The sequence below is a fragment of the Mumia sp. zg.B17 genome, from assembly GCF_019550915.1.
GTDB lineage: Bacteria > Actinomycetota > Actinomycetes > Propionibacteriales > Nocardioidaceae > Mumia.
Window position 1 is genome coordinate 680,685 of record NZ_JAHWCI010000006.1, and the last position, 98,516, is coordinate 779,200.

At 70.8% G+C, this 98,516-nt stretch carries 92 protein-coding genes and 2 tRNA genes (1 of these 94 only partly in view); 31 read left to right on the top strand and 63 right to left on the bottom strand.

Features of this window, described 5'->3' with window-relative positions:
- Nucleotides 1–8 carry the beginning of an NADP-dependent malic enzyme gene (locus KV097_RS11765; RefSeq protein WP_374106988.1) on the bottom strand. It extends 1,189 nt beyond the left edge of the window, so 8 of the gene's 1,197 nt are visible here — the first part of the coding sequence; the start codon lies at nucleotides 6–8; the stop codon falls past the left edge of the window.
- 171 nt (nucleotides 9–179) lie between these two features.
- Nucleotides 180–584, bottom strand: coding sequence for a hypothetical protein (locus KV097_RS11770; protein ID WP_220344040.1), 405 nt, complete (start codon nucleotides 582–584; stop codon nucleotides 180–182).
- A gap of 239 nt (nucleotides 585–823) precedes the next feature.
- Here KV097_RS11770 and KV097_RS11775 point away from each other — a divergent pair, with 239 nt between their 5' ends.
- A complete protein-coding gene (locus KV097_RS11775) occupies nucleotides 824–1,075 on the top strand; it encodes a WhiB family transcriptional regulator (RefSeq protein ID WP_220344039.1) in 252 nt (83 codons plus the stop codon).
- Nucleotides 1,076–1,156: 81 nt separating this feature from the next.
- Here the strand turns inward: KV097_RS11775 and KV097_RS11780 are convergent, their stop codons facing one another.
- Nucleotides 1,157–2,638, bottom strand: a complete 1,482-nt coding sequence (locus KV097_RS11780) for a sensor histidine kinase (RefSeq protein WP_220344038.1) — start codon at nucleotides 2,636–2,638, stop codon at nucleotides 1,157–1,159.
- 99 nt (nucleotides 2,639–2,737) lie between these two features.
- On the opposite strand from KV097_RS11780, the gene KV097_RS11785 reads away from it, so the two are divergent.
- From KV097_RS11785 to KV097_RS19900, 3 genes are all read left to right on the top strand, one after another.
- On the top strand, nucleotides 2,738–3,664 hold the full coding sequence (locus KV097_RS11785; RefSeq protein WP_308289409.1) for a DUF2785 domain-containing protein: 927 nt from the start codon (nucleotides 2,738–2,740) through the stop codon (nucleotides 3,662–3,664).
- 31 nt (nucleotides 3,665–3,695) lie between these two features.
- The gene (locus tag KV097_RS11790; protein ID WP_220365948.1) at nucleotides 3,696–5,396 is read left to right on the top strand and encodes an acetolactate synthase; all 1,701 of its coding nucleotides are present in this window, start codon (nucleotides 3,696–3,698) and stop codon (nucleotides 5,394–5,396) included.
- A 64-nt stretch (nucleotides 5,397–5,460) separates the two neighbouring features.
- A complete protein-coding gene (locus KV097_RS19900; protein WP_373887156.1) occupies nucleotides 5,461–5,535 on the top strand; it encodes a 50S ribosomal protein bL37 in 75 nt (24 codons plus the stop codon).
- A gap of 53 nt (nucleotides 5,536–5,588) precedes the next feature.
- Here the strand turns inward: KV097_RS19900 and KV097_RS11795 are convergent, their stop codons facing one another.
- The 7 genes from KV097_RS11795 to KV097_RS11825 all read right to left on the bottom strand — a co-directional run bounded on the left by KV097_RS11795 (nucleotide 5,589) and on the right by KV097_RS11825 (nucleotide 9,899).
- A complete protein-coding gene (locus KV097_RS11795; protein WP_220365949.1) occupies nucleotides 5,589–6,125 on the bottom strand; it encodes a GNAT family N-acetyltransferase in 537 nt (178 codons plus the stop codon).
- A complete protein-coding gene (locus tag KV097_RS11800; protein WP_220344699.1) occupies nucleotides 6,122–6,487 on the bottom strand; it encodes a thioesterase family protein in 366 nt (121 codons plus the stop codon). The genes KV097_RS11795 and KV097_RS11800 overlap by 4 nt, the downstream gene beginning before the upstream one ends.
- A 17-nt stretch (nucleotides 6,488–6,504) precedes the next feature.
- Nucleotides 6,505–6,792: a mycothiol system anti-sigma-R factor gene (gene rsrA / locus KV097_RS11805; RefSeq protein WP_220346486.1), complete on the bottom strand. Its 288-nt coding sequence runs from the start codon at nucleotides 6,790–6,792 to the stop codon at nucleotides 6,505–6,507.
- Nucleotides 6,789–7,433 carry a sigma-70 family RNA polymerase sigma factor gene (locus KV097_RS11810; RefSeq protein WP_220344035.1) on the bottom strand — a complete coding sequence of 215 codons (645 nt, stop codon included), beginning with the start codon at nucleotides 7,431–7,433 and terminating at the stop codon, nucleotides 6,789–6,791. Before KV097_RS11810 ends, rsrA begins: the two co-directional genes overlap by 4 nt.
- Before the next feature lie 157 nt (nucleotides 7,434–7,590).
- Entirely contained in the window at nucleotides 7,591–8,247 is a 657-nt protein-coding gene (locus KV097_RS11815; RefSeq protein WP_220365950.1) for an alpha/beta family hydrolase, read from the bottom strand.
- Nucleotides 8,247–9,038, bottom strand: a complete 792-nt coding sequence (locus KV097_RS11820; protein WP_220344033.1) for an SOS response-associated peptidase — start codon at nucleotides 9,036–9,038, stop codon at nucleotides 8,247–8,249. Before KV097_RS11820 ends, KV097_RS11815 begins: the two co-directional genes overlap by 1 nt.
- Nucleotides 9,039–9,134: 96 nt before the next feature.
- Nucleotides 9,135–9,899, bottom strand: coding sequence for a hypothetical protein (locus tag KV097_RS11825; protein ID WP_220365951.1), 765 nt, complete (start codon nucleotides 9,897–9,899; stop codon nucleotides 9,135–9,137).
- A gap of 116 nt (nucleotides 9,900–10,015) precedes the next feature.
- Between KV097_RS11825 and KV097_RS19525 the strand changes: the two genes are divergently transcribed.
- Genes KV097_RS19525 through rsgA form a run of 5 tightly spaced genes read left to right on the top strand, consistent with a single transcriptional unit; the run spans nucleotide 10,016 to nucleotide 16,348 of the window.
- A complete protein-coding gene (locus KV097_RS19525; protein WP_220365952.1) occupies nucleotides 10,016–12,169 on the top strand; it encodes a sigma-70 family RNA polymerase sigma factor in 2,154 nt (717 codons plus the stop codon).
- Nucleotides 12,170–12,224: 55 nt separating this feature from the next.
- Nucleotides 12,225–13,454 carry an NAD(P)/FAD-dependent oxidoreductase gene (locus tag KV097_RS11835; protein WP_220365953.1) on the top strand — a complete coding sequence of 410 codons (1,230 nt, stop codon included), beginning with the start codon at nucleotides 12,225–12,227 and terminating at the stop codon, nucleotides 13,452–13,454.
- A 54-nt stretch (nucleotides 13,455–13,508) separates the two neighbouring features.
- Nucleotides 13,509–14,036, top strand: coding sequence for a DoxX family protein (locus KV097_RS11840; RefSeq protein WP_220346480.1), 528 nt, complete (start codon nucleotides 13,509–13,511; stop codon nucleotides 14,034–14,036).
- Nucleotides 14,037–14,084: 48 nt separating this feature from the next.
- Nucleotides 14,085–15,359 carry a 3-phosphoshikimate 1-carboxyvinyltransferase gene (gene aroA / locus KV097_RS19290; RefSeq protein ID WP_255559420.1) on the top strand — a complete coding sequence of 425 codons (1,275 nt, stop codon included), beginning with the start codon at nucleotides 14,085–14,087 and terminating at the stop codon, nucleotides 15,357–15,359.
- The gene (rsgA, locus tag KV097_RS11845; protein ID WP_301021706.1) at nucleotides 15,356–16,348 is read left to right on the top strand and encodes a ribosome small subunit-dependent GTPase A; all 993 of its coding nucleotides are present in this window, start codon (nucleotides 15,356–15,358) and stop codon (nucleotides 16,346–16,348) included. Before aroA ends, rsgA begins: the two co-directional genes overlap by 4 nt.
- A gap of 30 nt (nucleotides 16,349–16,378) precedes the next feature.
- Here the strand turns inward: rsgA and KV097_RS11850 are convergent, their stop codons facing one another.
- Nucleotides 16,379–16,876 (bottom strand): DUF2231 domain-containing protein, encoded by a 498-nt coding sequence (locus KV097_RS11850; RefSeq protein ID WP_220346478.1) that lies wholly within the window; start codon nucleotides 16,874–16,876, stop codon nucleotides 16,379–16,381.
- Nucleotides 16,877–16,931: 55 nt separating this feature from the next.
- Here KV097_RS11850 and KV097_RS11855 point away from each other — a divergent pair, with 55 nt between their 5' ends.
- From KV097_RS11855 to KV097_RS11870, 4 genes are read left to right on the top strand one after another with little or no spacing between them, the layout of a single operon-like run.
- Complete coding sequence (locus KV097_RS11855) at nucleotides 16,932–17,846, top strand: inositol monophosphatase family protein (RefSeq protein WP_220365955.1); 915 nt, start codon at nucleotides 16,932–16,934, stop codon at nucleotides 17,844–17,846.
- A 42-nt stretch (nucleotides 17,847–17,888) separates the two neighbouring features.
- Complete coding sequence (locus KV097_RS19530) at nucleotides 17,889–18,653, top strand: hypothetical protein (protein WP_220365956.1); 765 nt, start codon at nucleotides 17,889–17,891, stop codon at nucleotides 18,651–18,653.
- A 56-nt stretch (nucleotides 18,654–18,709) separates the two neighbouring features.
- On the top strand, nucleotides 18,710–19,147 hold the full coding sequence (locus KV097_RS11865) for a CBS domain-containing protein (RefSeq protein ID WP_220344023.1): 438 nt from the start codon (nucleotides 18,710–18,712) through the stop codon (nucleotides 19,145–19,147).
- A 6-nt stretch (nucleotides 19,148–19,153) separates the two neighbouring features.
- Nucleotides 19,154–19,825: a pyridoxamine 5'-phosphate oxidase family protein gene (locus KV097_RS11870; protein WP_220365957.1), complete on the top strand. Its 672-nt coding sequence runs from the start codon at nucleotides 19,154–19,156 to the stop codon at nucleotides 19,823–19,825.
- On the opposite strand, the gene KV097_RS11875 is transcribed toward KV097_RS11870, so the two are convergent.
- The 5 genes from KV097_RS11875 to KV097_RS11895 all read right to left on the bottom strand — a co-directional run bounded on the left by KV097_RS11875 (nucleotide 19,810) and on the right by KV097_RS11895 (nucleotide 23,541).
- The gene (locus KV097_RS11875; RefSeq protein ID WP_220365958.1) at nucleotides 19,810–20,277 is read right to left on the bottom strand and encodes an SAM-dependent methyltransferase; all 468 of its coding nucleotides are present in this window, start codon (nucleotides 20,275–20,277) and stop codon (nucleotides 19,810–19,812) included. The two genes, KV097_RS11870 and KV097_RS11875, sit on opposite strands and share 16 nt — an antisense overlap.
- A 22-nt stretch (nucleotides 20,278–20,299) precedes the next feature.
- Nucleotides 20,300–20,734 (bottom strand): VOC family protein, encoded by a 435-nt coding sequence (locus KV097_RS11880; RefSeq protein ID WP_220344020.1) that lies wholly within the window; start codon nucleotides 20,732–20,734, stop codon nucleotides 20,300–20,302.
- Nucleotides 20,731–21,204 carry a helix-turn-helix transcriptional regulator gene (locus tag KV097_RS11885; protein ID WP_220365959.1) on the bottom strand — a complete coding sequence of 158 codons (474 nt, stop codon included), beginning with the start codon at nucleotides 21,202–21,204 and terminating at the stop codon, nucleotides 20,731–20,733. The genes KV097_RS11880 and KV097_RS11885 overlap by 4 nt, the downstream gene beginning before the upstream one ends.
- Entirely contained in the window at nucleotides 21,201–22,604 is a 1,404-nt protein-coding gene (gndA, locus tag KV097_RS11890) for an NADP-dependent phosphogluconate dehydrogenase (RefSeq protein WP_374106990.1), read from the bottom strand. Before gndA ends, KV097_RS11885 begins: the two co-directional genes overlap by 4 nt.
- A gap of 73 nt (nucleotides 22,605–22,677) precedes the next feature.
- Nucleotides 22,678–23,541, bottom strand: coding sequence for a class II glutamine amidotransferase (locus KV097_RS11895; protein WP_220365960.1), 864 nt, complete (start codon nucleotides 23,539–23,541; stop codon nucleotides 22,678–22,680).
- 73 nt (nucleotides 23,542–23,614) lie between these two features.
- Between KV097_RS11895 and KV097_RS11900 the strand changes: the two genes are divergently transcribed.
- Entirely contained in the window at nucleotides 23,615–24,133 is a 519-nt protein-coding gene (locus KV097_RS11900) for a DNA polymerase ligase N-terminal domain-containing protein (protein ID WP_220365961.1), read from the top strand.
- Here the strand turns inward: KV097_RS11900 and KV097_RS19535 are convergent.
- The gene (locus KV097_RS19535; protein WP_220365962.1) at nucleotides 24,108–26,993 is read right to left on the bottom strand and encodes a LuxR family transcriptional regulator; all 2,886 of its coding nucleotides are present in this window, start codon (nucleotides 26,991–26,993) and stop codon (nucleotides 24,108–24,110) included. The genes KV097_RS11900 and KV097_RS19535 overlap by 26 nt on opposite strands.
- Before the next feature lie 79 nt (nucleotides 26,994–27,072).
- On the bottom strand, nucleotides 27,073–27,216 hold the full coding sequence (locus KV097_RS11910) for a hypothetical protein (protein WP_220346469.1): 144 nt from the start codon (nucleotides 27,214–27,216) through the stop codon (nucleotides 27,073–27,075).
- Between the two features lie 156 nt (nucleotides 27,217–27,372).
- On the opposite strand from KV097_RS11910, the gene KV097_RS11915 reads away from it, so the two are divergent.
- On the top strand, nucleotides 27,373–29,397 hold the full coding sequence (locus KV097_RS11915) for a glycoside hydrolase family 3 protein (RefSeq protein ID WP_220365963.1): 2,025 nt from the start codon (nucleotides 27,373–27,375) through the stop codon (nucleotides 29,395–29,397).
- Between the two features lie 68 nt (nucleotides 29,398–29,465).
- Here KV097_RS11915 and KV097_RS11920 read toward each other — a convergent pair whose 3' ends face one another.
- The 4 genes from KV097_RS11920 to KV097_RS11935 form a co-directional block, all read right to left on the bottom strand.
- Nucleotides 29,466–29,732: a hypothetical protein gene (locus KV097_RS11920; protein ID WP_220344012.1), complete on the bottom strand. Its 267-nt coding sequence runs from the start codon at nucleotides 29,730–29,732 to the stop codon at nucleotides 29,466–29,468.
- Between the two features lie 55 nt (nucleotides 29,733–29,787).
- Nucleotides 29,788–30,741, bottom strand: coding sequence for a non-homologous end-joining DNA ligase (gene ligD / locus KV097_RS11925; protein ID WP_220365964.1), 954 nt, complete (start codon nucleotides 30,739–30,741; stop codon nucleotides 29,788–29,790).
- A 44-nt stretch (nucleotides 30,742–30,785) separates the two neighbouring features.
- Complete coding sequence (locus tag KV097_RS11930) at nucleotides 30,786–30,923, bottom strand: hypothetical protein (protein ID WP_220344010.1); 138 nt, start codon at nucleotides 30,921–30,923, stop codon at nucleotides 30,786–30,788.
- Between the two features lie 94 nt (nucleotides 30,924–31,017).
- Nucleotides 31,018–31,809: an AraC family transcriptional regulator gene (locus KV097_RS11935; RefSeq protein WP_220365965.1), complete on the bottom strand. Its 792-nt coding sequence runs from the start codon at nucleotides 31,807–31,809 to the stop codon at nucleotides 31,018–31,020.
- A 49-nt stretch (nucleotides 31,810–31,858) separates the two neighbouring features.
- Between KV097_RS11935 and KV097_RS11940 the strand changes: the two genes are divergently transcribed.
- On the top strand, nucleotides 31,859–32,299 hold the full coding sequence (locus tag KV097_RS11940) for a DUF2000 domain-containing protein (protein WP_220346464.1): 441 nt from the start codon (nucleotides 31,859–31,861) through the stop codon (nucleotides 32,297–32,299).
- On the opposite strand, the gene KV097_RS11945 is transcribed toward KV097_RS11940, so the two are convergent.
- The 6 genes from KV097_RS11945 to hutH form a co-directional block, all read right to left on the bottom strand.
- Nucleotides 32,296–32,448: a hypothetical protein gene (locus KV097_RS11945; RefSeq protein ID WP_220365966.1), complete on the bottom strand. Its 153-nt coding sequence runs from the start codon at nucleotides 32,446–32,448 to the stop codon at nucleotides 32,296–32,298. The two genes, KV097_RS11940 and KV097_RS11945, sit on opposite strands and share 4 nt — an antisense overlap.
- A gap of 78 nt (nucleotides 32,449–32,526) precedes the next feature.
- A complete protein-coding gene (hutI, locus tag KV097_RS11950) occupies nucleotides 32,527–33,669 on the bottom strand; it encodes an imidazolonepropionase (protein ID WP_220365967.1) in 1,143 nt (380 codons plus the stop codon).
- A complete protein-coding gene (locus KV097_RS11955) occupies nucleotides 33,666–34,805 on the bottom strand; it encodes a formimidoylglutamate deiminase (protein ID WP_308289410.1) in 1,140 nt (379 codons plus the stop codon). The genes hutI and KV097_RS11955 overlap by 4 nt, the downstream gene beginning before the upstream one ends.
- Nucleotides 34,802–36,007, bottom strand: a complete 1,206-nt coding sequence (locus tag KV097_RS11960) for an allantoate amidohydrolase (protein WP_220366029.1) — start codon at nucleotides 36,005–36,007, stop codon at nucleotides 34,802–34,804. The genes KV097_RS11955 and KV097_RS11960 overlap by 4 nt, the downstream gene beginning before the upstream one ends.
- Before the next feature lie 11 nt (nucleotides 36,008–36,018).
- Complete coding sequence (gene hutU, locus KV097_RS11965; RefSeq protein WP_220365968.1) at nucleotides 36,019–37,692, bottom strand: urocanate hydratase; 1,674 nt, start codon at nucleotides 37,690–37,692, stop codon at nucleotides 36,019–36,021.
- On the bottom strand, nucleotides 37,689–39,293 hold the full coding sequence (gene hutH, locus KV097_RS11970; protein ID WP_220365969.1) for a histidine ammonia-lyase: 1,605 nt from the start codon (nucleotides 39,291–39,293) through the stop codon (nucleotides 37,689–37,691). Before hutH ends, hutU begins: the two co-directional genes overlap by 4 nt.
- 80 nt (nucleotides 39,294–39,373) lie before the next feature.
- Between hutH and KV097_RS11975 the strand changes: the two genes are divergently transcribed.
- Entirely contained in the window at nucleotides 39,374–40,123 is a 750-nt protein-coding gene (locus tag KV097_RS11975) for an IclR family transcriptional regulator (protein WP_220365970.1), read from the top strand.
- Between the two features lie 8 nt (nucleotides 40,124–40,131).
- On the opposite strand, the gene KV097_RS11980 is transcribed toward KV097_RS11975, so the two are convergent.
- The 6 genes from KV097_RS11980 to KV097_RS12005 all read right to left on the bottom strand — a co-directional run bounded on the left by KV097_RS11980 (nucleotide 40,132) and on the right by KV097_RS12005 (nucleotide 49,896).
- A complete protein-coding gene (locus KV097_RS11980; protein WP_301021848.1) occupies nucleotides 40,132–40,686 on the bottom strand; it encodes a DinB family protein in 555 nt (184 codons plus the stop codon).
- A 25-nt stretch (nucleotides 40,687–40,711) separates the two neighbouring features.
- Nucleotides 40,712–42,730, bottom strand: coding sequence for a VWA domain-containing protein (locus KV097_RS11985; RefSeq protein ID WP_220365971.1), 2,019 nt, complete (start codon nucleotides 42,728–42,730; stop codon nucleotides 40,712–40,714).
- Nucleotides 42,727–44,112: an AAA family ATPase gene (locus KV097_RS11990; RefSeq protein WP_220365972.1), complete on the bottom strand. Its 1,386-nt coding sequence runs from the start codon at nucleotides 44,110–44,112 to the stop codon at nucleotides 42,727–42,729. Before KV097_RS11990 ends, KV097_RS11985 begins: the two co-directional genes overlap by 4 nt.
- A gap of 75 nt (nucleotides 44,113–44,187) precedes the next feature.
- Nucleotides 44,188–45,633, bottom strand: a complete 1,446-nt coding sequence (locus KV097_RS11995) for a basic amino acid/polyamine antiporter (RefSeq protein ID WP_220365973.1) — start codon at nucleotides 45,631–45,633, stop codon at nucleotides 44,188–44,190.
- Between the two features lie 13 nt (nucleotides 45,634–45,646).
- On the bottom strand, nucleotides 45,647–49,012 hold the full coding sequence (gene lysX / locus KV097_RS12000) for a bifunctional lysylphosphatidylglycerol synthetase/lysine--tRNA ligase LysX (protein ID WP_220365974.1): 3,366 nt from the start codon (nucleotides 49,010–49,012) through the stop codon (nucleotides 45,647–45,649).
- Nucleotides 49,009–49,896: a hypothetical protein gene (locus KV097_RS12005; protein ID WP_220343998.1), complete on the bottom strand. Its 888-nt coding sequence runs from the start codon at nucleotides 49,894–49,896 to the stop codon at nucleotides 49,009–49,011. The genes lysX and KV097_RS12005 overlap by 4 nt, the downstream gene beginning before the upstream one ends.
- 58 nt (nucleotides 49,897–49,954) lie before the next feature.
- Between KV097_RS12005 and KV097_RS12010 the strand changes: the two genes are divergently transcribed.
- The 3 genes from KV097_RS12010 (at nucleotide 49,955) to KV097_RS12020 (ending at nucleotide 52,984) form a co-directional block, all read left to right on the top strand.
- A complete protein-coding gene (locus KV097_RS12010; RefSeq protein WP_220365975.1) occupies nucleotides 49,955–51,262 on the top strand; it encodes an LssY C-terminal domain-containing protein in 1,308 nt (435 codons plus the stop codon).
- Nucleotides 51,259–51,945 carry a DUF998 domain-containing protein gene (locus KV097_RS12015; protein WP_220346455.1) on the top strand — a complete coding sequence of 229 codons (687 nt, stop codon included), beginning with the start codon at nucleotides 51,259–51,261 and terminating at the stop codon, nucleotides 51,943–51,945. The genes KV097_RS12010 and KV097_RS12015 overlap by 4 nt, the downstream gene beginning before the upstream one ends.
- 106 nt (nucleotides 51,946–52,051) lie before the next feature.
- Nucleotides 52,052–52,984 carry a DUF808 domain-containing protein gene (locus KV097_RS12020; RefSeq protein ID WP_220365976.1) on the top strand — a complete coding sequence of 311 codons (933 nt, stop codon included), beginning with the start codon at nucleotides 52,052–52,054 and terminating at the stop codon, nucleotides 52,982–52,984.
- Here KV097_RS12020 and KV097_RS12025 read toward each other — a convergent pair.
- On the bottom strand, nucleotides 52,893–54,371 hold the full coding sequence (locus KV097_RS12025) for a cytochrome P450 (protein WP_220365977.1): 1,479 nt from the start codon (nucleotides 54,369–54,371) through the stop codon (nucleotides 52,893–52,895). The two genes, KV097_RS12020 and KV097_RS12025, sit on opposite strands and share 92 nt — an antisense overlap.
- 74 nt (nucleotides 54,372–54,445) lie before the next feature.
- Between KV097_RS12025 and KV097_RS12030 the strand changes: the two genes are divergently transcribed.
- Nucleotides 54,446–55,066, top strand: a complete 621-nt coding sequence (locus KV097_RS12030) for a TetR/AcrR family transcriptional regulator (protein WP_220343993.1) — start codon at nucleotides 54,446–54,448, stop codon at nucleotides 55,064–55,066.
- 38 nt (nucleotides 55,067–55,104) lie between these two features.
- On the opposite strand, the gene KV097_RS12035 is transcribed toward KV097_RS12030, so the two are convergent.
- From KV097_RS12035 to KV097_RS12050, 4 genes are all read right to left on the bottom strand, one after another.
- Nucleotides 55,105–55,644, bottom strand: coding sequence for a dihydrofolate reductase family protein (locus tag KV097_RS12035; RefSeq protein ID WP_220343992.1), 540 nt, complete (start codon nucleotides 55,642–55,644; stop codon nucleotides 55,105–55,107).
- A 108-nt stretch (nucleotides 55,645–55,752) separates the two neighbouring features.
- The gene (locus tag KV097_RS12040; RefSeq protein ID WP_220343991.1) at nucleotides 55,753–56,349 is read right to left on the bottom strand and encodes a TIGR00730 family Rossman fold protein; all 597 of its coding nucleotides are present in this window, start codon (nucleotides 56,347–56,349) and stop codon (nucleotides 55,753–55,755) included.
- A 14-nt stretch (nucleotides 56,350–56,363) separates the two neighbouring features.
- Nucleotides 56,364–58,037 (bottom strand): alpha-amylase family protein, encoded by a 1,674-nt coding sequence (locus tag KV097_RS12045; RefSeq protein ID WP_308289411.1) that lies wholly within the window; start codon nucleotides 58,035–58,037, stop codon nucleotides 56,364–56,366.
- 3 nt (nucleotides 58,038–58,040) lie between these two features.
- Nucleotides 58,041–59,003, bottom strand: a complete 963-nt coding sequence (locus KV097_RS12050; protein ID WP_220365978.1) for a TIGR03885 family FMN-dependent LLM class oxidoreductase — start codon at nucleotides 59,001–59,003, stop codon at nucleotides 58,041–58,043.
- 80 nt (nucleotides 59,004–59,083) lie between these two features.
- On the opposite strand from KV097_RS12050, the gene KV097_RS12055 reads away from it, so the two are divergent.
- Nucleotides 59,084–60,649 carry a DNA polymerase ligase N-terminal domain-containing protein gene (locus KV097_RS12055; RefSeq protein ID WP_220365979.1) on the top strand — a complete coding sequence of 522 codons (1,566 nt, stop codon included), beginning with the start codon at nucleotides 59,084–59,086 and terminating at the stop codon, nucleotides 60,647–60,649.
- A gap of 34 nt (nucleotides 60,650–60,683) precedes the next feature.
- Here the strand turns inward: KV097_RS12055 and KV097_RS12060 are convergent, their stop codons facing one another.
- From KV097_RS12060 to KV097_RS12075, 4 genes are all read right to left on the bottom strand, one after another.
- Nucleotides 60,684–61,778 carry a permease gene (locus tag KV097_RS12060; protein WP_220365980.1) on the bottom strand — a complete coding sequence of 365 codons (1,095 nt, stop codon included), beginning with the start codon at nucleotides 61,776–61,778 and terminating at the stop codon, nucleotides 60,684–60,686.
- A gap of 184 nt (nucleotides 61,779–61,962) precedes the next feature.
- Nucleotides 61,963–62,709, bottom strand: coding sequence for an alpha/beta fold hydrolase (locus KV097_RS12065; protein WP_220343987.1), 747 nt, complete (start codon nucleotides 62,707–62,709; stop codon nucleotides 61,963–61,965).
- Between the two features lie 130 nt (nucleotides 62,710–62,839).
- Nucleotides 62,840–65,629 carry a LuxR family transcriptional regulator gene (locus KV097_RS12070; RefSeq protein WP_220365981.1) on the bottom strand — a complete coding sequence of 930 codons (2,790 nt, stop codon included), beginning with the start codon at nucleotides 65,627–65,629 and terminating at the stop codon, nucleotides 62,840–62,842.
- 66 nt (nucleotides 65,630–65,695) lie between these two features.
- Entirely contained in the window at nucleotides 65,696–66,370 is a 675-nt protein-coding gene (locus KV097_RS12075; RefSeq protein ID WP_220343985.1) for a GntR family transcriptional regulator, read from the bottom strand.
- Nucleotides 66,371–66,437: 67 nt separating this feature from the next.
- Here KV097_RS12075 and KV097_RS12080 point away from each other — a divergent pair, with 67 nt between their 5' ends.
- Complete coding sequence (locus KV097_RS12080; RefSeq protein WP_220365982.1) at nucleotides 66,438–67,448, top strand: 1-aminocyclopropane-1-carboxylate deaminase; 1,011 nt, start codon at nucleotides 66,438–66,440, stop codon at nucleotides 67,446–67,448.
- Between the two features lie 16 nt (nucleotides 67,449–67,464).
- Here KV097_RS12080 and KV097_RS12085 read toward each other — a convergent pair whose 3' ends face one another.
- The gene (locus KV097_RS12085) at nucleotides 67,465–68,958 is read right to left on the bottom strand and encodes an SDR family NAD(P)-dependent oxidoreductase (protein WP_220365983.1); all 1,494 of its coding nucleotides are present in this window, start codon (nucleotides 68,956–68,958) and stop codon (nucleotides 67,465–67,467) included.
- Nucleotides 68,959–69,027: 69 nt separating this feature from the next.
- Here KV097_RS12085 and KV097_RS12090 point away from each other — a divergent pair, with 69 nt between their 5' ends.
- The gene (locus tag KV097_RS12090; RefSeq protein WP_220365984.1) at nucleotides 69,028–69,519 is read left to right on the top strand and encodes a MarR family winged helix-turn-helix transcriptional regulator; all 492 of its coding nucleotides are present in this window, start codon (nucleotides 69,028–69,030) and stop codon (nucleotides 69,517–69,519) included.
- Between the two features lie 41 nt (nucleotides 69,520–69,560).
- On the opposite strand, the gene KV097_RS12095 is transcribed toward KV097_RS12090, so the two are convergent.
- Nucleotides 69,561–70,247: an FMN-dependent NADH-azoreductase gene (locus tag KV097_RS12095; protein ID WP_220365985.1), complete on the bottom strand. Its 687-nt coding sequence runs from the start codon at nucleotides 70,245–70,247 to the stop codon at nucleotides 69,561–69,563.
- 159 nt (nucleotides 70,248–70,406) lie between these two features.
- On the opposite strand from KV097_RS12095, the gene KV097_RS12100 reads away from it, so the two are divergent.
- Together KV097_RS12100 and KV097_RS12105 are read left to right on the top strand one after the other, a co-directional pair.
- Nucleotides 70,407–72,278: an FAD-binding protein gene (locus KV097_RS12100; RefSeq protein ID WP_308289412.1), complete on the top strand. Its 1,872-nt coding sequence runs from the start codon at nucleotides 70,407–70,409 to the stop codon at nucleotides 72,276–72,278.
- A gap of 13 nt (nucleotides 72,279–72,291) precedes the next feature.
- Entirely contained in the window at nucleotides 72,292–73,209 is a 918-nt protein-coding gene (locus tag KV097_RS12105) for an LLM class flavin-dependent oxidoreductase (protein WP_220365986.1), read from the top strand.
- On the opposite strand, the gene KV097_RS12110 is transcribed toward KV097_RS12105, so the two are convergent.
- The 4 genes from KV097_RS12110 to KV097_RS12125 form a co-directional block, all read right to left on the bottom strand.
- Nucleotides 73,196–74,560 (bottom strand): NAD(P)/FAD-dependent oxidoreductase, encoded by a 1,365-nt coding sequence (locus KV097_RS12110; protein ID WP_220346441.1) that lies wholly within the window; start codon nucleotides 74,558–74,560, stop codon nucleotides 73,196–73,198. The two genes, KV097_RS12105 and KV097_RS12110, sit on opposite strands and share 14 nt — an antisense overlap.
- On the bottom strand, nucleotides 74,557–74,724 hold the full coding sequence (locus tag KV097_RS12115) for a hypothetical protein (RefSeq protein WP_220343977.1): 168 nt from the start codon (nucleotides 74,722–74,724) through the stop codon (nucleotides 74,557–74,559). Before KV097_RS12115 ends, KV097_RS12110 begins: the two co-directional genes overlap by 4 nt.
- Before the next feature lie 13 nt (nucleotides 74,725–74,737).
- Nucleotides 74,738–75,235 (bottom strand): VOC family protein, encoded by a 498-nt coding sequence (locus KV097_RS12120; RefSeq protein WP_301022474.1) that lies wholly within the window; start codon nucleotides 75,233–75,235, stop codon nucleotides 74,738–74,740.
- Nucleotides 75,236–75,381: 146 nt separating this feature from the next.
- On the bottom strand, nucleotides 75,382–76,215 hold the full coding sequence (locus tag KV097_RS12125) for a nuclear transport factor 2 family protein (protein ID WP_220346440.1): 834 nt from the start codon (nucleotides 76,213–76,215) through the stop codon (nucleotides 75,382–75,384).
- A gap of 198 nt (nucleotides 76,216–76,413) precedes the next feature.
- Here KV097_RS12125 and KV097_RS12130 point away from each other — a divergent pair, with 198 nt between their 5' ends.
- Nucleotides 76,414–79,209 (top strand): LuxR family transcriptional regulator, encoded by a 2,796-nt coding sequence (locus KV097_RS12130; RefSeq protein WP_220346439.1) that lies wholly within the window; start codon nucleotides 76,414–76,416, stop codon nucleotides 79,207–79,209.
- Nucleotides 79,210–79,260: 51 nt separating this feature from the next.
- Here the strand turns inward: KV097_RS12130 and KV097_RS12135 are convergent, their stop codons facing one another.
- The gene (locus tag KV097_RS12135; RefSeq protein WP_220346438.1) at nucleotides 79,261–80,217 is read right to left on the bottom strand and encodes an alpha/beta fold hydrolase; all 957 of its coding nucleotides are present in this window, start codon (nucleotides 80,215–80,217) and stop codon (nucleotides 79,261–79,263) included.
- Between the two features lie 146 nt (nucleotides 80,218–80,363).
- The gene (locus KV097_RS12140; RefSeq protein WP_220365987.1) at nucleotides 80,364–80,627 is read right to left on the bottom strand and encodes a hypothetical protein; all 264 of its coding nucleotides are present in this window, start codon (nucleotides 80,625–80,627) and stop codon (nucleotides 80,364–80,366) included.
- A 94-nt stretch (nucleotides 80,628–80,721) separates the two neighbouring features.
- On the opposite strand from KV097_RS12140, the gene KV097_RS12145 reads away from it, so the two are divergent.
- Nucleotides 80,722–81,495 carry an SDR family oxidoreductase gene (locus KV097_RS12145; RefSeq protein ID WP_220346437.1) on the top strand — a complete coding sequence of 258 codons (774 nt, stop codon included), beginning with the start codon at nucleotides 80,722–80,724 and terminating at the stop codon, nucleotides 81,493–81,495.
- A 4-nt stretch (nucleotides 81,496–81,499) separates the two neighbouring features.
- On the opposite strand, the gene KV097_RS12150 is transcribed toward KV097_RS12145, so the two are convergent.
- The 4 genes from KV097_RS12150 to KV097_RS12165 form a co-directional block, all read right to left on the bottom strand.
- Nucleotides 81,500–82,330: a DMT family transporter gene (locus KV097_RS12150; protein WP_220346436.1), complete on the bottom strand. Its 831-nt coding sequence runs from the start codon at nucleotides 82,328–82,330 to the stop codon at nucleotides 81,500–81,502.
- A 65-nt stretch (nucleotides 82,331–82,395) separates the two neighbouring features.
- Entirely contained in the window at nucleotides 82,396–84,093 is a 1,698-nt protein-coding gene (locus KV097_RS12155) for an NAD(P)/FAD-dependent oxidoreductase (RefSeq protein WP_220365988.1), read from the bottom strand.
- Between the two features lie 81 nt (nucleotides 84,094–84,174).
- Nucleotides 84,175–84,837, bottom strand: coding sequence for a TetR/AcrR family transcriptional regulator (locus KV097_RS12160; protein WP_220343972.1), 663 nt, complete (start codon nucleotides 84,835–84,837; stop codon nucleotides 84,175–84,177).
- Nucleotides 84,838–84,872: 35 nt separating this feature from the next.
- A complete protein-coding gene (locus KV097_RS12165) occupies nucleotides 84,873–85,346 on the bottom strand; it encodes a MarR family winged helix-turn-helix transcriptional regulator (protein WP_220365989.1) in 474 nt (157 codons plus the stop codon).
- A 125-nt stretch (nucleotides 85,347–85,471) separates the two neighbouring features.
- Here KV097_RS12165 and KV097_RS12170 point away from each other — a divergent pair, with 125 nt between their 5' ends.
- Nucleotides 85,472–85,966 (top strand): SRPBCC family protein, encoded by a 495-nt coding sequence (locus KV097_RS12170; protein WP_220365990.1) that lies wholly within the window; start codon nucleotides 85,472–85,474, stop codon nucleotides 85,964–85,966.
- Here KV097_RS12170 and KV097_RS12175 read toward each other — a convergent pair.
- The 6 genes from KV097_RS12175 to KV097_RS12200 all read right to left on the bottom strand — a co-directional run bounded on the left by KV097_RS12175 (nucleotide 85,916) and on the right by KV097_RS12200 (nucleotide 93,287).
- Entirely contained in the window at nucleotides 85,916–86,686 is a 771-nt protein-coding gene (locus KV097_RS12175) for a class I SAM-dependent methyltransferase (protein WP_220365991.1), read from the bottom strand. The two genes, KV097_RS12170 and KV097_RS12175, sit on opposite strands and share 51 nt — an antisense overlap.
- Before the next feature lie 324 nt (nucleotides 86,687–87,010).
- Complete coding sequence (locus KV097_RS12180) at nucleotides 87,011–88,525, bottom strand: alkaline phosphatase (protein ID WP_220365992.1); 1,515 nt, start codon at nucleotides 88,523–88,525, stop codon at nucleotides 87,011–87,013.
- Nucleotides 88,526–88,883: 358 nt separating this feature from the next.
- A complete protein-coding gene (locus KV097_RS12185) occupies nucleotides 88,884–91,406 on the bottom strand; it encodes a polynucleotide kinase-phosphatase (RefSeq protein ID WP_220365993.1) in 2,523 nt (840 codons plus the stop codon).
- Nucleotides 91,399–92,811: a 3' terminal RNA ribose 2'-O-methyltransferase Hen1 gene (locus KV097_RS12190; protein ID WP_220365994.1), complete on the bottom strand. Its 1,413-nt coding sequence runs from the start codon at nucleotides 92,809–92,811 to the stop codon at nucleotides 91,399–91,401. Before KV097_RS12190 ends, KV097_RS12185 begins: the two co-directional genes overlap by 8 nt.
- A gap of 114 nt (nucleotides 92,812–92,925) precedes the next feature.
- Nucleotides 92,926–93,002: transfer RNA gene (locus KV097_RS12195), tRNA-Met, on the bottom strand.
- Between the two features lie 51 nt (nucleotides 93,003–93,053).
- Nucleotides 93,054–93,287 carry a hypothetical protein gene (locus tag KV097_RS12200; RefSeq protein ID WP_220365995.1) on the bottom strand — a complete coding sequence of 78 codons (234 nt, stop codon included), beginning with the start codon at nucleotides 93,285–93,287 and terminating at the stop codon, nucleotides 93,054–93,056.
- An 85-nt stretch (nucleotides 93,288–93,372) separates the two neighbouring features.
- Here KV097_RS12200 and KV097_RS12205 point away from each other — a divergent pair, with 85 nt between their 5' ends.
- Nucleotides 93,373–93,891 (top strand): hypothetical protein, encoded by a 519-nt coding sequence (locus KV097_RS12205; RefSeq protein ID WP_220365996.1) that lies wholly within the window; start codon nucleotides 93,373–93,375, stop codon nucleotides 93,889–93,891.
- A 121-nt stretch (nucleotides 93,892–94,012) separates the two neighbouring features.
- Here the strand turns inward: KV097_RS12205 and KV097_RS12210 are convergent.
- Nucleotides 94,013–94,086, bottom strand: a tRNA-Met gene (locus KV097_RS12210).
- 15 nt (nucleotides 94,087–94,101) lie between these two features.
- Nucleotides 94,102–95,418: a chloride channel protein gene (locus KV097_RS12215; protein ID WP_220365997.1), complete on the bottom strand. Its 1,317-nt coding sequence runs from the start codon at nucleotides 95,416–95,418 to the stop codon at nucleotides 94,102–94,104.
- Nucleotides 95,419–95,578: 160 nt separating this feature from the next.
- Here KV097_RS12215 and KV097_RS12220 point away from each other — a divergent pair, with 160 nt between their 5' ends.
- A complete protein-coding gene (locus KV097_RS12220) occupies nucleotides 95,579–98,443 on the top strand; it encodes an FAD/NAD(P)-binding protein (RefSeq protein ID WP_220365998.1) in 2,865 nt (954 codons plus the stop codon).
- Nucleotides 98,444–98,516 lie beyond the last annotated feature (73 nt).

Below are 98,516 nucleotides of genomic sequence, written 5' to 3' on the forward strand. Positions count from 1 at the left end.
GCAACCACGACAGAACCTCACTGGGAAGAAGGGTGAAAGCACGTCCACGACGGCACCAGAGTGCCGCGCAGAGGACGGCCGGTCAGGAACGGGACCGGGAACCGGAGCCCCGCACACGGCCGGTCTGGCCGCGGGAGCGGTGGAGAGGGGGTGACCCGAAGCCCATTGAACCACACGCGTCACTGCTGAGAGGCGCGCGACTCCTCGTCGACGGCCGCGAGGATCCGGCTCGTCCCCGGCGACAGGATGCCCCACAAGACGGCGCCGGCAACGACGGCGAAGAGCCCGGACAGCGGCGGGGCAGCCTCACGGAGGTTCCACGCCAGGCCGAGCTGGATGAGCTGCGTGAACACGATGGGTGCCCTCACCCAGGTCTGGAGGCGCCACAGTCCGCGCGCGGAGGCCAGGAGCAGACCGGCGTAGGCGAACAGGAACAGCGAGGTCCCGATCGCCAGGACGGCGCGGTCGGCGTGCAGGTCCAGGAGGTCGAGCGTGGCGAAGACGGCGAGCCCCAGCCCCTCGACGGCCACGAGGAGGACGGCGGCGACGATCCTGACTGTCCGCCCAGGTGTGGTGTGACCCACGGAACAGGCTCCTTCGTTCAGATTGCCCTTGTGTTAACCGGCGTTTATTGCGACGATCTTATTGCTGCTGTTCAGCGCCGGTTTCACGGTGTTTTCCTCCGGGCGCAGGACAAACAGATCGGACGCCCAGAACCCCCTCACCTACGGTAAGGGACTAGTAGGCTTCCGCCCCCGATCGTGAAGTGATTCACAAACCTAAGATCGCGCCCTCCCGCGGTCAGAAGAAAGGACGTTTCGCCATGGACTGGCGTCACCACTCTGCGTGCCTCGACGAGGATCCGGAACTCTTCTTCCCCATCGGGAGTACGGGGCCGGCCATCTCGCAGGTCGAGGAGGCCAAGGTGGTGTGCCGCCGTTGCGACGTCCGCGAGCAGTGTCTCACGTGGGCGCTGGAGTCCGGTCAGGACCACGGCGTCTGGGGCGGCATGAGCGAGGACGAGCGCCGCGCACTCAAGCGTCGCACCGCGCGTGCCCGGATCCGCACCGCCTGACCCCGCGCCCTTCACCGGTCTGCTGCACCTTTTCGTACCGAGGCCCCGTACCCGCCAACCGCGGGACGGGGCCTTCGTCCGTCAGCGTCCCCCGAGCGGCACCTGGATGCGCACGCGCGTGCCACCACCGCCGGTCGCCGGATGCCGTGGGCCGAAGGACAGCACTCCCCCGAGCTCGGACTCCACGAGGGTCGCGACGATCGAGACGCCGAGACTCGTCGTCCCGCGGGGGTCGAACCCCGCGGGCAGTCCGACCCCGTCGTCCAGGACCGCGATGTCGAGCCGGTCACCGCGCCTGTGCGCCTCGACGACGACGTGGCCACGCTCCTCTTCTCCGAAGGCGTGCTCGGCGGCGTTCTGGATCAGCTCGGTGAGCACCATGGCCAGCGGCGTCGCCACCTCGGCAGGAAGCTCCCCGAAACTCCCGATCCGCTCCGTGGTGACGCTCCTGGCTGCCGAGGCGACCTCGGCGACCATGGTGCGCAGCCGGTCGGCGACGTCGTCGAACGGGACCTTCTCGTCGAAGGCCTGACTCAGCGTCTCGTGCACCACGGCGATCGACTCGATCCGTCGCACCGCCTCCTCGAGCGCCTCGCGACCGGCACCGGTGTCCATCCGGCGGGCCTGCAGCCGCAGCAGCGCCTGCACCGTCTGGAGGTTGTTCTTGACCCGGTGGTGGATCTCCCTGATCGTCGCCTCCTTGCTCATCAGCTCCCGCTCACGACGACGCAGCTCCGTCACGTCTCGCAGCAGCACCAGGGCGCCGGACGGCTCCCCCGAGGAACGGAGCGGGATCGAGCGCAGGCTCAGCGACGCGTCACCGTTCTCGAGCTCGGCCTGGGTGACGTTGCGTCCGGTGAGCGCAGGAAGGATCGCTTGCTCGGTGGGACGGTTCGGGGCGCTCAGCAGAGATCTGGTGACCTCCGCGAGGTCGACGCTCTCGAGGTCCCCTGTCACGCCGAGACGACGGAAGGCCGACACGCCGTTGGGGCTGGCATAGATGACCCGGCCGTCAGCGTCGGTGCGGATCAGCCCGTCGCCCACCCGCGGCGAGTGAGACAGGTCGGACTGCTCGCCCAGCAACGGGAACTCGCCCTTGCTGATCATCTCCGTGAGGTCGTCGGCCATCGCGAGGTAGGCGAGCTCGAGCCGGCTCGGCGTCCGCACTCCCAGGAGATTGGTGCTGCGGGCGATCACCGCGATGACGGCCCCGTCGCGGCGTACCGGGATGGTCTCGAGCCGGACCGGGATGTCGTCGCGCCACTCCGGGTCGCCCTCGCGCACCACGCGGCCCTGGCGGAAGGCCGCGTCGATGGTGGGTCGGCGGTTGCGGGGAACGAAGTCACCGACGACGTCGTCGAGGTGCGCAGTCACGCCGGTGGTGGGCCGCATCTGCGCCCCGGCCCAGAATCCTTTGCCCTCCGCATCGGGCAACCACAGGACCAGGTCCGCGAACGAGAGATCGGCGAGGATCTGCCAGTCGGCGACGAGCTGGTGCAGCCACTCCATGTCGGCAGCGTCGAGGCTGGTCTGGTGAGTCGCGACGTCGTCGAGGGAGGGCACGGAGTCCAGCGTATCCAGCGGGCGGCGGAGGCGGTCTGACTGCCGAGACGAGTGTGGGCCGGGTCTCGCCTGCACCGCTCGGCGTGCAAACATGTCCTCGTGTCCGAGTCGTACTGGCGTTCCGTGATCGACGCCGGGATGCATGTCCCGGACGACCGATCACTCAACGACCTCACGCTCGAGCTGATCGACATGCTGGCGAGCCCTGACGCCCACACGCGTGACGCCATCGCCTTCCCGCTGCTGGCGACGTGGATCCACTCCGGCGAGTACGACGCGTTGCTGCGCGGCTTCGGCAACGGCGTCGTCACCGGCCTCCAGACAGGACTCGGCACGCAGGGCGACCTGACGATCCTCCGGCGGTCCTACACGGCGCTCGTGCTGTCCGAGATCATCGTGCGCGACAACGAGATGCAGCTGCTGCCGGCGGCGACCGTGATGGGCTGGGGCGACCAGGCCACGTCGTGGTTCGTGCGCGAGAAGGACCTGCGGGGATGGATCCCGGACGTCGGATGGGCCAACGCCGGGTCTCACGGCGCCGACCTGCTCGGCGCCCTCGCGCGCTCGCCGCACTTCGACAAGCTCGAGCTGACGGTGCTCCTCGACGTCCTGGCCGACCGGCTGCTCTCCCCCACCGAGCACGTGCTGCACCACGGCGAGGAGGACCGGCTGGCGTACGCGGCGATGGCGGTGCTGCACCGCGACGTCGTCGCACCCAACGTCGTCGAGCCGTGGCTCGCTCGACTCGGAGCGGGGACCCGTCGCCCTCGTACCCGCGGCAGCTCGCCGGGTGAGTGGCCGACCCCGGCGGCGTACAACACCTCGCGCTTCCTCCGCGCCCTCTACGTCCAGCTCGCGCTGGGCGTGAAGGGGCGCGTGGAGGTGATCGGCGACGACGCGCTCTTCGCCACGCCCACCCCTCACCGCGCCGACCTGCTGCTCGCGGTGATCGAGCAGATCCGTGCCGAGACGCCGTGGCTGTTCGCGACGGCCGGCGGGCGACGGACGGTGACCACCGCGCGGTGACCGAGGATTACCCCTGGGTAACCTAGGTCACATGACAGCTGAGACCCCCACCGCGCCCGACGCTCCGGCCCCCGAGGGTCGGGAAGGCCACGGAGGCGACCACGCCCTCGACGCAGCCCGCGCGCACGGCGTGGAGACGATGTTCACCCTCTCGGGTGCCCATGTCTTCCCGCTGTACGACGCCGCGGTGAAGGCCGACCAGCCGATGCGTCTCATCGACGTGCGCCACGAGCCGTCCGCGGTGTTCGCCGCCGAGGCGACGGGGAAGCTCACGCGTACGCCTGGCCTGGCCGTGCTGACGGCCGGACCGGGCGTCACCAACGGCGTCAGCCCCATCGCGCAGGCGCACTTCGCCGGGTCGCCGCTGGTCACGATCGGCGGCCGTGCGGCGACGCACACGTGGGGCATGGGGAGCCTCCAGGAGCTCGACCACCCGCCGATCGTCTCCACCGTCTCGAAGTGGGCGGGCACGGCCAAGACCACCGATGAGATCGGTCCGACGGTCGACCAGGCGTTCGCGCTCGCGGGCTCGTCGCACCGGGGGCCCACGTTCCTGGACGTCCCGATGGACCAGCTCTTCAGCCGGACGACGGCGCCCGCCGACGCCGCGTACGGGAGCCTTCCCGACACGATCGAGCCCGATGACGACCAGGTCGGGCAGGTGGCGCGTCTGATCGCCCGGGCAGAGCGTCCCCTCCTCGTCCTCGGGACGGACGTCTGGGCAGACGGCGCGGAGGAGGCGGCTCTGCGGTTCGTCGAGGAGACGGGCATCCCCGCCATCTCCAACGGCATGGGCCGCGGGGTGGTCCCGCGCGGTCATCGACTGCTCGTCACGAAGGCGCGGTCCCAGGCGCTCGGCAAGGCCGACCTCGTCGTGGTCGTGGGGACACCGCTCGACTTCCGCCTCGGCTACGGCGTCTTCGGCGGCAAGGACGGCGCCACCCCCGCACAGGTCGTGCACGTCGCCGACAGCCCGGGCCAGGTGTCGACCCGCGCCGACCTCGCGGCCTCCCTCTCGGGCGACCTCACGGCGTGCTTCGACCAGGTGCTCCGCGCGCTGGAGTCGACGACCGGCACCCGCCCCTCCTGGTCCGGCTGGGCCGAGCAGCTGAGCGACGCCGTCTCGGCGGCGGTCACCCGCGACGCCGAGCTCCTCAGCGCCTCCGCCGACCCCATCCACCCCGCGCGCATCTACGGGGAGCTCATCCCGCGCCTGGCCGACGACGCGGTCGTCATCGGTGACGGAGGGGATTTCGTGTCCTTCGCCGGCAAGTTCCTCGAGCCGGCACGCCCGGGCTGCTGGCTCGACCCCGGACCGTACGGCTGTCTCGGCGCCGGTCTCGGCGCCGCGATGGCGGCACGGATCGCCCGACCCGACAGCCAGGTCGTCGTGCTCTTCGGCGACGGAGCCGCCGGCATGTCACTGATCGACGTCGACACGCTCGTACGCCACAACCTGCCGGTCGTCATGGTCGTCGGCAACAACTCGGCATGGGGCCTGGAGAAGGCGCCGATGAAGTTCCTCTACGGCTACGACGTCGCTGCCGACCTCGCTCCGCAGACGCGCTACGACGAGATCGTGACGACCCTCGGCGGTGGTGGCGAGGCGGTCACCGACCCCAAGGAGATCGGTCCCGCACTCGACCGGGCGTTCGCGTCCGGCGTCCCCTACCTCGTCAACGTGATGACCGACGTCGACGCGATCTACCCGCGCAGCACCACCGGGGTCTGAGGTCGCGTACGGGCCACTCGGCCCCACGTGCGACCATGGGAGAAGCACAGTTCGAGGAGGACCCATGGGCAAGACTGGCCGCAAGCGCCGGGCGCGTCGCAAGAAGAACGCGAACCACGGCAAGCGTCCCAACGCTTGATCACACCGAGAGGGCCCCGCACCACACGGTGCGGGGCCCTCTCGTGTGTGGTCTCAGGCGACCGGCCGGCTGAAGCCGACGAGCTGCGTGCCGGGGACCGGCGACCAGTCGAGGTCGGTACGCCGGACGAACCCGTGCTGTCGATAGAGCCGGTGCGCAGCGGTCATCTCCGGCAGCGAGCTGATCACCACCTCGGCGAGGCCCTCCTGGTGTGCACGATCGAGGCACCACGTGATGAGCGCGGTGCCGACACCACGGCCCACGGCACCCGGGTCCACGCCGAGCATCCGGAACTCGCCCTGGTCATGGCGCGTCGCGAGCTCACGCATCGACGAGCCCGACGTGCACCAGGTCACCGAGCCCACGAGTCGTCCGTCGAGCTCGACGACGAGGACGACAGAGTCCGCGGCACGCGTCGCCACGTCGGCGAGCTTGGCGGCGTAGGCGTGGTCCTCCGAGCCGTCGGAGAACCGGAGGTAGCCCTCGCTGCGGTAGGCCGTGACGACGATCTCGCCGGCGCGCGCGTACTCCTCAGGCCGGACCGGCCGGACGAGCAGCCGTCCGGCCCCGACCGACGCGGCCGAGGTCACGGGCGGACGCGGGCAAGGAAGCGGTCGGTGTCGACGACGACCCGACGCACCTCGCCCTCGGCCAGCAGCGTGCCGTCGGCGCTCATGACGACGACCTCGAACGACACCATGCGGCCGTCGACCGCGGTCACCGCGGCGGCGACCGTCACGGTCGCACCGACCGGACTCGCCGCGAGGTGGTCGAGGCGGACCCGGGTCCCGACAGACGTCGACCCGTCCGCGACCGCCGACGCGATCGCCTCGCAGGTGGCTTCCTCGCACCAGGCGAGCGTGCGAGGCGTCGCGAGGACCGGCAACGAGCCGCTCCCGAGGGCGAGCGCCGTGTCGCTGTCACCGACCGTCCGCGACAGCGTGGCGGACATGCCCTTCTCGAGCGCTCTCACGCGCCGGGCTCGACGCCACGGTCGCTCCGCGTGACCGTCACGGTCGTGCGGATGGACGTGAGCACCTTGGCCCGCAGGACCTCGGGGGCCTTCTCGCGGCACGAGCGGGCGACGAGCTCCTTGACGATGCGCTCCACGTCGAACTGAGAGAGGCACGGTGCGCAGTCGGCGATGTGCGCGTGCACGGCGTCCCAGTCGCCCTCGGCCATCTCGTGGTCGAGGAACAGGTAGAGGTTCTCCAGGGCGCTCTGGCAGTCGGGGCCGAGCCTGATGTCGTCACTCATGCTTTGTCACCTGCTGAGACCATGCCGCGCTCCCGTGCGTAGTCGGTGAGCAGCTCGCGGAGCTGCTTGCGTCCACGGTGAAGACGCGACATCACGGTGCCGATCGGCGTCTCCATGATCTCGGCGATCTCCTTGTAGGGGAAGCCCTCGACGTCAGCGAGGTAGACCGCGTAGCGGAAGTCCTCGGGGAGCTGCTGCAGCGCCTGCTTCACGTCGCTGTCGGGAAGGTGCTCGAGGGCTTCCATCTCCGCGGACTTCAGACCGCTCGAGGTGTGCGCGGCCGAGCGGGCGAGCTGCCAGTCCTCGATCTCCTCCGTCATCTGCTGCTGCGGTTGCCGCTGCTTCTTGCGGTAGGAGTTGATGTAGGTGTTGGTGAGGATCCGGTAGAGCCAGGCCTTGAGGTTGGTCCCCGGACGGAACTGGTGGAACGACTGGTACGCCTTGGCGAACGTCTCCTGGACCAGGTCCTCTGCGTCGTGCGGGCTCCGTGTCATCCGCAGCGCGGCGGAGTAGAGCTGGTCGAGGAACGGCAGCGCGTCCTGCTCGAAGCGGGCGGTGCGTGCCTCGGCCGACTCACCGGCCTCGGCCCGGTCCGTCCCCTCGTCGGCGGGCGTCGCGGCTACGTCATTGGGTTCGGTCATCGCGGTCCAGCCTACCCCGGCGATGCCGGCCGGGACCGGGGTGATGACCCCGGCGGGAGCCGGACGGGTCAGAGTCGCGAGCACGCATCCTCCTCGGATCGAGGCGTCCGCCACAGTCGGGCGGCACCGTGTGGGTTCAACACGGGTCCGCCGGGCGTCATTCCCCGACGGGAGCCGCCCGCCCGACCCGGCGGCGTACGAAGTCGTGCACGCCGTCGACGAGCAGGGCGTCCACCGCAGCCTGGTCGGGGACCGCGCGCTTGCCGACCCTGAGGGAGTGGTCGGCACCCGGGAGCACCACCATCGAGGTGCCCGCCGGGAACTCCGGCGGCGTCCCGAAGGGGTCACGCTCGCCCTGGACGACCACGGTCGGCAGTCCCGACCCCTCGAGCTCGGCCACGCGGGTGCGCTCAGGCTTCCCGGGCGGGTGCAGTGGGAAGGCGAGCGCCACCACGCCCACCGCACCCAGAGCCCGGGCGCGACGGCACGCCACCCGTGCGCCGGCGCTGCGCCCGCCGATCACGAGCGGGACCCGCGGACGCAGATGGTCGACGAGCGCCGTGAACGACGCGTCGAGCACCGAGGGTGCCGGGGCGATCCGTTTGCCGGCCGTACGCCAGGGCATCTCGACGCGGACGACGCCGATCCCGAGGCGTGGCAGCCCGCGGTTGAGCACCTCGAGATCGTGGCTGTCGATGCCTCCGCCGGCACCGTGGGTGAGGACGAGGGTCGCCCAGGGCCGGTCGGGGCGCCGCGAGACGAGCCGCCCGGGCCCGTGAGGAGTGTCGTACGTGGCCTCGGCCAGGGTCGTCATCAGAGGCCGCCGAGCGTCGGCTGCTCGCCCTCCTCGGCTGCGCCGGGCTCGTCCTCGAGGGCGATCGGCTCCACCAGCTGAGGGCCGTTGTTGCGGACGTTGTTGACCTCCCGGGACACCGGGTAGGCCTGCAGCGCCCCGGGTGCGGCGGGGACGAGCAGACGGGCGAGCTCGTCCTTGTCGTCGGTGTCAGGGTCGAGCCAGGTGGCCCAGCGGTCGCGCGGGACGAGCATCGGCGCCCGGTCGTGGATCCGGCCGACGTCGTCGGTGGCGGTCGTCGTGATGATCGTGAAGCTCCACAGCCAGGCGGTGTCGTCGTCCTCCGGCAGCGAGCGGTCCCGCCAGATCTCATAGAGCCCCGCCATGGCGAGCGTGCTCCGGTCGGGCGCATGGATGAAGAAGGGCTGCTTGACCGGTCTGCCCTTGGCGTCGCGCTTCTCGCTCGCGTACCACTCGTAGAAGCCGTCCGCCGGCACCAGCGCGCGCCGCTTCGCGTAGGCCGCGCGGAACGACGGCTTCTCGGCGAGAGTCTCGGCGCGCGCGTTGATCAGGCGGTTGCCGATCGCCCGGTCCTTGGCCCAGCTCGGCACCAGGCCCCAGGTGACCGCCTTGACCAGCCGGTGCTTCGCGGCGGGGTCCTCGCTGGAGCGCCGCTCCAGGATGAGCGGGACGACCTTGGTCGGGGCGACGTTGTAGTCGGGGTCCAGCTCAGGCAGGTCCTCGGCCGGCTCGGCCTCGAACTCGGCGCTGAGGTCGGACGGGGATCGCGTGGTGGCGTATCGACCGCACATGGCACCAGCGTTCCACACGGCGGTGACGGGGCCGCCGAGCGTGCACCGTGAGCCCCGGCGTCCGCCCGCCCCGAGAACGAGCGGACGCCGGAGCAGTCAGCCGAGCCCGTCCGCGGACCCCCCGCGGCCGAGCTCGCCCAGCAGGCGGGAGGCCGCCTCGCTGGTCCCCGGGACACCCTCGATCCACACCCGCGTGGGCGGGACGTCGGGTGAGGAGTCGACAAGGCCCCGCAGCGCGCTGTAGCCGCGGGTCGCGTCCCAGCGTCGCACCAGCGCGACGGCTCGGCGCTCGCCGAGCCGTGAGATGGTCTCGTCGCCGTCGAAGCAGGAACGAAGGAGCTCGGCGACGACGATCATCGAGAGCGACCGCAGCAGGCCGCTCTCCGCACCGCCGCTCGGACGCACCTCGACGACCACGAACGCCCACAGGTCGGACGCGCTCGCACCGGCGCGCTCGGCGAGACGATAGGCATCGTCGAGCCGGGTCCGCAGGTGTGCGGGCGAGGTGAGCCCGGTGAGGGGGTCCTCGCAGGAGACGACGTAGCTGTCCTGCGCGGCGGTCTCGGTCCACGCGATGCTCATCGCGCGGACCAGCTCGTACGGAGGGAGCGAGCCCGAGACGCTGCGACTCACGTCCTCGACGTCGCGCAACAGCTCGCTCCAGCCGATCCCCTCCGTGGCTGCGGCCGCCCCGAGCTCGACCGCAACCCCTTCGGGGTCCTCACCACCGCGAAGCACGTCCCGCAGCGCGTCCAGATGACGCCGGGGGACGAGGAACAGAGACTCCGCGGCCAGCCCCCGTATGGCCGGAGGGTGCCACTGGTCCTGCCGACCGGAGCTTGTCGCCGTAGGGCGTGCCATGTCGTCGCGCTTCATGCGAGTGAGACGGGCGCTTCGCCGGTCCATGACGCGGGTTCGACAACTTTTTTGCGCGACACGCCTGCGACACGTCGATCTCGCCTACCGTGGGAGGCGCCATGACAGAGCCCACCGCCGATCCGAGCACGCCGAGCGACGCCGAGCTGATCTCGGCCGTCCGGGCCGGCGACAACGCCGCGTACGGCGTGCTGTTCGAGAGACACCGTGACGCGGCGCGTCGGATGGCCGCTCAGCTGGTCCGCAGCCCCGACGGTGACGACCTCGTGTCCGAGGCCTTCATCAAGGTGCTGGACCAGCTGAGGGCGGGCGCCGGGCCCGACGTCGCCTTCAGGGCGTACCTCCTCACCGCGATCCGCCAGCTCCACATCGACCGCGTGCGCGCCGACCGACGGGTTCAGCCCTCCGACGACCTCGAGAAGTACGACGGCGGCGTCGAGTTCGGCGACACGGCCGTGGCCAGCTTCGAGAGCTCCGCCGCGGCGCAGGCGTTCGTCGCCCTCCCCGAGCGTTGGCAGCTGGTCCTGTGGCACCTCGACGTCGAGGGGGCCAAGCCGGCCGACATCGCCCCGATGCTGGGCATGTCGGCCAACGGCGTCTCGGCGCTGGCCTACCGGGCACGAGAGGGACTGCGGCAGTCCTATCTCCAGGTCCACCTCGCCGACACCGCCGAGGAGAGCTGCCGTGGGACGACCGAGCGCCTCGGTGCCTACGTCAGGCAGGGCCTGGGCAAGCGCGAGACGACCAAGGTCCGTGAGCACCTCGACGGCTGCGCGCGCTGCACCGGTGTCTACCTCGAGCTGGTCGAGGTCAACTCGGGGCTCCGTGGACTGCTGGCTCCGGCGCTATTGGGAGCGGTCGGACTTCGGTACGTCGCCGATCTCCAGGGTCAGGTGGCGGCCGCCGGCGCCGGTGCGGGGGGATCCGCCGCCGGGGGCGCCGGTCACACGAACCCGGGACGCTGGGCCGGGAACACAGCAGGGCGCGCCCGCGACTGGGTGACGGCGGCACCCGCCCATGGGGTGGCCGCGGCCGGGATCACGCTGGGCGTGATCGGCGCCGCGGTCGTGGCCGCGATGGCGTTCATGACACTGGAGAGCCCGGGCGGTCCCACCTCCGACGAGGTGTCCGACGGGCCGTCGCTCTCGCTTCCCGGCCCTACGCGCCCCGGAGACTCCGACCCACGGGTCCGTCCCCAGACGGTCCCCCCGACGGCGGTCATACCCCCGACCCTTCCCGGGTTGGTGCCACCCGGATCCCCGTCGACCATCCCGGGGATCCCGGGTGTCGAGGACCCCGGAGCTCCTGACGCGCCAGAAGGACCGGGCGCACCCGACGACCCCGGGCCTGGCGGACCAGGCCCGGACGACCCACGCAACCCGGAGGAGCCGCAACCTCACGACCCCGGGCCCAACGACCCCGGGCCGACAGAGCCGGCACCCACCGAGCCTGGGCCCACCGAGCCGACAGAACCGACCGAGCCGGCACCGACCCCTCCCGTGGCACCACGAGACCTCGCGCTCACCGACGAGCCGGGCGGGCTCACACTCGCGTGGTCAGCCGTCGCCGGCGCCGACGGGTACGAGGTCTACCGGAGTGTGGGCACGGGCCTGGCGGGTGCGGGCCGCTCCGCAGCGGCGGCGGTGAGCGGCGACCTCGTGTCGGGCCCCGACCCACTCGTCACCACCTCGTTCGTCGACACCGGAGCACCGAACGGCGCCCGTGTGGTCTACGAGGTGGTCGCACTGAACGCCGCCGGGAGGTCGGAGACCGCGACCCTGGGCCCGATCCGGCTGCCCGCCGTCGCGCGCATCTCCGTGCGCCCGATCGGTCTCGGCACCCGCTGCATCGAGGCGACCGGTCGTCCCGGCTCCGCGTCGACGCGCCTCGGGAGCTGTGGCACCGCGACGGTGTGGCGGGTCTGGGACGCCGGCAGCGGCACGGGGTGGTGGACGATCCGCGCGGTCAGCGGGCCTGCGACCGGAGCATGCCTGACCTCGGCGGCGAGGCCCGTCGTCTCGACCGTGACGACGGAGGCCTGCGCCGGCAGCACCCGTCAGCAGTGGGCGTTCGACCCCGGCTCCACGGCGTCGCAGCACGTGTCGGCGAGGGCACGTCCGGGTCAGGTCCTGGACGCCACCACGGCGAGCGTCGGCGGCTCGCTCTTCACGCTGCCGCGCACCACGAGTCCGCGGCTCGATCGCAACCAGCGGTTCAGCGCGCTGCTCGAGGACGTCGCCGCCACGTTCCGCTGAGACCTGGCATCCGTTCCGTGGCGCCCGTCACCGGGAACGGCGTACGGTCACCGGCATGAGCGATGAGACGTACGTGGTCGTGGGTGGCGGGCTGGCAGGCGGGAGCGCGGCGGCGACCTTGCGCGAGGAGGGCTTCGACGGCGCGGTCGTGCTGGTCACCGTCGAGGACAGGCCGCCGTACGAGCGGCCGGTGCTCTCCAAGGGCTACATGCTCGGGTCGGAGAAGGAGTCCTCGGCGTACCTGCACGACTCCGGGTGGTGGAGCGACCACGACATCGACCTCCGGACGGAGACGATGGTGACCGGGGTACGCCTCGAGGACAGGGTGCTCGAGCTCGAGGGCGGCGGCAGCCTGGCGTACGACAAGCTCCTCCTCGCGACCGGCTCGTGGCCGCGACGGATCGAGGTGCCCGGCGCCGACCTCGACGGTGTGCTCTACCTGCGTGACATGCCCGAGGCGGAGCGGATCCGGGCGACCATCGAGGCCGGCGGTCCGCTGGTGGTCGTCGGCGCAGGATGGATCGGGCTCGAGATCGCCGCGGCCGCGCGGGCGAACGGCGTCGCCGTGACGGTCGTCGAGACGGCGGCGCTCCCCCTGCGGCGGGTGCTCGGCGACCGCGTGGCCGAGATCTTCGCCTCCCTCCACCGGCACCACGGCGTCGACCTGCGGCTCGGCAGCGGCGTGACGGAGATCCGGGGAGACGGCGGCTCGGTCACGTCGGTCGTGACGAGCGAGGGCGAGGAGGTGCCCGCGGCCGCGGTGGTCGTGGCGATCGGCGCGGCACCGCAGAGCGACTGGGGACAGGCAGCGGGGCTCTCCGGCGACCCCGGTATCGACACTGACCCGTCGCTGCGCACCTCCGACGTCGCGGTGTGGGCAGCGGGCGACATCGCGGCGGTGGACAACCCTCGTCTCGGGCGGCGCGTACGGGTCGAGCACTGGGCGATGGCGCACGACTCCGGTCCGGTGGCGGCGCGGTCGATGCTCGGCCAGGACGTCACCTTCGACAAGCTGCCGTTCTTCTTCACCGACCAGTACGACCTGGGCATGGAGTACGTCGGTCACGTGGAGGACGTCGACGAGACCGAGGTCGTCGTGCGGGGTGACGCCGACCCGGCGGGCCCGTTGGCCTTCCAGGCGTTCTGGCTGCGCGACGGGGTCGTGCAGGCGGCGATGCACGTCAACATGTGGGACGACGGTGTCGACCCGCTCGAGGCGCTCGTGGGACGCCGCGTGGACGCGGGACGCCTCGGCGACCGGGGCGTCCCGCTGGCCGACCTCTGAGGTGACGGGCGCCGGTGATGTGTGGCGGTGGGCCGAAGGGGGTAGTAAAGAACCATGACTCTGCTGCGTACCGTCGCCCGTCCGTTGCTCGCCTCGATGTTCGTCTACGGCGGAGCGAGCGCCCTCCGTAACGCCCCGATGATGGCCGAGCACGTGAAGCCGACGACCGACAAGATCGCCGGGTTCGTGCAGTCGGTGGTCCCGGGAGCATCGATCCCGACCGATCCGGAGTCGATGGTGCGCATCAACGGCGCCCTGCACCTCGGCTTCGGCACGGCGCTGGCGCTGGGGCGTTTCCCGCGCCTGTCCGCGGCGGTCCTGGCCGCGACGTTGGTCCCGACCACCCTGGCGGGCCACTCGTTCTGGGACGAGGACGACGCCTCGACGGCGGCCAACCAGAAGATCCACTTCACGAAGAACCTCTCCATGATGGGTGGCCTGCTGATGGCGACCCTCGACCCCGAGCCGCACAAGAAGATCCTGCCCCGGCGCGCGAAGGACCAGGTCGTCAAGGCCGGCGGCCACGTCCAGGACTCGGTCCAGAGCACGGCCAAGCAGGTCAAGAAGTCGCTGCCGCTCTGAGCGTCGCCACGACGTCGTCGCAGTCGTGGTCGGATAGGCTCGGCTGCGATGACGTCACCGCTGTGGGCCGCCCCGTTCCGTCTCGATCCCGTCGACGCGACAGTGTCGCTCCCGGGGTCGAAGTCGCAGACCAACCGCGCGCTCGTCCTGTCGGCGCTCGCGGACGGCCCGTCGCGGCTCGCCCGCCCCCTCGTCTCCCGCGACACGTCGCTGATGGCCGAGGCGCTGCGGATCCTGGGCGTGGGCGTCGTCGAGGACGGTGACGCCTGGGTCGTGACGCCGGCCGCGTGGGGCACGCCGCTCGGTGTGGTGCACATCGACGTCGGTCTCGCGGGGACCGTCATGCGCTTCGTGCCCCCGGTGGCCGCGCTGGCCGACGGTGAGGTGACGTTCGACGGCGACGTCCGGGCGCGTGAACGCCCCATGGCGACCACCGTCAGCAGCCTCCGCGCGCTGGGTGTCACGGTCGTCGACCGCGGCGACGGGCGGCTCCCGTTGGCGGTGCGCGGTGACGGGCACGTGCGCGGTGGCCAGGTGACCATCGACGCGTCGGCGTCGAGCCAGTTCCTCTCCGCGCTGCTGCTCGCGGGCGCCCGCTACGCCGAGGGCGTGGACGTACGCCACGAAGGCCCGCCGGTCCCCTCCGCGACCCACGTGGAGATGACGCTCACCGAGCTCAGGCGCCGTGGCGTGACGGTGGAGGCGAGCACCGACCGCTGGACCGTGGAGCCCGGCCCCATCGCCGCGTACGACACCGCGATCGAGCCCGACCTCTCCAACGCCGGTGCGTTCGTCGCCGGTGCCCTGGTCACCGGGGGGCGGGTCCGGGTCACCGGATGGCCCCGCGCGACCGACCAGGCTGGAGACCGGTGGCGCTCGATCGCCGAGGCGTTCGGGGCCGAGGTCTCGTTCGACGGCGACGACCTCGTCGTGACCGCTCCCCGCACCCTCGACGGTGTGACGCTCGACCTCCGCGACGAGGGCGAGCTCGCCCCGGTGGTCGCCGCCGTCGCCGCACTCGCCTCGGGGCCGTCGACCTTGACCGGGATCGGTCACCTCCGCGGCCACGAGACCGACCGTCTCGCCGCGCTCGCCGCCGAGATCAGCCGACTCGGTGGCGAGGTCGAGGAAGGCACCGACCAGCTGACGATCCGTCCGCGCCCCCTGCACGGCGCCACGCTCCGGACGTACGCCGACCACCGGATGGCACACGCGGCGGCCGTGCTCGGGCTCGCGGTCAAGGACGTCCGTGTCGAGGACGTCGCGACGACCGCCAAGACCTACCCGGGCTTCGCGCAGGACTGGGAGCGGTTCGCGTCGTGACGCAGCGCTACGACGAGGACCGTCCGCACGAGCAGTTCGACCGCCCGCGCCGGCACACGCGTCCACGGACGAAGGAGCGCCCGAGCTACGACGACGCCGAGACCGGCTGGGTCGTCGGCATCGACCGCGGGCGCTACGGCCTGCTCGTCGGCGACGACGACCGCGTCGTGACGGCGATGAAGTCCCGGTCGCTCGGTCGCAAGGCGGTCGTGGTGGGCGACCGGGTCCGCATCGTCGGGGACACCTCGGGAACCCACGACACCCTCGCCCGCATCGTCGAGGTCGAGGACAGGACGACGGTGCTCCGCCGTACGGCCGACGACAACGACCCGATCGAGCGCGTCATCGTCGCGAACGCCGACCAGATGGTCATCGTCACCGCGCTCGCCGATCCTCCACCTCGACCTCGCCTCATCGAACGCTGCCTCGTCGCGGCGTTCGACGCGGGGATGCGCCCTCTGGTGTGCCTCACGAAGTCCGACCTCGGCGATCCGGACCCCCTGGTCGCGATGCTCGTCCCGCTCGAGGTCGACGTCGTCGTCACGCACCGAGGCGGTGACCTGGAGATGCTGCGCGAGCGGCTGCGCGGCCGGACCAGCGTGCTCGTCGGCCACTCCGGCGTCGGCAAGTCGACGCTCGTCAACGCGCTCGTCCCTGACGCCGAGCTGGCGACAGGCGACGTGAACGCCGTCAGCCGTCGCGGTCGGCACACCTCGACCTCGACCCACGTGCTTCCGCTGCCGTTCGGTGGCTGGATCGTCGACACCCCGGGGATCCGGAGCTTCGGGCTGGCCCACGTCTCGATCGACCGGCTGCTCGCTGCGTTCCCCGACCTGTCCGACGTCACCGAGGAGTGTCCACGTGGCTGCCAGCACACCGTGGACGACCCTGAGTGCGCCCTCGACGTCGCGGTCTCCGAGGGCCGCCTCGACGCGGCGCGGGTCGACTCCTTCCGCCGACTCGTGGTCAGCCGTGAGGACGCCGACTGACGTGGTCCGCGTGTGCGGCGGCGGCACCGATCAGGGAGTCAGGCACTCCTCGAGCGACGCCGTCTCGCCAGCCGCGACGCCGGTGGCGCACCACACCGCACGCGAGCCCCGGTCACCGGTCTCGTAGGTGATCCACGCGGCCGTGACCCCGGAGACGGCCAGCAGGACGGCGACCAGGGTCGAGGCCAGACCGGCCGTCCTGGTCGCGACGATAGCCGCGAGCACGGCCAGGACGGCGAGCACGATCGCGGCGTAGAGCAGACGGTTGCCCCACGTCTGGTGGACGTCGATGGCGTCCGCGATCTCGCCGCCCAGCTCGAGTCGATCCTTGAGCTGCTCCCCCGACCGGACTGTCGCGTACGTCCCAGCGGCGGAGATCACGGCCAGCACGGCGACGGGCCAGCGCAACGCCCACCGCCACCGCGGCACCAGGAACGCGAGCGTCAGGAGCGCGGTGACCGGGATCAGCACGATCGGCGCGTGAAGGAAGAGCGGGTGGAGCGGAACTCCGTCGATGAAACCGAACATGGCTGCCTCCCAGGACGGTGTCCATCGTAGGGGTCCGTACCTCTACTGTGGGCCCATGGCGCACTCCCACCACGACGATCTCCGGCTCTGCCACGTGCTCGCCGACAACGCCGATGCGATCTCGATGGAGAAGTTCAGGGCCGCCGACCTCGTGGTGACGACCAAGCCGGACACCACCTGGGTGACCGAGGCGGACCAGGCCGTCGAGCGGACGATCCGGCGTACGCTGCGCAGCGCGCGCACCCGCGACACCGTGCTCGGCGAGGAGTCGGGCGAGCAGGTCGGCACCGTCGAGGACGCCCCGCGGCGCTGGATCATCGACCCGATCGACGGGACCTCCAACTACGTGCGAGGCGTGCCGGTGTGGGCGACCCTGATCGCGCTGGCGGTCGAGGACGAGGTCGTCGCCTCGTGCGTCTCCGCTCCCGCGCTCGGTCGACGCTGGTGGGCCTCGAAGGGCGGAGGCGCCTACACCGGCAAGTCGCTCATGTCGGCGACCCGCCTCCAGGTGTCGAAGATCGATCGGATCGACGACGCGTCCCTGGCCTACGCGTCGCTCGGGGGCTGGGAGGACATCGGCAAGCTCGAGAGCTTTCTCGCGCTCACCCGGCGCTGCTGGCGCACCCGCGGCTACGGCGACTTCTGGTCCTACATGCTGCTGGCCGAGGGCGCTGTCGACATCGCCGCCGAGCCGGAGCTGGCGCTCTGGGACATGGCAGCGCTCGACCCCATCGTCCGCGAGGCGGGTGGCACCTTCACGGCGCTCAACGGCCAGCCCGGCCCGTGGCACGGCAACGCGCTCGCAACCAACACCCTGCTGCACGACGCGGCGATGGCCTACCTGGGCTACTTCCCCGACCCGGTCCCGCACGACGAGCCCGGAGACAGCAACGAGCACGAGGGTGCCCAGCGAGCCACCGCGCCGACCAACGTCACGAACCTGGCGGCCCGTCGCCGCTCGGACTCCTGATCCACGCATCCCCGCCCTGCCGGCCTCGGTAGGATCAGCGTCATGTCCACGCCGACGCCGCCGTACCCCTCTGTGCCGGGCGAACCGTCCGGATCCGGGCAACCGGCGTACGGACAGCAACCCCCGTACGGACAGCCGCCGTACGGACAGCCCTCGCCGTATGGACAGGCACCGTACGGACAGGCACCGTACGGACAGCAACCCCCGTACGGCCCGCCCGGCTACGACCCGTACGCCCAGGGCCTGCCGCAGGCGAGCTTCCCCATCCCGAGAGATCCCGACGCACGCCCGGCCACCGTGACGATCGCCGGCTGGATCACGATCGTGACCGCGACGATGGCCGTTCTCGGGTGGATCGCCATCGTGCTGGCCATCGACCCGCTCCTGGACGAGATCGCCAAGCGCCCCAACGACTTCGACCAGACCGGGTCCGACATCGCGACGATCGCCGACAGCATGTCCGTGATCTATACGACGGCCGTCGCCTTCATCGTCGCCTCGCTGGCCGCGGCGGCGCTTGCCGTCCTCACGTTGCGACGCGTCGGATGGGCCCGGATCGCCCTCGTCGTCCTCTCGGGTCTGACGATCGCCGTCGGGATGCTGATGATCATGGCGCTCGTCTCGCTCCTGTGGGTCGTGGCGGGTGTCGCGGTGGTGGTGCTGCTCTTCACCGGCGGCGCCAATGAGTGGTTCTCCAGGACCGGCTCGGAGTGGGACACTTCAACGAGCGGCTACGGCACCGGGTACGACGCCTACGGCAACTCGAGCAGCTCCTACCAGCGGCCCGGACCGCCTCAGGGCTGGTGACCGCGAGTCGGATCGCGCTAGGTTGACCCCATCGTCCACGCCTGGGGGGATCAACGATGAAGGTCAGCGACGTCATCACGTCCAAGGGGAGCACCGAGGTCTTCACGATCGCGCCTGACGCGCCGATCTCCGACCTCCTCGACGAGCTCGCCGAGCACAACATCGGTGCGCTCGTCGTCTGCGAGGACGAGCGCCGCCTGGTGGGGATCGTCTCCGAGCGCGACGTGGTCCGCAAGCTCCGTGGCATCAGCGACCCGACGTCGCAGCCCGTGTCGTCGATCATGACGACCGACGTCCACACCTGCGCGCCCGAGGACTCCATCACCGCGATGCTGGAGACCATGACGAACCTGCGCATCCGGCACGTCCCGGTGATCAGCGAGGACGGCGACCTCGTCGCGCTGCTGTCGATCGGTGACGCCGTGAAGTACCGGATGCAACAGCTGAAGTTCGAGCGCGACCAGCTCAACCAGTACGTCGCCTCCGCACGCTGACCTGGAGTGCCGACGACCCGCGTGACCCGCCTGGCCGGCAAGCAGCGCCACGACCGGGCCGCGCTCGACCGACTTCTCGACTCGTCACGGACCTGCCACGTGGCCGTCGACGTCGACGGATTTCCCACGGTGTTCCCGACCGCGTTCGCACGCGACGGTGACGTGCTGCTCATCCACGGGTCGACCGGCTCACCCTGGATGCGCCGGCTCGCCCGGGGTGCCCCGATCTCCGTGGCGGTGACGGCCCTCGACGGCATCGTGGTCGCCCGTTCGGCGTTCGAGTCGTCCTTGCACTACCGCAGCGCGATGCTGTTCGGCGCCGCGTCGCCGCTCACGGGGGACGCGCAGGCACGTGCTCTGGACCTGCTGACCGAAGCCCTGGTCCCCGGTCGCCTCTCGGAGGTCCGGCGCCCGACGTCACGCGAGACCGCGGCGACCCTGGTGCTCGGGCTGCCGATCGAGCACTGGTCGCTCAAGGTGTCCGACGGCTGGCCCGAGGATGACCCCGATGACGTGGCCGGACCGGCCTGGGCGGGCGTGGTCCCGCTCACCGAGGCTGCGGGCAGCCCGCTGCCCGCTCCCGACCTCCGACGCGGTGTCGTCGTGCCTTCGTCGGTGAGGCGGCTGACGTCGCCCGACGGCAACGCGCAGCCGTCGGCGCGTCAGCCGTCGAAGTAGGACTCCATCAGACGCTGCGCCCACTCCGGCTGCTCGACGTGCTCGGGGAGGAACGCCGGCATCGCCGGCTTGATGTCGAGCACCGGTGTCCCGTCGACCGCGTCGAGTCCTCGCACGGTCAACCGCCGACCCTCGACGGCGACGATCTCGCACGCCGAGTGTCCGAGCCTGTTGGGGCGGACCGGGCCACGGTCGGCGAAGATGCCGATCGCCGGCATGTCGCGGCGCCCGAGCGGACGCTGCGGCTCACGGTAGTCGGCGCGCTCTTCGACCTCGTCGAAGACGAAGACGAGCTCCACGTGGGAGAACCCGTCCAGACCCTCGAACGGGCGTTCCCCAAACTTCTCGTCGACCTCGACGACGCTGTCGACGTCACCCCAGCCGCGGTCACCGGACGGGTCCTCGGCGGGGCCGTGCACGACGCCCACCGGCGTCATCGGGAAGGTGGTCACTGCGCTCCTCTCGTCCTTTCTCTCAGGCGTGCGGGAAGTCGCTCCCGTCGTACGCACGCCGCTCGACGAGCACCAGCCAGTTGCCGGAGCTGTCGCGCATCACCGCCTCCACGCCGTACGGGCGCTCCGAGGGCGGCTGGACGAACGTGACCCCGCGGGCGGTGAGGTCCTCGTACGTCTTCTGGCAGTCGTCGACGGTCAGCCCGATCCCGCTCATCGTCCCGTTGTCGAGGGCTCTCGCGACCGCATCGGCCACCCCCGGGTCGAGGGGTGGGCCGGGCACCATCAGCGTGACCTCGAGCTCGGGCTGCGAGGGGTGACCGATGGTGAGCCACCGGAACCCGTCGCCGAGGCGCTGGTCGGTGCGCGTCTCGAAGCCGAGCAGGTCGACGTAGAAGTCTCGGGCAGAGTCCTGGTCGGTGACCCAGACGGTCACCAGCGAGATGTTCGTGATCATGACGTGACGCTACGACGGTCACCGGCCGAGGCGCTTCTCCGATGTTGCGCCGTGCTGGCGACATCGCTCGGCCCGCGCATGAAGACCCAGCACCCGGGGATGTGCGGAGCCCCGTCGGCGAAGCATCGCTGGTAGTCCGACGGCGAGACGCCGACCAGCGTCGTGAAGGTCCGGCTGAACGTGCCGAGGCTGCTGTATCCGACGTGGTGACAGATCTCGGTGACGGTCAGGTTGGTGGCTCGGAGCAGGTCCTGTGCGCGCTCGATGCGGCGCTGTCGCAGGTAGGCTCCCGGCGTCACACCGTAGGCGGCGGCGAACGCCCGCAGGAAGTGGTGCTTCGACAGTCCGGCGGCACGGGCGAGAGCACCGAGGTCCAGCGGCTCGGCGTAGCACCGGTCCGCCAGGTCGCGAGCGCGCCGCAGGTGGACGAGGAGGTCCCGCGGGACCTCGGTGACGGTGGGCGCCGTCACCCCTGCTGCTCCTCGGTGCGGTCCCCGCCCCAGCGTGTGTGGAAGGTGCCCGGCTTGTCGACGCGACGATACGTGTGGGCACCGAAGTCGTCGCGGAGCCCCTGGATCAGGGCGGCGGGCAGGCGCTCGGCCCGCAGGGCGTCGAAGTAGGCGAGCGACGAGGCGAACGCCGGCGCCGGGATGCCCGCGTGCGCCGCGATCCCGACGACCCGCCGCCACGACTCGAGCCCCTCCTGGACGGCGTCGACGAAGTAGGGCGCGACCAGCAGCGTGGGCAGGTCCGGGTCGGCGTCGTACGCCTCACGGATGCGGTCGAGGAAGCGTGCGCGGATGATGCAGCCACCCCGCCAGATCGTCGCCATCGCGCCCGGGTCGACGCCCCACTCGTAGTGCTTGCTGCCGGCCTGGATCTCGTCGAACCCCTGGGCGTAGGCCACCACCTTGGACGCATAGAGCGCACGACGGACGTCCTCGACGAACGCGTCCACGTCGTCCGGTCGCCACGCCGTGTCGGCGTGCCCGTCCGGATAGGCCGCACGCGCGGGCTCACGCTGCTCTGCGTGGCCCGAGACCGAGCGTGCGAACGTCGCCTCGGCGATCCCGGTCACCGGCACCCCGAGGTCGAGTGCGGTCTGGACGGTCCAGCGTCCGGTGCCCTTCTGCTCGGCCTCGTCGAGCACCACGTCGACGAACGGGCGTCCGGTCTCGGCGTCGGTGTGGCCGAGGACGTCTGCCGTGATCTCGATGAGGTACGACTCGAGGTCACCACCGTTCCACTCCCGGAAGATGTCCGCGATCTGGGCGGGCTCGGCACCCAGCCCGTGCCGCAGAAGGTCGTAGGCCTCTGCGATCAGCTGCATGTCGGCGTACTCGATGCCGTTGTGCACCATCTTGACGAAGTGCCCCGCGCCGTCGGGTCCGACGTGGGTGCAGCATGGCGTGCCGTCGACCTGGGCCGCGATCGCCTCGAACATCGGCCCGAGCGTCTCGTACGACTCCGCGGACCCGCCGGGCATGATGCTCGGTCCGTTGAGCGCCCCCTCCTCGCCGCCGGAGACGCCCGCACCCACGAAGTGCAGACCCTTCTCCCGCAGTGCTGCCTCCCGACGTCGCGTGTCGGCGAAGTGCGCGTTGCCGCAGTCGATGACGATGTCCCCCTCGTCGAGCAGCTGGACCAGCTCCTCGATCACGGCGTCGGTCGGCTCTCCCGCCTTGACCATCACGATGATCGGACGCGGGCGCTCGATCGAGGCGACGAAGTCACGCATCGACTCCGACGGGACGAAGGTGCCTTCGTCGCCGTGCTCGTCGACGAGGCTCTGGGTCCGCGCGTACGTGCGGTTGTGCAGGGCGACCGGATTGCCGTGCCGCGCCAGGTTGCGAGCGAGGTTGCGTCCCATCACGGCGAGTCCGGTGACGCCGATGCGCGCTTTCGGGGTGTCGTTCACGTCGTCCTCCTGATCTGTTGAGCGGTCAGGCACGCTGCGATGCGGCGGCGACCGGCTCGAGCTGAGAGAGCCTGAGCGGGTGTCGCAGCGGGCCGAAGGGAGAGGTGCGGGTCGTGACCAGGTCGCTGTCCACGTGCAGGAGCTCTCCTGGCTCCAGAGCGGTCCATCCCGCCTCCGCGTCCATCTGCTCAGAGGCGACGACCACGGTCCGCTCGCCGGTGACGCCGTCGGGCTCGACCTGGGCTCGAATGCGGTCGCTGGAGCGATCCCAGCCATCGCCGACCTCGCGCTCGGTGTGCTCGAGGAACCACAGCGCGTGCACCTCGGGGTAGCGCAGCGCCCACAGGTCGGTTGCGGTCGTGAGCACCAGATTGAGCGCGAGCACCGGCACGTTGTCGGCGATCCAGGCGATCGCCGTACGCAGGGCCGCCTCGATGTCCCCGCCGTTGCGTCGCGCGACCGCCGTGATCAGCGCGAACACGCGCTCGCTGTCGGTCTGTCCCCCCACGAGCCCGCCGGCGTCGAGCTCGTCCAGACGTGCGTCGAGCGCGTCGAGGCCACCCACCACACCGTTGTGGGCGAACAGGCGGCCGTCGAGCTCGAAGGGGTGGGTGTTGGCGACGGTGTGGGCGCCCGTGCTCGCATACCGGACGTGCGCCACGAAGGTCGTGCCGCGAAGCGTCTGAGCGTCCCGCGCGAAGTCGGTGTCGTCCCACGCGTCGATCGGCTGCTTGTCGAGCGTCGCTCTCCCGTCCGCCGCAAAGACCCCGATGCCCGTGCCGTCCGGATTGCGCCGACCCTGGGCCCGCAGGCTGTCGGGCGCGTCGAGCAGCCAGAACGTCGCGGTCGTCGGCTGACGCCCGCAGTGCAGACCGAACAAGCGGCACATGCTGGTCAGCCTCTCAGCGTGCGCGGGTTCTCGCTCATCACGCGACGGCCGAGTGAGCGGCTACGGTGCCGGGATGCTGTACGTGTGCCAGCGGCACCATGCCCGTGTCCTCCACCACGACCTCAGGCTGGAGGTCGCGGGGGTCCTCGTCTCGTGGGCCGTCCCGAAAGGGCCCTCTCCCGATCCGTCGGTGCGGCGGCTCGCCATCCGCACCGACGACCACGACCTGGCGCACGCCACGTACGAAGGGGCGTACGCACGCGACGGGAGCCGCCCCGGCAGCGTCATCGTGTGGGACAGCGGCACGTACGACCACCTCACGACCCGTGCCGGGACACCGGTCTCCGCAGGCGATGCGCTCGCCGATGGGCACCTGGTGGTCGACCTTCACGGTCGACGGCTGAGCGGGCCCTACGCGCTGACCCGAACCGGTGAGGCAGGCGGGAAGGAGCAGTGGATCCTGGTGAAGATGCGCGGGCCCGGGGTGGAAGCCGGTGCAGACCCCGCTCGCGACGGGCTCACCTCCGTGCTGAGCGGACGGACGAACGCCGAGCTCGAGCGGGCCTTCAAGCCCTCTGACGACGTGCGATAGCGGCCGCCTCGGTGCGTGTGGCCGCACCGAGCTTGGCGAGGATGTTGGAGACGTGCACCGACACCGTCTTGGTGCTGATGAACAGCAGCGTGGCGATCTCGCCGTTGGTACGGCCTTCGACAAGGTGGTCGAGCACCTCACGCTCGCGTGCGGTCAGGGGCTTCTCTCCGGCCGATGCCTGCGGCACCGCCGTCCGGCCACCCGCAACAGCCGTCGCCCCCGCGAGCTGCTCGAGCTGACGCACCAGCGGCTCGGCGCCCAGCGACACCGCCGTCTCGTGGGCAGCGCTGGCCACCTGCTTGGCTCCGGCGATGTCGCCGGCGGCGTGCAGGACGGAGCTGAGACGCGAGGTCGAGCGCGCCTCCTCGTAGACATGGCCGAGCTTCGCGAACGCACCTGTCGCCCCGCGCCACGCCTCAAGCATCACTGGGAGGCCGAGGTCCTCTCCCGCTGTCCAGCGCACGCGCAGGATCTCGGCATCGAGCCGGCGCCCCCATGCCTCACCCTCGGGCCCGAACGGCCCGCGCTCCTCGACCGCCCGGTCGGCGTCGACGCGCAGCTGAGCGGCACGCTCGACGAACGCGCTTCGCTCCGACGCCGACACGTGCGGCGCCGCGTCGGCGTAGCGGCCGGCGAGCAGCGCCCCCATCCGCAACCGCGCCGGGACGCGGCGGCCGCCCCAGTCGGTGACCAACGAGGCGACGAGATCGTCGTGCCAGGCCTGCGCCGACGCGACGTCGGGCGCGAGGTCGATGGCCGCCGTGCCGCTGTGGATCGCGAGCGCGATGTCTCTGTGCCAGAAGGAGTCGCGCAGGCGACGCGCGCGCGGCAGGACAGTCGTGTCACCACGCGCTGCGGCGACGAGCAGCTGCACCGACTCCAGAGAGCCGGCATGGACCGCCGGAGGGCGCAGGGCCGAGACGTCGCACAGCTCCTCGACGAGGTCCCACCGGCCACGGAGATAGGCCGTGAGGGCTGCGAAGAAACGGCCGTCGAAACCGTACGGGGCCCACCGTCGTCCCGCCTTCTCCGCCGCCTGCATCGTCGTGAGGAACTCCGCCGTGGCAGCGTCGAGGTCACCACGGTCGTGGTACAGGAACGCGAGATGCTGGTGGGCGCGCAGCTCGGTGACGACGTTGCCGGATGCTCGGGCGGTCTCGGCAACCTCCCGGAACCGCCGCTCGTCACCGGCCGGGTCGTCGCCCCTGAGAGCTCGCACCCGGGCCTTCGTGGCGGCAGCCTCGTCGACGACGCGGCTGAGGCCGAGGCGCTGGCCCAGCGTCATGGCCTGGGTCGCCCAACGCATCGCGTCGTCGTGGCGCCGCTGAGCTCCCGCGACGTGGGCGGCTACGGCCTCGAGCGAGGCGCGCAGCGCCGTCGGCTGCTCGGGCACGAGCGCGAACGCCTGCTCGACCGCCTGTGCGGCCTCGGCGTCGCGGTCGCCCAGGACGGTCGCGGTGCCGTAGGCGACGAGGAGCCGGGCGCGTTCGGTGTCGGAGAGCGTCGCCGCACCGTCCTGGAGGTAGTCGTCGACGACCCCTGCCGCCCGACGGACGTATCCCGACGCGGTCAGCGCCTCGCTGGTGGCGACGACGAGGTCGACCAGATCCGTGCCGGGTGGCGCCGCGGACGCGACCGACAGCGCGCGCTCGTAGTGCTGGGCGGCCTCGTCATGCCCACCGACCCGCCTCGCCCGGTCTGCGGCGCGCACGCTGGCGGTGAAGGCCATCTCCGCCATGCCGGCCTCGAACGCGTGACGCGCGACGTCAGCGGAGTCGCCACGACCCGCCAGTGCTTCGGCGTATGCCTTGTGGAACCGGCGACGCTCGGCGGGGAGGAGGTCGTCGCGGACCACCTCTGCGAGGAGGGCGTGGCGGAAGGCGTAGCCGTCGTTGCTCGTGCGGCTCAGGATGCGGTGGTCCAACGCGGCCCGGACACCGTCCTCGAGGGTGTCCGGAGGGAGGTTGACAACCGCGGCGAGCAGGTCGTCGTCCACCTCGGCACCGGCACACGCGACCGCTCTCACCACCTGCCTCCCGCCGTCGTCGAGGCGGTCGAGACGCACGAGCAGCAGGTCGGCCAGCGTCGGGGGCAGCGGACCGTTCTTGTCGTCGACGTCGACGAGCTCCTCGGCGATGAACGCGTTGCCCTCGGCCCGACGGACGATCGCGGCGAGGCCGGTGGCGTCGATCGAGGCGGTCGCTCGTGACCGGACGAGCGCACGGACCTCGTCGTCTGCGAGGGGGCCGAGGTCGAGTCGTTGCACGCCCGGCAGCCGACTCCACTCGGCCACGTCGGCACGCAGCGGATGGCGGCGGTGGAGGTCGTCGCTGCGGTAGGAGATGACGAACCGGACAGCGCCGTCGTAGCGCTGGGAGAGCACGTAACGGATGAGATGACGCGTCGAGGTGTCGGCCCAGTGGGCATCCTCGACGAGCACCAGCACAGGCTGGCTGGAGGCGAGCAGCTCGAGGGCGGCCACGACGGAGGCGAACAGCTCGCCCCGGTCGACTCCCGTGCCGTTGGCGGCGCCCCACATCAGGGGGCCGAGGGGCGGCAGGGCGTCGGACAGCGCCTTGCGGGAGGGGTCGTCGAGGGCGGCCAGCACCTCGGCGAACGGCTGGAACGGGATCGCGCTGTCACCGAGGTCGAGACAGTGACCGACGAGCACACGGTGACCGTCGTCGGCGGCTCGGATCGCCAGCTCGCGCAGCAGACGGGTCTTGCCGATCCCGGCGTCGCCGCTCAAGAGGACACCCCCGCGGGCCTCGGGATCGGCGACACCGGCAGCGATCAGCAGCCGCTCGAGCTCCCCTTCTCGTCCGACGAGGGGCTCAGTCGTTCTCCAGTCGGCGGGCATGTGCCCATGATCGCGTACCCCACTGACAAGGTCCGAGCTCATTGACCCGGGGGCACCTCGATCGTGTCCACGACGGACATCATGCCGTCGGGTGCTCGGAGCGCGCTCCGGTCTCGCGTGCACGAAGCCGGCGGCGGACGGTGCGGCGCCTGACCGCGCCATGCGCCTGCTCCATCCGACGGTCCATCTCGGTCTTCACGTAGTACTCCGGCATGAGGATCATGACGTCGATCCTCGTTCTCTGAGGTAGGCGCCTCCATCGGGCGAACGCCTGAGTCGGCGCCTCCAGCTACCTCAGATCTCCACTTGCCATTTGTTTTTGCCTACGCAATATTCGGGTAACAGTATGACGTAGGTCACACCGGACCTGGAGGAATTCATGAACGTGAGACGTCGAGACAGAGATTCATCGGGCCGGTCGTACCGACCGTCCGCCCGCCGCGCGGCTCTGGTCACCGGTGCCGCAGCGGCTCTGGTCGCCGGCCTGGTCGGGGTGGGGGCCGGGTCCGCCCCGGCAGCCAGTACGGCCAGCGCGGCGTCAGCGACCGCGGGTGAGCGGGGTGGCACGCCGGCCTACCTGAACGAGCGGCTGTCGACCAAGAAGCGGGTCGCCGACCTGCTCTCCCGGATGACGCTGGCCGAGAAGATCGGCCAGATGACCCAGGCCGAGCGCGCCAACGCGTCGCAGGCCGACGTCACCGACCTCGCGCTCGGCAGCATCCTGTCCGGCGGCGGGTCCACCCCCACGCCCAACACCGCCGAGGGCTGGGCCGACATGGTCGACGGCTACCAGGACGCCGCCCTCGCCACACGGCTCAAGATCCCCGTCCTGTACGGCGTCGACTCGGTGCACGGACACGCCAACCTCAACGGCGCGACCGTCTTCCCCCACAACATCGGGCTCGGAGCCACCCGAGACCCGAGGCTCGTCGAGAAGATCTCCCACATCACCGCCGAGGAGACCCGTGCCACCGGCCCGCAGTGGAGCTTCGCTCCCTGCCTGTGCGTCGCGCGCGACGACCGCTGGGGCCGCACGTACGAGAGCTTTGGCGAGTCGCCGAGGCTCGTCTCGGAGATGGCGGTCGCAGTGCGCGGCTTCCAGGGACGGCGCGGCCAGCTGGACAACCCGGACCGCGTGCTGGCGACGCCGAAGCACTTCGCCGGTGACGGTCTGACCACCTACGGGACGTCGGCCGGTGACTACACGATCGACCAGGGCATCACGATCGTCAGCCGCCGGGACTTCGCTCGCCTCGCGCTCGCGCCGTACTGGCCCGCCATCCAGCGCTACGGCGCCGGGTCGGTCATGCCGTCGTTCTCGTCGGTCGACTGGACCGAGGACGGCGTCGGCACGAACGTCCTCAAGATGACCGCCCACAAGGAGCTGCTCACCGGCGTCCTCAAGGGCCGGATGGGCTTCGATGGCCTGGTGATCAGCGACTGGGAGGCCATCCACCAGCTTCCCGGCGACTGGAACACCCAGGTGCGCACGGCGATCAACGCCGGGATCGACATGGCGATGGAGCCGGCGCAGTTCGAGGAGTTCATCACCGCGCTCACCGAGGAGGTCCAGGCCGGTCGCGTCCGGATGTCGCGCATCGACGACGCGGTCAGCCGGATCCTCACGCAGAAGTTCGAGCTCGGGTTGTTCGAGAAGCCGTACACCGACCGGCGCAACATCGACGAGATCGGCAGCGCCCAGCACCGCAAGGTCGCCCGCGAGGCCGTCGCGAAGTCGCAGGTCCTCCTGAAGAACCGGGGGCGCGTCCTCCCGCTGTCGAAGCGGGCGCCGCTGTACGTGGCCGGCAGCAATGCCGACAACATCGGCAACCAGGCCGGCGGGTGGACGATCACCTGGCAGGGCGGGTCCTACCACCAGATCCCGGGCGACACGATCCTCGACGGCATCGACGACGCCTCCCGGCGCGACGTGACCTTCGACGAGACCGCGTCCACGCCGGTGCCCCGCAACGCGACGGGTGTCGTCGTGGTCGGCGAGACGCCGTACGCCGAGGGCTTCGGCGACGTCGGCGGGCCCCGGTGGGAGTCCGACCCGGGGGACAACGGCGTCCCCCGCCCGGTCAAGGACATGAAGCTGTCCACCGCCGACCAGCGGGCCGTGGACACCGTCTGCACCCAGGCCGCGGAGTGCGTCGTGATCGTCATCTCCGGGCGGCCGCTGGAGATCCCGCCGGCGCTGCTGTCGAAGATCGACGGTCTCGTGGCCGGTTGGCTCCCGGGCAGCGAGGGCGCCGGTGTCGCCGACGTCCTGTTCGGCAAGAAGCGGTTCACCGGCACGCTGCCCGTGACCTGGCCGCGGAGCGTCGACCAGGAGCCGATCAACGTGGGTGACGCGGACTACGACCCGCTCTACCCGTACGGCTTCGGCCTGCGAGCCCGATGAGACCAGGGCCCGTCATCGGCGCCCCCGACGCCGGTGACGGGCCCTGCCCAACTCTGCGACCGCCAGCCTCAGCGGCGTCCGGACGTGTCGGTCGAGGTGGTCCAGGCCACCGTCTCGTCGACGTCCACGTGGTTGCCGCTCGGCGTGGTCGAGTAGGTGCCGGTGATGTCGTCTTCCGCGGAGCGCACGCCCGACGTGCCAGGGCCACCCCGTCCGAGATCGCGACCCATCACCTTCTTGGCCTGCGCCACGATCTGGTCGTAGCGCTCCCGGCCCGCCCTGGCGCCGAGCACGTACCCCGCACCTGCGGCGAGGAGAAGGGAGATCTTGCGCATGGGGTTCCTCTCGATCGCTGACTTGAACCCTCGACGCTAGCGCGGTCTCGCGCCTTCAGCCACCCTCCTCGGGCGGCAGCTCGGCACCTTCGGCCTCGTCGCGATCTGCCCACTCGAGAAGCGGCTCGATCGAGAACACGGCGTCGTCGATGCCGGCGTGCAGATCCCCGAGCTCGGCGAACCGGCGGGGCATCGTCGCGATCGTCATGTCGGCAGGCTCGACATCGTCGACCTCGTCCCAACGGATCGGCCCCGAGACCCGTGCGTCCGCGACACCGCGCACGGAGTACGCCGCGGCGATCGTGTGGTCACGAGTGTTCTGGTTGTAGTCGACGAACAGCTTGGCCGGGTCGCGGTCCTTTCGCCACCAGGTCGTCGTCACGTCGTCGGGGACGCGTCGCTCGACCTCGCGTGCGAAGGCGAGCGCGGCGCGGCGGACGTCAGCGAAGCCGTGGTCGGGCGCGATCCGGACGTAGACGTGCATCCCCGCGCCACCCGACGTCTTCGGCCAGCCGACCGCGCCGAGCTCCTCCAGGATCTCGTGGCTCACGTGCGCGACACGGCGCACGGTGGCGAAGTCGCACTCCGGGCCCGGATCGAGGTCGATGCGCCACTCGTCGGGCTTCTCGGTGTCGGCGCGGCGGGAGTTCCAGGGGTGGAACTCCACCGTCGACATCTGCACGGCCCAGACCACGCTCGCGAGCTCGGTGACGCACAGCTCGTAGGCGTGCCGGTGGTAGCGCGGGAACTCCACGCGCACCGTCTCCAACCACGGCGGGGCGCCGGCGGGGACGCGCTTCTGGTGCACCTTCTTGTCGGCGACGCCCTTGGGAAACCGGTGCAGCATGCAGGGCCGCTCGCGCAGGGCGTTGACGATGCCGTCCCCGACCGACACGTAGTAGTTGACGAGGTCGAGCTTGGTCTCTCCCCGCTCGGGGAAATAGACGCGGTCCGGGTTCGAGATGCGGACGTCACGGGTCCCCACCTCCACCTCGATCGCGTCGCCCATGCGAGCGATCCTCGCACGGGCGACGCGATCTCGGGCGGCGCCGCTCAGTGGCGCCGTCCGCGGCGGCGGAGGGTACTCGCGCCACGGACGCTCTCGGCACGGCGGTCGTCTCCGGAGATCGACAGCCGCTCGATGCGGTGCTTCATCTCCGTCACGACGGAGGACTCGGGATCGATGTACATCAGGGTCTCCTTCTCTCGTCCTGATGCCTCGACTCTCGTCGTCTGAGGTAGCAGCCCACATCGGGCTCATGCCCTAGTCCGGCGCAGAGGTGCCTCAGATCGGTCCGACGCTCCGAGCGAAGACCCCCGGCGTCGTGCCGAGCACCCTGCGGAAGTGACGGGTCAGGTGCGCCTGGTCGTGGAACCCCGCCCGGTGGGCAGCGTCCGCGACCGCGTGGCCATCAAGGATGAGCCGACGCGCCAGGTCCACCCGCCGACTCGTGAGGTAGCGGTGCGGAGCGATCCCGTAGGCCTGGGAGAAGGCGCGTACGAGGTGGCTCGGATGGGCGCCCAGGAGGTGGGAGGCCTCGTCGAGCGTCACGCCGGCGACCACCGCCTGGTCGAGCAGCTCGCGCAGCCGGCGTGCCAGCGGCGCGTCGGGTGCCGTCGACGGCGCGGGTCCGTGCAGGTGCTCGCCGAGAACGTCGTGGAGGCGCGCCAACCACGACTCCACCTCGAGGACGTCTCCGCCCGCGAGCGCGCGGTGCACGCCCTGGACGCCCTGGGCCGCGTCGGGACGGGCCACCGTCGGGTGGTCGACGCTGTGGCCCACCGCCCCGGTGGGCAGCCAGGACTCGTCGAGATAGAGCACGCGCTTGCGGAAACCGGTCCCGAGCCGCGCCGAGCGGCCGTCGTGGGGCACGTGAGGTGGGAGCAGCGTGACCGTCGTCGGCTCGGCGGTGTGCGGGTGCCGGTCGAGGTCGTACGAGACGGCCCCGGCGTCGACGACGAGCACCGTCCAGTCGCCGTGGGTGTGACTGGGGTAGGCGTGCTCGGTGAACTCGGCGTGCAGCACCTCCCGCAGGTGCGGCACGTCGGGTCGCCACGCGCGGACCCGGTCGACCATGCAAAGAACGTACAAGACCACGCCGCCGGGACGCAGCGATCCTGAGCGCATGACGACCGCCGTGGAACCGACGCCCACCACCCGTTTCGACACCAAGATCGCGATCGTCCTGAGCGACGACCTCCTCCCCTGGCAGGAGCTCAACGTCACCGCGTTCCTGGTCAGCGGCATCGCGACCAGGGACGACGCCATGGTCGGCGAGCCGTACGAGGACGCCGACGGCCGGCAGTACCTGCCGATGATGCGCCAACCGATGCTCGTCTTCAGCGCGACGTCCGACGACGTGCGCCGCATCCACGCCACCGCCCTGCGACGAGGGCTGCCGATGGCGATCTACACACGGGACCTCTTCGCCACCGGCCACGACGACGCGAACCGTGCGGTGGTGCGTGCCGTGCCGACCGAGGCCCTCGACCTCGTCGGGGTCGCCGTCCACGGACCGCGCAACGCCGTGGACAAGACGGTCAGAGGCGCACGGCTCCACCCCTAGGCGGCTGCGGAGCCGACCCGCCGCCGCAGCGTCAGCGTCCGTGCTCGCGGGAGCTGGCGGTGCATCTGCTCGAGCTGGAACGCCACCGTGCCGAAGTAGCCCTCGAGCCACGAGACCGTCACGTCGGTGAAGCCCGCGTCGCTGAACATCGTGCGCGCGCGAGGTGTTGATGAGCCAGGGCCGCTTCCGCCGCGTTGCCTTGGCGGTCACGGTAGCGGCGGCGCGGCTCACCCGGCAGCAGGCGTGATGGTCCGCCGGACGAGAGGAACGCCCGGCCGGTAGGCGAGGTGGACGGCGGACGGAGCGTCCAGCACGACCAGGTCGGCCCGGGCCCCGGGCCGCAGGTGTCCGACGTCGTCGCGGCGAAGCGAGGCCGCGCCGCCGAGCGTGGCGGCCCGCAGTGCCTCGTACGGGGTCATCCCCATCTCGCGGACGGCCAGAGCGATGCAGAAAGGGATCGACGAGGTGAAGCTGCTGCCGGGGTTGCAGTCGCTGGCCAGCGCGACGGTGACACCGGCGTCGAGGAGACGCCGGGCGTCGGGGTAGGGGTGACGGGTGGAGAACTCGACCCCCGGCAGCAGGCCCGCGACGGTGCCGGAGGACGCGAGCGCCTCGACGTCGGCGTCGCTCAGGTAGGTGCAGTGGTCCACCGCCGCCGCACCGAGCTCGCAGGCGAGCCGGACGCCCGGGCCGTGGCCCAGCTGGTTGGCGTGGACGCGCAGCCCGAGTCCCGCCTCGTGCCCGGCCCTCAGGACCGTGCGCGAGGCCTCGGCGTCGAACGCACCCTCCTCGCAGAAGACGTCGATCCACCGTGCGTGCGGGGCACAGGCGTCGAGCATCGGCCCCGTGACGAGGTCGACGTAGGACTCGGTGGTCGTCCCCTCCGGCACCACGTGGGCGCCGAGGTACGTCGTCTCGTCGGTGTGCCGGGCCGCGATCGCCAGGGAGCGCGCCTCGTCGTCGACGGTGAGTCCGTACCCGCTCTTGATCTCGACGGTGGTCGTCCCCTGCCTGCGCATCTCGGCGAGCAGCCTGCGCACCTGCCTGTCGAGCGTGTGGTCGCTGGCCTCGCGGGTGGCCGCGACCGTCGCGCGAATCCCGCCCGCGGTGTACGCCCGACCCGCCATCCGAGCCTCGAACTCCGCAGCCCGGTCGCCGGCGAAGACGAGGTGGCTGTGGGAGTCGACGAACCCGGGGACGACCGTGCCCCCGTCGACGTCCACCACGTCGTCGGCCGGCGGCGCCTCGGCGGCTTCGCCGACCCAGGCGATGCTTCCGTCGTCCACGACGAGCGCGGCGTCACGACGGACCGGGCGGTCGTCGTCCCACGTGACCAGCTCGCCGATGTCGGTCAGCAGGAGGCTGGTCACGCGCGCTCCCAGATCGTGGCGACCGCGCGTCGCATCATCTCCGCCACGTCCGCCTCGTCGTACGGGAGGCTCGCGGGCGGCTCCACGTCCGCCGCGGTCGCGGCCCACAGGGGCTCGGACACACCGGACAGGCGTACGGAGTCGCGCAGCCTGATCGCGTCGGCGTCCGCGAGCTCGGGCGGCAGGCCCAGGGACGCGTAGCCGGTCCGGGTCGCGGCCTCGCCGAGCTCCTCGGCGGTCCACCACCCTCGCCGCCCGCTCACCAGCCGCTGGTGCATCTCCACCGCCCTCGCCTCCGCGAACACGTCGATCACCGTGTTGCTGTCCGAGCCGAGCGTGAGGCGCGCGCCTGCCTCGCGCAACCACGTCGACGGCCCGACGCCGTCGGCGAGCTCGGCCTCGGTGGTGGGGCAGAGGCAGACGTACGACTGTGCGTCACCGAGGGTCGTGACGTCGTCGTCGGTGAGATGCGTGGCGTGCACGGCCGTGGTCCGCGTCGACCACACCCCCGCCTCGGCGAGCAGCGCCACCGGGGTACGTCCGGTGGCCGTGACGCAGTCGTCGTTCTCCCGCGGCTGCTCCGAGACGTGCACGTGCAGCGGGGCGTCGGGGAGTGCCTGCGCGACCGTGGCGAGCGCCTCGACGGGCACCGCGCGTACGGAGTGCAGCGCCGTACCGACCACGACGTCGTCCGCACCTGCGTGGCGACCGGCGAGGTCGTCGACCCGCGACGCCCACGCGTCGGCGTCTCCGTCGCAGAAGCGGTGCTGGACTCCCTCGACCGGCACCCCGAACCCGGCCGCGAGATAGCAGGTGTCGAGGAGGCAGATGCGAAGGCCGACGTCGCGAGCGGCGGCGACCACGGCCTCGCCCATCGCGTTCGGGTCGTCGTAGGGGGTGCCGTCAGGGCCGTGGTGGAGGTAGTGGAACTCGCCGACGGCACCGATCCCCGCCAGCCGCATCTCCGCGTAGGTCGCCACGGCGAGGTCGTGGAGGAGGTCGGGGTCGAGCACGGACGCGACGGCGTACATCCGCTCGCGCCATCCCCAGAACGTCGCACCGCCGACCTCGCGACCGCGCAGGGCGCGGTGGAAGACGTGGCTGTGGCAGTTGGCGAGACCGGGGAAGGTGGTCACGCGAGCTCCCGCACCACGGTCGCCAGGGCGTCGACCCCGGCCGCACAGTCGGCGTCGTCGGCGTGCTCGTCCGGCGAGTGCGAGACGCCGGTGGGGTTGCGCACGAAGAGCATGGCGGTGGGGACCACGCGGCTCAGCACGCCCGCGTCGTGGCCGGCGCCCGTCGGCAACGACGGCGCCGCGAGCACCGCGGCGAGCCTCTCGCGCAGCGCCGTGTCGAACCCGACCGCGGGGCTCGCAGACTCCACGGTGACCCCCAGTCCCACGCGGGCCTGCGCCGCCGCCGCGCGAGCATCGACGAGGACGGTGTCGATCAGCCGCGCGAGGGCGCCGTCGTCCGGCGCGCGGGCGTCGAGCCAGCCCGACACGCGCGACGGCACGGCGTTGGCCCCGCCCGGCTCGACGACGACCCTTCCGAAGGTCGCCCGCGCCTGGGCGGCGACGGCGCGCGCGGTCGCCGCGACGACGGTGGCGGCGTACGCGGGCATCGGGTCGCGCCGGTCCTCCATCGGGGTGGTCCCGGCATGGTCGGCGCGACCGGAGAAGTCGAGGCGCCAGCGCCCGTGCGGCCAGATCGCCGTCGCGACGCCGACGGCGTCGCCGGAGTGGACCAGCGCGCGGCCCTGCTCGACGTGGAGCTCGACGAAGGCACCGACACGGTCCAGCCACGCGCTGCGGCCGACCCTGCGCGGGTCGCGGCCACGCGCCCTCATCACCTCGGCCAGCGTGCAGCCGTCGACGTCGGTGAGCGCCAGGGCCTTCTCCGGCGCGAGGGTCCCCGCTGCGAGGCGCGAACCGGCGCAGGCGACCCCGAAGCGTGCGCCCTCCTCGTCGGCGAAGCAGGCCACGGCGATCGGCCGCGACGGGACGAAGCCGTCCCGTCGCAGCTGGTCGAGCGCCGCGAAGGAGGACACGACGCCGAGAGGCCCGTCGTACGCGCCGCCGTCGGGCACGGAGTCCAGGTGCGACCCGAGGAGCAGGGCGTCCGCGCCCTCTCCCCCGCTGGCGCCGTCTCCTCCGCTGGCGCCGGCCCCAAACCAGGCGACCTGGTTGCCGTTGCCGTCCTCCTCGTACGCCATGCCGCGCGCCGCCGCCTCGCCGGCGAACCACTCGCGCAGCTCCATGTCCGCGTCGTTCCACGCGAAGCGGCGGTAGCCTCCCGTGCGACGGTCGCGGCCGATGCGCTCGATCGCGGCGAGCATGCTCACCGCGTTCACCCCTCCTCCATCGGGATGCGCACGCCGCGCTCGTGCGCCACCTCGCGCGCCCGGTCGTACCCGGCGTCGACGTGCCGCATCACGCCCGTCCCGGGATCGTTGGTGAGGACGCGTTCGATCTTCTCGGCGGCGAGGCTGGTCCCGTCGGCGACGACGACCTGACCGGCGTGGATCGAGCGCCCGATGCCGACACCGCCCCCGTGGTGCAGCGACACCCAGGTCGCGCCCGAGGCGGTGTTGAGCAGGGCGTTGAGCAGCGGCCAGTCCGCGATCGCGTCCGAGCCGTCGGCCATCGACTCGGTCTCGCGGTACGGAGAAGCGACCGAGCCGGAGTCGAGATGGTCGCGTCCGATCACGACCGGAGCGGTGAGCTCCCCGGAGGCGACCATCTCGTTGAACCGCAGTCCGGCGCGATGACGCTCGCCGTACCCGAGCCAGCAGATCCTGGCCGGCAGCCCCTCGAAGTGCACCTTCTCCCCCGCCCGGGTGATCCAGCGGCGGAGGTGCTCGTCCTCAGGAAAGAGGTCGAGGACCGCGCGGTCGGTCGCGGCGATGTCGGCCGGGTCGCCGGACAGCGCGGCCCACCGGAACGGTCCCTTGCCCTCGCAGAACAACGGGCGGATGTAGGCCGGGACGAAGCCCGGGAAGGCGAACGCACGGTCGTACCCGCCGAGCCTCGCCTCCTCACGGATCGAGTTTCCGTAGTCGAAGACCTCGGCACCGGCGTCCATGAAGCCGACCATGGCCTCGACGTGGCGGGCCATCGATGCGCGGGCGCGGCGGGTGAACTCCTCGGGGTCGCGGTCTGCCAGCGTCCTCCAGTCGGCGACGGCGACCCCTTCGGGGAGATAGCTCAAGGGGTCGTGCGCGCTGGTCTGGTCGGTGACCACGTCGATGGCGACACCGCGCGCGAGCAGCTCGGGGAACACCGTGGCGGCATTGCCGACCACCCCGACCGAGAGAGGGAGGCGGTCCTTCTTGGCGGCGAGGACGCGCTCGACCGCCTCGTCGAGGTCACGGGTGTGCTCGTCGAGGTAGCCGTGCTCGACCCGCCGCACGAGCCGCGACTCGTCCACGTCGACCACGAGCGCCACGCCCTCGTTCATGGTGACCGCGAGGGGCTGGGCGCCTCCCATGCCGCCGCAACCCGCGGTCAGGGTCAGGGTCCCGGCGAGGCTGGGCTGATCGAGCCGGCCGGACGCATGGAGCGTGCGCGCCACGGCGCCGAACGTCTCGTACGTGCCCTGGAGGATGCCCTGGGTCCCGATGTAGATCCACGAGCCCGCGGTCATCTGGCCGTACATCGTGAGCCCTTCGGCCTCGAGTCGCCGGAACTCCGGCCAGGTCGCCCAGTCACCGACGAGGTTGGAGTTGGCGATGAGGACGCGCGGTGCCCACGCGTGGGTACGAAACACGCCCACGGGCTTGCCGGACTGCACCAGCAGCGTCTCGTCGTCGGCGAGGGTGCGCAGGGCGTCCACGATCGCGTCGTACGCCGCCCAGCTCCGGGCGGCGCGTCCCGTACCGCCGTAGACGACGAGGTCCTCCGGGCGCTCGGCGACGTCGGGGTCGAGGTTGTTCATGAGCATCCGCAGCGGAGCCTCGGTCTGCCACGAGCGGGCGGTGAGGGTGGTCCCTCGGGCCGCCCGTACGGGTGGGTGCGTGCTCATCGTGGTGCCTCCTGTGTCGGTCCCGTCCCCGATGTGTGCACGTCATCAGGGTTTTCGGTACCGGATTCCGTGACCAGCTGCACAAATCGGGGACGGAGCGCGCCGCTGCGTACGAGGGCCACCGCCGCGTCGATCTCGGGGGCGAGGAAGCGGTCGGGACCGGGCCCGGGGACGTGCTCGCGCAGCAGCCCGACCGCGGCGCCGGTCGACGCGGCCGGGGCGAGCGGCGCGCGCAGATCGATCCCGCGCGCCGCGACCATCACCTCGATCGCCAGCACCCGGGTCAGCGCGTCGACCGCACGGCGGAGCTTGCGCGCCGCCGACCACCCCAGCGAGACGTGGTCCTCCTGCATGGCGCTGGACGGGATCGAGTCGACACTGGCCGGTACGGCGAGGCGCTTGAGCTCGGCGACCAGGGCGGCCTGCGTGTACTGCGCGATCATCGCCCCGGAGTCGACGCCGGGGTCGTCGGCGAGGAAGGGGGGCAGCCCGCGGCTGCGCGCCACGTCGAGGAACCGGTCCGTACGCCGCTCGCTGATGCCCGCGACGTCCGCGACCGCGATCGCCAGGAAGTCGAGGACGTAGGCGAGAGGCGCGCCGTGGAAGTTGCCGTGCGACGAGACCGTCCCGTCCGGCAGCACCGACGGGTTGTCGATCGCCGACGCGAGCTCGCGCTCCGCCACGGTCGCCGCGTGGTCGACCGTGTCACGGGCGGCTCCGTGGACCTGGGGGGTGCAGCGCAACGAGTACGCGTCCTGGACCACGCCGTCGCCGTGCCGGTGGCTCGCCACGATCTCCGAGCCGGCCAGCAGTGCTTGGAGGTGCGCTGCCGACGTCGCCTGACCCGGATGCGGCCGCAGGGCCATCAGCTCCTTGGCGAAGACCCGGTCGGTCCCGAGCTGGCCCTCGACGCTCATCGCCGCAGCGAGGTCGGCGGTGTCGAGCAGCATCCGCAGGTCGTGCAGCGCAAGGACGAGCATGCCGAGCATCCCGTCGGTGCCGTTGATGAGGGCGAGGCCCTCCTTCTCGGCGAGGACGACCGGGGTGAGCCCGTGGTCGCGGAGCGCCTCGGCCGCAGGGCGTACGGCACCGTCGCCCGTGCTGCGGTCCACCACCTCGCCCTCTCCCGTGACGGCCAGCGCGCAGTGCGCGAGGGGCGCGAGGTCGCCCGAGCAGCCGAGGCTGCCGTACTCGCGGACGACCGGCGTCAGGTGGGCGTTCAGGAGTGCGGCGTATGCGTCCGCGGTCTCGAGCCGGACACCGGTCCGGCCGGTGGCCATGGTCGAGAGACGCAGGAGCATGAGCGCCCGGACGACCTCGTCCTCGACCCGCGGTCCTGTGCCGGCCGCGTGGGAGCGGATCAGGCTGCGCTGGAGCTGCGTACGCCGGTCGGCCGGGATGTGCCGCGTGGCGAGAGCGCCGAAGCCGGTCGAGACGCCGTAGACCGGCTCGTCGGACGCAGCGAGCGCCTCCACATGGGTACGGGCGGTCTTGATCGCCGTGCGGGCGTCCTCGGACAGCACCGCGCGGGCTCCCTCGCGGGCCACGGCGACGACCTCCCCGGGTGCGAGCGGCCCGGGACCGACGATGACGGTGTGCATGGGTCCATTGCACGGGGCGACGGCAGACGGCCGCTACGGCGTCACGCGCACCGACGTCTCGGATACGAGACACTAGCCAGGTGACTCGTCCGGTCCCGGCCGCCACCGCCACCCTGCGCGTGCTGCGCTTCCTGTCGGGCCAGCCCGTGCCCCTCCCTGCCAGCCGGATCGCCGCTGAGATCGGGCTCCCCCGTTCGTCGGCCTACCATCTGCTCGCCGCGATGGCGGAGGAGGACTTCGTCGTCCACTACCCCGACGACCGCACGTGGGGGCTCGGGATCGGCGCGTGGGAGGTCGGGCTCGCCTTCGCCCAGCAGGAGCCGCTCGCCCGCCTGGCCCGCGTCCCGCTGGCACGGCTGGTCGACGCGCTCGGCCAGTCGGCGCATCTCGCCGTGCTCCACGGGTCGGACGTCCTGTACGTCCTCGAGGAGCGCGCTCGGGGTCGGCCGTCGCTGGTGACCGACGTCGGCGTACGGCTGCCGGCGCACCTGACCGCGTCCGGACGGGCGATCCTCGCGTCCCTGGCGCGCCCGCAGGTCCGTGCGCTCTATCCCGACGCGTCGGCGTTCGTCAGCCGTACCGACGTCGGCCCGCGCACGCCGACCCAGCTGCGCAACCTACTCGGCACGACCCGCCGACGGGGCCACGCCACGGAGGACGGCGAGGTGACGCCAGGGTTCCGGTCCGTCGCCGTCGCGCTCACCGGCCCCTCCGTCCGTGCCGCGGTCGCCGTCACCTGGGAGTCGGCGGCGGACGTGACCGACGGCGCGGTCGTCACCGCCGTGCGCGCCACCGCCGACACCCTCGACCGCCGTCTCCACGCACGCTGAGCGACGTCCTACTGGCCCGTGCGGCCGTCGATGCACTCGCGGAGCAGATCGGCGTGGCCGATATGCCTGGCGTACTCCTCGATCATGTGCACCAGCACCTCCCGCAGCGCGATCTCGCCACGCTCGGTGTTGCGCGCGATCACACCGAGATCGTCGGCCGCCTCGACGAACGTCTCCGCGTAGTTGACCTCGTCCTCCCACCGCCGCCACGCGTCGGCCACGACCTCCTCGTCGGCGACCGCACCGTTGAAGTCCGCGTCGCGGTCCTCCGCCGTGCGGTAGTGACGCGGCACGTCCTCACCGGCGAGGACCTGCCGGAACCACGTCCGCTCCACGTCAGCCATGTGCCGGACCAGACCGAGCAGCGACATCGACGACGGGGGGACCGACCGGCGCGCCATCTGCTCGGCGTCGAGCCCCTCACACTTCATCGGCAGCGTCAGCCGGTAGACCCGGAGGTATTCGAGCAACGTCGCCCGCTCGCCGACGGGCAGGGCGTCGCTCTCGCGAGGGTCGTCCTGCCTGTCCATCCACATGTCCGGAGACTGTCGTTGGTTGCTCACCCCGACAGTCTCCACGGTCGACGGCCTACTCGTCGACCCAGTAGCCACGCCCCCCGAACCATCCTCCGTACGAGCCACCGTCGTACGACGAGCTGCCGCGCGATCCGAGATAGCTGTCCACGACCGCGACGCCGAGGTCGTCGAGCTCGGGCGCGACGACTCGCCCGTCGACGCGACGCGCCATCTGCTCGATGAACCTCGCGAGGCCGGGGTCGTCCCCGAGCCGGAAGAACGTCGTCTGGGCCCCGAAGCGGCCGACGTCGTCGAGCGCCTTGACGGTCACCGCCACTGTCCGTGGTGCCGGCGGGTACGAGAAGAAGACCTCGCCGTCCTGCTCCAGGTGCGACGTCGGCTCGCCGTCGGTCACGATCAGCAGCACGGGCTGGGCGTTGGGGTGCTTGCGGAAGTGGCGGCTCGCGAGCATCAGCGCGTGGTGCAGGTTGGTGCCCTTGTCCCACTTGGCGTCGAGCGCGGTGAGCTGGTCGATCTCCATCACCTCGGCGTACGGCCCGAAGCCGACCAGCTGCAGGTGGTCGCCGCGGAACCGGCTCTGGATCAACGTGTGGAGAGCGAGCGCCGTCCGCTTCATCGGCACCCAGCGGCCGTCCATCGCCATCGAGAAGGACGTGTCGACGAGCAGCGCCACCGCCGCCTGCGTCCGCGCCTCGGTCTCGCTGACCTCGACGTCACCGATGTCGAGGCGAACGCCGCCGCGTGGGTCGCGGCCCTCGGACGCCGTCCGGGCGACGGCGTTGGTCACAGTGCGCGTGACGTCCCACGGCTCGGTGTCGCCGAACGCCCACTCGCGCGTCGCCCCCGACATCTCGCCCGCGGCGCCGGCCCGGCGTACGTCGCGGGCACCCTGGCGACCCGACATCCGCTGGGAGACGTCGCGCAGGAGCGACTTCCCGAGCTGACGGATCGCCTTGGGCGACAGCCGCAGAGCGCCGTCGGTCCCCCGCTTGAGGGCGCCGCTGTCACGCAGCGCCCGCTCGAGGTCGGTGAGCGTGCGCGCGTCGACCGCCGCCTCCTCACCGAGGTGCCGCTCCAGCGCATCGAGGTCGATGTCACTCATCCGCGCCCCCGGGTAGGCCTGCGACAGCTGCTCGCCGAGCGCGTCCAGAGCGGCGATCTCCTGCAGGACGCCGGTGCCGTCCCCGAGCCCGAGGCCCTGGTCGCCGCCGAACTCCTCGGAGCCCGACCAGTCCTCGCCGGGCCGTAGCGCCTGGAGGTTGGCGTCGAGCTGCCCGAGCGCCTCCTGGAGGTCGGGGCTGCCGAAGGCGTTCGCCGACAGCGCCATCAGCTCCTCGCGCTGCTCCGCAGTCATCGAGCCGAGCATCCGCTGCGCGGCAGCCGCCCGCGCGGCCAGCGAGTCGATCAGCTCCTCGACCGTCTCCGGGTTCTCCGGGAAGAAGTCGCCGTGGCGCTCCATGAACTCGGCGAACTGGTCGTCGGTGTCCTCACCGCGACGGTGCGCCGCGAGGAGGTCGTTGAGATCGCCGATCATCTGCGCGACCCGGGCGCGGTCCTCGTCGGTCGCGCTCTCGAGCGCCTGCTTCATGCCGGCGAAGTGCTGATCGAGGAGCTCACGACCGAGCAGGTCCTTGATCCGCTCGTAGTCCTCGCGCGCCTGCGTGCTGCGCCACTGGTAGTCCGAGAGCTCCGAGACCGCCGCTGCGGTGGACGGCGGCAGGTCCTGGATCCGCATCTCCGCGAACCGGGCGTCGTCGTCCAGGTCACGAGCGAGCTGCTTGCGCTCCTCGAGAACCGCACGGTCGAGGAGCTCACGCGCCTCACGCAGCGTGCCGTCGAGGTCGTGGCGGTCGAGGAGGTCACGTCGGCGCTGGGCGACACGTCGCGCCAGGTCGTCGAGCCCGGCCTGACCGTTCGTGCCGCGCCGCAACACCTCGCGCACCGCACGCTCCGGCGACGACCCCGCCATGACGTCCTCACCGATGGCGTCGAGCGCCTCCCCGAGGTCCACCGGGGGCGCCAGCGGGTCTCCGCCGGTGTAACGCCCGTACGAGCTGCCGCGCCTGGTCATCCGTACACCGTCTCGCCTCCGGCGGAGTCCTTCCCGATCCGGCGAGCGAGGAACAGCCCTTCGAGGGCCAGCTCCATCGCGCTCGCCCGCTCTCCGTCGTCGGCCGCCGCCCCCAGGCGATCCATCACCTCGTCGTACAGCTCCGACTCACCGAGGACCGGCAGGCCCGCCAAGACGTCCGAGGCCGCGACCTGCTCACCTGTCATCACGGTCGCACCGGCCGCGAACGCCTCGACCAGGAGGGCGAAGTCGATGCCGCGCAGGCGGTGCCGCACGGTCTCCGCCGTCGCCGTCCGGAGGACGTGGTCCAGGATCTCCCGCTCACGACCCTCCTCGCCGGTCTCGAACTCGATCTTGCCGCCGAGCACGTCGACCGCGGTCTCGAGGTCGACCACGCGGGCGACCGCGGTGGCCTCTCCCTGGATCGTCGCGCGGTGCAGCGCCGACGCCGCGACGGTCTCAGCGCCGGCGATCGAGAACCGGGCCGAGACCCCCGACCGCTGGTCGACGGCGTTCGACTCGCGCAACGACCGTGTGAAACGGGCCAGGATCTCCAGGAGGAAGTCAGGAACCGTCGCGACGAAATGCGCCTCCTGCTTGACGACGGCGATCTCGTCCTCGAGCTCGAGCGGGTAGTGGGTACGGATCTCCGCGCCGAAGCGGTCCTTCAAGGGCGTGATGATGCGTCCGCGGTTGGTGTAGTCCTCAGGGTTGGCGGTGGCCAGCACGAGGACGTCGAGCGGCAGGCGCAGCACATAGCCGCGGATCTGCACGTCGCGCTCCTCCATCACGTTGAGCATCGCGACCTGGATCCGCTCCGCCAGGTCGGGAAGCTCGTTGATCGCGACGACGCCGCGGTGCGAGCGCGGGACGAGGCCGAAGTGGATGGTCTCCGGGTCGCCGAGCGACCGGCCCTCGGCCACCTTCATGGGGTCGACGTCGCCGATCAGGTCGGCGACGCTCGTGTCGGGGGTCGCGAGCTTCTCGGCGTACCGCTCGTCGCGGTGCCGCCACGCGACCGGCAGCGCATCGCCCAGCTCGGCGGCCCGCCGGCGGGAGGCCGGGGTGATGGGCTCGTACGGATGCTCGCCGAGCTCTGACCCGTCGATGACCGGGGTCCACTCGTCGAGCAGGCCGACCAGCGTCCGCAGAAGGCGGGTCTTGCCCTGTCCACGCTCACCGAGCAGGACGACGTCGTGCCCGGCGATGAGCGCGCGCTCGAGCTGAGGGAGCACCGTGTCCTCGAGACCGTGCAGGCCGGGCCACGGGTCGCGCCCCTCGCCGAGCGCGGCGAGGAGGTTGTCACGGACCTCCTCGCGGACGGACTTCTGGACGTGGCCGGCGGCGCGCAGCTCACCGACGGTGGAAGGAGAGGCGTTCACGTCTCCACGCTAGTCCGGGACCCCAGGATCCACCGACGACGTTTCGCTGAGCGCAGACAGAGGAGGCCCAGCGCGTCAGAGCCGGAGCTCCCCCGTCGCAACCAGGACGACGCCTACCCCGGCCGCTGCGACGAGCACCGCGCAGCACAGGGCCTCGGCACGGGTGAACACCCGCTGGTGCTGCTCTCGACGCGCCACCACGTAGAGGACCACTCCGGGCGCGTAGACGATGCACGCCATCAGGAGGTACTCGACGCCCGCCGCGTAGAGGAGGAACAGCGCATAGAGCACGGCGAGCACGGCGATCCGCTGCTGCCGTCGCCGGACGGGCTCGTCCTGCGCACCGTAGGTCTCGCGGGTCACCGTGAGCTTGAGCGCGTAGGCGGCCGCCAGGAGGTACGGGATGAGGACGAGCGCGGTGTCGAGCTTGAGCATGAAGCTCAGCGCGTTCTCGATCACCAACGACACGAGCAGCAGCGCCTGGACCGCCAGGTTGGTCACGAGCAGCGCGAGGATCGGCGTCGCGTGCTCGTTGGTGCGGGCGAGGAAGCGTGGCATCACCTGGTCACGGGCCGGCGTGTAGAGGATCTCGGCGCTGATCAGGGTCCAGGCCAGGAAGGCGCCCTGGACCGACACGACGACACCGACGCTGACGAATGTCGTCCCCCAGCCGCCCACGACCGACTCCAGCACAGCGCCCATCGAGGGTTGGCGCGCGTCGGCGAGCTCGCCGCGGGGAAGCACCCCGTACGAGACCATGGTGACGGCCACGAAGATCCCCAGGACGGAGAGAAGACCCGTCACGGTCGCCCGCCCGACATCGCCCCGGCGGCGTGCCAGCCGCGAGTAGACGCTCGCCCCCTCGACCCCGAGGAAGACGAACGTCGTCACCAGCATCGTGCTCTTGACCTGCTCGAAGACCGCACCGGCGGTGTGCGTCCTACCGCCCCAGAGGTTGTCGGCGAAGACCGTGGGATCGAAGGCGAGCGCGACGACCACGACGAAGGTCAGGATGGGCACGAGCTTGGCCGCCGTGACCACCCGGTTGATCACGGCCGCCTGCCGCACGCCTTGCGCGATCAAGGCGTGGAAGACCCACACGACCACCGACGCCACGGCGACGGCCAGCACGGTGGTGCCGTCCCCGAGCGACGGGAAGAACTCTCCGAGGGTCGCCATGGTCAGCACCATGAAGAAGACGTTCCCGGCGACGTTGCTCGCCCAGTAGCCGAACGCGGCATTGAACCCGAGGTAGGAGCCGAACCCGGCCTCGGCATAGCTGTACATGCCGGTGTCGAGGTCGGGCCGCCGGACCGCGAGCGACTGGAACACGAAGGCGAGCATCATCATCCCCGTGCCCGCGATGGTCCACGCGATCACCGCGGCGATCACCCCCGCGGCCGTCCCGAACTCCTGCGGCAGGGTGAAGACCCCGCCCCCCACCATCGAGCCGACGACCAGCCCGGTCAGGGTGAGGACCGAGACCTTCTGCAGCCCGGGAGCGGCCTCGCGCGTCACCATCCCCGCCACCCCGTCAGGCGTCTGGACGGACGAGGGGGAACAGGATCGTGTCTCGGATCGACAGGCCGGTCAGATTCATGACCAGGCGGTCGATCCCCAGGCCCATGCCGCCGGTGGGAGGCATCCCGTACTCGAGGGCTCGCAGGAAGTCCTCGTCGACCTGCATCGCCTCCGGGTCACCGGCGGCCCCGCGCAACGACTGGGCGACGAGCCTCTTCCGCTGGTCGACGGGATCGATGAGCTCCGAGTACGCCGTCCCCTGCTCGGCGGCGAACATCACCAGGTCCCACTTCTCCGCCAGGCGCGGATCGACCCGGTGCTCCCGGGTCAGTGGCGCGTTCTCCTTCGGGAAGTCGGTGTAGAACACCGGCGTGGTCGTCCTGCTCTCGCAGAGCTCCTCGTAGATGTCCTCCAGCACCGGGCCCCAGTGCGCCTCCGGGTCGACGTCGAGCCCGAGCGCCTCGGCGTGGCGCAGCAGTGCTGAGACCGGCGTGTCGGGCGTGATCTCTTCACCGAGCTTCTCTGACACCGCCTCGCAGACCGACTTCGCCGGCCAGTCGCCCGAGAGGTCGATCTCGACCCGCTTCCCGTCCTTGCCCGTGCGCCGTGCCAGCGGCGACCCGTAGACCGCCGTGGCAGCCTCCTGGATCAGCTCCTGGGTCAGGACGCGCATCGTGGTGTAGTCGCCGTAGGTCTCGTAGACCTCGAGCGAGGTGAACTCCGGGTTGTGCTTGAAGTCGACGCCCTCGTTGCGGAACTGCCGTCCGACCTCGAAGACCTTCTCCATGCCGCCGACCAGGAGCCGCTTGAGATGGAGCTCGGTGGCGATCCGGAGATAGAGGTCGAGGTCGTAGGCGTTCAGGTGCGTCTCGAACGGTCGCGCGTTGGCCCCACCGTGCACCAGCTCCAGGACCGGCGTCTCGACCTCGACGAAACCACGAGCCTGCAACGAGTCACGGACGCTGCGCACGATCGTCGACCGGGTGTAGGCGAGGTCTCGTGCCGCCGGCCGCACGATCAGGTCGACGTAGCGGTTCCGTACCCGGGCCTCGGGGTCGGTGAGGCCCTTGTACTTGTCCGGGAGCGGACGCAGCGCCTTGCTCGTGATGAGAAGGTCCTCCGCCCGCACCGACAGCTCCCCACGCCGCGTGGTGACGACCCTGCCGGTGACGCTGACCTGGTCGCCGAGGTCGATCTCATGACGCCAGAGGTCGTACGTGGGCGCCGGGACCTCCGAGGCGTCGACCATCACCTGCAGGTCGCCGCTCCCGTCGCGCAGCGTCGCGAACCCCAGCCCGCCGAGCTTGCGCTTGAGGAGCACCCGGCCGGTGACGGAGACGTGGAGACCCGTCTCGGTGTCGGGCGGCAGGGTCCCGGCCTCCTCCACGACCTGCGCCAGCGTGTGCGTGCGGGGAGCGACCACGGGATAGGGGTCGATCCCCTTCGCGCGCAGACGGTCGAGCTTCGCTCGCCGTACGCGCATCTGCTCGGGGAGGCGCTCGGTCGACAAGGCCTCGGCGACCGGGTCGGGCTCCGGCGGCATCAGCGCGAGGACGGCGGCCGCGTGGGACTCGCCGGCGGTGTCGAACGCGTCGTCATCGTCGCTGCGGCGGAGCAACCGCGACAGCGACGGGCGGATGAGGAACCCCTCTGCGCTCCCCGCCGCGGTCCCGACGCGCGGCAGGTCCGAGGCGTACTCGAAGCACATGTAGCGCGGCTGCCAGGACGGTTGGTACTTGGCGTTCGACCGGTAGAGCGACTCGAGCTGCCACCGGTGGCTGGCGATCAGCAGCGCCTGTCGCCAGAGCCGGGCGACCGGCCCCGCTCCGATCTGGGCTCCGCGCTCGAAGGCCTCACGGAACATCGCGAAGTTCAGTGAGACCCGGCCCGCGCTGAACTCGACGGCGTGCTCGGCGAGCGAGGTCACCATGAGCTCGATCAGCCCGTTCTCGGCCGACGGGTCGCGGCGCATCAGGTCGAGCGACAGCCCGCCACGCCCCCAGGGCACGAAGCTGAGGAAGCCGCGCAGCGCTCCGTCGGCGTCCTCCGCCCGGACCAGGAGGCAGTGGCCGTCCAGCGGGTCGCCGAGGCGCCCGAGCGCCATCGAGAAGCCTCGCTCGTCACCGCCGTCGCCGCGCCAGTCGGCAGCGACCCGCTCGAGCGCGGCGAAGTCGTCGGGCGTCAGGCTGGAGTGCCGGACGATCGTCGCGGTGTAGCCGTGCCGCTGGATCCGGCCCACCGACTGGCGGACGTCCTTCATCCCCGGACCGTTGAGCGAGAACGACTGCAGGTCGACCACCGCCTCGTCGCCGATGTCGAGCGCGATGAGACCGGCCTTCGCGTACGCCGCGGCGCCCTTCTCCCCCGCGCCCATGACGGCGAGCGAGAGTCCGCTCGCACGCGCCGCGTCGCGCCACCGGGCGATGGCGGCGTCCCACCGAGCAGGGTCCCCGACGGGATTGCCGCTCGCCAGGCTGACCGAGCCGACTCCCCGGTACGACACGCCGGCACTGGCGTCGGCGGCCTCCTCGGTGTCCCAGACGACTGCCTTGTCGCGTCGGGTGGCGAAGTAGCCCAGCGAGTCCTCGTCGCCGTAGTCGCGCAGCAGCGTCCGCACCCGGGCCTCGTCGGCGACGTCGAGCACACGGCTGGACCGAGGCGGCCGGAACAGCAGCTGGACGGAGAGCAGCACCACCGCGGCACCGGTGAGGCCGACGAGGGCGCGGAGCCAGAGCGGCGCAGACACCGTCGACTCGCCTGCGACCCGGCCGACGTCGGCCAGCATGCCGTTCCAGACGTACTGGACGGCATCCTCGAAGCTCGGCGCCTCGCCGACTCGGAAGACGAGGGCCGCTCCACCGAGGACGACCACCGCACCCCCGACGAGGAGGCATCCGGCGGCGAGACTCACGCTGCCGGGCACCCGGCGCGCGGTGAACTGCGGCCGGGCCACCCACGCGACCACGATGGCGGCGGCGGTGATGGCGATGCCTCCGACCACGGGGACGCTCGGACCGTCGTCGACGAGCGTCACGACGCGGCCGATCTCGGGCACCAGGAGCCACCACACGACCACGAACCACCAGGCTGCGCGCAGCCGGCGGCGGAGGGCCACCGCCGTCACGACGAGCAGCGCGGCATAGACGATGCTCGGCACGATCGGGATCGTCAGCAGCGACACGGGGTCGTTGTCCTCCGAGAAGTAGCGTCGCCACGAAGGGACGACCGAGGCGATCAGCACGACCGTCGCGAACCCGAACATCACCGCGGCGAAGACGTCGGGCCACCGGTCGTCGCGCGGGCGGTGGAGGACGGCGATCGAGCGCCTCTCCCGTTCGTCGGCGGCGGCCGTGCCGCGACGTTGTCCGACGCGGCTCATGCGGACGCTCCTTCCTTCGGGTGCACGCCACGGTCGTCCGCCGAGACGTCACCGTGGCGAGCAAGGCCGACGGCACCGGCGACGGCGAGCGTGAACCCGACGACGGCGGCCCACTCCCACCCCGGACGTGTCTGGTCGCCGAGCAGCACGACGCCGACCACGGCAGGCGCGACGGTCTCACCGACGACCAGCGGGCCGGTGGCCTGGGTGACGGTGCCGCGCTGGAGTGCGGTCGAGTAGGTCAGCATGGCGATCGCGCCCGCGACCACCAGCGCGTACGCAGCGGGCTCGAGCAGGAGGAGCCGCAGGTCCCCCGGCAGATCCTCGAGCGTCACGGTCTCGGGCAGCATGCGTGCGGCCACCGAGGTCGCGCCGTACTCCAGACCGGCGACCGCGCCGAGCCCCACCGCCCCCGCGGGTCCGGCGAGACGTGCGAGCGGCACCGCGACGACCCCGAGGGCGACCGCGGCGACGAGCACACCCCACCGCTCGACGTCGCTCACGTCGACGCTGCGGTCCTCGGTCGCCGAGAGCCCGACCAGGACGAGCCCTCCGAGGACGACGACGAGCGCCACCTTGTCGGTGCGGTTCAGCGGCATGTGCAGCACGATCGCGCCCAGGACAGCGGTGACCGCGAGGAAGCTGGCGACGATCGACTGGACCACGAAGAGCGGGAGCGACAGGACGGCGACCAGCGAGAGCAGCCACCCGAGCCCGTCGAGCCCGACGCCGAGGAGATAGCGCCAGGACCTGGCGAGGCGTAGGAGGAGCCGAGGGTCGAGCCCTGCAGCGGCCTCCGTACGGCGCGCCGCGAGCGCCTGCAGCACCGAGGCAACGCCGTAGCAGGCCGACGCACCGAATGCTCCCAGAAGGCCCCATATCACCCCGTGAAGGTAGCGGACTTCACGGGCGGCGGCACGGTTCCTGGACGACACTGGCCCCATGGGGAGGACGCCTCGACTATTCCGCCGTACCTCCGTCATGGATGCGTTGGACGGGATGTTCCTCGCCTTCTCGGCGGTTGCCGCCGGGTGGTTCGCGTACCTGCTGCTCGTGGACGGTGTACGGCCGGGGCAGACTCTGCTGCTGGTCGTGTTCTGGGTGTTCGTCGCCTATCTCCTGCTTCCGCGACTGCACCGGATCTTCACGCACATCTATCTGCCGGACTACTTCATCGGGCAGGCCCGCACCAGTGACGGCCGGATCGGAGACCCGGTCAACCTCGCCTGGCGCGGGCGCGAGGCACAGCTGCACAAGGTGATGTCGACCGCCGAGTGGGTCCGCGCCGACGATCTCGACTTCCGCGCGGGCCGCCGTATCGTCACCTCGACCCTGAGTCGGCGCAGCTATCCCGAGGCTCCGGTGAGCCCGTTGGTCCTCTTCGACCGCCAGCAGGACTTCGCCTACGAGAGGGAGGTCGCGGGAAGCCCGTCGCGACGGCACCACGTGAGGTTCTGGCGGTGCCCGGAGGGGTGGATGCTTCCCGGCGGGTTCGCGGTGGACTGGCTGGCCGCCGCGACGTACGACCGGAGGGTGGGGTTGTCGACGTTCACGCTCCAGGTGACGCACAAGATCGACGCCCACGTCGACGTCGAGCGCGACTTCGTCGTCTCGAGTGTGACGCGCGCCGTCCCCGCGGTCGACGTCTCGGTCATCGACCACTTCTCCAGCGGCTACCACTCCCGCAACGGAGGCGGTGACGTGGTCGAGACCGACGGCGACCTGCCGGTGGTCGACGTCAGTCGCGTGGAGGTCGTCGACCAGGATCTGCCGACCCACACCGACAGCCGCCGCCGCCTCCCAGCTCCGACCGTGTTCGGCGCGGGTGTGGCCGCAGCACGCTCGATCAGCTACGTCGTGCTGTTCGTGCTGCTGCTGGTCTCTCCCGCGTCGGTGTCGGCCGGTCTCGATCTGCTCGGCACCGACATCGCGACGCGCGACGTGCGTGGAGTCGTGCTGCCTGTCAGCACAGTCCTCGCGGTCTCGGGCCTCGTCGACCTCGCCCTCGCCGTCGGCGTGCTGCGTGGCAGCAACACGGCCCGTCTCCTCCTGATGTCGATCTGCGTCGTGGTGACGATCGTGACGTCCTTGGGGTCCGACGGCCGCCCCGACCAGTTCGCCCTCACACATCTGCCCACCGTCGGCGTCAACATCCTGGTGATCCTCGCCCTGTCCAGCCACCGCGCCCGCGACTACGCGACGCACGCCGGGCAGCCCACCGTGACGACGAGGACGAGGCTCCCGGCGTGACGGGCGAGCGCATCCTGCTGGTCGGCATCGGCGTCGTCGCGGGTTTCCTCTACTCGAACTTTCTGTTCGACGCGATCTTCTCCCAGAACCACGACTGGTTCACGGTCGTGAGCGACCTCGCCGCCTCCGGAACGCCGATGGCCGACCTCATCCGGATCACCGACGTGATCTGCGGCGTGCTCGTCCTTGTCCTGCTCCCCGGAATCCGCGCGGCCCTGCCGCCAGGACGCTGGCGTCGGGCCGCCCTGTGGCTCACCGCGGTCTTCGCGGTCGGGAGCATCGTCGCGGCCGTCGTCCCTCTGCCGTGCGACACGGACGCCGTCTGTAAGAGCACCGTCGACGAGCTCCAGCGCCTCGTCCACGACGGAGCCAGCGTGGTCTCCGCCGCCGCCTTGTTCCTCGGCGCCGTCGCGGTGGCCCTTGCGGTTGCAGACCGTCGCCACTGGGTTCGCCGCGCCGCCTGGCTCACGTTCTGGATCGGCGGCATCGTAGGAATCCTGCTCTTCGGAGGATTCGCCCTGCTGGACCCCTCCTCGTGGGAGTCAGGGGTCGCCCAGCGGTTCCAGATCGTGGCCATGAGCGTCTGGATCGTCTGCCTCGCCGTCCTCGCCGCGACCGACGGACTCGCGAACCGGCGCGCTGTCGCACGACGTGAGGGCGCACGCGGCGGCGAGCCGGACTGACGCCGAACGAGCCAGGCGGCGGCGACCTGCCCGTCATCCACCCTCGACGGACGGGGCCGTACGCTGTGCCGGTGACCATGCACCGTCCACCGACAGGGCCCCGCGCGTGAGCGCCGGCCTCGCGGCTCTCCTCGACGACATCGCCGCGCTCGCCCGACTGGCAGCCGCCTCCGTCGACGACGTCGGAGCCGCAGCGGCGCGTGCGAGCACCAAGGCCGCCGGGGTCGTCGTCGACGACGCCGCCGTCACGCCGAGGTACGTCCACGGACTGCGCCCCGAGCGCGAGCTGGCGATCATCAAGAAGATCGCGATCGGCTCGCTGCGCAACAAGTTCGTCTTCATCCTTCCTCTCGCGCTGCTGCTGAGCCAGTTCGCGCCGTGGCTGCTCACACCGATCCTCATGCTCGGCGGCACCTACCTGTGCTACGAGGGTGCGGAGAAGCTCTGGGAGAAGGTCTCGGGACACCACCCCCCGGAGGCTCCCGCGTCGTCGCAGGGCGCCGAGGCGGAGGGTCGTGTCGTGAGCGGCGCAGTGCGGACCGACCTGATCCTCTCCGCGGAGATCATGGTGATCGCTCTCAACGAGGTCGCCGACGAGCCTCTGCTGTCGCGGGCGGTCATCCTGGCCGTCGTCGCGCTCGGCATCACCGCGCTCGTCTACGGAGTTGTCGCCGTCATCGTGAAGATGGACGACATCGGCCTCTCCCTCGCCGCGCGCAGCTCCGCGGGTGCCCGTGCTGTCGGTCGGTTCCTCGTCAAGGCGATGCCCGTCGTCCTCGCGACGCTCTCCGTCGTCGGTGTGGTCGCGATGCTCTGGGTCGGTGGCCACATCCTCCTCGTCGGGATCGACGAGCTCGGGTGGCACGCGCCGTACGACCTGGTCCACCACCTGGAGGAGATCGTGCACGACGCCGTGCCGAGCCTGGGCGGCGCGCTTCCGTGGATCGTCAATACGACGGCTTCGGCACTGCTCGGTGTCCTGGTGGGCGCGATCGTGGTCGCGGCATCCCACCTGGTGCCGCGCCGCCGGGCGCACTGAGACCGGGCGTACGCCGCGACAGCGTCAGCTCCATCCCCTGCGGCATGAGGGTGAGGCGCTCGTCGATGCGCAGCTCGTACGCCGGGTCGCCCGTGACGTCGTAGCGGTGCAGGATGCGCGCCAGCGCCATCGTCGCCTCGTGCACCGCGAACTGGCGCCCGATGCACGCCCGCTCCCCCGTCCCGAAGGGCTTGGCCGTGCTCGCGAGCCGCGGCGGCCTCGGGCGGTCGGGATCGAAGGCGTCCGCCGTCTCCCCCCACACGGCCGGGTCGCGCTGGACGAGGGGCAGGAACACGAGGGCCCAGTCGCCGGGGGTCATCGTCCAGCGACCGCCCAGCGTCGTCGTCTCGCGAGGGGTGCGCGCATAGCCGGGGGCGGTCGGCCACAACCGCAACGCCTCGTCGAGCACCTTGCGGATGTAGCGGAAGCGCGCCACCTGCTCGTACGAGGGGGTGGCGTCGGGGTCGGGGCCGAGGATCGCATCGGTCTCCGCCTGCACCTTCGCGAGCGCCTCGGGATGGCGCACCAGGTAGTACAGCGCGAACGACAGCGCCCCGGACGTCGTCTCGTGGCCGGCGACGAGGAACGTGAGGATCTGGTAGCGGATGTTCTCGTCGCTGAGCCGCGCCCCGGTCTCGGGGTGAGCCTGATCGAGCATGATGCCGAGCAGGTCGTCGCCGCCGCTGGTCGGCGCCCGGCGGCGGGCGACGACGATGTCGTCGAGGAACCGGTTGACGTAGTCGAGCTGCTCGGCGTGCTGGCGGTCCAGGCGTCGTTCGAGCAGCTTCGCTGCCGGCAGCGCGCCGATGACTCCCTTGCGGCGCCCGATGGTCAGCGCGGTCACCATCCCCTCGACGAACGGGTGGAGCTCGGTCGTGGTGAACGACCCGAAGGCCTGGCTGAACCCCGTGCGTCCGATCGTCTCCAGCGTCAGTCGAGTCATGTCCGCGGAGGCGTCGACGCGCCCCGTCCCCGCGTCCCACACGGTGAAGAGCTCGTCGAGCGTCTCGGCCATCACCGGGTGGTAGCGCTGCATGGCCTGCTTGGTGAACGCGGGGACGAGGAGGTCGTGGGCGAGCTGCCAGTTGGGCTCCTCGTTGTAGGCGGTGAAGAGGCCGTCACCGGCGATCCCGCGCAGGCCGTCGAGCGCCGGAGAGTTCGCCTTGGCGAAGCGCGACTCGTCGTTGAGCTCGGCCGCCAGCTCCGCGTCGGTCACGAAGACGAACTTCTGTCCGAAGACAACGATCTCGAAGATCGGTCCGAGGTGGCGGTGGTGCTCGAGGATGTACTGGACCGGGCGGTCGGGATCCATGCTGCTGGCGTCCTTCATCCAGCGTCGCCGTCCGGCAGGGTGCGGGAACGTGTGGCCGGACCAGGCATTGCGCATCGAGACTCCTTGTTGCACGTCGGTTCAGCAAGACTGGGCCTCTTGTTGAACCCGTGTCAAGTAGTGTTCGCAGCATGGCGGTCCGTACGAGGCTCACCCCCGAGCAGCGACGCGCGCAGCTCCTCGAGCTGGGCGCCCAGCTGTTCGCCACCGCGCCGTACGAGGACGTTCACATCGAGCGCGTGGCCGAGATGGCGTCGGTGTCACGCGGCCTGCTCTACCACTACTTCCCGACCAAGCGAGCGTTCTTCGCCGCTTTGCTCTCGGAGGCGGCCGACCACCTCGCGGAGGCGACGACACCCGACCCGGACGTCGACCCGCGCCGCCAGCTGGTCGATGGCATCGAGAGCTACCTGCGGCACTGTGCGGCGAACCGGCTCGGCGTCAGCACCATCCACCGCGGGGCCGCCAGCGGCGACCCCGAGATCGAGGCCATCCTCGAACGCTCGACCCGTCTGCACGAGGAGCGCATCCTGACGGTGCTCGTCCCTGGGCACGAGCCAGACCCGCTGCTCACGCTCGCCGTACGGGGGTGGCTGCTGCATCTGCGCACGGTCGGACACGAGTGGGCGACCACGGCTCCCGACGTGCCGCTCGGCGAGGTCCGCGACATGTGCGCGGGTGCGCTCGTCGGTGCGCTCAGCGCCCTGCCTCCCGATGCCCGCCCGGCCACGCTTGCGGCGCTGACCGTCTGACGGCTCGCAGCGCGCGTCAGCGCCACGAGGAGGTGACGCTAGCGCCGGGCCCGGTAGTCCGCGAGCATGCTGCCGGACGGCGTCCCCACGACGCGCTCGAGCTCCCACCGCTGGGGGTCGCGGGCACCGTCCCACAGACGACGCCCCTCACCGACCGCGACCGGCGCGACCACCAGGCGGAGCCGGTCCACGAGGTCGGCGGCGAGCAGAGAGGAGGTGAGCGTGAGGCTCCCGTGCACGCCGATGTCACCGCCAGGCCGGCCCTTGAGCTCCCGTACGACGTCCTCGAACGAGCCGTCGACGACCGTGGTGGCGTTCCACCCCGGCTCAAAAGGGCGGGCGGTGGCGACGTACTTCGGCACGGCGTTGATGAAGCCGGCGAACGGCTCGTGGTCGCTGTCCGGCCAGTACGTCGACCACTCCTCGTACATGGCGCGACCCAAGAGGACGGCGTCCTGCGACGCGATCACGGCGCGCAGGTTGTCGTACATGACCTCGTCGAAGTCGAGGACGAACTGGTCGGGCGTCTCGGCGACACCGTCCAGGGACAGCAGCATGTAGGCGACGACGTCGCGCATGGTTCCTCCGTACGGTCGTGGCAGGTACGACAGGGTGACCGTCAACGGCGCGCGGAGTCATCGGTCCGCGCCGGCGGCGTCCGCGAGCTGCGTCGCAGACTGGGCTAACTAGCGCCGAGCGGCCACGACCTGCGCGGCGAGACCGTCGAGAACCCTCGGGAGATCGGTGTCGACGACGAGCGCGTCGACCAGACCGCGACTCATGAAGCCGTGCTCGGCGATCCGGTCGAGCATCATGACGAGCGGGTCCCAGAACCCCGCCGGGTTGAGCAGTCCGAGCGGCTTGGCGTGCAGGCCGAGCGTCTGCCACGTCCACACCTCGAACATCTCCTCCAGCGTCCCCAGCCCACCCGGGAGGACGAGAAAGGCGTCGGCACGCTCGGCCATCGTCGCCTTGCGCTGATGCATCGTCCCCACGACCTCCAGCTGCAGCCCGGGCTCGTCCGAGCGTGCCCACTCGCGCTCCACCATGAAGCCGGGGATCACGCCGTACACCCGACCGCGGTGGTCCAGCGCGCCACGCGAGAGTGCGCCCATGAGACCGCTCCCGCCACCTCCGTAGACGAGCTCGATACCACGTTCGGCGATCTGCGCGCCGACCTCGTACGCCATCTCCCGCAGGCTCGCGTCCTCCCCGTCACGCGAGGCGAGGAAGACGGCGATGCTGCGCAGGTCGCGAGGCCTACGAGTCGAGGAGCGCTGCATCCACCGGATGCTACCTAGGCCTCACCCCGGCGTACCCGGAACCAGTGGTGGCCGTACCCCTCCAGCGGCAGCTTGGCCTCGCCGCCCTCCAGCTCCACGCTCCGGTGGTCGAACAGGTCCTCGAGCCACACCGGCTCCTCACCCTCCAGGTCGTCGGGGTGCAACGAGATCAGTGTCGTCACCGGCTCCGCGGAGAGGTTGTGCACCGCGATCACCGACGACCCCTCCCAGTGGCAGCGGTGAGCCATCACCTCGTGGTGAGACTGCTGAAGGACCGCGAAGTCCCCCCACCCCAGCTCGGGGCACTCGCGATAGGTCTGGATCAACGAACGCATGAAGTTCCACAGTGAGTCCGGGTCACGCTTCTGGTCCGCCACGTTGACGTGCTCGGGTCCGTAGCCGTCGGGCACCACGCGCTGGACCAGACGGCTCGACGGCGCGGTGGAGAACCCGCCGTTGCGGGTCGGCTCCCACTGCATCGGCGTCCGCACCGCCATCCGGCCCTCGGCCCCCGGGTCCTCTCCCATCCCGATCTCCTCGCCGTAGTAGAGCGTCGGCGTGCCGGGAAGGCTGAAGAGCAGGCTGTAGGCCATCCGGATGCGGCGCGGGTCGCCGTCCATCATCGGAGGGAGCCGGCGCTTGAGACCGCGCCCGAAGATCTGCATCGACGGGTCGGGCCCGAACGCGGCGAACACCTCCTCGCGTTCCTCCTCCGAGAGCTTGTCGAGGGTGAGCTCGTCGTGGTTGCGCACGAACGTCGCCCACTGGCAGTCGGGGTGGATCGACGGTCGCGCCTTGAGCGCCTTGGCCAGCGGACGGGCGTCCTCCCGCGCGAACGAGAGGTAGAGCGCCTGCATGCTGATGAAATCGAACATCATGGTGAGCTCGTCGCCGTCGGAGCCGCCGAAGTAGGCGCGCTGCTCCTTGTGGGGCAGGTTGACCTCGCCCAGCAGGATCGCGTCCCCGCGTCGCCGGCCGAGGAACGACCGCAACGCCTTGAGGTAGGCGTGGGGATCGCCCGGTACGTCGTCGCCGGCGGTGTCGACGTCGGCGATCAGGAACGGCACGGCATCGACCCGGAATCCTGCGAGCCCGAGCTGGAGCCAGAAGCCAAGGGACTTCGCGATGTGGTCACGGACGACGGGGTTGGCGAAGTTCAGGTCGGGCTGGTGGGAGTAGAAGTGGTGGAGGTACCACTCGCCCGTGCGCTCGTCCAGCGTCCAGATGCCGTCCTCCTTGTCGGGGAAGACGACGGAGTCGGACGTGTCGGGAGGCGGGTCGGAGCGCCAGACGTAGTAGTCGCGGTACGGGTTGTCCTTGCTGCGACGTGCCTCCTTGAACCACGGGTGCTCCGCCGAGGTGTGGTTGACGACGAGGTCCGCGATCACCCGGATGCCACGGTCGTCGGCAGCACGGAGGAGCTCCACGAGGTCGCCGTGGGTGCCGAGCCTGCTGTCGACGCCGAAGAGGTCGGTCACGTCGTAGCCGTCGTCACGGTCCGGTGTCGGGTAGAAGGGCATCAGCCACAGGCACGTCACCCCCAGCTCGGCGAGGTAGTCGATCCGCTGGGTCAGTCCGACGAGGTCTCCGACGCCGTCCCCGTCGGAGTCGGAGTACGTCTCGACGTCCGCGCAGTAGATGACGGCGTTCTTCCACCAGAGGTCTCCGGTGCTCACACTTCGTGCCACGACTCAGCCTTCCTTGAGCTGGGGGATCACGTGCTCACCGAACGCGTCGAGGAAGCGCTCCTGCGACTGTCCGACGTGATGGAGATAGATCTCGTCGAAATCGAGCGAGGCATACTCGGCGAGGCGCTCGCAGTGGCGGCCGAGATCGGATGAGATGTCGACCACCGTGCGCACCTTCTCCACGGTGACGTCCTCGGAGACGGCGTCGAACGCCTCGGGCGTCTCCAGGTCCCACGGGATCGGCTCGCTGAAGACGTTGCTGCGCCACTGCTCGTGGGCGATCTGCTCCGCCTCCTGCTCGGTCGGCGCCCACGCCAGGTGCACCTGCAGGGCGAGCGGTCCGGCGCCTCCGGCCTCCCGGTAGGCGTCCACGCGCTTGCGCAGGTCCTCGAGCGGCTGGTTGACCGTCACCATCCCCTCGCTCCAGGCGGCGACACGAGACGCGCTCGCGAGCGAGACGGCCGGGCCGACGAGACGCGGCCGTGGGTCGGGGACGTCCCAGAGGCGGGCCCGGTCGACCGTGACCAGACCGTCGTGGCTGACCTCCTCACCCTCGAGCAGCCGGCGGATGACGTCCACGCACTCCTCCAGCCGCCGCGTCCGTACCTCCTTGGCCGGCCACCGGTCGCCGGTGATGTGCTCGTTGCCGGCCTCGCCGCTGCCGAGGGCGACCCAGAAGCGGCCGGGGAACATCGTGCCGAGGGTGCCGATGGCCTGGGCGATCACTGCGGGGTGGTAGCGCTGCCCGGGCGCGCTGACCGCACCGAAGGTGAGGTCGGTGGTGGCGAGCGCAGCACCGAGCCATGACCAGGCGAACGCCGAGTGTCCCTGCCGCTGGCTCCAGGGCGAGAAGTGGTCGGAGCACATCGCCATCTGGAACCCCGCCCGCTCAGCGTGCTGGACGTCGGCAAGCAGCTGCCGCGGGGAGATCTGCTCGTGACTGGCATGGAACCCGTAGCGCGTCATGGGCCCCAGACAACCGGATCACGCTGCGGCGCGCAGACTGCCAGAGGCATGCAACCGGCTCCTCCGGGCACGGAGCAGGCATGAGTGATCCCCTCGAGGTCTACCGCCGCAAGCGCGACTTCACTCGTACGCCGGAACCTGCCGGTGGTGAGACGCCGGACGCGGGTGTCGCGAGGTTCGTCGTGCAGCGCCACCGCGCGAGCCGCTTGCACTACGACCTTCGGTTCGAGGTCGACGGGGTCCTCGTGAGCTGGGCCGTGCCCAAGGGGCCCACGCTCGACCCGTCGGCGCGGCGGCTCGCGATGCACGTGGAGGACCACCCGATCGAGTACCTGCTCTTCGAGGGAGTCATCCCGTCCGGCGAGTACGGCGGCGGGGACGTCATCGTGTGGGACACCGGCACCTGGGAGCCGGTCAAGACCGACGACCCGCGTGCCGCCGTCAAGGCCGGCGAGCTGCACGCCGAGGTCCACGGCGAGAAGCTGCGTGGACGGTTCGTGCTCGTGCGGCGCGAGAGCGATGACGGCTCCGACGCCTGGATGCTCCTGCACAAGCACGACCCGCACGCCGTGGACGGCTGGGACGCGGAGGACCACCCCCGTTCCGTGCTGAGCGGACGCACCAACGACGAGGTTGCGGCCGACCCCCACCGGCTGTGGCGCTCCGAGGCGCCGGCCGCCGAGGCCAGCGTCTCTCTCCTCCCCGACCCGCTGCCCGACGAGGCGATCGACGCGCTGAGAGGGCTGGGCAAGCAGGGGACCTGGGAGGTCTTCGGGCGATCGCTGAAGGTGACCAACCTCGACAAGGTCCTGTTCCCCGGTGACCCGCCGGTGACCAAGCGCGAGCTGCTCGCCTACGCCGCCCGCGTCGCACCGGTCGCGGTCCCCTACCTCGAAGGACGGGCGCTCAACCTCCACCGATATCCGGACGGTGCCGACTCGAAGGGTTTCTGGCACAAGCAGCGCCCGGCCCACGCACCGGACTGGCTCGGCGAGTGGGACAACCCCGAGGCCGACGACGGCGAGACCACCACCTACGTCGTGGCCGACGAACCCGCCGCACTCGTGTGGGCGGCGAACTTCGGGGCGCTCGAGTGGCACCCGTGGACCTCACGCATCGAGGCACCGCGCGAGCCGACGTACGCGCTGATCGACCTCGACCCCGGCGAGCGTACGACCTGGGACGACCTGCTCGTCCTCGCCCGTCTGCACCGTACGGCGCTGGACCACCTCGGGGTGACCGCGCGGCCCAAGGTGACCGGCCGCCGTGGCATCCAGATCTGGATCCCGGTCGTCCCCGGCTACAGCTTCGACGACACCCGTGTGTGGGTCGAGACGCTGTCGAAGACCATCGGGCAGGTCGTCCCCGAGCTGGTCAGCTGGAAGTGGGAGGTGAAGGAGCGCAAAGGGCTCGCCCGGCTCGACTACACGCAGAACGCGATCAACAAGACGCTGGTGGGGCCGTACTCGCCGCGTCCGGCACCAGGTGCCCCTGTGTCGGTCCCCCTCACCTGGGACGAGCTCGACGATCCCGACCTCCGTCCTGACCGCTGGACGGTCCGCTCCGTGCTCGACCGCCTGGAGACGAAGGGCGATCCGTTCCGCGTGCTCCTCGGGGCGGCGCAGGAGCTCCCGGAGATCTCCTGATCACCGTCCCCGATCTGCGCGAAGCCTCAGAGCGTCAGGACAGGACCGCGAGCATGCCGCCCGCGGCGAGACTGCCCACCACGACGACGCCTGCGGTCAGTCCCGTCGCCCGCCACCCGAACGACCGCCCGACCATCAGCATCGAGGGCAGCGAGAGAGCCGGCAGAGCGATCAGCAGGACTCCGCCGACGCCGGCGGTCGCCCCCGCGGCGGTCACCGCCGCGATGACCGGAATCTCTCCGCCGGTCGGCACCACCAACGCGGTCGCGACGACCGCGACCAGGAGCACCGCGACCACGCCGAGCTGCTGAGTGATCCCGTCGAAGTTCGACAGCGGTCCGCTGACCATCCCGACCGCGAACACGGCGACGACGTACTCGGGGACGAGCACGACGGTGAAGCGGGTGAGCGAGCGCAGGTAGCGGCCGGGCATCTCACGCAGCGAGCCGGCGTCGTCGTCCGGGGCAGCGTCGACGTCGGCGACCGCCGCCGCGACCTGCCGCCGCTCGAGGAACCGCGACACCGCAACCCCGGCCCCGACCACGACCACGACACCGACGAGGAGCCGCACCACGGCGTACTGCCAGGGGAGGACAAGCAGGAGGAAGACGAGGACCGCGGGGTTGAGGACCGGGTTGCCGACCCAGTAGGCGATGCAGCCCGCCACCGGCGTCCCACGCTGTCGAAGGCTTCTGGCCACCGGCGCACTGCAGCACGTGCACATCATGCTGGGCATCGACACGATGCCACCGACCAGAGACTGGCTGACGGCCGTACGGCGTCCGAGCGCCGCCAGCAGCCACCTGCGGGGAATGAGGGCGTCCACGGCGGCCGCGACCAGCACCGCCACCACGAGCGCCCGCCAGACTGCCGTGAAGTACGCGACGGTGAAGTCCCAGCCGGCCACCCACGGGGAGGACGCGGTGGTCGCGGTGTCGAAGATCGCCGCTCCGTCCCATGCTCCCGTGTCGGACAGCGAGGTCGTCTTGTCGAGGTAGGGCAGCCACTTCGCCCACGACAGCCCGACCACCAGCAGGGCGACCAGCAGGGCAGCACCGACGAGGCCGACCACGAGCCGCCGCCGCAGGTCGTCGGTCTCCGCTCGCGACAGCGAGTTCTCGGCGCTCATGAGCCCGGAGTGCCCGGCCGTGGCCGGGCGAAACACAGCAGTCGATGGATCGTCTGAGTCACGCCATGCCCCTCGCTGTCGTCCGATGTTCTGCCGACCGTACGACCGCGCTCCCCCTTCCGCCACGTGGAGCAGCACTCAGGCCCGAGAGCGCACGATCTCGGGCCCGGGTGTCGCGAACGGCTCAGAGGTCGGTGACACCTCGCGCCGCTGCGTCGATCAGGTCCGCGACCGCCTTCGGCTGAGAGACCGTCACGGCGTGGGAGGCGTCGATCTCGACCGTGTGCGACTGCGCACGCTCGGCCATGAAGCGCTGGGACTCCGCAGGGATGGCAAGGTCCTGGTTGGCGACCATCGTCCAGGACGGGATGCTGCGCCAGGCAGCCCTCGTGGCCGTGTCCGTGAGGGCACTGCCCGCGATCGGGCGTTGCGTGACGGCCATCACCCGCGCGATGTCGGGCGCCACGTCGGCGGCGAACACCTCGTTGAACCGGTCCTGCTGGATGTAGACGTCAGAGCCGGTGTCGCCGTCTGCCGTCGGGAAGGGCACCGGCTCGGCGGCCGACCCGAGCTCGGCACCGGGGAACTTGGTCGTGAGGTCGTCGGCGCTCTCACCGACCTCGAGGGTGAAGCTGGCGAGGTAGACGAGCGCGGCGACCACCGAGGACCCCTCCGCGGCCTCGCTCATCACTACCCCGCCGTACGAGTGCCCGGCCAGGACCACGGGCCCGTCCCGGGTGTCGAGGAAGCTGCGGAGGTACTCGGCGTCGGAGCTGAGCCCTCGGAGCGGGTTGGCGATCGCGACGACGTGGTAGCCCCGTCGCTGAAGCTCGGGCACGACGCCGTTCCAGCTGGAGGAGTCGGCGAAGGCACCGTGGACGAGCACGATGGTCGGGCGTGGTGTGGACGGGGACGACGATGCAGCGGTCATGACGAGCTCCTTCTCGAAGGCCTGTCGGCCGTGGGTGGACCTCGAGCCTGACGCGACATTCCCCTCGTTCGCCCCCGTGTGATCCCCGGTCTGGCCCCCGGGGTGCCTGACACGGGTCCCCGGCGTCACCTCATGCCGTCAGCGCGTCCCGCCGTGGGCGCGACGTCTGGGCGGCCCCGATGACGTCGCGCAGCTGACGGCGCGAGGAGATGCCGAGCTTGCCGAAGACCTTCCCCATGTGCCACTCCACCGTGCGAGGGCTGAGGAAGAGCTCGGTGCCGATGTCGGGGTTGGTCAGTCCCTCCGCAGCGAGACGGGCGACGTGCATCTCCTGTGGGGTGAGCTCGTCCCGTGTGCCGTGGGCACGCTTGCGCACCGTCTCACCAGTGGCGGCCAGCTCTCGGCGTGCGCGTTCGGCGAAGGCGGCCAGTCCCAGGGCGACCAGCATCTGGTGAGCGGTCCGCAGCTGCTCGCGCGCCTCGACACGCCGGCCGGCCCGCCGCAACCACTCGCCGTACAGCAGGTGCGCCCTGGCGAGCTCGGGAGGAACGGCCGTGCGCCCGAGCCTGTCGATCGACTCGCGATAGAGACTGTCCGCGCGGTCACCGTCGTGCAGCTGCGCCTCGCAGCGCGCGGCCACCCCGAGCGCCCAGTCGCTCCCGCTGGCCCGCGCGAGCGGTGCCAGCTGCGCGAACGCGCCCGCCGCCGTGGTCGGTTCGCCGGCCCGTGAAGCGGCCTCGACCAGCTCGACGAGTGCCCAGGTCGCGACCGCCATCCAGTCGGGCCGGTCGACGGCCTCACGAGCGGCGACCAATGCCTCCCGGTAGCGGCCGAGTCCGTTGTAGAGGAGCGCTTGCGCCCACTGCACGACCCAGGTCCCGAGACCGTCGTCGCGCGCGACAGCCTCTTCGCGCACCGCAGCGAGGAGCGGCTCGGCCTCTGCCTGGTCGCCGCGGAAGGCGGCGAGCCCGATGGCTCCGTACGGCGTCAGCGCCGTACCCGCCGCGGCGTCAACGGCGTGGATCTCCTCGAGCAGCGTCCTTGCGGCCCCCAGGTCACCCCCGAAGAGGGTGACGTAGACGCGGGTGTTCAGGGCGACCGTGAGGGCATCGCCGGCTCCTGCTTCGCGGGCCCGCCTCACGTCCCGACCGGTCAACCTGTCCCACGCGTGCTCGTCCCACAAGCCGGCAGCCACCAGCTCGACCAGCCAGGAGAACCGTGCGCCCTCCCCGGGAGACAGCTCCTCGGTGTCGAACGCCTCGACCGCACGCCTGAGCAGCGGAACGGCCTCGGCGTATCCATCGGCGTACAGCACGGCCATCGCCTGGACCGCCAGGTCACCCGGCCTGCGATCGACCGGGACGCGCGCGTCACGCACGGCGTCGGCCACGGCTCGCACGCCGATGCCGGCGGTTGACCGAGCCGAGAACAACGCAGCGGTGAGCGCGTCCGCATAGCTGTCGAACGCCAGCTGTGGATCGAAGGCCTCGAGCCGCCGAGCGGCGGAGAGCAGCGGCGGGAGCACGTCGGCACCGCGGCAGGATGCACTCTCGATCCGCGCACGCAGCTGGTCGAGCCGGGCCCGATGAAGATCGCCCAGCACCTCACCCTCCGCCACGCCGCACAGCTCCCGCGCCGCGTCCACGGCGCCGGCGTTCAGCAGGGCGTCGATCGCAGCGATCTGCCGGTCGACACGCGGCCGTACGTCGGGCGTCAGCGTGGCTGCCTGCTGCAGGAAGGCCGCAGCCGCGGCCGGGCCGCCCTGCGCTGCCGCGCGCCCGACGGAGCGCTCGAGGTCGCGGGCCACGCGCTCGTCCGGGCGCGCGACGGCGTGGGCGAGGTGCCACGCGCGCCGGTCAGGGTCCTGCACGGGGTCGGTGGCGTCCGCGAGCGCCTGGTGGACCACCCGACGGTCGGCGGCAGCGGCGGCTCCGTAGACCACCGACCGCGCCGTCGGATGCCTGAACCGGACCGTCTCCTGGATCTCGAGCAGCCCGACGGCTTGTGCTGGGGCGACGGCCTCGCTGCCGAGCCCGAGATTCTCGGCGGCGCGCCACAGCAGAGCCGCGTCTCCGGTCGGCTCCGCAGCGGCGGCAAGCAGCAGCAGACGCAGCGGCTCGTCCAGCCCTTCGAGCCCGCGCGCGAGCGTTGCTTCGGGGCAACCGTCGGTCACCGCTGTCACGCTCGCCTGCGGACCGAACGCCAGCTCGGTGGTCGAGAACCGCCGCGTCACGTCCCACAGCGCGGCGGGGATGCCGTGGGTCTCGGCGACGAGGCGGGTGCGCACCCGCCGGTCGAGCGGTGCGGCGATCGCCGACCGCAGAAGAGCCTCGGCATCGACCGTGGCCAGTGGAGGGACCGTCAGTCGAGGCAACCTCCCCCAACGCCGATCGTCATCTGCGGCCCTCGTCGCCACCACGAGGACGACCGCGTCCGACTCAAGCCGCCGAGCCACGAACGCCAGGGTCTGCGCCGAGGCATCGTCCAACCAGTGGGCGTCGTCGACCACGCAGACGAGCGGTCGGTCCCGTGAAGCCTCCGACAGCAACGACAAGGTCGCCAGGCCGACGAGAAATCCGTCCGGCGACGGCCCAGCGCGAAGTCCGAGGGAGATGCCGAGAGCATCGGCCTGCGGCGCCGGCAACCTGCCGACGAGGTCGAGCAGCGGGCTGCACAGCTGGTGCAACCCGGCGAACGCCAGGTCGGCCTCGGACTCCGCCCCGCAGACCCGGACCACCCGGTCGTTCCTGGCGCGGTGTGCCAGGTGAGCGAGCAGTGCAGACTTCCCGACACCCCGTTCACCGTCGACGACCAGCACCCCGCTCCGGCCCTCCTCGGCGGCCCGCACCAGCTCGTCAAGCCTCTGCCGCTCGCTGCGACGCCCGTACAGCGTCGGTGGCGCACCCTCCCGTTGCATCATCCCGGCCCCCTCCGGTCGGCCACACTGTCCAGCCGGACCGTCCGCCGAGAGACGACGTGGCTGGGGTCATTCCTTGTCCGCCGCGACCTCCACCTCGAGCTCCGCGGACAGGCTGGCGAACGTGCTGTACTCGATGGCGCCGGCCCCGTCGCCGTCGCCCGCCTCGCACCGGTCGATGAGACGCTCGTGACGCGCGATCGACTCGCGTGCGGCCGACGACGAGAACCGAACCCTCTCGGCCCGCCGCAGGACGGGGACGTACTGGTCGAGCACCGAGGTCAATGCTCGGTTGGCGGCGAGTCTGACCGGAACGCTGTGGAGCTCCCCGTCGGCCTGGAGGGCGGCCACCACGTCACCCGCCGCGATCGCCTCGGCGAAGCGGTGGTTGGCGTCGCGCATCTCGTCGATGTCGAACGGAGTGAACCGGTCGATCGCCTCCCTGACCGCCGCCGCGTGCATTGCCGCCACGACGACCCGAGCGTCGTGGACGTCCTGGACCTGGAGTGAGCTCACGGTGGTCGACCGACCGGGCCGCGCGACCACCAGACCCGCGTCGGCCAGGCGCAGCAGCGCCTCACGCACCGGCGTACGGCTCACGCCGAGGCGAGCGGCCAGCTCGCTGTCGCGCAGCTGCTCTCCGGGCGCCAGAGCGCCGTCCACAATCCCGTCGCGCAGGCGTCGGTAGACGTCGTCGCGCAGCAGGCTCCGGTCGATGGTGACCGAGTTGTCCGGGAGCGGCATGCGATATATTACACATCGCGCATCGCGTGTACGGCAAGGCGATTGTCAGCTGACCCGAGGAGAAACCATGTCGCTGCGGGACTTCCGCCGCTATCCGTTGCTCTTCGGCCCGAGCCCGATCCATCCCTTGGACCGGCTCACCGGGCATCTCGGCGGCGCCCGCATCTGGGCCAAGCGCGAGGACTGCAACTCCGGCCTGGCGTACGGCGGCAACAAGACCCGCAAGCTCGAGTACCTCGTGCCCGACATCCTCGAGCAGGGAGCGGACACCCTCGTCTCCATCGGCGGCTACCAGTCCAACCACACGCGCCAGGTCGCGGCCCTCGCCGCCCGGCTCGGCCTGAAGGCCGTCCTCGTCCAGGAGCGCTGGGTCGACTGGCCCGATCCGCTCAACGACCGGGTCGGCAACATCATGCTGTCGCGCATCATGGGCGCCGAGGTGCGCCTCGACCCGTCCGGCTTCGGCATCGGAGTCAAGGGCAGCTGGGAGCAGGCGCTCGAGGACGTCCGCGCGCGCGGCGGCACGCCCTACGGCATCCCGGCGGGCGCGTCGGACCACCGGCTCGGCGGGCTCGGCTTCGCGAACTGGGCGTTCGAGGTCCAGCAGCAGGAGCGCGAGCTCGGCGTCTTCTTCGACACGGTCGTCGTCTGCGCGGTGACCGGGTCCACCCAGGCCGGCATGATCGCCGGATTCGCGCTGCAGGACCGACCGCGGCGCGTGATCGGCATCGACGCCTCCGCCGAGGTCGACGCGACTCGCGCCCAGGTCGCTCGCATCGCGCGGGGCACCGCAGAGCTGATCGGCCTCGGGCGCGAGCTCACCGACGACGAGATCACCGTGCTCGAGGGGTGGGCGGGCGACCGTTACGGCATCCCCGTGCAGTCCACGCTCGATGCCATCGGGCTGTCCGGCCGCCTGGAGGGGATGATCATCGACCCCGTCTACGAGGGGAAGTCGATGGCGGGTCTCGTCGACCTGGTGACGAGCGGCGAGATTCCGCGCGGATCGAACGTCCTCTACGCCCACCTGGGCGGTCAGCCGGCGCTCAACGCCTACAGCGCTCTCTTCACCGCCTGAGCGACTGACGAGACGGTCACCAGGGCGACGGCTCGTAGTCCTTCACGAAGCAGCCGTAGAGGTCTTCCCCACGCTCGCCGCGCACGACCGGGTCGTAGACCCGGGCCGCACCGTCGACCAGGTCGAGGGGCGCGTGCCACCCCTCCGCAGCGATCCGGAGCTTCTCCTGGTGAGGACGCTCGTCGGTGATCCAGCCGGTGTCGACGGCGGTCATCAGGATCTTGTCGGCCTCGAACATCTCACCCGCACTGGTACGGGTCATCATGTTGAGCGCCGCCTTGGCCATGTTGGTGTGGGGGTGGCCAGGGCCCTTGTAGCGACGGGAGAACTGCCCCTCCATCGCCGAGACGTTGACGACGTACGCCCGTCGGGCGCCCGCCTGGACCGCCGCGCGCATCGCCGGACGGAGCCGGGAGACCAGCAGGAACGGTGCGATCGAGTTGCAGAGCTGGACCTCCAGCAGCTCCAGCGGGTCGACCTGGTCGACGACCTGGGTCCAGGAGTTGGTCGTCTGCAGGTCGGGGAGCAGCCCGCCGGCGTCCACGGCGGTCCCGTCGAGGTGCGCAGCCAGGGACGCCGAACCGGCCGAGAGCGCCAGCGCGGTGATCGAGGCCGCCGTGTGCGCGGCCTCGGCGACCTCGAGCGACTCCCCCTCGTGATGGGCCACGGCCGCGGTGGACAGCGCTCCGGCGATCGCAGCGGGGTGGGCCTCGGAGACGCCGTCGAAGGAGACCATCTCGGGCAGCGCGGTCTGATCCGGAAGGGGTGCACCCTCCATCTCGACCAGACGCGAGTACGCACCCGGCGTCCGCCGCACAGTCTGGCAGGCGTTGTTGATCAGGATGTCCAGCGGTCCCGCCGCGGCGACGTCGTCGGCCAGGCTGATCACCTGGGCGGGGTCGCGCAGGTCGATACCGACGACCTTGAGACGGTGCAGCCACTCGGGCGAGTCCTCCATCGCGGCGAAACGGCGCACCGCGTCCTTGGGGAACCGGGTGGTGATGGTGGTGTGCGCTCCGTCGCGAAGCAGGCGCAGCGCGATGTACATGCCGATCTTCGCGCGGCCGCCGGTGAGCAGGGCGCGCTTGCCGGTGAGGTCGGTCCGCTGGTCACGCTTGGCGTGCGACATCGCGGCGCACCGAGGGCAGAGCCAGTGGTAGAACGCGTCGACGAGAGTGAAGTCCTCTTTGCAGATGTAGCAGCCGCGCGCGGTGATCAGCTCGCCGGCGAAAGCACCCGGCGCGTGCGAGACCAGCGGGATACCGGCGGTCTCGTCGTCGATCCTCATCGGGGAGCCGGTGGCCGTCTTCTCGATGATCTCCTGGTCGTGTCGCTGCCGCTCCTGGCGGATCTCGTCGCGACGAGCCTTCTTGATCAGCTTGTACATGAACGACGCCTCGCGCTTGACCGTCCGGATGTCGGGGTGGTCGGGGTGGAGGTCGGGGAGCTGTCGGAGGACCTTGAGGGTGGTCGCGAGGTCGTCGGGGTCGATGCGGGGCTGATCGTGCACCCAGGGATCCTACGTCACCGCCCCTGGCGGTCTTCGAGGTCGATCCCCGCGGCGTCGTACGATGACGAGGTGAGTGAGACCCACGCGGGTGCGAGCGAGCCGGGCACCGAGAACGACATCGGCTGGGCCCTGGGCGTGCTTCTTCGCACCTACCGGGACGCCGTCGCGCCGGCGCTGGGCAGCTTCCCCCACGGGCCTCGCGGCTACCAGACCATGCTCGAGGTGCTCGAGGGCGACAAGCCCAGCCAGCTGGCCCTGGCCAACCATCTCGGCATCGACCGCACGGTGATGACCTACCTGATCGACGACCTCGTCGAGGCGGGTCTGGTGGAGCGGCGACCCAACCCCAACGACCGTCGCCAGCGCCAGATCGTGGCGACCGATCGCGGGCGCCGGGCCGTCGAAGACCTCTACCGCGAGGTCTCGGGGGCGGAGCGCCAGCTGCTCAGCGCCCTCGACGACGACGAACGCGCGAGCTTTCGCCGGCTCCTCTGCAAGGCGGCGTCGACGACGACGGGCGACCCGGACTTCGATCCCTGTCTCGAGGCTGCCGAGGCGTAGCCCGGCGCTCCATCGCGGCGGGACGCCCGTCGTCGTGGCGTCTACGACGCCAGCGAGCCCTGGCCGTACGGTTCGCTGCTGCCGCGCAGGTGGAGGGTCACCGAACGCGCCCCTCGGCGCGCCGCCTCGTGCGACTCGGCCAGCTGGTGCTGCGCCAGCTCTCGGAGCTCTGCCATCGCCGGCGTGACCTCCGCCAGCGTGAGCTCGGTCTCGATCACGTCGAGATCCAGCCCCCACAGGTCTTCGAGCATCCGCCGCATCCAGCCGGTCGCGTGGTCCCAACCGGCGCGGGGCGTGCCGGGACTGTAGCCGCCGCCACGCGCGGTCACGAGGAAGGCAGGCCGTTGCTCGAGGGTGCCTGCGCCCGGGGCGAACCTGGGGTCGGTCGACACCAGGTCGAACCACGTCTTGAAGTGCTGGGACACGCCGAAGTTGTACATGGGGACGGCGAAGATGAGCGCGTCCGCCGCCACGAGCTCGTCCGCCAGCTCAGCGGCGACGGCGAGCGCCTCGCTCTGCGCCGTTGTCCGCTCGTCCTCGACCGTCCCACTGGCATAGGCGGCGGCCCCCCAGTGTGACGCGTCGATGGGCGCGGTCCCGATGTCGCGGCGTACGACCTCGACCGCGGGGATCTCCTCGACGACGGCGGCCTGCAAAGTGTCGGCGACCGCCCGGGTCACCGACCCCTCGATCCGAATACTTGAATCAAGCCTGAACAGCGTGCCCATGGGCGAGCCTCTCTCGAATTCGTCTGCTTTCTAGATCATCATGACATATGATGATCTGAGACCAAGAAGCCGCGGTCGTCGGGGGGAACACGACGGCCACCGCCGGCGTTGTGGCCATCTGCGTCAGAGATGATCTATGACAGCGATGAGTGGGGACACGTGCAGCTAGGCATTCTGCTCGACACGCAGTGGGCGAGCGGAGCCCACGAGTCGGCGACAGCGCTCGCCCAGCGAGCGGAAGCAGGTCGGCTCGATCTCGTCGTCGTGGGTCCAGGCGACGCCGAGGGCATCCGGACGGACACTGCCCTCGACCCGTGGACGACGGCCGTATGGGTCGCGGCTCACACGGGTCGCATCGCCCTTGGCGTCGCCGGGGACCCGTCGGCACCCGACCCTTCGGACCACGCCGCGCGCACGGCGCCGTACCCCGAGGTCGTCGCAAAGGCTCGGCAGACCCTCGAGTCCCTGGCCGGCGTGCGCCTCGTCGCCGACGCCGGCTGGGTCGTCGCCCCCGAAGGGGCTGAGCGTGCCCAGATCCTCGCGCTGGCCGACCACCACGACCTGCCGGTCGTGGTCCCAGTCCGCACCGCGCACGACGTCGAGCGGCTCATCCCCTTTGCGGCGAGCCACGGCGGCAACCCGTCCGGGCGATCCGTGGCGGCACGGTCCAGGCGGCGTCCGGGGATCGACTACGACGGGCTGCCCGAATCGCTGCGTCGGACGGCGATCGAACCGGGTGACGACAGTTTCTCCGCCGTCCGCTCCACCTACCTGCGGTCGGGAGCGCCCGGTCTCGTGCTCCGGCCGCAGACGCCCGACGAGGTCGCCGATGCGGTCGTCTTCGCGCACCGGCACCGCCACCTGCCGCTGGGCGTACGCAGCGGAGGGCACGGCATCAGTGGCCGCTCGACCAACGATGGCGGACTGGTGATCGACGTCGGTGCACTGGACGGCATCGAGGTCGTCGACCCCCGCCGTCGGCGAGTGCGCGTCGGCCCGGGCGCCACCTGGAAGGAGGTCGCCGCAGCTTTGAACTCTCATGGTTGGGCGCTGGGCTCGGGTGACTATGGAGGCGTCGGCGTCGGCGGACTCGCCACCGCGGGTGGCATCGGCCTGTTGTCGCGCCGCCACGGTCTGACCATCGACCACCTCCGCTCGGCCGATCTCGTGCTTGCCGACGGACGTCAGGTGCGCGTCTCCGACCAGGAGCACCCCGACCTCTTCTGGGCGGTGCGAGGCGCAGGCGCCAACGTCGGTATCGCCACGTCGTTCGAGTTCGAGGTCGACGAGGTCGACGACGTGGGGTGGGCCAAGCTCGTGCTGGTCACCGACGACATCGAGCAGGCGCTCCTGACGTACGGCCGGCTCGCTTCGTCGGCTCCCCGCGACACCACGGTGTTCCTTGTCACCGGACGCCCGCGCGACGGGCAGTCGGTCGTCCAGCTGTATGCGCTGGTCGACTCCGACGACGCCGACGTGATCGTCGAGCGCCTGACACCGTTCGTGGCTCTCGGAGACCTGGTTCGGCAGGAGGTCGTTCTGACCCGGTATGCCGGCGTCATGGCGGAGGCGGAGGACGTCGGGCCCGACGGGCATCACGGATACGGCGAACCTGTGTCGAGGTCCGCGCTCCTGCCCGAGCTGACACCCGCCTTCGCTCGCGACGCCGCACAGCTGCTCCACAGTGGCACGGTCGCGTACTTCCAGCTGCGCGCGATGGGAGGCGCCATCGCTGACGTGCCACCGGACCGCACAGCCTTCGCACACCGTCGCTCGGCGTTCCAGGTGACGGCGATGGGTCGCGACCACGGGGCTCTGGACCCTGCCTTCGATGCGTTGGCCGTTCACTTCCACGGCCTGTACCTCAGCTTCGACACCGACCTGCGACCCCAGCGTCTCGACGATGCGTTCCCACCGCCCGTCCTCGCCCGGCTCCGCGAGACCAAGGCCCTCTACGACCCCGACAATCTCTTCCGGGACAACTTCAACATCGCCCCCACCGTCGACCTGACGGTGTCACACGCGGGCTGACGAAAGGACCACCATGACCGACTACGGGCACGAGCTTCTGTTCGGCACCTTCGTCACGCCGCGCTCGCGCGATCCCCACCATGTGCTCGAGCTGGCGGTCACCGCCGACCGCGCCGGCCTCGACCTGGTGACCTTCCAGGACCACCCGTACCAGCCTGCGCTGCTCGACACCTGGACACTCCTGGCGTACGCCGCCGCCCGGACCGAGCACGTCCACCTCAGCGGCAACGTCCTCAACCTGCCGCTCCGACCTCCCGCCGTGCTCGCCCGGGCTGCCGCCTCGCTCGACATCCTCAGTGGCGGGCGCTTCGAGCTCGGTCTCGGCGCGGGCGCGTTCTGGGAGGGCGTCGCCGCCATGGGCGGGCGTCGCCTCACCGCAGGCCAGGGCGTCGCGGCTCTCCGCGAGGGCATCGAGATCGTCCGCGAGATCTGGGACACCGGGCAGCCGGGCGGCGTGCGCGTGGACGGCGACTACTACCGGAGCGTCGGCGCCAAGCGCGGACCGCAGCCGGCCCACGACATCGCGATCTGGGTCGGCGCCTACAAGCCGAAGATGCTCGCCCTGACCGGCGCGGTGGCCGACGGCTGGCTCCCGACGATCGAGTATCTCGAGAACGGCACCGCGTCGCTTCCGGAGCTCAACGGCCGGATCGACGATGCTGCTGTCGCCGCCGGACGGTCACCGAGCGACGTGAGGCGGCTCCTCAACATCATGAACGTCGGTTTCGACTCCACGGCCGGAGGCATCCTCGGCGGCCCGCCCGCACGCTGGATCGACAACCTCGTCGACCTCGCCCTGACCCACGGGATCACGGCCGTCCTGATCGGCGGGGACGACGTGGCGACGACCGAGCGGTTCGCCGCCGAGGTTGCGCCGGCCGTGCGCGAGACGGTCGCGAGCGAACGCGCTCGTCGGCTCAGCCACCCTTAGGCGCCCCCTCGCGTTCGCCTGAGCGGGCGGCGATCTCGGCCCGCAGGCTCTTCAGCGCCGGGACGTAGATCTCGGAGAAGGTCGGGAACGGTTGGATCGTGTCGGTGAGCACGTCGAGCGGGACGCGTGCTCGGATCGCGAGGGTCGCCTGCTGCAACCACTCCCCGGCGTCCGGCCCGAGGGCGTAGGCACCGGTGAGCCGCTCACCGTCGCTGAGGAGGGTGAGGAATCCGTCGCTCTCGGCGTACGCGCGCGTGTACGTCGCGGTCTTGGCGACGTCGGCGAGCATGACCGTGCTGCTGAACGCGGCCTCGTCGGCGCCGACCGCGGCGGCCTGCGGGTCGGTGTAGACCACGCGCGGGACGGCGTCGTAGCTGGCTTCACGCGACTCGCCCAGGATGTTGGCCGCGACGACCTCGCCCTGGTACTTGCCGACGTGCGTCAGGGGCCAGAGCCCGGTGACGTCACCGATCGCCCACAGGCCGTCGGTCACGCGCAGCCGCCCGTCGACGGGAACCCCGTGGGCGTCGGCCTCCACCCCGACGGTCTCGAGCCCGATCCCGGACAGGCGCGGACGGCGACCGGTCGCGACGAGCAACCGGTCGCCTCGGACCTCACGGCCGTCGTCGAGGCCGAGGACGTAGTCCTCGCCCTCCAGACGCGCGCTCGAGGCCTTCGCCGACAGCACGAGCTCGATGCCCTCGCGACCCAGAGTCCGACCGAGGGCTTCCCCGAGCGGCGCCGCCTCCCGGGCCAGGAGGTGTGGTCCCGTGTCGACGACGACGGCTTCGCCACCGAGTCGACGTACGACCTGGGCCATCTCGACCCCCACCGGGCCTCCGCCGAGGATCAGGAGACGACGGGGGACGACCTTCATCGAGGTGGCCTCGCGGCTGGTCCACACACCGTCGAGCTCGCGCAGACCCGGCACGGGCGGGACGAACGGTTCGGCGCCGTTGGCGAGGACGACGTGGTCCGCGGTGTGGCGGACGCCGTTGACCTCGACGGCACCGGGGCCGGCGAGACGTCCGCTGCCCCGGATCAGGGTGATCGAGCTGTCGGCGAGCCAGCGCTCCTGGCCGGCGTCGGAGTAGTCCGACACCATGAAGTCGCGCCAGGCGAGCGCGGCTTCGACGTCCACCTCCGCCGTCGCGGCCGCGTCACGGGCCCCCTGGACCGCCTCCCCCGGGCGCAGCAACGTCTTCGAGGGGATGCAGGCCCAGTAGGAGCACTCGCCGCCGACCAGCTCGCGCTCGACCACCGCGACCCGCAGGCCTCCTTCGGCGAGTGCACCTGCGCAGTGTTCCCCCGGCGAGCCGCCGCCGAGCACGATGACGTCGAAGTCGCTCACGTCGGCAGCTCCTCGCCCGCAGCCTCGCTGACCATGTACAGCGCGTACCACGCGGGCCAGTCGGCGTCTTCCTCACCGGTCCGCGCCTCGTGCTCGCCGTGGGCGGCGGCGGCGCGGCGTAGGGCGTCGGCCAGCTCGTCGGCCGAGGAGTAGATCGTCGCCATGTCGGGTGTCCTCTCAGCGTCCGGGAAGCCGGGTCTTGATCTCCTGCACGATCCAGCCGTTGCCGTCGGGGTCGGCGAAGGAGAGGAACGACCCGTAGTCGGCGTGCCCGTCGGCCGGGCCAGCGACGCGACCGTCCGTCCCGGCGTGGTGGAAGATCCCGGTCGTGTCGTGGAACACCTCGCTCACGTCGGCGCCGCCCTCTTTCAGCGTCGCGCGTGCGTCGTCGATGTCGTAGACCGCCAGCTGGAGGCCCTCGGCGGATCCGGGAGCCGCCCCGCTCACACCCTCACCGAAGATGATCGAGCACCCCGACCCCGGAGGTGTCAGCTGCACGACGCGATATCCGTCCTCGACCGCGAGATCGGCGTCCAGTCGCCAGCCCAGCCCTTCGTAGAACTGCTTCGCTCGGTCGACGTCCCCGACGGGGATCACGACGACCTCCAGCCTCATCTCCCCCGGTTGGACCGGCGGGCTCCCAGCAGTGGTCCCGGATGACTCGACAGTGCTCACAGCGGCCTCCTCGGCACAAGCTCGAACGGCCAGACGGTGGAACTCGATGACAGTGGCTCGAAGACCTTCCCGAGGTGGCCCCTCCCGTATCGTTCTACGCCACGTCCGATATGTCCATGCCGTGGTACAAACCCGTTCGGACGGTCTCACGAGGGGCGGCCGGCGGCGGGGCGCTCGATGTCGTCGTAGCAGCGCACGGCGGCGATCCGGCCATCGTCGGCACGCTCGAAGACGGCGAGGCCGGCCTGGGGCGGCCACTCTCCGCGCGTGCTCACGTCGTTGTACTCCACCACGCACCGCACGCCGTCATCGGTGGCCTGACAGCACTCGAGCGCCACGCCGTCGCCCGTACCGAGCAGGCGGGAGTAGAACGAGCGCAGCCCGTCCTCGCCGCGATGGACGTCCGGCTCTCCGACCGCCTCACGGAGGTATCCGTCCTCGGCGAACGTCGCCACGACCTCGTCCACGTCTCCGGCTTCCAGCCCGGCGAGGTACCGGCCGACGACACCGTCCGGGCGGACGGCGCCGGGCCCGAGAAGGGGTGCTCTCGGGTGGCGACGCCCGTCGACGACGACCTGGCTGCAGTACGTGCGCAGGTCGAGCGAGTAGCGATCGGTCGCCTCGGCGACGACGGCGACCGGCCACGCGACCGCCGTTCCGGAGATCTCCAGACGGGCGAGGAGCTCCACGGCGGCGCGTGACCCGTCGGCAGTCGACGACACGGTCTCGATGCGTGCATGACGAGCCCGCAACCACTCCTGGTTCGTGGCGACGAACCGGCGGAGCTCGCGGTGGCCAGTCACCTCTCCAGCACGCGGGTCGTGGACGACGATGCGCCCCGGCCAGGCGGCTTCGAGAGCATGCGGGGAGCCGTCGGACAACGCGGAGAGATAGCGCGTCACCGGGTCCTCAGACTCGTACGGGAGCGACTGGCGCCGCGCGAGCTCGGCAGAGCTGACGAAGTCCGGGAACCACGGCATGCCCACACCTTCCTCCAACGATCAGTGCGGCAGAGGCGTGAGCATGCCACGCGAACAGTTCCGGCGCGTCCAAGGATGCATGCCTTGCCGCCACCGGTCCATGATCCCGTTGCCCGTGAGCTCGTCGACGATCAGCGGACGAAGCGGACTCGGTCGACGGAGACTTCTGGCGGGCGGGTCGCGCGCTGGGACGGGTTTATGCTCTGGCAGACGGCGCTGCAGATGCAGGTAGCGTTTCCAGGGGGCGAGATGTCACTGCAACGGGACCCGCGGATTCGGTTGCGTGGTCGCGGGAAAGAGTGTGCGGCGCTCTGCGCCTATGTCGAGGCAGCGCGGTCTGGCGATAGCCGAGCGGTGGTACTACGCGGCGAGGCCGGCATCGGCAAGACCGCGCTGCTCGACTACGTGGCCGGCCACAGCCCTGGTTGTCAGGTCATCCGGGCGGTCGGTATCGAATCGGAGATGGAGTTGCCGTTCGCGGCGGTCCATCAGCTCTCGCAACCGCTCCTCGACGGTCTCGAGCAGCTGCCGTTACCGCAGCGCGAGGCTCTCGAGACGGCGTTCGGCCTCAGTCCTGGACAGCCGCCCGATCGCTTCTTCGTTGGGCTGGCCCTGCTGAGCCAGCTCTCCGGACACGCCGAGGCGCGGCCTGTGGTCTGCCTCGTCGATGACGCCCAGTGGCTGGATCGGTCCTCGGCCCAGGTGCTCTCGTTCATCGCGCGACGTCTTCACGTTGAGTCGGTTGTGATCGTTCTTGCCGAGCGCGACGGAGACGCCCCGAGTGAGTTCGAGGGGCTGCCCGAGCTGCGTCTCCACGGGTTGTCGAACGACGACGCGGGAGAACTGGTGACATCGGCGACACTCGGCCCGCTCGACAAGCTGGTGCGCGATCGGATCATCGCCGAGGCTCGTGGCAATCCGCTCGCTTTGCTCGAGCTACCTCATGGGCGATCGTCGGTCTCCCTGGCAGGCGGTTTCTCTGTCCCGGACAGGATGCCCTTGCCCGGTCGAATCGAAGCGAGCTACCGCCGACGTCTAGCGCTGCTTCCCAGCGCGACGCAGCTCCTGCTGCTCGTGGCGGCGGCCGATCCAGTCGGTGATCCCAACCTACTTTGGCGGGCGGCCTCCGAGCTCGGGGTCCCAGTTGAAGCGGCGGCGCCCGCAGCGGCGGAAGATCTGCTCGAGATCGCGGCGCGCGTGGAATTTCGCCATCCGCTTCTGCGCTCCGCCATCTACCGAGCTGCGTCGCCGACGGAGCGCCGTAGCGCGCATCGCGCGCTGGCTGCGGCTACCGATCCCGAGATCGACCCTGATCGTTGTGCCTGGCACCGCGCTCAGGGTTCGCTCGGTCCCGACGATGACGTGGCCGCCGAGCTCGAGCGGTCGGCCGGGCGGGCGCAGGCTCGCGGTGGTCTCGCCGCGGCGGCTGCCTTTCTGCAGCGCTCGGTCGCGCTGACACAGGAGCCGGCGCGACGGGCAGACCGCGCGTTGGCCGCAGCCCAGGCGAGCCTCGAGGCCGGCGCGTTTGACGCGGCGCTCGGACTCGTGGCCGCCGCAGAGGCAGGACCGCTTGACGACCTCGGTCGAGCCCGCGTGGACCGGCTGCACGCCGAGGTCGCGTTTGCCCAAAACCGAGGCGGCGAAGCTCCCCTGCTGCTGCTTCAGGCTGCTCGGAAGTTCGAGACGCTGGACGTCCGCCTGTCACGCGACACTTATCTTGATGCGTGGGCCGCAGCGCTCTTCGCCGGCCGGCTCGCGGGTGAGGGTGGCAGCCTCCTGGACGTCTCACGGGCCGTGGCGACTGCGCCCGATCCACTGAATCATCCACTTCCGTGCGATCTGCTTCTGGAAGGTCTGGCGTTGGTCTTCACCGACGGACGCCCTGCAGCCGTGCCCGCGCTGCGGCGCGCGGTCGCTGCGTTCGTGAGTGGCGATGTCTCCGAGGATGAGGTGCTCCGATGGGGCTGGCTGGCGTCACGGGCGGCGAACCTGATCTGGGACTACGACCGAGGTCTCGAGATCGGCATGGCGGCCGTCAGACTCGCCCGCTCCTCCGGGGCGCTCGAGGCCCTCGCCGTCGTGGACAACGCCAGTGGTCAGGCCGCCGCGGCCGGCGGAGACTTCGCGAGTGCCACGCTGTTGGCGGCGGAGGTGGAGACCATCAAGGAGGCAACCGGCACCCGCATCGCCCCGCACGCTGCGCTCGCGCTCGCGGGAATCCGAAGCCGCGAGGCCGAGGCCTCTGAGTTGATAGCAGCTGTCACCGCGGACGCCACTGTCGGTGGACAGGGGACAGCTGTCCAGTACGCGTGCTGGGCGAACTCCGTGCTCATGAACGGTCTCGCTCGCTATGAGGAGGCACTCCCGGCGGCTGTGGAGGCTAGCGAGCACACACCAGAGCTGCACGTCGCTTCGTGGGCGTTGAACGAGCTGATCGAGGCTGCCACCCGGACCGGTCGCGCCGAGCTCGCGACGGATGCTCTCAATCGACTCGGCGAGCACATCGAGACCTGCGACACCGATTGGGCGCTCGGGATTCATGCCAGGTCATTCGCGTTGCTGAGTGATGGTGACGCTGCCGAGTCGCTGTATCGCGAGGCGATCGACCGCCTGAGCCGGACGCAGCTCCGACCGGAGCTCGCCCGCGCCCACCTCCTCTTCGGCGAGTGGCTCCGCCGCCAGCGCCGGCGCGTCGACGCCCGGGAGCAGCTGCGTACCGCCCACGAGATGCTCGTCACGATCGGCATGGAAGGGTTTGCCGAACGTGCGCGCCGCGAACTTGTCGCCACCGGTGAGAGGGTGCGCCGACCCACCGTCGAGACGCGAGACCGTCTGACGGCCCAAGAAGCGCAGATCGCCCAGCTGGCGACCGAGGGTCTGACGAACCCCGAGATCGGGGGTCGGCTGTTCCTCAGTGCGCGGACGGTCGAGTGGCACCTGGGTAAGGTCTTCGCCAAGCTCGGCGTGAGCTCCCGTAGAGAGCTCAACGCCTAGCTTTGTCCGCCAGCACGCTCGTTGCGCCCGTCAGTCCCGCCGAACGGACGCCTACCCCGCAACCCTGGACTCCGCGAGGGCGCCGAACGGAGCCAGGAACTCGGTCAACGCGGCGATCAGTGCCTGGGGGGCCGCCTCGGCCACCCAGTGACCGGTGCCGGGAACGACCAGGGTCTCGACGTTCTCGGCGATGGCCGACAACGCCCCGCCGACGGCTCCTCCCCAGCTCGACTCGCCACCGATGCCGAGGACGGGCATCGTCAGCTTGCGGGCGCCGCGTTCTCCGTTCTGCGCCATGGTCTCGTCCCAGGACCGGTAGAAGCCGAAACTGCCCGTCAACGCCCCGGGGACGGAGAGGCTCTGGACGTAGTAGTCGATGGCAGCGTCGGGGACCTGGCCCCCCTGAATGGTGAACTCGTAGCCGAAGAAGATCGCCTCGCGGCCCTCCACGAGCTGTTCGGCAATCTCACCGGCCCGGTTGAAGGCGATGTGCCAGAGCTTGTTGTTGAGGTGACGGGGAGTGAAGAGGGGCGGTGAGTGGTCCGGCGTCGGAGGCCCCGGGACCTCGGCGAGGGCCACCCGCTCGACCCGGTCGGGGTAGTCCGCGGCGAGGGCGTAGCTGATCACCAGACCCGTGTCGTGTCCGACGACCGCGAACCTGTCGTGGCCGAGCTGGACCATCAACGCAGCCAGGTCGCTGGCGAGCGTCGCGGAGTCGTATCCGTCAGCGGGTTTGTCGGTCAGGCCGATGCCGCGTTGGTCGACGGCGACCACCGTGTAGTGCTGTGCGAGCGCCGACATGACGTGACGCCACGCGTACCAGTTCTCCGGCCAACCGTGTACCAGAAGGAGCGCGGGTCCGGCCCCACCGATCACTGCGTGCTGGCGGATCCCGTTCGCCTCGACCAGCTGGCTCTTGAACGTCGTGGTGAATCCGTCCGGGAGGTCGGGAGCCTGCGAGACCGAACCGAACGCCGCGGACTCCGGGTACAGCGACAATGCGTTCATGAGAGAGTTCCTTTCAACTTCTCTGACAGTCAGCACCGTGCGGTGCCAGCAGTTGAACCTTGACTTTCATGACGCCTCGCTCGCACCAGGGAGCACCCTGGTCCGGCACCGGGCCTTGCGCCCGAGAGGCTCGATGAGACACCGCCTCACGAGGTGGCGGCGAACGGCCGCGGGAGTTGAGGTCGAGGCGCGACTCGGCCATGGCTCAGGCGTTTTGGAGGGGTGAAGACGCCCGCTCCGCCGAGCCTGACCAGGTCGTCGAGGTCGTAGGCCAGGTCGCCGGCACCGATGCTCACGGTGTCGTCGAAGACCTCCGTCGGCAGTGGCCGGTGAGGGTCGTTCAGGAGCTTCAGTCGATGGGCTGCCGCGCGATGAGCGTCGCGCGCCGCGGTCGCGGGGTCGATCGACATCGCGCGTCGCGAGGGAAACCCGTACGACCTCTTGCCGCTGCATCGATTCGGGAGGACCGTGTGATCAAGAACGGCGAGCCAAGGAGTCGACCCCATGACGGCCCACACCGAGGACCCGCCGCCCCGCCGCGGGAGGCTGCTGGATCAGACCGTCGTCGTGATCGGCGGGAGCGCAGGCATCGGCCTCGAGACCGCGCGCGAAGCACGGATCGAGGGAGCCGATGTCCTCCTGGTCGGCCGTGACGCCGACCGACTGGCGGCGGCGGCAGAGGAGGTCGGTGCCCGGCGGACAGCCGCCTTCGACGCCCACGACCTCGATGCCGTACGCGGGTTCTTCGCCGACCTCGAGCAGCCGGTCGACCACGTCATGGTCACGGCCGGGAACCCGTACTACGCCTCCCTGTGGGACACCGACTTCGGCGAGGCGGGACGGGCGCTGCAGGACCACCCGCTGCTCCTGGCCGGCATCGCGCGGTACGGCGCACCCAGGGTACGCCCCGGTGGCGCGCTCCTCTTCATGGGCGGGACCGGAGGCCGTCATCCCAGCATCGGGATCGGTGTGACGTCCGCGATGACCGCAGCCCTCCCCGCGCTCGCCGCCAGCCTCGCCGTCGAGGTGGCACCCGTACGCGTGAACCTCATCGCCGCCGGCTTCGTGAACACGCCACTGTCGGCACGGCTCCTCGGGGACGGACTCGAGGAGAGGCTCGACGAGCTGCGGCGGACGGTGCCGACCGGGAGAGTCGTCGAGCCGGAGGACGTCGCCGCCCTGGCCGTCCACATCATGACCAACCCGGCGCTCACCGGAGCGACGTTCGACATCGACGGAGGCCAGCAGCTCGTCGCCGCGCCACCGTCACAGCCGTAGGAGATCAGACGATCAGGACGACGCCGGCGACCACCACGGCGGAGGCCACGACGCGCTGCCGGCCCATCGGCTCGTGCAGCAGCGCGGCGCCGATCACGGCACCGAAGACGATGCTGGTCTCCCGCAGCGCCGCGACCGTGCCGAGATCTGCCTGGGTCTGTGCCCAGAGCACCAAACCGTAGCCAGCCGTGGCGATCAGTCCCCCGCCCAGTCCCCGGATCCAGATCGTCCGGTCGAACGACAGCACGCGCCGCCCTCGGACAGCCGCTGCCACGACCAGGAATCCGAGCCCCATGATCAGCTGCAACCAGAACACGTAGCCCAGGACCGCGTCGGCCCTCCTCACCCCGAGGCCGTCGACGACCGTGTAGCTGGTGATGGCCACCCCGGTGGCAACGGCGGAGGCCACCGCCGGCCAGGCGGGCGCCGGACGACGCGAACGAGTGAACACCAGGGCGAGCAGCCCCGCGCAGACCAGCAGGATGCCGAGGAGCTGACCACGACCGGGCACCTCGTGGAGGAAGAGGAGTCCGAAGACGGTGACCAGGAGCGGACTGGTGCCCCGAGCCAGCGGATAGACCTGGTTGAAGTCACCGACGCGATAGCTCCAGGTCATCAGCAGCATGTAGACCACGTGCAGCACGCCCGAGATCGCCAGGTACGGATACGAGCTCGGGTCCGGGGAGGGCACGACGGCGACGCCCACCGCCCCGAGGACGACCGAGACGGTGGACATCGCCGCGAAGCCCGCGACGCGATCGGACGTCGACTTCGCCAGGGCGCTCCAGGTCGCGTGCAGGAGGGCTGCCACCAGGACCACGATCACGACGCTCACGCACGTCAGACGACACCATCAGCCGCGATGTGACAAGGGCCGGAGATGTCGACGTCCTCGGCGACTCAGGCGGTGGCGCGAGGACGGCGGCGCACCGGCCGCCGAATCGCCGAGCCGGGCTTCGACGCGAGGAGCGGGTCGAAGTCGTCGGTGATCTCCGTCAGGCGGGTCTCATCCACGAAGACGGCGCCGTCGTTGACCTCCTGGACGAGGTCGCGGCCCAGCACGGCGCCGGCCGTACCCATCCCGCCGTAGATCGTGGCGTTGATGCCGAACATGTGCTCCGTGCTCCCGCCCGCGAGGAACAAGCCCGGGATGTGGGTGGTGACCCGCGGACGGAACGGGCCGAGGTTCTTGAGCAACGGCGCGATGCCGTAGCAGGAGCCGCCGGTCGTGAGGGTGAAGCGCTCTTGGGTGATGGGGGTGGACGCCTCACAGAAGACCATCCGCTCCCGGATGTCGGGGATCATGAGCTCGGCGGTGTCGAGCACGCGCTGCGTGAGCTCCTCCTTGAGCTGGAGGTAGCGCTCGTCACGGCCGTAGCTGCCACCGTCCGCCGGGCCCGTCTCGACGTTCCAGAACCCGTAGTCCTTCGGCGCCCAGCTCACGAGCTCGAGCGTCGAGTAGCCGGGAGGCGCCGAGTGGGTCCCCGCCGGGTCCTTGGCCGTCGGGCAGCTGATCCCCACCGGCATCTGCTCGGGGCAGCGACTCGCGGCGACCTCGCGGTAGTAGCCGTCGACGTCGTTGTTCGGCCACACCCAGGCGAGCGGCGGGGTGTCCCGCTCGCGCAGGTCGACGTCGAGAGCGACGTACACCGCGAACATCGGCAGCGTCATCTCCAGGCCGTCCAGCTTGCGCCGCAGCCTGCGGGTCAGGTGCTGGTCGCCGACCAGCTCAGACCACGTCTTCTTGAAGTCGGCGGCCGAGACGACGACCTCGGCGCGGATCTCCTCGCCACCCTGGAGGCGTACGCCGACGGCCCGGCCGTCCTCGATCACGATCTGCTCGACCCTGGCCTTGGTCCGGACCCGCCCTCCGTACGACTGCACGACGTCGGTGAGGTGGGCGCCGATCACCTGACCGCCGCCGCGCGGGTAGTACGCACCGGCCTGGAGGTAGTGGTGCAGGAAGCCTGCGTGCATGGCGGTGGGCGTCCGGTGCGGGGGCCACGTGTAGTCGCCGTTCTCCGCGAGGATGACCGCCTGGGCGTCGGCGCTGAGGCCGCACGCCGCCATCAGCGTCGTGATGGGCCGTACGCCCCAGCGCAGCAGCGCCCACGGGCGCCGGCGCGGTCGCTCGCCGGCCGCGATCGTCCGCATCACCCGTACGCACCGGCGCAGGCCGGCCTCCTCGTCGGGGAACGCCGCGATCAGGCGCTCGAGGTAGGTGTCCCAGCCGGTCGGTGTCTGGAACGTCGTGCCGGGGATCATGATCTGGCAGTGCCCCTCGGGCCGCTGACGCAGCCACTTGATGCGCTCGGTCAGCGCGAGTCCTGAGAGCGCCGTCTGCATCCGACCGCCAGGGCCGCACTCGCCGACGTAATGGGTGCCGACGTCGAACTCGAACTTGTTGCCGGCGCGGCGGAAGACCTGGGTGCTGCCGCCGACCACCTGGTTGGCCTCCAGCACGAGCACCCTCTTGCCATTGGCCGCGAGGTACGCCGCGCAGGTCAGTCCCCCGGGTCCGGCGCCTACCACCACCGCGTCCCAGGTCTCAGGGCCGGTCTCGGGTGTGGATGTCGGAGGCGGCGCGGTCTGCGTCATGAGAGGATCACTTTCGGACGAGTTAACTAGAGTGAGACTCTAGTTAACTCGCTCTCGGGGATCGGCGCCAGGCCGGCGAGCTCAATCGCCGGGAGACCCGTGCGTGAGGCCGTCGAGGAGTGCGGCTCCTGCCTCGATCGCCGCCTGCTCGATGCGCTCCGGCGGCAGCGTCAACGCGTCGCGTCGCAGAGCCAGCGCAGCGACGCCGTTCCAGGCACCGAAGAGCACGTACGACATGAGCTCGGGGTCGACCGGACGGATCGCGCCGGTCTCCACGGCATCACGGATGCTCCCCTCGAACTCCTGCCGAAGCTCACTAAAGCGCGAGACGACCTCGTTCTCGACCGGCGTGCGCGGACCGCGTTCACCGGTGACGGTCAGGTACCTCAGCAGGGCGGGATGGTCGAGGAGGAGCCTCAGGTACGCGATGCCGACGCCCGCGAAGCGTTCGAGCGGAGGCGCCTGCGCCGCGTACGCCGAGCGGAGGGCGTCCGTGGCCACCGCCAGCACCCGCTCGGCCACGGCCGCCAGCAAGCCGTCCTTCGTGCCGACGTGGACGTACACCGACGCGGGCGAGATGCCCGCCTGCGCGGCGACATCCTCGATCCTGATCTCCTCCGGAGCGCGCTGCGACATGAGCAGCTCGGCCGCGTCGAGGAGCAGAGCACGCGTGCGCTCCCGACGGCGCGATCCCCGCGCGGCGGCGTCGGTGACCACGGGAGCGGGCTTCTGGTCGTCGGGCACGCACACACACTAGTTCTCGGACGCTGACGCACCGTTCACTCGGCACGAGCCCCGAACCGCCGCCTGAACGCGCGACCGGTGTTGCTGTCGGCGAGGAACGCGACAATCCCCCTGACGAGCGCTCGCTGCAGGTCGTCACCGAGCACTTCTCGAAGCCGGCGATCGATCTCCGCCTCGATGTCACCGATGAGCGGCCGGAGCTTCCGGCCCTCGGCAGTGAGCTGGAGGAGCACGTAGCGCCGATCCATCGGGTTCTCGATGCGGTCGACGAGACCTCTCTTTACCAACGTGTCCACCAGTCGGCTCGGGCTTCCGGTCTCGCACACGAGGAGATCGCCCAACCCCTTCAACGTCGTCGGCCCGTGTGAGCCGAGGACGAGGATGATCTCGGCTTGCGATGGCGTGACGTCGTGCGAAGCCAGCGCTGCCGCCAGCTGGCGGTTGCCCTCCCGCTGGGCGGCGAGCAGTGCGTAGCGCAACTCCTCGGTCGTGGAGGCGGGCGAAGCCATAGGGTCAGCGTCTCCTTCGGTCACGGCGCGCCGGGGGCCGGGCACCGCATCAACGTAGCCCGCTGACATTACATGACATGTCATGTAATGTCGTGTCTCCCACCCGCCGAGGCCGACGGACGACCATGACGCAGTACACCGCCACCCGCGTTCTCCGGGCCACCCAGAAGACCGTTCTCGAGATTTTGCTCGACATCGGCCAGCTGCCCGACTGGAATCCCGCTGTCCACTCCATCGTCACCGACGACCAGATCGCGGCGCTCGGCAAGCGATACCCAGCGGCCACCCGGCTCCCCGGCCGCGCCTTCGTGACCTACACCCACATCCAGGCAGACGGCGTCGTCTGGCGCCTCGAGGCGCCAGGCGCCGTGGAAGAGGGACGCTGGCGGATCACCGACCTCGGGCGCACCAGCGAAGTGACCCACACGATGGTCCATACCGGCCCCGTGTTCATGCTTCTGCGTCACACCATGCGAGCGGTCCCCGACCTGAGGCTCGACCGCCTCCGGCTCCGAGCCGAGGGAGGTCACGCGTCGGCTCTTCATGCGACGCCAGCCTCGGGAATCGTTCTAGGCGGCCGCGTGGCTCCCGCGAGCCCGGGCGATGATGTGGAGCTGTGACGCGAGGCGACGATACGGATCACGACGCCCCGCCTCCTCCTCGGCCTTGAGACACGCCGCCAAGGTGCGGTCGTCCGGACGGGTGTCAGGGTCGACGCCGTCCGTGAACACGCGGACCCCGTACCAGGCCTCGACCTCGCACCCGACGCCTCGGCACCAGGCCAGCGCCTCTTCGAGGCGGTGGGCGGCCGCTCGCACACAGAGCTCGTTGGTGTAGGTGTCGGCGCCGAAGGCTCGCAGGGCCGCCTCCCAGTCGCCGCGGACAGCGGGTCTGTAGGCGAGTGCCTCACCGTTGCGCACGGTGAAGGAGACCACTCCCCCAGGAGCGACGCGCTGGGCGAGCTGTCGAACCGCCTTCTCCGGGTCGGGAAGGTACATCAGCAACCCGTGCGCACAGACCAGGTCGAAGGTGCGCCCAGGGAGCAGATCGTCGAGGTCGTCGATGGTGCCGCGGAGCATCGAGACGTCGACCGCTCGGACCTCGGCAGCGTGTTCCGCCAGGGCAAGCAGGTCGACAGACGGGTCGACACCGGTGACCTCCAGTCCGCGAGCAGCGAGCTCGATGGCCTGGGTGCCCTGGCCACACCCGACGTCGAGGACTGTCTCGACGCCTTCGAGATGCTCGTGGATCTGGGTCCGCACGAGGCTCTGACGGACGACGTTGCGGAGACTGCCCAGCCGCGACGCCCAGGTTGTCTCGGCGTCAGCGAAACCGCTCATCGGCCGAGTCTCTCAGCTGGTTCGTGCCGCGGGGAAGGATCCTCGGGCCGCCGCGAGGCCCCAGCCCTGGCCCGCGCGAGCGATGACGTCGAGCTGCGACGCGAGGCGACGATAAGGATCTCGACACCCAGCCTCGTCCTCGAGCCTGAGGCAGACCTCGAGAGTGGCGTCGTCCGGCCGGACGCCGGTCGGCGGGGTCGGTGCAGACGCGGACCCCGTACCGTCCACGACCCAGGAGTTCGTCCGAGCGACCGATGAAGTCCTGGCTCAACAGCAGAATGCGGGTGCGTCCGGGAACCGGACGCACCCGCCTGCTCACTGAGATCAGCGCTTGACCCTCGCAGTCGTGGTCTTGATGGTCGTCCCACCCGGACCCCGCGCGACAACGACGACCTTCACCGTGCCGGAGATCCTTTTACTGACCGTCAGCCGTACGGTCCGTCCGGTGCGGTTGAGGGTCTTGGACGTCAACGTCTTGCCGCTCTTGGTCAGCGACACCCTGACGGACGTCGCCCCCGCCACGTTCGTCGAGACGCGCAGTCCCGACGACCGCAGCCTCTTGGCCGTGATCGACCTGTCTGACACCAGCGCGACGACCGGCTTGCTCGGCTTCGCCGGAGTCGTGGGCAGCGTGCTCGGCCTGCGACCTAGGAGCGTCTTGAACAGGTCCGTCTGATCAATGGTGCCGGTGACGTTGGCCGCTTGGGGGCCCGAGGCCGCGACGCGGATCTGGCTTCCGGTGTGGTTGGAGCCTGATGCTGCCGTGGAGTAGGCGACCGTCATCGGATCACCGTCGGCGGTCTGTAGCGTCGCGGTCTGGCGCCCGCCGTTGCCGTCGCCGACGATCTGCGTGGAGTGCGCGTGGTCACCCGTCACGACGATGAGCGTGTCGGGATTCTCCTTCTGGAAGTCCAGAGCCACCTTGACTGCCTTGTCGAGCTCGACGAGGTCACCGATCGCGCCGCAGATGTCCGAGGCGTGCTCCTGCTTGTCGACCATCGCGCTCTCGGCCTGCAGGAAGAAGCCCTTCTCGTTGTCCAGAAGCTCGATCGCCTTGGCCGTCATCGTGGACAGGTCGGGCTGGTTGCCACGATCAGCGTTCGTGCACTTCTGACCAGCGCCGCCGGTGCCGGGCGGAGCGGCGGCCACGAGCGGGTTGTACATCGGCGTCATGTTCCCAGCGGAGAACAGCCCGAGCACGGGTCCGCCGTCGAGGGACGTGATGGCGTCGAGACCAGCCTTGTCGTCGACGGCACGGTAGCCCTTGGCGGCCGTCGCGTAGTCGAGGACGGTGCCACCTGCTGGGAGGGTCTGCCCGAAACGGTTCTTGCCGCCACCCAGCAGGACGTCCACCTTGTTGTCGACGAGCTGCTCGGCGATGGACCCCTTGCCACCGGCAGACTTGAGCGCCGACTGACAGTTCGCCATGTCTGCCGGACCCTGGCACGCACGCGCGTTGATGTGTGAGGCCGCTGCCGCCGGTGTCGCGTCGGTCAGCTCAGCGGTGCTGACGTTGCCGGTGAGCTTGCCCTGCTTCTTGTAGATCTCGAGGACGGTCTCGTAGTCCTTGCCCGCGATGTTCGCAGCGGTGCTGGGGCCCTGCGACAGCCGTCCATCGACCGTCTTTTTGCCGGTCGACCAGCCGCTCGCCGTCGGAGCCGAGTCCGACACATACGCGATCGGGTAGTCCGGTCCCTCGCCAACCTTGAGGCCGTGAGTCGTCATAGCACCGGTGAACGGCAGGTCATCGAGCGCGAAGCGTCCATCCGCGCCCAGCTGGTAGTTGCGCGCAGCCGTGATCATGGAGTCATCGGTGCCGTCACCAATCAGGAGGATCACGTTACGAGGCTTCGCGGGGTTGATAGCGGCGGCCAGACCGGCCGAACGGTCATCAGTGAAGCCGGGCGACACGGCGTACACCGAGCCGCCAACAGCGAGTCCAGCAAGGGCCAACACGCCTGCGGCGACCAGCCCTCTACGTCTACGTCTACGAGACATGAGTCCGTCCTTGTCGTTGGTTGCTTGCTGTGAATCTGGCGCAGGCAACCAGCGCGGAGGACAACACCAAGGAGCCGGCCGGTGAACACAGGCTGGCGGATGTGCGAGTCAACCCGACCCCTCAAGCGCTCGTGCCGTCCGCCGCCGTGGGTTGGTCGCTTCTCCGTCGCCTGGCTCCCCCGAAGCCAGTTGAGAAGGCTCACAGCCGAGGGTCGACAGGCTCCGACTCGAGCGCGAGGACGGCGAAGACCGACTGGTGCACCCTCCAGAGCGGCTCGTGATCGACGAACGCGGTGAGCGCCTCGAGGCCGAGCCCGTGCTCGCGCTGGGCGAGCTGACGCTTCTTGCCGAGGTGACGCTCACGGAGCACGCCGAGCGAGTCGGTGTAGTCAGGCCCGTAGATGATCCGGAGGTACTCGCGGCCGCGCACCTTGACGCCCGGCTGGATTCGGCCGGTGGTCAGGTGTGCGGGCTTGACAACCATGCCCTCTCCGCCGGCACCGGTCAGTTCCAGCCACCAGTCGATGGTCGCCTCCCGCTCGTCGGCCGAGGCGAGGTCGACGAATCGGTGGCGCGTGGGCGTGATCAGATCGCCTTCGAGCTTCGCGAGCTGTGCGAGGTGCCACTCGTGGGACTCGGTCAGCGCGAGCGCCCGGCCCTCCGCGGCGAGTATCTGGAACGGCGCGAGTGTGACACCGTCCAGTCCCTGGGTCGGGTGGACGTACGCGGCGTACGCGTCTCGGAATGCCTCGGCGTTGTCACGACGACGGTCGACCTTCTCGACGAGGTCGACGACATCGAGTCCACGAGCAGCGGCCTGCTCGAGCACCGCCCGCGCCTCGGGAAGCACGCGGCGCGCAGCCGCGGCGACCGAGGCGTACTGGACCTTGATCAGATCCATGGCCTTGGCCGACCAGGGCAAGAGCTCGCAGTCAAGAGCGAGCCAGTCGGTGTCGAGGGACTCGAAAAGCGGTGCCGCGCAGTCGCGAAGGTGATCGACGAGCTCACTGGTGTCGGCGAAGAACGGGCGTCCGGTCCGGGTGTAGATCACGCCGGTGGAGCCATCACCCACGCCGAACCGCCGTTCTGCCGCATCGGTGTCCTTGGCAATGACCGCGATGGCGCGCGAACCCATGTGCTTCTCCTCGCACACCACCCGGGTGACGCCCCAGCCGGCGTACTCGTCGAAGGCCTGCGCCGGGTGCTCCAGGTAACCGCCGAGCTTCGACGTGGCCACCGGCGACATGGTGGGAGGCAGGTAGATCAGCCACCGCGGGTCGACGGCGAAGCGGCTCATGACCTCGAGCGCTGCGGCGGCGTTCTCTTCGGGGATCTTCACCTTGCCGGCGTGGGTGGTCTGCAGCCACCGGGTGCCGGCGACGTCATCGACATTCAGCACTGACGGCTCGCGGTCGCCCACGGGCGGGAGAAGGGGGCGCACAGGTTCGTACCACTCCTTCTCAGCGGGCACCGAGACGATCTGTCGCTCCGGGTAGCGCAGCGCCGTGAGCTCGCCGCCGAAGACGACCCCGGTGTCGAGGCAGATGGTGTTGTTGACCCACTCGGCCTTCGGGACCGGGGTGTGGCCGTAGACGACCATCGCCTGGCCGCGGTACTCCTGGGCCCAGGGATAGCGGACCGGGAGTCCGTACTCGTCGGTCTCGCCGGTGGTGTCGCCGTACAGGGCGAACGCACGGACGCGGCGAGACGAGCGACCGTGGTAGGCCTCCTTGAGCCCGGCGTGTGCGACGACCAGCCTGCCGTCGTCGAGGACGTAGTGGCTGATGAGTCCGTCCATGAAGTCCAGCGCCTGCTTGCGGAAGTCCTCTGGCTCGCTCTCGAGCTGGGCGAGCGACTCCGCGAGGCCGTGGGAGACAGTGACCTTGGATCCTCGCAGGGCGCGGACGAGCTTGGCCTCGTGGTTGCCCGACACGCAGAGCGCGGTGCCGGCGGCGACCATGCCCATGACGAGCCTCAGGACGCCGGGGGTGTCCGGACCCCGGTCGACGAGGTCACCGACGAAGAGCGCTTGACGACCCTCGGGGTGGGTCGCGCTGACGGCCGTGCCGTCGTCGTACGTCAGGGTCCAGCCGAGCTCCGTGAGCAGCGTGTGAAGCTCCGAGGCGCAGCCGTGGACGTCACCGATGATGTCGAACGGTCCGTGGATCTCCGTGCGGTCGTTCCACGGTCGCTCGCGCACGATCTCGGCACCCTCGACCTCGTCGATGCCGCGCAGGACGTGGACGCGACGGAACCCTTCCTTGGTGAGTCGCCGGAACGACCGTGTGAGGTCGCGGTGCTGACGCGAGACGACGTGGTCGCCGAAGTCACGGTCGGGCCGCTGCTTGTTGCGCTCGATCGCCACAGACTTAGGGACGTCGATGACGATGGCATCGACCAAGACGTCGTGGCTCTTGGCCAGCGTGACCAGCGCGGCGCGCGCAGACGGTTGGACGTTGGTGGCGTCCACGACGGTGAGCAGGCCCCGGCGCAGGCGGGCGCCGACGATGTAGTGGAGGACGTCGAAGGCGTCCGGGGTGGCCGACTGGTCGTTCTCGTCGTCGGCGACCAGGCCGCGGCAGAAGTCGCTGGAGATGACCTCGGTCGACCTGAAGTGCCTGCGGGCGAACGTGGACTTGCCGCTGCCGGAGACACCGACCAGGACGACCAGTCCCATGGCGGGAACGGTGATCTGCTGCGTGCCGGCTGCTGCGTCAGTCATTGGCCCCCTCCTTGGTGGTGAAGACGGCCATCTGGGTGGGTGCGCCGACGACGTCGTCGAGATCACCGATGCCGCGACGCTCGACGGCATAGCCATACGTCGCGGCGACGCGGTCGGACCACTCGGCGAACTGGCCCCGGGTCCACTCGAAGCGGTGGTCCGGATGCCGCATGCCGACGAGGCCTTCGTAGCGCATGTTGTACTCGGCGTTGGGAGTCGTCACGATGACGGCGCCGGGCTTGGCAGTCCCGAACACGACACGCTCCAGGGCTCCCAGCCGTGGCGGGTCGATGTGTTCGATGACCTCCATGAGCACGGCGGCGTCGTATCCGGAGTAGCGCTCGTCCTCATACGTCAGCGCTCCCTGGAACAGCTGGACGCGCTCGGCCTGTCGCTCACTCATCCGGTCGACGTGGAGACGGCGGGCGGCGTGCTGAAGTGAACGGGTGGACACGTCGGAGCCGGCGATGCGCGTGAAGGACGGCGTCGTGACCAGGCGATCGAGGAGCTGGCCCGCACCGCAGCCCAGGTCGATCACAGACCGCGCGCGCAGCTCGAGAAGGAGCTGCTGCACGGCCTCGTGACGCTGGGCGTTGAGCGGGACGCGTCTTTCGGCAGGCTGGAGCACGTCCTCGTCCTTGGCCGGCGCGATGGCGCCCTCCACGTCGTCGCCGAGCTCTGCCAGCCGCGCAAGGGCGACGCGGGTCAGGGCGCCTTGACGGCCGAGATATCGGCGGGTGATCAGGTCGGCCTCGGGGTGGGTGGCGAGCCACCCCTCACCCGAACGCATCAGCTTGTCGATCTCGTCAGGTCCCTGCCAGTAGTGCTTGGACTCGTCGAGCACGGGGAGCAGCACGTAGAGCTGGTTGAGCGCGTCGGCGAGCCGGACGACGCCGGTGAGCCGAAGACGGACGTAGCGGGAGTCGCCCCACTCGGGGAACGCGTCGTCGAGCGGGATCGGCTCGGCCTCAACCGTCCAGCCCAGCGGTCCGAACAGCCGGTGCGCGACCTCCGCTCCACCCCGGCACGGCAGCACCGGGATGGCGATCTCGAGCGGGATCGCCGAGTCGGCAAGGTCCTGCCGGGAGCGGCAACGCCCGCTGCGGGCGGTGCTGAACACGTCGGCCATCGCCACGCCGAGAAGCGACGACGCTGCGTACGAGCGGTCGTTGACGTACTGAGCCAGGCTGAAGTCCGGCGTGTTCTTGCCGCGGGAGCGGGCCAGCCGGACCGGATCGACGTCGAGCATCAGCGCGGCCGTGCAGCGCTCGTCGGTGGACTCGGGGTAGAAGACCGTCACGGTGCCGAAAGACTGCGAGAACGACTGCACACGGTCGGGATGCTTGTGGAGCAGGTAGCCGAGGTCGGTCGCAGGCTGATGGGTGGTCGTGACGGTCAGAAGCACCCGGCAAGTCTGGCGTAGCGGTCCACCGCGGTCCGACGAACGGACGGATTCGAAGGCAGCCGCTCGGCAGAATGCGTTCAGGCCCGGGATTCGCACTGAATCCCGGGCCTGATCTGGTAGCGGGGACAGGATTTGAACCTGTGACCTCTGGGTTATGAGCCCAGCGAGCTACCGAGCTGCTCCACCCCGCGTCGGTGACACGAGCCTATCGGACACCCCACCCGACCTCGCATCCGCCCCCGTCAGTCAGGTGCTGCGACTGCTTTGAGCCGGGCGACGTGAGCGCGCTGAAGCTCGGTGGTCTCAGTGAGGAAGCGGGTCACCACGGCAAGTTCGTCGCTCGTGAACCGGCGCCGGAGCAGCTCGTCGCCCTCGCGGACCAAGGGCTCCATGAGCTCACGACAGCGCGCCAATCCTCCCGGCGTGATCGAGATGACGCTTCTCCTGCGGTCGGTGGGATCGGCGGACCTGTCCATGAACCCGAGTCTGTCGAGGCGATCAAGCATGGGTCCCGAAGCGATCGCTTCCGAACGGTCCGTCTCGAGGGCCACCCTGCGACAGGTGCTCTTCAGCGGCATCGATGCGGTGGAGTTCGGCAAAGTGTTCACGCACTACGAGGCACGCTCCGACGGGACAGTGACGGCCTTCTTCCGCGACGGAACCTCGGCAATGGCCGACCTGTTGGTGGGCGCCGACGGCACCCGCTCGGCCGTCCGGGCGCAGTTCCTGCCTGAAGCAACGATCCGCGACACCGGCATCACCGCGATCGCGACCAAGACTCCGTTGACCGACGAGACCCGAGCACTGCTCCCCCCAGAGGTCGCGAAGGGCCTCTCTCTCATCTTCGCAAACACGGGGATGCTCGGGATCCTGCACGTGATGGAATTTCCCTGGGACGCCGACGGCAACCCCAAGGACGCCAGGTTCGCCGACGTGATCAGGGCGTGGCCGGATCTCGCGTTCGACAACACCCGCGACTACATCAACCTGGCGATCTGGAGCCCACATGAGCACTTCCGGCAGACACGGCTGACCTTCGTGGCGGCGAGCTCATCACGATCGCTCTCGATTCGACGGTGACCTGGGACGAGAGCTAGAGCCGAGCCGCGAGGAGCGCTTCACATCCACCACGCCCGTGTGGCATACATCAGAGGCGGTCCCAGATCTGTCTGGAACCGCCTCTGACCTGCTCAATCTCTTGTAGCGGGGGCAGGATTTGAACCTGCGACCTCTGGGTTATGAGCCCAGCGAGCTACCGAGCTGCTCCACCCCGCGTCGGCACACAGAACATTACCGGACCTCTCCCCCAGACCCAAACCCAGGCTGCCTCGCGGCTGCGTGCCGGGATGCCCGGGCCTGCACCATCGCGGCGAGCACGCCGGAGCCCGTGACCGCGATGTACGAGGTGAGCACCGCGACCGCGACCGGCACCGTCTGCAGCGCTCCCAGGTCCATCATGAGCGCCGCCAGTAGCACCAGAGTGAACGGCGCGGCGACGATGGCACCGGGCAGCGCGGCGAAGACGCAGCTGAACGTGAGGGCGAGCGGGACGTCCGGCACGATCAGGTGGATCGCGTACCCGTACGTCCCTCCGAGGAACAGCATCGGGAAGAACGGGCCCCCGATGAATCCCGTCTCCATACAGACGGAGAAGGCCACCATCTTGGCCAGCACGATGACGAGGAGGAAGCCGGCTCCGAGCGCCGACCCGGACTCGGCCACCGTGTGGAGCTGGTGGCTCCCGGTGAACAGCGTCAGCGGAAGCGCGACGGCGATGAGGCCGAACGCCAGCCCGCCCGCCACCGGGCGCAGGACGGTCTTCCCTTCCAGACGGGCGGCAAGCCGACGGACGATCCCTGTGAGGACCGCCAGCACCAGGGCGCCGAGCGCAGCGGCCAGGCCGAGACCCACGGCCGCCAGGAGGTGCCAGTCCTTGTAGGCGTAGGACGGGACGTCGTAGAGGCCGAGGAACGTCGTCCCCGCGATCGGGTAGAACACCGCGAAGCACACCGTCGCCGACGCCAGCGACCCGAACACAGCATGGGTGAAGCGGCGACGGTGCGGCTTGGCGAGCTCCAGCACGAGCAGCGTCGCCACCATCGGCACCGCGAGCAGCCCGCCGTACGCGGCCGAGATGCCGGTGAGCGTCGTCGCCTTCTGCATGTCCTCGTCGGTACGCCGTCGGCCGACCCAGGTGCCCAGTCCTCCGCCCATCGACCCGAGCGCCGCCTCCGGGCCCAGGCTCGCACCGCCGACGAGGGACACCGACGACACGGCGACCGTCCCGAGAACGCTGGCAGGCTCGACGTGCTCCTTCTCCAGCTCGTCGGTCAGACCGGGCTGGTGTTCGGGCATCCGCAGGACGTGACGGAGCAGACCGACGACGAGACCCGTCCCGACGGTGACCGCGATCCACCACCAGTGACCACCCCACCAGCCCTGCGACGTCGGATCGCCCCAGAAGTCTCCAGTCTCGACCACGAAGAGGAAGGCGAGGCCGGCGAAGGCCATCACCACTCCGAACACGACCGCGTCCCGGATCAGCACCCAGAACTCCCGCGACCGCGCGAGCGGGGCGAGGTGCAGCTCACCGCTCGTGTCGGCCATCGCCCCGCCTCTCGTGCGTCGGCCGCAACGTATCGCCCGAAGGAGCGAGCGGCGACCGGAATGCGGCGACGGCGACCGGCACCAGCGGGTGGCGCACCGTCGAATCCAACTTGGTCACTACACTTACCCGAGTCAGCGCCGCACTCGACGAGGAGACACCGTGACGACCACGCCCCGCACCCGCCCGACCGTCGCGATCGTCGGTGCCGGTGCCGCCGGCACGCTCGTCGCGCTGCACCTCGTCCGTACAGCGGGACGCCGCTCGACCGGCGTGGACGTGATCCTCCTCGACCCCGCCGACCGGTGGGGTCGAGGCCCTTCCTTCGGCACGCTCGACGACCAGCACCTCCTCAACGTCCCCGCCGCCGGCATGAGCGCGCTCCCCGAGGACCCCGCGCACTTCGTCGCGTGGCGCACCCACGAGGACCCCGAGAACGGCAGCGACCCGGCGACCTTCGCACGCCGTCGCGAGTACGCCCGCTATCTCGACGAGACCTTGACGGAGACCCTTCAAGGCCCGCCCGGGGAGTTCGCCGCGGTGCGGCACGTCCGCTCGCGCGCCGTCGGCCTGCGCCGTACCGGGTCCGGGGTCGTCGTCGCCACGAGCGACGGCCGAGACGTGGCTGCGGACGCCGCCGTCGTGGCGACGGGACTCCCCGCCGCTGGGCACGCGTGGGCGCCGGAGGCACTGCGCGACTCGGCCTTCTTCGTCCCCGACCCGTGGGCCCCCGGCGCGCTCGACCCCGTACGCCGCGACCGCTCGGGTCCCGGCGACGTCCTGCTGGTCGGGACCGGACTCACGATGGTCGACGTGACCCTGTCCCTCACCGACGCGAGCAACCGGCCGGACCGTGTCGTGCGCGCGATCTCACGCAACGCACGCCTTCCTCGTGCGCACGTCACCGGGCTCAAGCTCGCCGCGATCCCCGACGTCTCCGACTGGGGCAGCTCCCTCGCCGAGATCCGCGAGCACGTCGTCCAGCACCTTCAGGCGGTCGAGCGCGACGGAGGCGACTGGCGCCCCGGCGTCGACGGGCTCCGGTTCCGGATCTCCACGCTCTGGGGACGGCTGAACGACGAGGACCGCGCCGAGTTCCTGGCCTCGGACGCCGGTGCCTGGAATGTCCTGCGCCACCGGATGCCGCCCTCAAGTGCCACGCTCGTGGAGGGCATGCGCGAGGCGGGCCGCCTCGTTCTGTCACCCGGGTCGGTCGTGGACGCCGAGCCGCTCCCACGCGGCGGTCTGCGCGTGACGGTCGCGGATCGCTCCAGCGACGAGCGCGACACGGTGGAGACGACGCACGACGTCGGCTGGGTCGTGAACTGTACGGGCCCGCAGGGCGACGTCCGGCTGCTCGGCGACCCCTTCCTCGACGACCTCCTCCGCCCTCGCGGTGGCGCATCGAGCGCGGTCGTGTCGACCGCGGGCATGGGATTCCGCACCGACGGGGGCCGCTTGATCGACTCCGAGGGTCGTGCCGACGCACCGGTGTGGACCCTCGGCGCACTGCGGCGGGGCGAGCTCTGGGAGTCGACGGCTGTGCCTGAGATCCGGAGCCAGGCCCTCGCCGTCGCCACCGGCGTCCTCGACGCGATCGCCCCGCTCCCCCGACGTCTTGCCGACGGTCGTGTCGTGAGCGGCCATCACCCCGCCGCTCGCCCGCGCGACCCGCTCGGACTGCCGATCTCGACGACGGCCGAGGCCGCGACGGCGTACAACGCGGGCCTCGAGCGCCTCATGCGCCTCCAGGACGACGCGGACGCCCCGCTCCGCGAAGCGGTCGCGCTCGACCCCGGCTTCGCGCTGGGGCACGCGACCCTTGCCCTACTAGGCCATGAGGCGGGAGCCGACGCGGACGTGCAGGCGTCGCTGGACGCAGCGCGCGAGGCCGTGCGCCAGCGGGGCGACGAGCGCGAGCGCAGCCTCGTCGACGTCGTCGGACAGCGGGTCAAGGACGTCCGCAACAAGGGCGCCCGGGCGCTGATGAACCACATCGCGGCGCACCCCCGAGACATCCTCGCCGTCTCCGCCGCGGTGCCGACGATCGCGTTCTCCGGCGTCACCGACGTGCAGCAGGAAGCGTGGGACCTGGTCGAGGGACTGGCCCCTGCCTACGGCGACCACTGGTGGTACATCTCGTTGCTCGCCTTCACCCGTCAGGACCAGAGCCGGTTCGAGGAGGCAGGGCTGCTGGCCGAGAGCGCGCTCTCGTGCGAGCCTTCCTCGGGCCACGCCGTGCACGCCCAGACCCACGTCATGTACGAGACCGGGCAGCACGAGGCCGGTCGGGTCTGGCTCGACCACTGGGTCAACGAGAGCGGTCGGTCCGCAAGCCACCGTGCGCACTTCTCCTGGCACGCGGCCCTGCACGAGCTCGCGATCGGCGACACCGAGGCCGTACGCCGCCGCTACTACTCGCAGCTCGCTCCACCGACCGTCACCGGAGTTCGTGCTCTCGTGGACTCCGCCTCACTCCTGTGGCGCTGGCAGCTGACCACGTCCGGCTGGGACGCTGCGGTCGCCCACGGCGTCCCGGGGGCAACGAGGACTGCCTTCGTCGGCGAGACCGCTCCGCCGCCGGTCGCGCCGGTGATCGACGCCGCCGGGCCGGTGCTGGTCGACGCTCCGGAAACACCGTTCGTGGCCCTCCACTCCGCCATCGCGCTCGCCACCTCCGGTGACACCGCCCGGCTCGCGGCGCTCGCCCGGCACTGCCGCGGCTCGCGCGACGTGACCATCAGGACCGTCGTGGCGACGGTGTGCGACGCGCTCCTCCGCGCGGGTGAGGAGCGCTGGGACGATGCCGTGACACTGCTGGAGGACACGCTGCCGGTGCTTGCGCAGGTCGGCGGATCGGCGGCACAGCGCGAGGTCGTCGAGGAGACGCTGCTGTTCTGCCTCGTCAACGCGGGTCATGCCGAGCGAGCGGGTGCCGTGCTCGACGCCCGGCTCGACCGCCGCGAGTCCCCTCTCGACGCCCGGCGTCGCGAATCGCTGGTCCTCCGCACGACCGTCGCCGGCTGACACGAAGAAGCGGGGCGCGACCCCCCCGCGGGGGGGGCCGGCCCCGCGCGGGGGGGGTCGGCGGGGGGGGGCT

Bases quoted from the DNA above. Each gene is read 5' to 3' on its own strand.
- KV097_RS11775 (WP_220344039.1), top strand. From the start codon at position 824: ATGGACTGGCGTCACCACTCTGCGTGCCTCGACGAGGATCCGGAACTC.
- KV097_RS11790 (WP_220365948.1), top strand. From the start codon at position 3,696: ATGACAGCTGAGACCCCCACCGCGCCCGACGCTCCGGCCCCCGAGGGT.
- KV097_RS11800 (WP_220344699.1), bottom strand. From the start codon at position 6,487: ATGTCCGCCACGCTGTCGCGGACGGTCGGTGACAGCGACACGGCGCTC.
- rsrA (WP_220346486.1), bottom strand. From the start codon at position 6,792: ATGAGTGACGACATCAGGCTCGGCCCCGACTGCCAGAGCGCCCTGGAG.
- KV097_RS11810 (WP_220344035.1), bottom strand. From the start codon at position 7,433: ATGACCGAACCCAATGACGTAGCCGCGACGCCCGCCGACGAGGGGACG.
- KV097_RS11815 (WP_220365950.1), bottom strand. From the start codon at position 8,247: ATGACGACCCTGGCCGAGGCCACGTACGACACTCCTCACGGGCCCGGG.
- KV097_RS11820 (WP_220344033.1), bottom strand. From the start codon at position 9,038: ATGTGCGGTCGATACGCCACCACGCGATCCCCGTCCGACCTCAGCGCC.
- KV097_RS11825 (WP_220365951.1), bottom strand. From the start codon at position 9,899: ATGGCACGCCCTACGGCGACAAGCTCCGGTCGGCAGGACCAGTGGCAC.
- KV097_RS19525 (WP_220365952.1), top strand. From the start codon at position 10,016: ATGACAGAGCCCACCGCCGATCCGAGCACGCCGAGCGACGCCGAGCTG.
- KV097_RS11835 (WP_220365953.1), top strand. From the start codon at position 12,225: ATGAGCGATGAGACGTACGTGGTCGTGGGTGGCGGGCTGGCAGGCGGG.
- KV097_RS11840 (WP_220346480.1), top strand. From the start codon at position 13,509: ATGACTCTGCTGCGTACCGTCGCCCGTCCGTTGCTCGCCTCGATGTTC.
- aroA (WP_255559420.1), top strand. From the start codon at position 14,085: ATGACGTCACCGCTGTGGGCCGCCCCGTTCCGTCTCGATCCCGTCGAC.
- KV097_RS11850 (WP_220346478.1), bottom strand. From the start codon at position 16,876: ATGTTCGGTTTCATCGACGGAGTTCCGCTCCACCCGCTCTTCCTTCAC.
- KV097_RS11855 (WP_220365955.1), top strand. From the start codon at position 16,932: ATGGCGCACTCCCACCACGACGATCTCCGGCTCTGCCACGTGCTCGCC.
- KV097_RS19530 (WP_220365956.1), top strand. From the start codon at position 17,889: ATGTCCACGCCGACGCCGCCGTACCCCTCTGTGCCGGGCGAACCGTCC.
- KV097_RS11865 (WP_220344023.1), top strand. From the start codon at position 18,710: ATGAAGGTCAGCGACGTCATCACGTCCAAGGGGAGCACCGAGGTCTTC.
- KV097_RS11880 (WP_220344020.1), bottom strand. From the start codon at position 20,734: ATGATCACGAACATCTCGCTGGTGACCGTCTGGGTCACCGACCAGGAC.
- gndA (WP_374106990.1), bottom strand. From the start codon at position 22,604: ATGGGACGCAACCTCGCTCGCAACCTGGCGCGGCACGGCAATCCGGTC.
- KV097_RS11895 (WP_220365960.1), bottom strand. From the start codon at position 23,541: ATGTGCCGCTTGTTCGGTCTGCACTGCGGGCGTCAGCCGACGACCGCG.
- KV097_RS11900 (WP_220365961.1), top strand. From the start codon at position 23,615: ATGCTGTACGTGTGCCAGCGGCACCATGCCCGTGTCCTCCACCACGAC.
- KV097_RS19535 (WP_220365962.1), bottom strand. From the start codon at position 26,993: ATGCCCGCCGACTGGAGAACGACTGAGCCCCTCGTCGGACGAGAAGGG.
- KV097_RS11910 (WP_220346469.1), bottom strand. From the start codon at position 27,216: ATGATCCTCATGCCGGAGTACTACGTGAAGACCGAGATGGACCGTCGG.
- KV097_RS11915 (WP_220365963.1), top strand. From the start codon at position 27,373: ATGAACGTGAGACGTCGAGACAGAGATTCATCGGGCCGGTCGTACCGA.
- KV097_RS11920 (WP_220344012.1), bottom strand. From the start codon at position 29,732: ATGCGCAAGATCTCCCTTCTCCTCGCCGCAGGTGCGGGGTACGTGCTC.
- ligD (WP_220365964.1), bottom strand. From the start codon at position 30,741: ATGGGCGACGCGATCGAGGTGGAGGTGGGGACCCGTGACGTCCGCATC.
- KV097_RS11930 (WP_220344010.1), bottom strand. From the start codon at position 30,923: ATGTACATCGATCCCGAGTCCTCCGTCGTGACGGAGATGAAGCACCGC.
- KV097_RS11935 (WP_220365965.1), bottom strand. From the start codon at position 31,809: ATGGTCGACCGGGTCCGCGCGTGGCGACCCGACGTGCCGCACCTGCGG.
- KV097_RS11940 (WP_220346464.1), top strand. From the start codon at position 31,859: ATGACGACCGCCGTGGAACCGACGCCCACCACCCGTTTCGACACCAAG.
- KV097_RS11945 (WP_220365966.1), bottom strand. From the start codon at position 32,448: ATGTTCAGCGACGCGGGCTTCACCGACGTGACGGTCTCGTGGCTCGAG.
- KV097_RS11960 (WP_220366029.1), bottom strand. From the start codon at position 36,007: ATGCTCGCCGCGATCGAGCGCATCGGCCGCGACCGTCGCACGGGAGGC.
- hutU (WP_220365968.1), bottom strand. From the start codon at position 37,692: ATGAGCACGCACCCACCCGTACGGGCGGCCCGAGGGACCACCCTCACC.
- hutH (WP_220365969.1), bottom strand. From the start codon at position 39,293: ATGCACACCGTCATCGTCGGTCCCGGGCCGCTCGCACCCGGGGAGGTC.
- KV097_RS11985 (WP_220365971.1), bottom strand. From the start codon at position 42,730: ATGACCAGGCGCGGCAGCTCGTACGGGCGTTACACCGGCGGAGACCCG.
- KV097_RS11995 (WP_220365973.1), bottom strand. From the start codon at position 45,633: ATGGTGACGCGCGAGGCCGCTCCCGGGCTGCAGAAGGTCTCGGTCCTC.
- lysX (WP_220365974.1), bottom strand. From the start codon at position 49,012: ATGAGCCGCGTCGGACAACGTCGCGGCACGGCCGCCGCCGACGAACGG.
- KV097_RS12010 (WP_220365975.1), top strand. From the start codon at position 49,955: ATGGGGAGGACGCCTCGACTATTCCGCCGTACCTCCGTCATGGATGCG.
- KV097_RS12025 (WP_220365977.1), bottom strand. From the start codon at position 54,371: ATGCGCAATGCCTGGTCCGGCCACACGTTCCCGCACCCTGCCGGACGG.
- KV097_RS12030 (WP_220343993.1), top strand. From the start codon at position 54,446: ATGGCGGTCCGTACGAGGCTCACCCCCGAGCAGCGACGCGCGCAGCTC.
- KV097_RS12035 (WP_220343992.1), bottom strand. From the start codon at position 55,644: ATGCGCGACGTCGTCGCCTACATGCTGCTGTCCCTGGACGGTGTCGCC.
- KV097_RS12040 (WP_220343991.1), bottom strand. From the start codon at position 56,349: ATGCAGCGCTCCTCGACTCGTAGGCCTCGCGACCTGCGCAGCATCGCC.
- KV097_RS12050 (WP_220365978.1), bottom strand. From the start codon at position 59,003: ATGACGCGCTACGGGTTCCATGCCAGTCACGAGCAGATCTCCCCGCGG.
- KV097_RS12055 (WP_220365979.1), top strand. From the start codon at position 59,084: ATGAGTGATCCCCTCGAGGTCTACCGCCGCAAGCGCGACTTCACTCGT.
- KV097_RS12060 (WP_220365980.1), bottom strand. From the start codon at position 61,778: ATGAGCGCCGAGAACTCGCTGTCGCGAGCGGAGACCGACGACCTGCGG.
- KV097_RS12065 (WP_220343987.1), bottom strand. From the start codon at position 62,709: ATGACCGCTGCATCGTCGTCCCCGTCCACACCACGCCCGACCATCGTG.
- KV097_RS12070 (WP_220365981.1), bottom strand. From the start codon at position 65,629: ATGATGCAACGGGAGGGTGCGCCACCGACGCTGTACGGGCGTCGCAGC.
- KV097_RS12075 (WP_220343985.1), bottom strand. From the start codon at position 66,370: ATGCCGCTCCCGGACAACTCGGTCACCATCGACCGGAGCCTGCTGCGC.
- KV097_RS12080 (WP_220365982.1), top strand. From the start codon at position 66,438: ATGTCGCTGCGGGACTTCCGCCGCTATCCGTTGCTCTTCGGCCCGAGC.
- KV097_RS12095 (WP_220365985.1), bottom strand. From the start codon at position 70,247: ATGGGCACGCTGTTCAGGCTTGATTCAAGTATTCGGATCGAGGGGTCG.
- KV097_RS12105 (WP_220365986.1), top strand. From the start codon at position 72,292: ATGACCGACTACGGGCACGAGCTTCTGTTCGGCACCTTCGTCACGCCG.
- KV097_RS12115 (WP_220343977.1), bottom strand. From the start codon at position 74,724: ATGGCGACGATCTACTCCTCGGCCGACGAGCTGGCCGACGCCCTACGC.
- KV097_RS12125 (WP_220346440.1), bottom strand. From the start codon at position 76,215: ATGCCGTGGTTCCCGGACTTCGTCAGCTCTGCCGAGCTCGCGCGGCGC.
- KV097_RS12130 (WP_220346439.1), top strand. From the start codon at position 76,414: ATGCTCTGGCAGACGGCGCTGCAGATGCAGGTAGCGTTTCCAGGGGGC.
- KV097_RS12135 (WP_220346438.1), bottom strand. From the start codon at position 80,217: ATGAACGCATTGTCGCTGTACCCGGAGTCCGCGGCGTTCGGTTCGGTC.
- KV097_RS12140 (WP_220365987.1), bottom strand. From the start codon at position 80,627: ATGTCGATCGACCCCGCGACCGCGGCGCGCGACGCTCATCGCGCGGCA.
- KV097_RS12145 (WP_220346437.1), top strand. From the start codon at position 80,722: ATGACGGCCCACACCGAGGACCCGCCGCCCCGCCGCGGGAGGCTGCTG.
- KV097_RS12155 (WP_220365988.1), bottom strand. From the start codon at position 84,093: ATGACGCAGACCGCGCCGCCTCCGACATCCACACCCGAGACCGGCCCT.
- KV097_RS12165 (WP_220365989.1), bottom strand. From the start codon at position 85,346: ATGGCTTCGCCCGCCTCCACGACCGAGGAGTTGCGCTACGCACTGCTC.
- KV097_RS12170 (WP_220365990.1), top strand. From the start codon at position 85,472: ATGACGCAGTACACCGCCACCCGCGTTCTCCGGGCCACCCAGAAGACC.
- KV097_RS12175 (WP_220365991.1), bottom strand. From the start codon at position 86,686: ATGAGCGGTTTCGCTGACGCCGAGACAACCTGGGCGTCGCGGCTGGGC.
- KV097_RS12185 (WP_220365993.1), bottom strand. From the start codon at position 91,406: ATGACTGACGCAGCAGCCGGCACGCAGCAGATCACCGTTCCCGCCATG.
- KV097_RS12200 (WP_220365995.1), bottom strand. From the start codon at position 93,287: ATGGACAGGTCCGCCGATCCCACCGACCGCAGGAGAAGCGTCATCTCG.
- KV097_RS12215 (WP_220365997.1), bottom strand. From the start codon at position 95,418: ATGGCCGACACGAGCGGTGAGCTGCACCTCGCCCCGCTCGCGCGGTCG.